This is a genomic window from Streptomyces sp. NPDC002734 (assembly GCF_040295685.1).
Lineage (GTDB): Bacteria > Actinomycetota > Actinomycetes > Streptomycetales > Streptomycetaceae > Streptomyces.
This window is the reverse complement of sequence record NZ_JBEOVU010000021.1, coordinates 1-111029: the sequence shown is the minus strand read 5'-3', so window position 1 is coordinate 111029 and position 111029 is coordinate 1. Positions and strand designations below refer to the sequence as shown.

At 72.6% G+C, this 111029-nt stretch carries 112 protein-coding genes, 3 pseudogenes and 1 riboswitch (1 of these 116 running past the window's edge); of the genes and pseudogenes, 70 read left to right on the top strand and 45 right to left on the bottom strand.

All coding sequences use genetic code 11. The annotated features are described in order from the left end of the window. The 3 genes from ABT026_RS20130 to ABT026_RS20120 all read right to left on the bottom strand — a co-directional run. Positions 1 to 241 carry the 5' end (the start) of a carbohydrate ABC transporter permease gene (locus ABT026_RS20130; RefSeq protein ID WP_351116043.1) on the bottom strand. The gene continues 632 nt to the left of window position 1, outside the view, so only the first 241 of its 873 coding nucleotides appear in the window; its start codon is at positions 239 to 241; its stop codon lies beyond the left edge, outside the window. Beyond that, positions 238 to 1113 carry a carbohydrate ABC transporter permease gene (locus ABT026_RS20125; protein WP_502968016.1) on the bottom strand — a complete coding sequence of 292 codons (876 nt, stop codon included), beginning with the start codon at positions 1111 to 1113 and terminating at the stop codon, positions 238 to 240. The genes ABT026_RS20130 and ABT026_RS20125 overlap by 4 nt, the downstream gene beginning before the upstream one ends. Before the next feature lie 212 nt (positions 1114 to 1325). Continuing rightward, a complete protein-coding gene (locus ABT026_RS20120; protein WP_351116042.1) occupies positions 1326 to 2762 on the bottom strand; it encodes an ABC transporter substrate-binding protein in 1437 nt (478 codons plus the stop codon). Between the two features lie 219 nt (positions 2763 to 2981). Between ABT026_RS20120 and ABT026_RS20115 the strand changes: the two genes are divergently transcribed. The 4 genes from ABT026_RS20115 (at position 2982) to ABT026_RS20100 (ending at position 5573) form a co-directional block, all read left to right on the top strand. After that, the gene (locus tag ABT026_RS20115; protein WP_351116040.1) at positions 2982 to 3416 is read left to right on the top strand and encodes a hypothetical protein; all 435 of its coding nucleotides are present in this window, start codon (positions 2982 to 2984) and stop codon (positions 3414 to 3416) included. Positions 3417 to 3502: 86 nt separating this feature from the next. Next, a complete protein-coding gene (locus tag ABT026_RS20110; protein ID WP_351116039.1) occupies positions 3503 to 3748 on the top strand; it encodes a DUF6766 family protein in 246 nt (81 codons plus the stop codon). A 69-nt stretch (positions 3749 to 3817) separates the two neighbouring features. Continuing rightward, positions 3818 to 4117 carry a hypothetical protein gene (locus tag ABT026_RS20105; protein WP_351116077.1) on the top strand — a complete coding sequence of 100 codons (300 nt, stop codon included), beginning with the start codon at positions 3818 to 3820 and terminating at the stop codon, positions 4115 to 4117. A gap of 448 nt (positions 4118 to 4565) precedes the next feature. Next, positions 4566 to 5573: a transposase family protein gene (locus tag ABT026_RS20100; RefSeq protein ID WP_351116037.1), complete on the top strand. Its 1008-nt coding sequence runs from the start codon at positions 4566 to 4568 to the stop codon at positions 5571 to 5573. On the opposite strand, the gene ABT026_RS20095 is transcribed toward ABT026_RS20100, so the two are convergent. Next, complete coding sequence (locus tag ABT026_RS20095; RefSeq protein ID WP_351116036.1) at positions 5456 to 7213, bottom strand: PucR family transcriptional regulator; 1758 nt, start codon at positions 7211 to 7213, stop codon at positions 5456 to 5458. The genes ABT026_RS20100 and ABT026_RS20095 overlap by 118 nt on opposite strands. A 446-nt stretch (positions 7214 to 7659) precedes the next feature. On the opposite strand from ABT026_RS20095, the gene dnaK reads away from it, so the two are divergent. Genes dnaK through ABT026_RS20055 form a run of 8 tightly spaced genes read left to right on the top strand, consistent with a single transcriptional unit; the run spans position 7660 to position 16685 of the window. After that, on the top strand, positions 7660 to 9552 hold the full coding sequence (gene dnaK / locus ABT026_RS20090; RefSeq protein ID WP_351116035.1) for a molecular chaperone DnaK: 1893 nt from the start codon (positions 7660 to 7662) through the stop codon (positions 9550 to 9552). A gap of 9 nt (positions 9553 to 9561) precedes the next feature. Then, on the top strand, positions 9562 to 10179 hold the full coding sequence (locus tag ABT026_RS20085; RefSeq protein WP_351116034.1) for a nucleotide exchange factor GrpE: 618 nt from the start codon (positions 9562 to 9564) through the stop codon (positions 10177 to 10179). A gap of 6 nt (positions 10180 to 10185) precedes the next feature. Next, positions 10186 to 11145: a DnaJ C-terminal domain-containing protein gene (locus ABT026_RS20080; protein WP_351116032.1), complete on the top strand. Its 960-nt coding sequence runs from the start codon at positions 10186 to 10188 to the stop codon at positions 11143 to 11145. Then, a complete protein-coding gene (locus tag ABT026_RS20075) occupies positions 11142 to 11549 on the top strand; it encodes a chaperone modulator CbpM (RefSeq protein ID WP_351116031.1) in 408 nt (135 codons plus the stop codon). The genes ABT026_RS20080 and ABT026_RS20075 overlap by 4 nt, the downstream gene beginning before the upstream one ends. Beyond that, positions 11540 to 14179, top strand: a complete 2640-nt coding sequence (clpB, locus tag ABT026_RS20070; RefSeq protein WP_351116029.1) for an ATP-dependent chaperone ClpB — start codon at positions 11540 to 11542, stop codon at positions 14177 to 14179. Before ABT026_RS20075 ends, clpB begins: the two co-directional genes overlap by 10 nt. After that, complete coding sequence (gene trxA / locus ABT026_RS20065) at positions 14176 to 14634, top strand: thioredoxin (protein ID WP_351116027.1); 459 nt, start codon at positions 14176 to 14178, stop codon at positions 14632 to 14634. The genes clpB and trxA overlap by 4 nt, the downstream gene beginning before the upstream one ends. Positions 14635 to 14640: 6 nt before the next feature. After that, positions 14641 to 14904, top strand: a complete 264-nt coding sequence (locus ABT026_RS20060) for a UBP-type zinc finger domain-containing protein (RefSeq protein WP_234846244.1) — start codon at positions 14641 to 14643, stop codon at positions 14902 to 14904. Continuing rightward, positions 14904 to 16685 (top strand): FAD-dependent oxidoreductase, encoded by a 1782-nt coding sequence (locus ABT026_RS20055; protein WP_351116026.1) that lies wholly within the window; start codon positions 14904 to 14906, stop codon positions 16683 to 16685. Before ABT026_RS20060 ends, ABT026_RS20055 begins: the two co-directional genes overlap by 1 nt. Before the next feature lie 93 nt (positions 16686 to 16778). On the opposite strand, the gene ABT026_RS20050 is transcribed toward ABT026_RS20055, so the two are convergent. Together ABT026_RS20050 and ABT026_RS20045 are read right to left on the bottom strand one after the other, a co-directional pair. Beyond that, on the bottom strand, positions 16779 to 17972 hold the full coding sequence (locus tag ABT026_RS20050) for a PP2C family protein-serine/threonine phosphatase (RefSeq protein WP_351116024.1): 1194 nt from the start codon (positions 17970 to 17972) through the stop codon (positions 16779 to 16781). Positions 17973 to 18061: 89 nt separating this feature from the next. Then, the gene (locus ABT026_RS20045; RefSeq protein ID WP_351116022.1) at positions 18062 to 18511 is read right to left on the bottom strand and encodes a DUF1931 family protein; all 450 of its coding nucleotides are present in this window, start codon (positions 18509 to 18511) and stop codon (positions 18062 to 18064) included. On the opposite strand from ABT026_RS20045, the gene ABT026_RS20040 reads away from it, so the two are divergent. The 6 genes and pseudogenes from ABT026_RS20040 to ABT026_RS20015 all read left to right on the top strand — a co-directional run. Next, positions 18495 to 19925, top strand: coding sequence for a hypothetical protein (locus ABT026_RS20040; RefSeq protein WP_351116021.1), 1431 nt, complete (start codon positions 18495 to 18497; stop codon positions 19923 to 19925). The genes ABT026_RS20045 and ABT026_RS20040 overlap by 17 nt on opposite strands. Before the next feature lie 173 nt (positions 19926 to 20098). Then, entirely contained in the window at positions 20099 to 21214 is a 1116-nt protein-coding gene (locus ABT026_RS20035; RefSeq protein WP_351116019.1) for a hypothetical protein, read from the top strand. A 287-nt stretch (positions 21215 to 21501) separates the two neighbouring features. Further along, complete coding sequence (locus ABT026_RS20030; protein WP_351116018.1) at positions 21502 to 22677, top strand: glutathione-independent formaldehyde dehydrogenase; 1176 nt, start codon at positions 21502 to 21504, stop codon at positions 22675 to 22677. A 77-nt stretch (positions 22678 to 22754) separates the two neighbouring features. Next, the gene (locus ABT026_RS20025) at positions 22755 to 23636 is read left to right on the top strand and encodes a tyrosine-type recombinase/integrase (RefSeq protein ID WP_351116017.1); all 882 of its coding nucleotides are present in this window, start codon (positions 22755 to 22757) and stop codon (positions 23634 to 23636) included. 82 nt (positions 23637 to 23718) lie between these two features. After that, a pseudogene (locus ABT026_RS20020) lies at positions 23719 to 24195 on the top strand (DUF6766 family protein); the annotation flags it as partial. Between the two features lie 97 nt (positions 24196 to 24292). Next, positions 24293 to 24628: pseudogene (locus ABT026_RS20015) on the top strand (transposase); the annotation flags it as partial. On the opposite strand, the gene ABT026_RS20010 reads toward ABT026_RS20015, so the two are convergent. After that, complete coding sequence (locus ABT026_RS20010) at positions 24625 to 24969, bottom strand: DUF2750 domain-containing protein (protein ID WP_351116015.1); 345 nt, start codon at positions 24967 to 24969, stop codon at positions 24625 to 24627. The pseudogene ABT026_RS20015 and the gene ABT026_RS20010 sit on opposite strands and share 4 nt — an antisense overlap. A gap of 127 nt (positions 24970 to 25096) precedes the next feature. Here ABT026_RS20010 and ABT026_RS20005 point away from each other — a divergent pair, with 127 nt between their 5' ends. After that, complete coding sequence (locus ABT026_RS20005) at positions 25097 to 25720, top strand: hypothetical protein (protein ID WP_351116013.1); 624 nt, start codon at positions 25097 to 25099, stop codon at positions 25718 to 25720. A gap of 242 nt (positions 25721 to 25962) precedes the next feature. Here the strand turns inward: ABT026_RS20005 and ABT026_RS20000 are convergent, their stop codons facing one another. From ABT026_RS20000 to ABT026_RS19980, 5 genes and pseudogenes are all read right to left on the bottom strand, one after another. Continuing rightward, the gene (locus tag ABT026_RS20000) at positions 25963 to 26691 is read right to left on the bottom strand and encodes a class I SAM-dependent methyltransferase (RefSeq protein ID WP_351116012.1); all 729 of its coding nucleotides are present in this window, start codon (positions 26689 to 26691) and stop codon (positions 25963 to 25965) included. Positions 26692 to 27503: 812 nt separating this feature from the next. Further along, positions 27504 to 27671 (bottom strand): annotated as a pseudogene (locus ABT026_RS19995) (amidohydrolase family protein); the annotation flags it as partial. Between the two features lie 10 nt (positions 27672 to 27681). Then, the gene (locus tag ABT026_RS19990; RefSeq protein WP_351116010.1) at positions 27682 to 28074 is read right to left on the bottom strand and encodes a MarR family winged helix-turn-helix transcriptional regulator; all 393 of its coding nucleotides are present in this window, start codon (positions 28072 to 28074) and stop codon (positions 27682 to 27684) included. 133 nt (positions 28075 to 28207) lie between these two features. Beyond that, complete coding sequence (locus ABT026_RS19985; protein ID WP_351116009.1) at positions 28208 to 28591, bottom strand: VOC family protein; 384 nt, start codon at positions 28589 to 28591, stop codon at positions 28208 to 28210. A 145-nt stretch (positions 28592 to 28736) separates the two neighbouring features. Further along, on the bottom strand, positions 28737 to 29633 hold the full coding sequence (locus ABT026_RS19980; protein WP_351116008.1) for a universal stress protein: 897 nt from the start codon (positions 29631 to 29633) through the stop codon (positions 28737 to 28739). Between the two features lie 152 nt (positions 29634 to 29785). On the opposite strand from ABT026_RS19980, the gene crcB (ABT026_RS19975) reads away from it, so the two are divergent. From crcB (ABT026_RS19975) to ABT026_RS19965, 3 genes are all read left to right on the top strand, one after another. Beyond that, positions 29786 to 30295, top strand: coding sequence for a fluoride efflux transporter CrcB (crcB, locus tag ABT026_RS19975; RefSeq protein ID WP_351116006.1), 510 nt, complete (start codon positions 29786 to 29788; stop codon positions 30293 to 30295). Beyond that, complete coding sequence (crcB, locus tag ABT026_RS19970; protein WP_351116005.1) at positions 30292 to 30672, top strand: fluoride efflux transporter CrcB; 381 nt, start codon at positions 30292 to 30294, stop codon at positions 30670 to 30672. The genes crcB (ABT026_RS19975) and crcB (ABT026_RS19970) overlap by 4 nt, the downstream gene beginning before the upstream one ends. 86 nt (positions 30673 to 30758) lie before the next feature. After that, positions 30759 to 31571: a maleylpyruvate isomerase family mycothiol-dependent enzyme gene (locus ABT026_RS19965; RefSeq protein ID WP_351116004.1), complete on the top strand. Its 813-nt coding sequence runs from the start codon at positions 30759 to 30761 to the stop codon at positions 31569 to 31571. Positions 31572 to 31683: 112 nt separating this feature from the next. On the opposite strand, the gene ABT026_RS19960 is transcribed toward ABT026_RS19965, so the two are convergent. Then, a complete protein-coding gene (locus tag ABT026_RS19960; RefSeq protein ID WP_351116002.1) occupies positions 31684 to 32838 on the bottom strand; it encodes a D-alanyl-D-alanine carboxypeptidase family protein in 1155 nt (384 codons plus the stop codon). A 101-nt stretch (positions 32839 to 32939) separates the two neighbouring features. On the opposite strand from ABT026_RS19960, the gene ABT026_RS19955 reads away from it, so the two are divergent. Further along, positions 32940 to 33749, top strand: coding sequence for a class I SAM-dependent methyltransferase (locus ABT026_RS19955; protein ID WP_351116001.1), 810 nt, complete (start codon positions 32940 to 32942; stop codon positions 33747 to 33749). Here the strand turns inward: ABT026_RS19955 and ABT026_RS19950 are convergent. Beyond that, positions 33704 to 34111 carry a MarR family winged helix-turn-helix transcriptional regulator gene (locus ABT026_RS19950; protein WP_351116075.1) on the bottom strand — a complete coding sequence of 136 codons (408 nt, stop codon included), beginning with the start codon at positions 34109 to 34111 and terminating at the stop codon, positions 33704 to 33706. The genes ABT026_RS19955 and ABT026_RS19950 overlap by 46 nt on opposite strands. A gap of 243 nt (positions 34112 to 34354) precedes the next feature. On the opposite strand from ABT026_RS19950, the gene ABT026_RS19945 reads away from it, so the two are divergent. Continuing rightward, positions 34355 to 35176, top strand: coding sequence for a putative protein N(5)-glutamine methyltransferase (locus tag ABT026_RS19945; protein WP_351116000.1), 822 nt, complete (start codon positions 34355 to 34357; stop codon positions 35174 to 35176). Between the two features lie 200 nt (positions 35177 to 35376). Here the strand turns inward: ABT026_RS19945 and ABT026_RS19940 are convergent, their stop codons facing one another. Both ABT026_RS19940 and ABT026_RS19935 read right to left on the bottom strand, forming a co-directional pair. Next, positions 35377 to 35946: a hypothetical protein gene (locus ABT026_RS19940; protein WP_351115998.1), complete on the bottom strand. Its 570-nt coding sequence runs from the start codon at positions 35944 to 35946 to the stop codon at positions 35377 to 35379. Between the two features lie 179 nt (positions 35947 to 36125). After that, positions 36126 to 37130 (bottom strand): fibronectin type III domain-containing protein, encoded by a 1005-nt coding sequence (locus tag ABT026_RS19935; protein WP_351115997.1) that lies wholly within the window; start codon positions 37128 to 37130, stop codon positions 36126 to 36128. 448 nt (positions 37131 to 37578) lie between these two features. Between ABT026_RS19935 and ABT026_RS19930 the strand changes: the two genes are divergently transcribed. The 7 genes from ABT026_RS19930 (at position 37579) to ABT026_RS19900 (ending at position 43652) form a co-directional block, all read left to right on the top strand. Next, positions 37579 to 39120, top strand: coding sequence for an AMP-binding protein (locus ABT026_RS19930; protein WP_351115995.1), 1542 nt, complete (start codon positions 37579 to 37581; stop codon positions 39118 to 39120). 19 nt (positions 39121 to 39139) lie between these two features. Beyond that, on the top strand, positions 39140 to 39523 hold the full coding sequence (locus tag ABT026_RS19925; protein ID WP_351115994.1) for a PPOX class F420-dependent oxidoreductase: 384 nt from the start codon (positions 39140 to 39142) through the stop codon (positions 39521 to 39523). Positions 39524 to 39598: 75 nt separating this feature from the next. Then, entirely contained in the window at positions 39599 to 39994 is a 396-nt protein-coding gene (locus tag ABT026_RS19920) for a YunG family protein (RefSeq protein ID WP_351115992.1), read from the top strand. 221 nt (positions 39995 to 40215) lie between these two features. Further along, positions 40216 to 40941, top strand: coding sequence for an N-acyl homoserine lactonase family protein (locus ABT026_RS19915; RefSeq protein WP_502968015.1), 726 nt, complete (start codon positions 40216 to 40218; stop codon positions 40939 to 40941). Positions 40942 to 40973: 32 nt separating this feature from the next. Continuing rightward, a complete protein-coding gene (locus ABT026_RS19910) occupies positions 40974 to 41510 on the top strand; it encodes a hypothetical protein (protein WP_351115989.1) in 537 nt (178 codons plus the stop codon). 35 nt (positions 41511 to 41545) lie between these two features. Further along, on the top strand, positions 41546 to 42232 hold the full coding sequence (locus ABT026_RS19905) for a leucine-rich repeat domain-containing protein (protein WP_351115988.1): 687 nt from the start codon (positions 41546 to 41548) through the stop codon (positions 42230 to 42232). Between the two features lie 61 nt (positions 42233 to 42293). After that, the gene (locus tag ABT026_RS19900) at positions 42294 to 43652 is read left to right on the top strand and encodes an MFS transporter (RefSeq protein ID WP_351115986.1); all 1359 of its coding nucleotides are present in this window, start codon (positions 42294 to 42296) and stop codon (positions 43650 to 43652) included. 21 nt (positions 43653 to 43673) lie between these two features. Here ABT026_RS19900 and ABT026_RS19895 read toward each other — a convergent pair whose 3' ends face one another. After that, positions 43674 to 45206: a DUF1349 domain-containing protein gene (locus ABT026_RS19895; RefSeq protein ID WP_351115985.1), complete on the bottom strand. Its 1533-nt coding sequence runs from the start codon at positions 45204 to 45206 to the stop codon at positions 43674 to 43676. Between the two features lie 110 nt (positions 45207 to 45316). On the opposite strand from ABT026_RS19895, the gene ABT026_RS19890 reads away from it, so the two are divergent. Both ABT026_RS19890 and ABT026_RS19885 read left to right on the top strand, forming a co-directional pair. Further along, on the top strand, positions 45317 to 46492 hold the full coding sequence (locus ABT026_RS19890; protein ID WP_351115984.1) for a sensor histidine kinase: 1176 nt from the start codon (positions 45317 to 45319) through the stop codon (positions 46490 to 46492). Beyond that, a complete protein-coding gene (locus ABT026_RS19885; protein WP_351115982.1) occupies positions 46489 to 47232 on the top strand; it encodes a response regulator transcription factor in 744 nt (247 codons plus the stop codon). Before ABT026_RS19890 ends, ABT026_RS19885 begins: the two co-directional genes overlap by 4 nt. Positions 47233 to 47247: 15 nt before the next feature. On the opposite strand, the gene ABT026_RS19880 is transcribed toward ABT026_RS19885, so the two are convergent. Beyond that, positions 47248 to 47598, bottom strand: a complete 351-nt coding sequence (locus ABT026_RS19880; protein ID WP_351115981.1) for a DUF8129 domain-containing protein — start codon at positions 47596 to 47598, stop codon at positions 47248 to 47250. A gap of 50 nt (positions 47599 to 47648) precedes the next feature. Further along, positions 47649 to 48014: a DUF6479 family protein gene (locus ABT026_RS19875; RefSeq protein WP_351115980.1), complete on the bottom strand. Its 366-nt coding sequence runs from the start codon at positions 48012 to 48014 to the stop codon at positions 47649 to 47651. A 281-nt stretch (positions 48015 to 48295) separates the two neighbouring features. On the opposite strand from ABT026_RS19875, the gene ABT026_RS19870 reads away from it, so the two are divergent. The 6 genes from ABT026_RS19870 (at position 48296) to ABT026_RS19845 (ending at position 52590) form a co-directional block, all read left to right on the top strand. Beyond that, the gene (locus ABT026_RS19870; protein WP_108955763.1) at positions 48296 to 48670 is read left to right on the top strand and encodes a four-helix bundle copper-binding protein; all 375 of its coding nucleotides are present in this window, start codon (positions 48296 to 48298) and stop codon (positions 48668 to 48670) included. 84 nt (positions 48671 to 48754) lie between these two features. Then, complete coding sequence (locus tag ABT026_RS19865) at positions 48755 to 48946, top strand: DUF2795 domain-containing protein (RefSeq protein WP_351115979.1); 192 nt, start codon at positions 48755 to 48757, stop codon at positions 48944 to 48946. Between the two features lie 146 nt (positions 48947 to 49092). Beyond that, positions 49093 to 50613 carry an acyl-CoA synthetase gene (locus ABT026_RS19860; RefSeq protein WP_351115977.1) on the top strand — a complete coding sequence of 507 codons (1521 nt, stop codon included), beginning with the start codon at positions 49093 to 49095 and terminating at the stop codon, positions 50611 to 50613. Positions 50614 to 50711: 98 nt separating this feature from the next. Further along, positions 50712 to 50957 (top strand): DUF397 domain-containing protein, encoded by a 246-nt coding sequence (locus ABT026_RS19855; protein ID WP_351115976.1) that lies wholly within the window; start codon positions 50712 to 50714, stop codon positions 50955 to 50957. Positions 50958 to 51114: 157 nt separating this feature from the next. Beyond that, entirely contained in the window at positions 51115 to 52047 is a 933-nt protein-coding gene (locus ABT026_RS19850) for a universal stress protein (protein ID WP_351115975.1), read from the top strand. A 45-nt stretch (positions 52048 to 52092) separates the two neighbouring features. After that, the gene (locus tag ABT026_RS19845) at positions 52093 to 52590 is read left to right on the top strand and encodes a hypothetical protein (RefSeq protein WP_351115973.1); all 498 of its coding nucleotides are present in this window, start codon (positions 52093 to 52095) and stop codon (positions 52588 to 52590) included. 118 nt (positions 52591 to 52708) lie between these two features. On the opposite strand, the gene ABT026_RS19840 is transcribed toward ABT026_RS19845, so the two are convergent. Both ABT026_RS19840 and ABT026_RS19835 read right to left on the bottom strand, forming a co-directional pair. After that, complete coding sequence (locus ABT026_RS19840) at positions 52709 to 54697, bottom strand: N-acetylmuramoyl-L-alanine amidase (RefSeq protein ID WP_351115972.1); 1989 nt, start codon at positions 54695 to 54697, stop codon at positions 52709 to 52711. 217 nt (positions 54698 to 54914) lie between these two features. Beyond that, positions 54915 to 56039, bottom strand: coding sequence for an aminoglycoside phosphotransferase family protein (locus tag ABT026_RS19835; protein ID WP_351115970.1), 1125 nt, complete (start codon positions 56037 to 56039; stop codon positions 54915 to 54917). Positions 56040 to 56273: 234 nt separating this feature from the next. Here ABT026_RS19835 and ABT026_RS19830 point away from each other — a divergent pair, with 234 nt between their 5' ends. After that, entirely contained in the window at positions 56274 to 57758 is a 1485-nt protein-coding gene (locus ABT026_RS19830; RefSeq protein WP_351115969.1) for a DNA-binding protein NsdB, read from the top strand. 239 nt (positions 57759 to 57997) lie between these two features. Here the strand turns inward: ABT026_RS19830 and ABT026_RS19825 are convergent, their stop codons facing one another. From ABT026_RS19825 to ABT026_RS19815, 3 genes are all read right to left on the bottom strand, one after another. Next, positions 57998 to 59401: a PP2C family protein-serine/threonine phosphatase gene (locus ABT026_RS19825; RefSeq protein WP_351115968.1), complete on the bottom strand. Its 1404-nt coding sequence runs from the start codon at positions 59399 to 59401 to the stop codon at positions 57998 to 58000. Between the two features lie 225 nt (positions 59402 to 59626). After that, positions 59627 to 61372 (bottom strand): alpha/beta hydrolase, encoded by a 1746-nt coding sequence (locus ABT026_RS19820; RefSeq protein ID WP_351115966.1) that lies wholly within the window; start codon positions 61370 to 61372, stop codon positions 59627 to 59629. A gap of 320 nt (positions 61373 to 61692) precedes the next feature. Next, the gene (locus ABT026_RS19815) at positions 61693 to 61956 is read right to left on the bottom strand and encodes a GlsB/YeaQ/YmgE family stress response membrane protein (protein ID WP_351115965.1); all 264 of its coding nucleotides are present in this window, start codon (positions 61954 to 61956) and stop codon (positions 61693 to 61695) included. A 211-nt stretch (positions 61957 to 62167) separates the two neighbouring features. Here ABT026_RS19815 and ABT026_RS19810 point away from each other — a divergent pair, with 211 nt between their 5' ends. Next, entirely contained in the window at positions 62168 to 63637 is a 1470-nt protein-coding gene (locus tag ABT026_RS19810) for a hydrolase (RefSeq protein ID WP_351115964.1), read from the top strand. 103 nt (positions 63638 to 63740) lie between these two features. Here the strand turns inward: ABT026_RS19810 and ABT026_RS19805 are convergent, their stop codons facing one another. Beyond that, complete coding sequence (locus ABT026_RS19805) at positions 63741 to 64196, bottom strand: SPW repeat protein (protein ID WP_351115963.1); 456 nt, start codon at positions 64194 to 64196, stop codon at positions 63741 to 63743. A 188-nt stretch (positions 64197 to 64384) separates the two neighbouring features. Then, positions 64385 to 64894, bottom strand: a complete 510-nt coding sequence (locus ABT026_RS19800) for a mycothiol transferase (RefSeq protein ID WP_351115961.1) — start codon at positions 64892 to 64894, stop codon at positions 64385 to 64387. A 109-nt stretch (positions 64895 to 65003) separates the two neighbouring features. On the opposite strand from ABT026_RS19800, the gene mgrA reads away from it, so the two are divergent. From mgrA to ABT026_RS19785, 3 genes are all read left to right on the top strand, one after another. Further along, the gene (gene mgrA / locus ABT026_RS19795) at positions 65004 to 66002 is read left to right on the top strand and encodes an L-glyceraldehyde 3-phosphate reductase (RefSeq protein WP_351115960.1); all 999 of its coding nucleotides are present in this window, start codon (positions 65004 to 65006) and stop codon (positions 66000 to 66002) included. A gap of 172 nt (positions 66003 to 66174) precedes the next feature. After that, the gene (locus tag ABT026_RS19790; protein ID WP_351115959.1) at positions 66175 to 66627 is read left to right on the top strand and encodes an ATP-binding protein; all 453 of its coding nucleotides are present in this window, start codon (positions 66175 to 66177) and stop codon (positions 66625 to 66627) included. A gap of 122 nt (positions 66628 to 66749) precedes the next feature. Beyond that, entirely contained in the window at positions 66750 to 67238 is a 489-nt protein-coding gene (locus ABT026_RS19785; RefSeq protein WP_351115957.1) for a helix-turn-helix domain-containing protein, read from the top strand. Between the two features lie 20 nt (positions 67239 to 67258). On the opposite strand, the gene ABT026_RS19780 is transcribed toward ABT026_RS19785, so the two are convergent. After that, complete coding sequence (locus tag ABT026_RS19780; protein ID WP_351115956.1) at positions 67259 to 67852, bottom strand: ClpP family protease; 594 nt, start codon at positions 67850 to 67852, stop codon at positions 67259 to 67261. A gap of 2 nt (positions 67853 to 67854) precedes the next feature. Then, positions 67855 to 68490: a ClpP family protease gene (locus ABT026_RS19775; RefSeq protein ID WP_351115955.1), complete on the bottom strand. Its 636-nt coding sequence runs from the start codon at positions 68488 to 68490 to the stop codon at positions 67855 to 67857. Between the two features lie 197 nt (positions 68491 to 68687). Between ABT026_RS19775 and ABT026_RS19770 the strand changes: the two genes are divergently transcribed. From ABT026_RS19770 to ABT026_RS19760, 3 genes are all read left to right on the top strand, one after another. Continuing rightward, positions 68688 to 69185, top strand: a complete 498-nt coding sequence (locus ABT026_RS19770) for a VOC family protein (protein WP_351115953.1) — start codon at positions 68688 to 68690, stop codon at positions 69183 to 69185. Between the two features lie 92 nt (positions 69186 to 69277). Continuing rightward, positions 69278 to 70075 carry a VOC family protein gene (locus ABT026_RS19765; protein WP_351115952.1) on the top strand — a complete coding sequence of 266 codons (798 nt, stop codon included), beginning with the start codon at positions 69278 to 69280 and terminating at the stop codon, positions 70073 to 70075. A gap of 75 nt (positions 70076 to 70150) precedes the next feature. Then, on the top strand, positions 70151 to 70870 hold the full coding sequence (locus ABT026_RS19760) for a ribonuclease H family protein (protein ID WP_351115951.1): 720 nt from the start codon (positions 70151 to 70153) through the stop codon (positions 70868 to 70870). Between the two features lie 24 nt (positions 70871 to 70894). On the opposite strand, the gene ABT026_RS19755 is transcribed toward ABT026_RS19760, so the two are convergent. Next, complete coding sequence (locus ABT026_RS19755) at positions 70895 to 71347, bottom strand: SRPBCC family protein (protein WP_351115950.1); 453 nt, start codon at positions 71345 to 71347, stop codon at positions 70895 to 70897. A 190-nt stretch (positions 71348 to 71537) separates the two neighbouring features. Between ABT026_RS19755 and ABT026_RS19750 the strand changes: the two genes are divergently transcribed. Beyond that, a complete protein-coding gene (locus ABT026_RS19750; RefSeq protein WP_351115949.1) occupies positions 71538 to 72521 on the top strand; it encodes an aldo/keto reductase in 984 nt (327 codons plus the stop codon). A gap of 104 nt (positions 72522 to 72625) precedes the next feature. Here ABT026_RS19750 and ABT026_RS19745 read toward each other — a convergent pair whose 3' ends face one another. After that, complete coding sequence (locus ABT026_RS19745; protein ID WP_351115948.1) at positions 72626 to 72973, bottom strand: hypothetical protein; 348 nt, start codon at positions 72971 to 72973, stop codon at positions 72626 to 72628. A gap of 207 nt (positions 72974 to 73180) precedes the next feature. On the opposite strand from ABT026_RS19745, the gene ABT026_RS19740 reads away from it, so the two are divergent. Next, a complete protein-coding gene (locus ABT026_RS19740; RefSeq protein WP_351116074.1) occupies positions 73181 to 73675 on the top strand; it encodes a DUF6328 family protein in 495 nt (164 codons plus the stop codon). Positions 73676 to 73823: 148 nt separating this feature from the next. Here the strand turns inward: ABT026_RS19740 and ABT026_RS19735 are convergent, their stop codons facing one another. Together ABT026_RS19735 and ABT026_RS19730 are read right to left on the bottom strand one after the other, a co-directional pair. Continuing rightward, positions 73824 to 74267, bottom strand: a complete 444-nt coding sequence (locus ABT026_RS19735) for an SsgA family sporulation/cell division regulator (RefSeq protein WP_351115946.1) — start codon at positions 74265 to 74267, stop codon at positions 73824 to 73826. Between the two features lie 96 nt (positions 74268 to 74363). After that, a complete protein-coding gene (locus tag ABT026_RS19730; RefSeq protein ID WP_351115945.1) occupies positions 74364 to 75338 on the bottom strand; it encodes an LLM class F420-dependent oxidoreductase in 975 nt (324 codons plus the stop codon). A 147-nt stretch (positions 75339 to 75485) separates the two neighbouring features. On the opposite strand from ABT026_RS19730, the gene ABT026_RS19725 reads away from it, so the two are divergent. From ABT026_RS19725 to ABT026_RS19705, 5 genes are all read left to right on the top strand, one after another. After that, a complete protein-coding gene (locus ABT026_RS19725; protein ID WP_351116073.1) occupies positions 75486 to 75902 on the top strand; it encodes a helix-turn-helix domain-containing protein in 417 nt (138 codons plus the stop codon). A 10-nt stretch (positions 75903 to 75912) separates the two neighbouring features. Then, a complete protein-coding gene (locus ABT026_RS19720) occupies positions 75913 to 76332 on the top strand; it encodes a VOC family protein (RefSeq protein ID WP_351115944.1) in 420 nt (139 codons plus the stop codon). Positions 76333 to 76473: 141 nt separating this feature from the next. Next, complete coding sequence (locus ABT026_RS19715) at positions 76474 to 77130, top strand: DUF998 domain-containing protein (RefSeq protein ID WP_351115942.1); 657 nt, start codon at positions 76474 to 76476, stop codon at positions 77128 to 77130. A 218-nt stretch (positions 77131 to 77348) separates the two neighbouring features. Further along, on the top strand, positions 77349 to 78122 hold the full coding sequence (locus tag ABT026_RS19710; RefSeq protein WP_351115941.1) for a class I SAM-dependent methyltransferase: 774 nt from the start codon (positions 77349 to 77351) through the stop codon (positions 78120 to 78122). 76 nt (positions 78123 to 78198) lie between these two features. Next, positions 78199 to 80394 (top strand): hypothetical protein, encoded by a 2196-nt coding sequence (locus ABT026_RS19705; RefSeq protein ID WP_351115940.1) that lies wholly within the window; start codon positions 78199 to 78201, stop codon positions 80392 to 80394. A gap of 316 nt (positions 80395 to 80710) precedes the next feature. Here the strand turns inward: ABT026_RS19705 and ABT026_RS19700 are convergent, their stop codons facing one another. Beyond that, complete coding sequence (locus ABT026_RS19700; RefSeq protein ID WP_351115938.1) at positions 80711 to 81121, bottom strand: RidA family protein; 411 nt, start codon at positions 81119 to 81121, stop codon at positions 80711 to 80713. A 159-nt stretch (positions 81122 to 81280) separates the two neighbouring features. Beyond that, the gene (locus tag ABT026_RS19695; RefSeq protein ID WP_351115936.1) at positions 81281 to 82033 is read right to left on the bottom strand and encodes a hypothetical protein; all 753 of its coding nucleotides are present in this window, start codon (positions 82031 to 82033) and stop codon (positions 81281 to 81283) included. A 115-nt stretch (positions 82034 to 82148) separates the two neighbouring features. Between ABT026_RS19695 and ABT026_RS19690 the strand changes: the two genes are divergently transcribed. After that, a complete protein-coding gene (locus tag ABT026_RS19690) occupies positions 82149 to 82856 on the top strand; it encodes a carbon-nitrogen hydrolase family protein (RefSeq protein WP_351115935.1) in 708 nt (235 codons plus the stop codon). A 46-nt stretch (positions 82857 to 82902) separates the two neighbouring features. Beyond that, on the top strand, positions 82903 to 83103 hold the full coding sequence (locus ABT026_RS19685; RefSeq protein WP_351115934.1) for a DUF2191 domain-containing protein: 201 nt from the start codon (positions 82903 to 82905) through the stop codon (positions 83101 to 83103). A gap of 119 nt (positions 83104 to 83222) precedes the next feature. Here ABT026_RS19685 and ABT026_RS19680 read toward each other — a convergent pair whose 3' ends face one another. Both ABT026_RS19680 and ABT026_RS19675 read right to left on the bottom strand, forming a co-directional pair. Next, a complete protein-coding gene (locus tag ABT026_RS19680) occupies positions 83223 to 83885 on the bottom strand; it encodes a response regulator transcription factor (protein WP_351115933.1) in 663 nt (220 codons plus the stop codon). Between the two features lie 14 nt (positions 83886 to 83899). Beyond that, a complete protein-coding gene (locus ABT026_RS19675) occupies positions 83900 to 85126 on the bottom strand; it encodes a sensor histidine kinase (RefSeq protein ID WP_351115931.1) in 1227 nt (408 codons plus the stop codon). Positions 85127 to 85232: 106 nt separating this feature from the next. Here ABT026_RS19675 and ABT026_RS19670 point away from each other — a divergent pair, with 106 nt between their 5' ends. Together ABT026_RS19670 and ABT026_RS19665 are read left to right on the top strand one after the other, a co-directional pair. Further along, on the top strand, positions 85233 to 86186 hold the full coding sequence (locus tag ABT026_RS19670; RefSeq protein WP_351115930.1) for an ATP-binding cassette domain-containing protein: 954 nt from the start codon (positions 85233 to 85235) through the stop codon (positions 86184 to 86186). Between the two features lie 2 nt (positions 86187 to 86188). Further along, positions 86189 to 86932, top strand: a complete 744-nt coding sequence (locus ABT026_RS19665) for an ABC transporter permease (RefSeq protein ID WP_351115928.1) — start codon at positions 86189 to 86191, stop codon at positions 86930 to 86932. A gap of 62 nt (positions 86933 to 86994) precedes the next feature. On the opposite strand, the gene ABT026_RS19660 is transcribed toward ABT026_RS19665, so the two are convergent. Then, on the bottom strand, positions 86995 to 87312 hold the full coding sequence (locus ABT026_RS19660; RefSeq protein WP_351115927.1) for a DMT family transporter: 318 nt from the start codon (positions 87310 to 87312) through the stop codon (positions 86995 to 86997). Positions 87313 to 87346: 34 nt separating this feature from the next. Beyond that, a riboswitch (guanidine-III (ykkC-III) riboswitch) is annotated at positions 87347 to 87409 on the bottom strand. A 192-nt stretch (positions 87410 to 87601) separates the two neighbouring features. On the opposite strand from ABT026_RS19660, the gene ABT026_RS19655 reads away from it, so the two are divergent. The 7 genes from ABT026_RS19655 (at position 87602) to ABT026_RS19625 (ending at position 97250) form a co-directional block, all read left to right on the top strand. Next, the gene (locus ABT026_RS19655; protein WP_351115925.1) at positions 87602 to 88294 is read left to right on the top strand and encodes a class I SAM-dependent DNA methyltransferase; all 693 of its coding nucleotides are present in this window, start codon (positions 87602 to 87604) and stop codon (positions 88292 to 88294) included. Positions 88295 to 88375: 81 nt separating this feature from the next. Next, positions 88376 to 89749 carry an alkaline phosphatase PhoX gene (locus ABT026_RS19650; RefSeq protein ID WP_351115924.1) on the top strand — a complete coding sequence of 458 codons (1374 nt, stop codon included), beginning with the start codon at positions 88376 to 88378 and terminating at the stop codon, positions 89747 to 89749. 403 nt (positions 89750 to 90152) lie between these two features. Beyond that, entirely contained in the window at positions 90153 to 91091 is a 939-nt protein-coding gene (locus ABT026_RS19645; protein WP_351115923.1) for a universal stress protein, read from the top strand. A gap of 172 nt (positions 91092 to 91263) precedes the next feature. Further along, positions 91264 to 92937, top strand: a complete 1674-nt coding sequence (locus ABT026_RS19640; protein ID WP_351115921.1) for an FAD-binding dehydrogenase — start codon at positions 91264 to 91266, stop codon at positions 92935 to 92937. 69 nt (positions 92938 to 93006) lie between these two features. Continuing rightward, on the top strand, positions 93007 to 93459 hold the full coding sequence (locus ABT026_RS19635; protein WP_351115920.1) for a DUF6098 family protein: 453 nt from the start codon (positions 93007 to 93009) through the stop codon (positions 93457 to 93459). A gap of 132 nt (positions 93460 to 93591) precedes the next feature. Further along, complete coding sequence (locus tag ABT026_RS19630; protein ID WP_351115919.1) at positions 93592 to 94968, top strand: NAD(P)/FAD-dependent oxidoreductase; 1377 nt, start codon at positions 93592 to 93594, stop codon at positions 94966 to 94968. Next, complete coding sequence (locus ABT026_RS19625) at positions 94965 to 97250, top strand: FUSC family protein (protein WP_351115918.1); 2286 nt, start codon at positions 94965 to 94967, stop codon at positions 97248 to 97250. Before ABT026_RS19630 ends, ABT026_RS19625 begins: the two co-directional genes overlap by 4 nt. A 105-nt stretch (positions 97251 to 97355) precedes the next feature. Here the strand turns inward: ABT026_RS19625 and ABT026_RS19620 are convergent, their stop codons facing one another. Then, positions 97356 to 97787, bottom strand: a complete 432-nt coding sequence (locus ABT026_RS19620; protein ID WP_351115916.1) for a hypothetical protein — start codon at positions 97785 to 97787, stop codon at positions 97356 to 97358. A 363-nt stretch (positions 97788 to 98150) separates the two neighbouring features. On the opposite strand from ABT026_RS19620, the gene ABT026_RS19615 reads away from it, so the two are divergent. Continuing rightward, positions 98151 to 98597 (top strand): cyclic nucleotide-binding domain-containing protein, encoded by a 447-nt coding sequence (locus ABT026_RS19615; RefSeq protein ID WP_351115914.1) that lies wholly within the window; start codon positions 98151 to 98153, stop codon positions 98595 to 98597. Positions 98598 to 98653: 56 nt separating this feature from the next. On the opposite strand, the gene ABT026_RS19610 is transcribed toward ABT026_RS19615, so the two are convergent. Together ABT026_RS19610 and ABT026_RS19605 are read right to left on the bottom strand one after the other, a co-directional pair. Further along, positions 98654 to 99889: an MFS transporter gene (locus ABT026_RS19610; RefSeq protein ID WP_351116071.1), complete on the bottom strand. Its 1236-nt coding sequence runs from the start codon at positions 99887 to 99889 to the stop codon at positions 98654 to 98656. Between the two features lie 256 nt (positions 99890 to 100145). Then, entirely contained in the window at positions 100146 to 101030 is an 885-nt protein-coding gene (locus ABT026_RS19605) for an RNA polymerase sigma factor SigF (protein WP_351115913.1), read from the bottom strand. A gap of 466 nt (positions 101031 to 101496) precedes the next feature. On the opposite strand from ABT026_RS19605, the gene ABT026_RS19600 reads away from it, so the two are divergent. Genes ABT026_RS19600 through ABT026_RS19590 form a run of 3 tightly spaced genes read left to right on the top strand, consistent with a single transcriptional unit; the run spans position 101497 to position 103160 of the window. Continuing rightward, positions 101497 to 102354, top strand: coding sequence for an RNA polymerase sigma factor SigF (locus ABT026_RS19600; protein WP_351115912.1), 858 nt, complete (start codon positions 101497 to 101499; stop codon positions 102352 to 102354). Between the two features lie 4 nt (positions 102355 to 102358). Further along, a complete protein-coding gene (locus tag ABT026_RS19595; protein ID WP_351115910.1) occupies positions 102359 to 102676 on the top strand; it encodes a DUF5133 domain-containing protein in 318 nt (105 codons plus the stop codon). Between the two features lie 19 nt (positions 102677 to 102695). Then, positions 102696 to 103160, top strand: coding sequence for an ATP-binding protein (locus tag ABT026_RS19590; protein WP_351115908.1), 465 nt, complete (start codon positions 102696 to 102698; stop codon positions 103158 to 103160). A gap of 86 nt (positions 103161 to 103246) precedes the next feature. Here ABT026_RS19590 and ABT026_RS19585 read toward each other — a convergent pair whose 3' ends face one another. Continuing rightward, positions 103247 to 103693 carry an ATP-binding protein gene (locus ABT026_RS19585; RefSeq protein ID WP_351115907.1) on the bottom strand — a complete coding sequence of 149 codons (447 nt, stop codon included), beginning with the start codon at positions 103691 to 103693 and terminating at the stop codon, positions 103247 to 103249. Positions 103694 to 103865: 172 nt separating this feature from the next. Between ABT026_RS19585 and ABT026_RS19580 the strand changes: the two genes are divergently transcribed. Then, the gene (locus ABT026_RS19580; RefSeq protein ID WP_351115906.1) at positions 103866 to 104099 is read left to right on the top strand and encodes a DUF6480 family protein; all 234 of its coding nucleotides are present in this window, start codon (positions 103866 to 103868) and stop codon (positions 104097 to 104099) included. Positions 104100 to 104199: 100 nt separating this feature from the next. Here the strand turns inward: ABT026_RS19580 and glgB are convergent, their stop codons facing one another. The 4 genes from glgB to ABT026_RS19560 all read right to left on the bottom strand — a co-directional run. Continuing rightward, positions 104200 to 106551 (bottom strand): 1,4-alpha-glucan branching enzyme, encoded by a 2352-nt coding sequence (glgB, locus tag ABT026_RS19575; RefSeq protein WP_351115904.1) that lies wholly within the window; start codon positions 106549 to 106551, stop codon positions 104200 to 104202. A gap of 8 nt (positions 106552 to 106559) precedes the next feature. Further along, a complete protein-coding gene (locus ABT026_RS19570) occupies positions 106560 to 107924 on the bottom strand; it encodes a maltokinase N-terminal cap-like domain-containing protein (RefSeq protein WP_351115903.1) in 1365 nt (454 codons plus the stop codon). 25 nt (positions 107925 to 107949) lie between these two features. Continuing rightward, on the bottom strand, positions 107950 to 109668 hold the full coding sequence (gene treS, locus ABT026_RS19565) for a maltose alpha-D-glucosyltransferase (RefSeq protein WP_351115902.1): 1719 nt from the start codon (positions 109666 to 109668) through the stop codon (positions 107950 to 107952). After that, positions 109665 to 111029 (bottom strand): alpha-glucosidase C-terminal domain-containing protein (locus tag ABT026_RS19560; RefSeq protein WP_351115901.1); only part of this gene is annotated, 1365 nt, incomplete at its 5' end. The genes ABT026_RS19560 and treS, both read right to left, overlap by 4 nt.

Genomic DNA, 111029 nt, shown 5'->3' with positions numbered 1-111029 from the left:
GCAGGAAGCCCTGCCCGCCCGCGTCCGTGGACCGCAGGACGTCGCGGTAGGTGGACACCGTGAAGTCCTCCGCCGACACCCACAGCGACCCGGGGTCCAGCAGGAGCGCGTCGATCGGCTTCACCGACAGCAGCAGCATGTAGAGGAAGGGCACCAGGGTGATCAGCGCCAGCACCACGACCACCAGCGGTCGCACCACGGCGAACAGCCGCTCCTCGAACCGTGCCCGGGAGACCCTCACGTCTCCTCCTCGCGCGCCCGGTCGCCGAAGAACCGGAAGTAGCAGCCGAGCAGCACCATCAGCGAGGCGGCGAGCACCAGCGCCTGGGCCGCGGCCGCGCCCACGTCGTAGCGGGCGGTGAGGAAGTCGTAGACCCGCACGGCCGCCACGTCGGTGCCCGCGCCGCCGCCGGTCAGCAGATAGACGTCGTCGAACTTGTTGAACGTCATGATGAACCGCAGCACGCACAACAGCGCCAGCACCGGGGTGAGTTGCGGCAGCAGCACGTACCGGAACCGCTGGCTCGGCGTCGCCCCGTCCACGGTGGCCGCCTCCTCCAGGTCCGCCGGGACGGCCTGCAGGCGGGCCAGGACGAACAGGAACGCGAAGGGGAAGTACCGCCAGCTCTCGAAGGCGATCACCGTCAGCAGCGCCAGGGGCACCTCGACGTGCGCGCCGAACAGGCCCACCTCGTAGCGCCGGGAGGTCAGGAAGGCGATCGGGTCGTCCCAGCCGAGGAAGCGCCGCCCCCAGTCGTTGACGATGCCGTACTGCGGGGAGAGGGCCACCTCCCACAGGAACGCGGCGGCGACCACCGGGACGACGTAGGGCAGCAGCATCGCCGCCCGCAGCGGCCCGCGCCCGGGGAACGGACGGCGCAGGGCCAGCGCGGCGACCAGCCCCAGCAGGATCGAGCCCGCCGTCCCGCCCACCGTGTAGACCAGGGTGACCAGCAGGCTCTCCCAGAAGCCGCCGGTGGCGAACACCTCGGAGAAGTTGTCCAGCGTCCAGTGGCCCAGCAGCCCCATGCCCTGGATGTCGACCAGCCGGGCGTCCTGGAAGGCGAGCAGCACCGTCCACAGGATCGGCAGGGCGACGACCACCAGCACCACCAGGAAAGTGGGGGAGACGAAGGCGATGCCGGCCCGGTTGGCCCGGCTGCTCGCGGTCGACGGTCGCCGGGACGCCGGTCCGCGGGCGGACCGGCGGGGCTCGGGCCGAGGGCCGGTCGACCGGTGCCGTCCGGCCGGCCGGCGTCCGTGTCCGGGCGTGCGGGGCCCGCGTCCGGGCGTGCGGGGCGCCGGCGGAGGACCGGCCGCGGAGCTCACGGCGATCTCCGGGGAGCGGCCGCCCGCTCCAGCGACGCGCGCAGGGAGGCGACCTCCTCGTCGGCCTGGGCGGCCGCGCTGGCGGGGGAGAGCTGCCCCGCGGTCATCGCGCCGATCGCCTTGGACACCGGCAGCTCGCCGCCCGCGGCGCCGACCAGGGCGCCCTCGCCCTGTGCGATACCCCAGCGGCGCATCCGGCGCACCCCCTCCACCAGCCGGTCCAGCAGCTCCGCCGGGTACACCTCGTCGATGGGCCGGCGGCGGTCCACCCCCAGCTCGCTGCTCCGCCAGGCCCGCAGATAGCGGTCCGGTTCCTCGGCGGTGCCGCGCCGGACGGGGATCTTTCCCTCCGGCGCCATCCCGAACCAGCCCTCGTACCCGGCGCCCATCATGTACTCGACGAACCGGCGGGAGGCCTCCTCCTCGGCGGTCCGGGTCACCGCCCAGGAGGTCACCTCGCCGAACTGGGCGGGCTCCGCGGCGTCCGGTCCCCGCAGGGAGGTGACGATCCCGCTGTTCCTCGACAGGAAGCGGGGATCCTTCGCGCACTCCGGGCAGCTCGGCAGGGCGTCGGCCCGCAGTCCGGCCATCTCGTCCAGGACGAACGACGACCAGATCACCATGGAACTGCGCCCCGCGAAGTAGGTGGCGCGGGTGGAGTCCACGGTCTGGGTGCCGGGCGCCCCGTAGTCCCGGGCGAGCCGGTCGTACACGGCGAACGCCCGCTCGCAGCGGGGCGACGCCAGGGACACCCTCCCCGCCTCGACGAGACGGCAGTCGTTGGCCAGGGCCAGGCTCTCGAAGCTCTGCGAGGTGAAGACGTCGGCGGGATCGGTGGCCGCGGACACCCCGCCCCGGCCGTCGCCGGTGAGCCGGCGCGCCGCGTCGAGCATCCGGCCGTAGGTGTCCGGCGGGGACAGGCGCCCCCGGTCGAACCGGTCCTTGCGGTAGACCAGCAGCTGCAGCCAGGCGTCGGAGGGCACCGCGAGACGGGTCGCGCCGTCCGAGGCCAGCGCGAGGGCGTTCGCGTCGAAGGTGCCGGGCCCCAGCGTCGCGACGACGCGGTCCGGGATCCGGGTGTTCAGCAGTTCGTTGCCGTACATCTGCCAGATCTGTCCCAGCGTGGCCGCCCCGATCACGTCGGGGAGCGTTCCGGAGGCCGCGGCGGACATGACCAGCTGGGGCATCTGCGCCTCGGCGACCCCCACCAGCTCGACCTCGATCCCGCTCTCGCGCCGGAACCGGTCGACCACCTTCTCGGTGGCGGCGATGCGATCCGGCAGGCTCTCCTGCGACCAGACGGTGATCCGGCGGTCCGGACGGCCCGGCCCGGTCTCCCCGCCACAGCCGGACAGCGACCCGAGCAGCAGAGCCGCCGCGGCGGCGAGTGCGGCCTTCCAGGGCCGCCGACAGGGCCGTCGGGCCTCGCGCATCTGTGACCTCATCGCCTTCCCCTGCACCGGGCCGGTGGCCCGGCATCGCCTGCCGGTCCATCAGGAGTAAGCGCGGGCACGAACCGCCCGCAACCGGACGGGCGGTGAACGGGCGGCCTCCCCGGAACGCCGTTCCGTTCGGCCCCGTCCCGCTTGCGTGCGGCAACGCCCGTGGATCGGATGGGTGGACGGACCGCGACACCGACGGCGGGAGGCGACATGCGAGGCAGCCGGTACGGACGTGCCACCGCGCGGGCCGCGGTGCTCGCCCTGTCGCTCGCCGCGCTCGGCGCCTGCGGCGCGGTGGCGGAGCGACGCGACGCCGCCCAGGCGGAGGCCACACGCTTTGAACTCGACCGCGACGCGGGGCGGCACGCCCTGCTGTGCGCGGCACTGGCCCCGGGCACCCGCGACGAGCTGGAACAGACCGCGGGGAGCGGCTGCCCCCGGGCGATCCGCCAGGCCATCGAGGAGGACGACCTCCCGGCCGCCGGGGCGGTCCGCGCGGTGGACGTCTGGGGCGACCAGGCCCGGGTGGTGCTGGAGGGCGACACCCTCTTCCTGTCGCAGTTCCCGGGCGGCTGGAAGGTGACCGCCGCCGGCTGCGAGTCGCGGCCCGACCAGCCCTACCGGTGCGGCCTGAAGGGCGGGTGACGTCCGGTGCGGCTGCTCTTCACGACGACCCTGCTGATCATCTTCGGTGGGCTCGCCTACTTCACCACCCTGGGGCTGATGCACCGATGACCGCGCACCGCGGCGCCCGGCGCTTCCTGCGGGAGAACAGCCTGGGCCTCGCGTTCCTGGCGGGCTTCCTGCTCACCCTGCTCGGCCAGCTGATCGCCGGACGCGCCGAGATGAACAACGACCTCGTCTCCGCCCAGCTGCCCCCGGTCGGGTACCTGGCCTACGCCACCTCCTCGGACTTCGCGGTGGACGTCACCGAGAACTGGCAGTCGGAGTACCTGCAGAACACCTCCCATACCTGAAGCAGAAGGGCTCCAGGCCTCGACAGCCGCACCTCCCACCTCCTACGCGGCCACACCAACGCGTTTGTCCTGCTGGAGAAGGAACAGGTCGTCGCGAAGATCGCCCGCAAGGGCTCCCGCGTCGAAGACGTGACCCGCAAGGTCGAGTTCGTCAGACGACTGGTGGCCACCGGCTTCCCCACCGTGCCGCTCCACCCTGTCGACCAACCCGTCCTCGTGGACGGCCATGCGGTCACCTTTTGGACCTACCTGCCCCAGTCCGAGAAGTCCGTCGAGGCCGAGCAACTGGCCCAGCCTCTCTGCGAGCTTCACAACCTGCCCTTGCCACCTCTCGGCTTCCCCGAGCACGACAACGTCGGCGCCAGCTGACGCTCTCTCCGCCATAACCTGCCTGCCCCCGGACGCCATCCGGTTCATGGAAGCGCAGACGGACCGCCTCGCAGCCGAACTCCGAGACATCCGCTTCCCCCTAGACCCTGATCCAAGGCGACCGCCAGCACCGGAACGCCCTCCACGCCCCGGACGGCGGGGCCGTCCTGTGTGACTGGGACACGGTCACCTACGGCCAGCCCGAATGGGACCTCCTCACCATCGAAGTCCACTGCCGCCGCTTCGGTTACGGCCAGCACCACTACCGCCGCTTCGCAGATGCCTACGGCTGGGACGTCACCACTTGGCCCGGCTACCCCGTCCTGGCCGGCCTGCGCGAACTACGCGTGATCACGACCAACGCCCGCAAGGTCCATCACGCACCGACCAGCCTTACCGAGGTGCGGATGCGGGTGGAGGCACTCATGCGGGGCGATCAGGAGTTCCAATGGAACATTCTCTGACTCGGCCTGCGTATGACACAGGGGCCACGTCGCGCTCAATAACAGCAAGAGCAGCGCCTGAAGTCGGTGCTGTTCATACCGCGGGTGCCGAAGGCCGAGCCGTACGCGGCGATCCCTCGCGGCACTGGACGGACTCGAAGAACATCTGGCCAAGGAGCTGGCGGACGTACGGGGCCGAGCGCGACGAACGCGCGGTCGCCGAACGGGTCCTTGAACGCGCGAGCGAGCAGCTCGCCGACGAGCGTGCCTCGGCCAGGCCGACGCCCGGGCAGGGGGGGTGGGCGGCTGGCCGTGATGCTGATCCCCGGCAGGGCGGGGAGGTGGTCCTGAGCGACGGCACCCTCATTGCCACCCAGCCCTGCACCGGGAAGGCGGACCGGTGGGACTGCTCCGGCAAGCACCACCATCACGGCCTGCGCTTCCTCGCCCCGACCGATGAGCGGGGGCGGCTGATCTGGACTATCCGCCGCCGACCCGACCGCACCCATGACAACACCGCCGCTCGCCAGGACCACGTCATGGCCCACCTGCGCGCCGCCACCCTTGGGGCGTCGGCGGACCTCGGCTACCGCGGTCTGGACAACGACGTACTTGATCCCGTGATCGTCACCGGCTTCCATGCCGGCCGCACCCACAAGCTCACCCCGGCCAGAAGACCGCCAAGCGCGCCCTCACCGTCGGACGCGACCCTGGCCTTCACCAGGGGCGCAGGAGCAGTCACAGCGCATTCAAGCCGAGGTCCCGGCGTGTTCCTCACCGGTCTGTTTATCCTCATGGGCTCGCTGGGTGACCGAATCGGCCGCAGGCGTCTGGTGTTGGCCGGCGCGGCCGCTTTCGGTGGACGGCGGAGCCGGCTCTGCGGTGCGTGGGCTCCTCAATCGGGTCCGCCCGGCATGATCTTCCACATCCGGGTCGCAACCTGCAGGTTGAGGCGCTCCTCCACGTTCGTGAGGTCATGGCCGCCGATCTCGCGAATGCGCTGGAGGCGGTAGCGAAGCGTGCTGCGGTGGATTGCGAGGGATTCAGCGGTCTCGGCGTAGTTGCCGCCGCAGTCGAAGTACCGGGACAGGGTTTCCACGAGTGCCGTACGGTGCCGGCCGTCGTAGTCGACGAGCCGCCCGAGCCACTCCTGGACAAACGTCTCCAGCTCGCGGTACTCGTTACCGGGCCCCAGGATGCGGTAGAGGCCGAGATCGTCGAAGAACGTCGTGCCGCATCGCCTTCGAGACCGGCGGCGCACCTCCAGGGCACGCAGTGCCTCTTGGTACCGGCCGGGGATGCCGACCGGGGTGTCACAGCGGGCGCTCACCCCGATCATCCCGTCCGGTTCTCCGGTCTCCCGGGCGAGCGTCTCGTACAAGGCATGGTCGTGGGGCCTGCCTTCTGCGACCAGGACCACGTGGTCGGAGCGTCGGGTCACCAGCGAGGGCATGCCCACGGCCGAAGCCGCCCGGTCCACGGTCCGCGCGAAAGCGTCGTCCGGGACCTGGCTCCTCCACTGCACGACGACCACGTACTGGATGCGGTGCAGGTCGTGTCCGAACGCCTCGGACCGGGCATAGGCGCTCGCCTCGTCCGTGCCCGCAAGGAGATCGTCGACCAGTTCGCGGCGCAGCCGCAGCTCCACCCCGGCCAGATGGCGTAGGTGCGACAGTTCCAGGGCGAGGGACGTGGCGGCGTGCTCCAGTGCGAACACGGTGTGCTCGTCCGCCTCGCCCCGAGCATCGACCAGGGCCAGCACTCCGAGGACCTCACCGCGGGGGCTTATCAGGGAGACCAGCCGGTCCCTGATCCGCACAGGTCCGCCCCTCCGGGCGACCCCTTGGAGCATCTCCTCATGGCGGGCGGGGTCCGGTTCCGGATAGGGGTCGGGCCGGCCGGGACCGGTCCAGGACCGCAGTCGGCCGAAGCGGTCCTCCACCAGCACGGGAAATCCGGTGAGCGCATGCAGTGCGCCGGTGATCGCGTCCTCGCCGCCCCCCGCGGCCGCGACCTTGGCGAGGGCCTCGTGCACGGCCTGCTGACACCCCACCTCGACTGCGAGGGAGATCAGCTGCCGCTGGAGGGTCGCCCGTTCTCGTCGCAGTCGGTGCAGTTCCAGCGCGTCTTCCTGCTGCCGGCGGTGCGCGACGGCGACCGACAAGGCAGCGGCGGTGAGCCGCACCAGCGTGGCGAGCAGGAAGCGCTGGGCATGGGTGGGCCGGGAGCGAGACGTCACCACGAGGTAGCCGTGCAGTCCACCGGGGCCATGCAGGGCCAGGGCCCGGCCCTGTGACCGGCCGGGAACGGCCACGGGGCCGTCCCGCCCCATCAGCTCTCGCACCGTCCGGTCGATGGCTGACGCATGGTTCGGTCCGCACTGCGGGCTGGGGGCCAGCCGGCCGTGCACCGCGAGGTATCCGGCCTCGGCTCTGTACGGGCCGACGGCCGATACGTGGTCCATGGCCACGCGCAGGATCTCGCTCTCGTCCAGGGTGTCGAACAGGGCGAAGGAGACTGCCGAAAGGTTGTGGGGTGCCAGGGTGGAAAGGGACGGGAGAGCTCCCCTCCGCGAGATCGTGGGGTGCTGCCCCAGACGGCCCGAGGGAAGGCTGCTTCGCCGGTACCCGGACCGGCCCCGGGAGCTTGCCATGGGATGACTCCCTTCCCTGAGACCACCGAGAGGTGACCGCATCCGCTCCTGGCCCACCCCTCTCAATGCTACCCGATATGTCCGTATTCGGGTCTCGTGCTCGCGGGGGGAGGTGCTCCATCGTTCTTTGACCCGCCGGGTGCAGGCGTAGAGCTGCTCGGTTCGCGACTCTCGGACGTATGTGCCGGGCCATCGTGCAGTGCTCGGCCTGTTGCCGTGGGCCCTGCAGGGCCTAACGCCGGGACTTCACCTCCGTCCGTCGACGCAGCCCGGCCGGTACGACGTCGTCGTGATCGTACGGCCTCGCCGACGAGGCCGTACGGCTGCTCGGCGGGCGGCAGGGCACCGGCGACAGCGGTGTCGCGCTCATGGCAGACGTCCCGCTCATACGCGAACGATCGGATCCGCAGGTGCGGCGCATGCCGCTGCACCGGGAGGAGTTCCTCATGGCCAAGGCAGTGGGCATCGATCTGGGCACCACGAACTCGGTGATCGCCGCGTGGGAGGGCGGCGAACCTTCCGTCGTGCCCAATACGGAGGGCAACCGTACGACACCGTCGGTGGTGGCCTTCACCGACACCGGGGAGCGGCTGGTGGGCCAGCTGGCCCGGCGCCAGGCGATCCTCAATCCCAAGGGCACCATCTACTCGGCCAAGCGCTTCATCGGTCGGCATTTCGACGAGATCTCCGATGAGGCCAGGGCGGTGGCGTACGACGTCGTCGAGGGCGACGGCGGGGCAGCCCGCTTCAAGGTGCGCGACAAGCTGTACGCGCCCGAGGAGATCAGCGCCCAGGTGTTGCGCAAGCTCGCCGCCGACGCTTCCAAGCAACTGGGGGAGCGGGTCACGGAAGCGGTCATCACGGTGCCCGCCTACTTCAACGACGCCCAGCGCACCGCCACCAAGGACGCGGGGCGGATCGCGGGACTCGAGGTGCTGCGGATCATCAACGAGCCGACCGCGGCCGCCCTCGCGTACGGCATGGACAAGAAGGAGCACGAGACCGTCCTCGTCTTCGACCTGGGCGGCGGCACCTTCGACGTGAGCATCCTCGATGTCGGCGACGGCGTTGTGGAAGTGCGCTCGACGGCGGGTGACAGCCATCTGGGCGGCGACGACTTCGACCGTCGTCTGGTGGATCACCTCGCGGACGACTTCCAGAAGGAGAACGGCATCGACCTGCGCACGGATCCGCAGGCGCTGCAACGACTGTTCGAGGCGGCGGAGAAGGCCAAGACCGAGCTGAGTTCGGTGACGCAGACGCAGGTCAGCCTGCCGTTCATCACCGCCGACGCGTCGGGTCCCAAGCACCTCACCGACTCGGTCATGCGGTCCACGTTTGATCAGATCACCGGCGACCTGGTGGAGCGCTGTCTGGGTCCGGTGCAGCAGGCCATGGCCGACGCCAAGGTCGGCGAGAGCGACATCGACGAGGTCATCCTCGTCGGCGGTTCCACCCGTATCCCCGCCGTCCAGGCGCTGGTGCGCCGGCTGACCGGCGGCAAGGAACCCAACATGAGCGTCAACCCCGACGAGGTCGTGGCCCTGGGCGCCGCGATCCAGGCCGGGGTGCTCAAGGGCGAGGTCAAGGACGTCCTGCTGCTCGACGTCACGCCCCTGTCGCTGGGTGTCGAGACGCGCGGCGGCGTGATGACGAAGATCATCGAACGGAACACCACCATTCCCGTGCGTCGCACCGAAACCTTCTCCACCGCCGAGGACGACCAGCCCGCCGTCGACATCGTCGTCCTCCAGGGCGAGCGGGAACTGGCCGCCGACAACCGGGTGCTCGGCCGCTTCCAGCTCACCGACATACGCCCGGCGCCGCGCGGTGAACCGCAGGTCGAGGTCACCTTCGACATCGACGCCAACGGCATTCTCAACGTCAAGGCCCGAGACCGGGACACCGGCAAGGAACAGGGCATCACCATCACCGAGAGTTCCAACCTGGACCGCGGCGAGGTCGAGCGCATGGTCCAGGAAGCCGAGCGCAACCAGGGCCAGGACCAGGCCCTGCGTGAGGCCGTCGACGCCCGCAACGAGCTCGACGCCGTCGCGTACCAGGTCGACAAGCGCCTCGCCGAGCTGGGCGACTCCGCACCCGCGCACGAGAAGGCACGCGCCGAGATGCTGGTGTCGGACGCCCGGGCGGCGGTCAAGGAGGAGGCGGGCTTGGAGAGGGTGCGGCCCCTGACCTCCGAACTCCAGCAGGTGCTGTCGGGGCTGGCGGCACATCAGGGCGGCGCCGACACGGGCGGCCCGGGCCAGGACACCACCGACGGCGGCCCGAGCGGCGGTGGTGACGACGACGTCATCGACGCCGAGTTCGACAAGGACTGAGGAACCGCCATGCCGATCCACCCCAGGGACTCCGACCCGGCCGTGCCGGACCCGGCCGGCCCGGCTCAGGAGGGCGCGGTACGCCCTCCCCGCGAGGATCTTCCGCGCTCGGGCCCGCCGGCCGGGCCGGGGCCTGACACGGACGAGGAACCCGGCCCCGACGCGGGCCGTGGCCCCGCACCGTCCGAGGAGGAACACACGGCCGAGCTCCAGGAACTCGAGGACCGCTGGCGGCGGGCGCTCGCCGACCTCGACAACCTTCGCAAGCGCCACGCCAGGGAACTGGAGCGGGAACGGGCGGGCGAGCGGTCCCGTACGGCCGCCGCCTTCCTGCCCGTACTGGACAACCTCGAACTCGCCCTGGCCCATGCGGGATCCGACCCGGGCGCGATCGTCGAGGGCGTCCGGGCGGTCCGCGACCAGGCGGTGAACGTCCTGGAACTGCTCGGCTACCCGCGGCACGCGGAGACCGGTGTCGCGTTCGACCCGGCCCGGCACGAGGTGGTCGGCGTCGTCCAGGACTCCGACGCCCCACCGGGCACGGTCGTCGCGGTGCTGCGTCCGGGCTACGGGGAGGGCGAACGGCAGCTCAGGCCCGCCGCCGTGACTGTCGCGAAGCGGGAGTGACGGGTCATGGCACAGGACTTCTACGAGGCGCTGGGCGTGTCCCGGACGGCGAACCAGGACGAGATCCAGCAGGCATATCGCAAACTCGCTCGCCAGTACCACCCGGACGTCAACAAGGACCCGGGGGCGGAGGAGCGCTTCAAGGATCTCAACGAGGCGTACAGCGTCCTTGCGGACCCCAACGCCCGGGCACGTTACGACCGCTTCGGCGAAGACTTCCGGAAGGTCCCCGAGGACTGGGAGGAGCGGGTCGGCGCCGGCACGGGACGCCGCGGCGGCTTCCGCGCCGGGAGGACCGCGGGCGCGGGCGGCCCCCGTGCCCGGTACACCACCGGCTTCGGCGACGGCTTCGGAGCGGAAGGCATCGACATCGAGGACCTGCTCGGTTCCATGTTCGGAGCCGGCGCCGCCCCGGGCGGCGTCCCGGGAGCGGACCAGGAGGCCGAGCTGCCGCTCACCGTCGAGGAGGCGTATCGAGGCGGCCGCCGCACCGTCACGCTCGCCGGTCCCGCCGGGCAGCCGCGGCGGTACGAGGTCGACGTACCGCCCGGCGTCACCGACGGGCAGCGCATCCGGCTGGCGGGCGAGGGCGGACGGGGCAGTGGTGACGCCGCCGCAGGGGACCTGTATCTGCGAGTGCGGATCCAGCCGCACCCTCGGTTCCGGCTGGACGGCCGGGACGTGCACCTGCAGCTGCCGGTCACCCCCTGGGAGGCCGCGCTGGGCGCGACGGTTCCGGTGCCCACCCCCGGCGGCGGCACGGCCAAGGTCACGGTGCCCGCGGGCTCCTCCAGCGGTCGGCGACTGCGACTGCGCGGTGAGGGCATGCCGAACCCCCGCGGCGCGAACGGCGACCTGTACGCCGAACTCCGCGTCATGGTGCCGCCGACCCTCGGCGACCGGGAGCGCGAGCTGTTCGAGGAGCTCGCCGCCACCTCTTCGTACGACCCCAGGAGGACGCGATGAGTGACCGACCCTCATGGGCGGCGACCGGCGGCCCTACCGCCCGGGCCGGTGCGGGCGGGCGGCCCGTACGGACGAGCGCCGGCTCCACGGCCGTGCGTTACGCGCTCGTCCCCCTGCCCACGCTTTCCCTGGACACCGTGGCCCGCCGCTCGGGCCTCCACCCCGACCTGGTACGCCGGTTCGTCGCCCTCGGCCTGGTCGACGCCGAACGCGACGCCGCGGGGCACCTGGTGTTCGACCCCGCTGCCCCGGCGGTGCTCGCGCGCGTCCAGCGGCTGCGCTCCGGACTCTGCCTCAACTACGCATCCATCGGTCTGGTGCTCGACCTGCTCGACCGCATCAGCCTGCTCGAAGCCGCACTGCGCGACCGCGGCAGGAGGAGTGACTCACCCCCATGGACATGAACCGTCTCACCCAGAAGTCACAGGAAGCTCTGCAGGAGGCGCAGACCGCCGCCGTCCGCATGGGCCAGACCGAGGTCGACGGTGAGCACGTACTGCTCGCGCTCCTCGACCAGGAGGACGGCCTGATCCCGCGGCTGCTGCGACAGGCGGGCAGGGATCCCGGGGAACTCGGTGCGGCTGTGCGCGAGGAGCTTTCCCGCCGGCCCAAGGTGACCGGCCCCGGTGCGGCACCGGGCCAGGTGTTCGTCACCCAGCGCCTGTCCCGGCTGCTGGACGAGGCCGAGCGGGAGGCCAAACGCCTCAAGGACGAGTACGTCTCCGTGGAGCACCTCCTGCTGGCCCTGGCCGAGGAGGGATCGTCCACCGCCGCCGGACGGCTGCTCAAGGAGCACGGCATCACCCGGGACTCGTTCCTGGGAGCGCTGACCCAGATCCGCGGCAACCAGCGCGTGACCTCGGCCAACCCCGAAGTGGCGTACGAAGCCCTGGAGAAGTACGGCCGCGACCTGGTCGCCGAGGCCAGGAACGGCAAACTCGACCCGGTCATCGGCCGGGACGCCGAGATCCGCCGCGTCACCCAGATCCTCAGCCGCAAGACCAAGAACAACCCGGTCCTCATCGGCGACCCGGGCGTCGGCAAGACCGCCATCGTCGAGGGCCTCGCCCAGCGCATCGTCCGCGGCGACGTGCCCGAAGGGCTCCGGGACAAGACCGTCTTCGCACTCGACATGGGCTCCCTGGTCGCCGGCGCCAAGTACCGGGGCGAGTTCGAGGAACGCCTCAAGGCCGTGCTTTCCGAGGTGAAGGCAGCCGAGGGGCACATCCTGCTCTTCGTCGACGAACTCCACACCGTCGTAGGCGCGGGCGCCGCCGAAGGAGCCATGGACGCGGGCAACATGCTCAAGCCGATGCTCGCCCGCGGCGAACTGCACATGATCGGCGCCACCACCCTCGACGAGTACCGCAAGCACATCGAGAAGGACGCGGCCCTCGAACGCCGCTTCCAGCAGGTCGTGGTCGACGAGCCGAGCGTGGAGGACACCATCTCCATCCTGCGCGGACTGCGTGAACGCCTGGAGATCTTCCACGGCGTGAAGATCCAGGACACCGCGCTGGTCTCCGCGGCCACCCTCAGCCACCGCTACATCACCGATCGATTCCTGCCCGACAAGGCCATTGACCTCGTCGACGAGGCGTGCGCCCGGCTGCGCACCGAGATCGACTCGATGCCCGCCGAACTCGACGAGATCACCCGCCGCGTCACGCGGCTGGAGATCGAGGAGGCCGCCCTCTCCAAGGAGACCGACCCCGCGAGCGAAACCCGCCTGGAAGAGCTGCGCAGGGAACTGGCCGACCTGCGCGGCGAGGCCGACGCCAAACACGCCCAGTGGGAGGCCGAACGGCAGGCGATCCGCCGCGTGCAGGAGCTCCGCCAGGAACTGGAGCAGGTCCGCCACGAGGCAGAGGAGGCAGAACGCGCCTACGACCTCAACCGCGCCGCCGAACTCCGCTACGGAAGCCTCCAGGACCTGGAGCGCCGGCTGAAGGCCGAGGAGGAGCAACTGGCTGTCAAACAGGGGCAGAACCGGCTGCTGCGCGAGGTTGTCACCGAGGAGGAGATCGCCGAGATCGTCGCCGCATGGACCGGCATCCCCGTCGCCCGTCTCCAGGAGGGCGAACGCGAGAAGCTGCTGCGCCTCGACGAGATCCTGCGCGAGCGCGTCATCGGCCAGGACGAGGCTGTCAAGCTCGTCGCCGACGCCATCATCCGCGCCCGCTCCGGCATCCGCGACCCTCGTCGCCCCATCGGCTCGTTCATCTTCCTCGGCCCGACCGGCGTCGGAAAGACCGAGCTGGCCAAGACCCTGGCAGCGGCCCTGTTCGACTCCGAGGAGAACATGGTCCGCCTCGACATGAGCGAGTACCAGGAGCGGCACACCGTCAGCCGGCTCATGGGCGCACCGCCCGGATACGTCGGCTACGAGGAAGGCGGCCAGCTCACCGAGGCCGTACGCCGCAAGCCGTACTCGGTCGTGCTGTTCGACGAGATCGAGAAGGCGCACCCCGATGTCTTCAACACCCTGCTGCAGATTCTCGACGACGGCCGCATCACCGACGCCCAGGGCCGCACCGTCGACTTCCGCAACACCGTGATCATCATGACGTCCAACATCGGCTCCGAGCACCTCCTCGACGGCGCCACCGCCGAGGACGAGATCAAGCCGGACGCCCGCGCCCTGGTGATGGGCGAGCTGCGCGGGCACTTCCGTCCGGAGTTCCTCAACCGCGTCGACGACATCGTGCTGTTCAAGCCGCTCGGCGAGCGGCAGATCGAGCGGATCGTGGACCTGCAGTTCGACGAACTGCGCCGCCGCCTCGCCGAACGCCGCATCACTGTCGAACTGACCGAGAACGCCCGTGAGTTGATCGCCCAGCAGGGCTACGACCCGGTGTACGGGGCCCGGCCGCTGCGGCGTTACATCTCCCACGAGGTCGAGACGCTGGTCGGGCGCGCCCTGCTGCGCGGCGACGTGCAGGACGGCGCGAAGGTTCGCGTCGACGCCGAACAGGGAGAGCTGGTGGTCACCTACGAACAGCCCGAGGACGAGAAGGGAGCGAGGGCGGCATGAGTACCGTGCAGGCCACCAACGTCACCTGCCCGCACTGCGGACGCACCAACCGGGTACCCGTGGCCGCAGAGGGCCGCCCCACGTGCGGCAACTGCAAACAGCCGCTGCCGTGGACGGCCGACGCGGGCGACCACGACTTCACCGAGGTCGTCGAGCGGGCCACCGTACCCGTCGTCGTCGACCTGTGGGCCACATGGTGCGGCCCCTGCCGCATGGTGAGCCCCGCGCTGGAGAAGGTCGCCGCCGACCTCGCGGGAAAGATCAAGCTGGTCAAGGTCGACATCGACAAGAACCCACGCCTGGCGCAGCGATTCGAGGTCCAGGCGGTACCGACGCTGTTGGTCCTCGACAAAGGACGGACCATCGCCCGGCAAGCGGGTGCCGCACCTGCCCCAGCACTGCGGCGGTGGGTGGAAGAGTCGATCGCGGGCCGCGAACCGACCGGGAAGGAGTGATCAGCCATGACCGTACGAACCGACCCTCACCTGGCGCTTGTCCGGCCGGTCCAGCCACTGACCCCCGAAGGGTGTCAGGAGTGTCTGCTGCTCGGCTCACCGTGGGTCCACCTAAGGCTCTGCCTGACCTGCGGCCATGTTGGCTGCTGTGATTCCTCGCCGAACCGGCACGCGCGTCGTCACGCCGCCACCGACGGCCATCCGATCGCCGCGTCGCTGGAGCCCGGCGAGGACTGGCGGTGGTGCTTCGTGCACGAGGCGTTCGTGTGATGCCCGGCGACGGGACGCGGCCGAGCGCGGCGCAGCCGCCGGAGGAGGCGAAGGAGAGCGTCCCCTTCGAGACCGCCGACACCTACGGTGCCTATCCCCGCCTGCCGGACGACCAGTTGGCCCGCCTGGCGCAGCGTGGCCGGCGGCGCGAAGTCGACGCCGGTGATGTGCTGATCCGGGAGGGGGAACGGTGCGAGACCTTCTACGTCGTCCTCAGCGGCTCGGTCGCCGTTGTCGAGGGGTACGGCACGCCCGACGAACGTCTGCTGCGTGTGCATGGCCCCGGGCGCTTCATCGGTGAGCTCGGCCTCCTGAACGGACAAGTGGCCCTCTACACCGCTACGGTCAGGGACCCCGGTGAGATCCTCGCCCTGTCCATGGACCAGCTGCGTGACCTGGTGGCCCGGGACGCCGTCCTCGGCGATCTGGTTCTGCGCGCCTGCCTCGGCCGCCGTGCCCTGCTCGTCGGGCAGGGCGCCGGTTTCCGTATTGTCGGCTCGCGCTATTCGCCCGACACCCGGCGGCTGCGTGAGTTCGCCGCCCGCAACCGGCTGCCGTACCGCTGGATCGATCTGGAGACGGACGAGGAGGCCGAGGAGCTGCTGCGCCGCTTCGGCGTCGGCCCGGAGGAGACACCGCTCGTCGTCTGGCGGGACAGCACTCTGTTGCGCAACCCCAGCAACGTGGAACTGGCCCGGCTCATGGGCCTGCCCTCGCTGCCCGCAGGAAACCGTCACGGCGATCTCCTGATCGTCGGCTCCGGACCCGGCGGTCTCGCCGCCGCGGTGAACGCCGCCTCGGAGGGTCTCGGGACGACCCTTGTCGAGGCGATGGCCACCGGCGGCCAGGCCGGGACGTCGTCCCGCATCGAGAATCTGCTGGGCTTCCCCTCCGGCATCTCCGGCGCCGAGCTCACCGACCGCGCTGTGCTCCAGGCCGACAAGTTCGGCACCCGGATCAGCGTCCCGGCGGAGGCGGCCCGCCTTGAACCGCGGGACGGCCACTACGCCGTCGGGTTCGACGACGGCAGCGAGATCACCGCGCGCACCGTCGTCCTGGCCACCGGCGCCCGCTACCGCCGCCTCCGAGCGCCCGGAATCGAGCAGCTGGAGGGAACGAGCGTCCACTACTCGGCGACCGCCCACGAAGCCCAGCAGTGCCGCACCGACCCGGTGGCTGTCGTCGGCGGCGGCAACTCCGCGGGCCAGGCCGTACTCTTCCTGACCGGGTACGCACCGCGGGTGTATCTGCTCGTCCGTGGGCCGAGCCTCGAGGCGCGCATGTCCCGGTACCTGATCGATCAGGTCGAGCGCCACCCGCGGGTGCGCGTGCTGCTGCACACCGAGATGACCGAGGCACTCGGCGACAGGACGCTGGAGGCGGTCGACGTGGTCGACCACCGTACGGGCGAGCACCGCCACCTCGCGGTGCGGGCCCTGTTCGTCTTCACCGGCGCCGACCCCCACACCGAGTGGTTGTCCGGCGTACTCGCCCTCGACGCGCGCGGCTTCGTGCTCACCGGGGCGGAGGCGCAGGCCTGCTCCGCCCCCGGACTCTGGCAGAGCCAGGGACGCGACTGCCTGACGCTGGAGACCAGCCTGCCTGGCGTCTTCGCCGCCGGCGACGTCCGCAGCGGCTCGGTGAAACGCGTGGCCTCCGCGGTCGGCGAAGGCGCGATGAGCATCCACTTCGTGCACCGTTACCTGGACCACACGGCCGCGCCCGGCGGCACCGACAGCTCCCCGCACACCCGTCCGAAGGAGTCCGCCTGGCTCGCATGACACCCAGCGGGGTTTCACCGCCGGGTCGCCGAGCGCACGGGTGTCCGGTCGCGTACGGGCGCGGACCGAGCCCGTGAGGCGCCGAGAACGAAGTCACGGACCAGGGGGCTGCCATTCGAACATCAAGATCGTGGCGTCGTCGCTGAGCTCGTTGTGCTGATGTTCGAGGATGGCGAGAATGAGCAGGCGCAGCGCTTCCGGAGCGCTCTGCCCTGCTGCGGTGGACCGGATGATGTATTCGGTGAAGCGCTCCAGTCCGAACTCTTCACCTGTCTCGTCGCGTGATTCCACGACGCCGTCCGTGTAGAGCACTATTCGGTCACCGGGTTCGAGACCGACGTCGTGGACCTGACGGGCGGTTCCGGCGAGACCGGCGGGCAGACCCAAAGGCGGCTCAGGTGGCCGCTCCAGCGCATCCTGGAGCAGGCGATGGCGACGGATGAGCAACGGAGGCGGGTGGCCGCAATTGCTCCAGCGCAGCACACCGGTGGGCATGTGCAACTGGGTGAAGACACCCGTGCAGAACTGCTCCGGAAGCCACGTCGCCAACGCCTCGTCCATGGTGCCCACGAGAGTGGTCAGGTCAGCCCCGCTGCGCCGGGCGTTACGGCAACCTGCCATGGCGACAGAGGTGGCAAGTCCGGACGCCAGATCGTGTCCCATGCCGTCGAGTACCGCAGCGTGCAGAACGTCCTCGGTGAACGCATGGTCGAAAGCATCGCCGCCCAGTTCGTACGCAGGCTCCAGGACCCCCGTGGACACGACCTGCCCGGTGCCGATCGACCGGGGAGGGAGAAAAGCTCTCACCATCTCCGTGGGGAGGTGCATCGGCCTGGTCCGCATGCGCTGCGCGATGGTGTCGCTGTAGGTTCGCTTCGACGTGATGATCTGTGCGAGGAGCAGCGCTACCGTTCGGCAGCGCCGTAGTTTGAGCCCGTCCAGGGTGCTCATGTTCAGCTCCACGACCCCCAGCAGCTCCGCTCCGTCCGCCAGGGGCAGCCACACCTTCAGCCCTCCGGAGGGGGTTTCTTCCATTCGGAGGGAGTCGGTTCGGTAGGCCCATCCGGCCAGCGAAGTGTCCAGCTCCAGCTCCGGCTCGCCTTCGGTAAACGGCACCAGCAGTCTTTGCTGGATGTCGACCAGATAGACAACGGCTCTGCCCCAACCCATGGCATGGGCATACCGATCCAAGACCTCGGGCAGTTCCGCAGGTGACGCCAACTGGGCCGCCCTGACCAGTTCATCGAGCAGCCGCTCGTCGAACCCGACGGATACGTTCCTGTCCATGCCTTCGCTGATCCCTTCCAAGGGGCGTCACGATCAGCACTCGCGCCGACGCATTCGGCGTGGCCTGCACCACCTGTTCCGGTCGCCCGTCACAGCAGGAGGTCGAAGACGGCTCGGGCCTCGTCCCAGTGCTGCGTCTGGGGGTTTTTCAGATCGGGGTGGAGGATCTTGAAGCTTTGGGCAAGGGCGAAGCTGAGTCCGCCGATGATGTCCGGACAGGCCGCTTCGGTCTCCTCGTCGGGTGTGCGGTCCAGAGCGGGGTGGGTGGCCAGCTGTTCCAGGACCTGCTTGATTTCCACTTCCTGGTCCATCTTCCGAAAGTGGTGAATGCTCTCCTGCAGGCCTTTCGTGATCGGCAGGTCGGACGCCTGGATGATGTCGCGCCCGTTGGCCCTGGCAGTGGCCTGGGCGACGGTCAGCAGGTCGTAGAGCTTGGCGTCGACGAAGTCGCTGTAACGCTTGAGATCGTTCTTGTCGACGTTCAGTCCTGCGGCCGCGCGGAAGAATTTCTCGAATCTGGCGATGGACATCACGGTCATGACAGCAACCTCCGGCTACGTGAGCCGGGTGGCTCCCGGCCCCTGGACTTCCCCACAAGTCTGGCCGACGGTGGCGCGCGAACGCATGCGCACGTCGGGCCCAAATGCCCTCGCCGTATTGCCCTGCCAGGCCCATGCGTCCTGCTGGGAAGACGAGGAGATCCGGCCGTACGGCCTGGCTGCCGACGGGGCCGGCGAGCCGGCGGGCCGGCGTGTCACGTGGCGCCGGGGTTACCTCGGCGGCGTCTGTGGGCACCTGGGATCGCGGGGCAGCCGACGAGAGGGTCCAGTCATGCGGATGTCGTCCCAGGGCGTTACGGTCGTGACTCTCCTGGCGGATCCGGACGCGCCGACGGAGATCGCGCAGCGCATGGCCCTGACACTTTCTGCTCGGCTCACCGACAAGTCGGGCCAGAGACGACGATTCGACGTCGAGGTGGTCAGTGAGCCCTTCACCTCGGGGACGGAGGACCTGCCCACCTTGATGCGCCGGATCGTGGACCGTAGGAGTGCGAAGAACTGGGACACCGTCGTGGCCCTCACCGACCTTCCGCTCCACTCACACGGGCGAAAGCTCGTCGCGAATCTGAGTCACGAACACGGTTCAGCGCTGATCTCCCTTCCCTCACTGGGGGGCTTGCGGCTGCAGACGAGGGCCCGGCAGACCGTCGAAGAAGCCGTGCTTGACTTGGTGGGTCCGCAGAGCACCGGGGCTGAAGGGCCTCCGCGAAGTCGGCCGCTTCCGGGGCCCTTCGTCAGTCCTCTCGCGCCTGTTCGGCCGGGCCCGATCGGTGAGGAAGAGACCGCCGACCTTCGGTATGTCGTCAGTGGCGCGCGCGGTTACCTACGGGTACTCATCGGCATGGTCCGCGCCAACCGGCCGTGGCGGCTGGTGCCGGGCTTGTCGAAAGCACTGGCGGCCGCACTCGCCACGGGAGCAGTCGCCACCGTGGACTCCACCGTCTGGAGCCTGGCCCAAACCCTGAGCGCGCCACGCCTCGCGATCGCCATGATCGGTTCCGTCGCGCTCATGATCGGCTGGCTGATCGTGGACGCGGAGCTGTGGCATCGGTCGGCGGAGAACTCGTCGGAGGCGAGGCAGAGGGCGCGGCTCTACAACGCCTCGACGGTGGTGACCGTGGGTATCGGGGTGCTCGTCTCGTACGTGGGTTTGATGGTCATTAACTGGGTGTGGGCGCTGTTCATCCTCAACGATCAAGTGTTCGCTTCCATGACACGAACCCCGCTGCGCGCCGAGGAGTACGTGACGTTGTCCTGGTTCGTCGCTTCGGTCGCCACGGTGGGCGGTGCGCTGGGGTCAGGCTTGGAGAGCGACGAGGCGATCCGGGCAGCCGCCTACTCCAAGCGCGAACAGGAACGTCGCGACAGCCTCCAGGACGGTGGCGATGACTAACCGGGGTCCGAGACGCGGGTACAGCGTGGAACGTCAGGCCGCACCAGCCTCCGTCCGTCCCATCTCCATACGCCTGCGGATGAGGGCTGGCCTGTCAGGGGGCGCCGACGTTGTCCCTGGGTCATCCTGGGGGCACGGGCAGTCGCTTGGGCAGCCGAGGAGAAGGGTCGGTCGTGAGGGTGTCGTCGCAGGGCGTTACGGTCGTGGCTCTCCTGGCGGATCCGGACGCGCCGACGGAGGTCGCTCAGCGCATGGCCCGGGTACTGCCTACTCGCCTCGCCGACAGGTCGGGCCGGGGGAGACGGTTCGACGTCGAGGTGCTCAGTGAGCCCTTCACCGCGGGGACGGAGGACCTGTCCACGTTGACGCACCGGATCATGGACCGCGCGCGTGCGGAGCACTGGGACATCGTCGTGGCCCTCACCGACCTTCCGCTGCACTCGCACGGGCGCAAGATCGTGGTGGATCTGAGCCATGAACACGGCTGGGCGCTGCTGTCCCTTCCATCGCTGGGGAGCCTGGGTTTTCAGAGAAGGGCCCGGCGGACGGTGGAAGAAGTCGTGCTCAGCTTGGCGGGTGCGCGAGGCACCGGGGCCGTGGAGCCTTCTCAGCGGCTTTCACTGGGACGTTCCGCCGGTCGTCTTGCGCCTGTTCGCCCGGATCCGACCGGTGGGGAGGAGACCGCTGACCGCCGATACGTCGTCAGCGGGCCGCGCGGTTATCTGAGGGTGCTCTTCGGCATGGTTCGCGCCAACCGGCCGTGGCGGTTGGTCCCGGGTCTCTCGAAGGCCCTGGCGGCCGCACTCGCCACGGGAGCAGTCGCCACCGTGAACTCCACCCTCTGGAGTCTGGCCGCGTCCCTGGGCACACCACGCCTCGTGATCGCCATGGTCGGTTCCGTCGCGCTCATGATCGGCTGGCTGATCGTGGATGCGCGCCTGTGGCATCGATCGACGGAGGCATCACCGGAGGACAGGCAGAGGACGGCTCTCTACAACGCGTCCACGGTCATGACCGTGGGTATCGGGGTGATCGTCTGCTACGCGGGTTTGCTGGTCGTCAACTTGATGTGGGCGCTCTTCATCCTCAACGACCGAGTCTTCACCTCCATGACACGGACCCCGCTGCACGCCTCGGAGTACTGGACACTGTCCTGGTTCGTCGCTTCGGTCGCCACGGTGGGTGGCGCGTTGGGGTCGGGCCTGGAGAGCGACAAGGCGATCCGGGCAGCCGCCTATTCCAAGCGCGAACAGGAACGTCGCCGCATGCTGGAGAAAGACCAGGATTAGCCGGTGGCCCGAGCCGGTGGCTGGACGCGCGAATCCGCCGATCCATCGGCGGATCGGCCGTTTCGCGCCGAAGGCCGACGGGGACCCGAATGGCAGGTGCCGGAGGAGCGCCGGAGTTCCCTCCGGTGGGCCGACGGCGCCTCCGTTCTATCCGATCCGGGTGAGCGGCCTGTGGAGACGTGCCGGAGCCGCGGCCCCCGTCCCACCAGTCGTCGGGGGCCGGTTGCCCTGTGCGGTCTCATCACCGCCGGGCCGTGGAATCACGGCGCGGCACCAGGGAAGTCATCATGAAGGCAGCGGTATATGAAGGTCCGCGAACGGTCACGGTGAAGGACGTACCGGACGCGAAGATCGAACATCCCTGCGACATCATCGTCAAGATCACCAGTACCAACATCTGCGGTTCGGACCTGCACATGTACGAGGGCCGTACCTCGTTCGAGTCCGGCCGCACCCTCGGACACGAGAACATGGGCCAAGTCGTGGAGGTCGGCTCGGCCGTCCGCAAGGTCCAGGTCGGCGAGTACGTGGTTCTGCCCTTCAACATCGCCTGCGGCTTCTGCAAGCAGTGCGAGCAAGGCCTGACCAACTACTGCCTGACCATGCAGCCGGAACCGGCCCTCGCAGGAGCCGCCTACGGTTTCGCCGAGATGGGCCCCTACCAGGGCGGCCAGGCGGAACTGCTGCGTGTGCCCTACGGCGACTTCAACGCGCTGCGTCTGGGTGAGGACGCCGCTGAGCGGCAGACCGACTACGTGATGCTCGCCGACATCTTCCCCACCGGCTATCACGCCACCGAGATGGCCCATGTCAAGCCGGGCGACCAGACCGTCGTCTTCGGGGCCGGCCCCGTCGGGCTCATGGCGACGTATTCCGCCCTCCTCAAGGGCGCCGGCCGCGTCTGGACGGCCGACCATCAGCCCGACCGGCTGCGCAAGGCCGAGGAGCTCGGAGCCATCCCCATCAACACCGCCGAGCATGACCCGGCAGAGGTCGTCAAGGAGGCCACCCTCGGTCTGGGCGCCGACAACGGCTGCGAGTGCGTCGGCTACCAGGCACACGACCCCCAGGGACACGAGGACGCCAGCCTCACACTCAACGGACTGATCGACTCGGTGCGGTTCACCGGCGACATCGGCGTGGTGGGCGTGTTCCTGCCCCAGGACCCCGGCGGTGCGGAGGCGCAGGGCGAACTGGAGGCGCAGGGCAAGGTTCCGATCGACTTCGGCATGATGTGGTTCAAGGGTCAGCACATGGGGACCGGGCAGGCGCCGGTGAAGAAGTACAACCGGGCGCTGCGGGACCTGATCGCCGGCGGGAAGGCGAAGCCGAGCTTCATCGTCTCCCACGAACTCGGCCTGGACGAGGCTCCCACCGCCTACGAGCACTTCGACACCCGCGACGAAGGCTGGACCAAGGTGGTCCTGCACCCCGACGGGCACGGCGACGGCCACAAGCGGTGACGAATCCTGAGGCCGCCGTCCCGGCCGTATCGACTGTCGGGCACGCGCCCGCACTCGAGCGTGCAGACCACGAAGCGGTGGTACGTGAGGGGCGGGTCATCGGTTCCATCACGTCGCAGGACATCGCCGAGTGGCGGGCCGGCCAGGAAGCCGCGGGGCTGGCCCCTGCCACGGTCCATCGCCACTACGTGGTCCTGAAGGCCGCCTTCATCTACGCCCACGAGATGGAGATCATTCCGCGCAACCCGACCCTGGCGACCAAGCGCCGGGGCCGGGCGCCCTCCCTGATCAAGCCTGTCCGCGGCCGGGACATCCCCTCCACGAAGGAGGTGCAGGACATCTTCGAGGCCATGTGGGGTCCGCTGAAGGCGTCCGTGTGGTTGATGGCGGGCACCGGTGCCAGGCCGGGCGAGGCACTGGCCGTCAGTCGCTCCAGCCTCGAGGCCCCCGATGGGCTGCTGAAGCTGTGGCAGCAGGTAACCAGTTTCTCCGGCAACGAGACCAAGGGCCGCGCAACGGGTTTCAAGAACGAGCTCAAGTGGTCTCGGGAGCCGAGGTTCGTCCCCTACTCGTACACCGTCCAGCTGGCCGTGGAGCGGCACATGGCGGAGTTCGGGACCTGGGGAGAGCACGGGTGGCTCTTCGAGAGCCCGAAGTGCAAGAACCAGCCCTTCAGCCTGAAAGGGTACGACACCCGCTGGAAGCGGGCGCTGAGAGATGCCGGCCTGGAGCACACCGGGTGCACCCCGAAGTCCCTGCGGCACTACTTCGCCTCGGTCTGCATCGCGGGCGGCGTACCCGTTTTCGAGGTGGCCAAGTGGCTGGGACACAAGGGGACTCGGGTCACCGAAGCGACCTACGTGCATCTGCTTGCAGACGCACACTTGAGGTCCACGGACGCCATCGAGCTGGCCATCGTGGAGAACGCCCAGCACGCTCAGGAGGCACGCTGGTCGTGATGACGGTCGGGACCGGTGCTGGCTTGGTGCTGAGAGTCGGCGTGTAGCGGTCGCATCAGCCCAGGTCAGAGCGGGTAGCGGGGAGTACCTGCAGTTCTTCCTGTACATCTTCGGCACGGTCTGGCTGCTTCAGCGGGGCTCGCCGGAGTCCAAGGAGATCGGCCGGGCGGGCACGGAGTCGGACCGCGAGCAGCGCATCGGCGAGCACGCCCGTCAGGACTCGCCGCGCTGGGCGTCCGCCCGGGGCTGGCGGGGGCTGGTGTTCTCCCGCTCGCTGGGGCTGGTGATGGGCGGCATCTTCCTCCTCTGCTGGCTGTCGCAGTCGATCACCGGCACCGCCGCGTACAACGAGGAACGGCTCCGCGAACTGGAAGGCCCCGTCGGCTGGGGCGGCTACGTCACCTCCGCCGACTTCTGGAGCCGCACCCTGCAGAACTGGCAGTCCGAGCTGCTCGCCGTGGCGTCCATGGCGATCCTCTCCATCTACCTGCGCCAGCGCGGCAGCCCGGAGTCCAAACCGGTGGGCGCCCCGCACACGGCCACGGGGGTCGAGGGCTGAGGACGCCCACCGGTGCGCAGCGAGGAGGCGGGCGGCGTCAGTCGACCTACCGCAGGTTTGCGGTTCCCCGCGAGCCACGCGTGTCCTACACCCTCTCCAGGCCGTGCCGCCGGTGCGGGGCAAGCGCGGCCGGCCCCGGCGCCGCCCAGATGTGTTGCTGGGCGACCGCGGCTACGACCACGACAAGTACCGTCGCCTGGTCCGGGACCTCGGCGTGAAGCCGTTGATCGTCCGCCGCGGCACCGGGCACGGCTCCGGCCTGGGCGCCCAACGCTGGGTCGCCGAGCGCGCGTTCGCCCATCTGCACTGGTTCCGTCGCCTGCGGATCCGCTGGGAGATACGCGACGACATCCACGAGGCCTTCCTCACCCTCGGACGCGCACTTGTCTGCTGGCGGCGACTGTGCGCCCTGGCGAGCGATGCCTTGGGCTAGGCAGCCGCCGCCAGCCGGTTGAGAACTTCCATGGGGGTGAAATCCCAGCCGACCAGGCGCGACCCGCTCCAGTTGATACCGATCTTGAGTCCATCCCGGGCGTAATCGGGCAGTTCGCGATCGCGCCAGGTCTCCAACGGCATGGATTCAACGCGTAGCCCATGCCCCCAGATCTTCGCTGCCCTCTGGGCGCGACCCGAGGTCGACCAGAAGGGAAGACTTCGCGCGCCGTCCGCGGAAAGGTGGGTCGGCATTCCGTCGTCATCCCGAACAAGCCAGACGACTCCGCTTTGGCGGACATCTCGGAAGAACGCCGCCGCTTGCGAACCGCTCTGACTCATGGCCACTGAGACTAGCGGTACCCGCCACTCATTTCGTTTGGGTCCTAAGAGCTGTCCCGCAACTGGAGGGCGCTCCCGTGCCGATCCTGGATCGGACCGTGTCAGTGGCTGATGACAGGATCGAGGCGTGCTGATCAAGGGATACGGCGTTGGCCCGTTGGTGCCGGGCGAGTCATTGCTGGTCCATCCGGGCTTCTGGTCGAACTACCTGCTGGCGATGTGCAGCGACGGGGGGTGTCCCGAGCGCCCGGTTCCAGAGTGGTTCGGCGAGGACGGCGCCGATGTCGATGCCCTGTCCGAGGTCCTCTTCGATCCTGAGCACTGGCCGGCGTTCAGACTGCCGGCAGAAGACAGCCCCGGAGCCGTGGTGATCTACCGCAACCTTGATGGCGATTACGGCACCGACTACCTCCTCACCCATCCAGGCAGAAGCTACGCCGAGCAGATCGCCAGCTGGGACGGAGATTTCTCGGGTACTGGGCTGACATGGCACGAACTGATCCGGATTGCTGAAAGCCCGTCGCTTGCGGACGAAGGCGTCCAGGACGTGGCCACCCGCTTTCTGCTGCTGCTTCCCCTCCTCACCGACCCGGACGTGCCGGAAACAGCACCAGTAAGGCTTGTCGCCGCCCTGACCGCAGTCGGCGCGCCGCAAGACACCGCCTCCATCGCGGCGGAGCACCTCCTGGCCCATCTCGCGAAGAGATCTCAGCACGACCCCACGTGGGCGTCTCCGCTGAGCGGCAGCTGAGAGGTGTGCCGAGTACCAGTCAATCCATGCCGATCTTGGTACGGCTGGTGTGATCACGGCGTCGGAATCTTCCTGGACAGCGGTGGTGGTGAACGCTCACCGTCCGTGCGGCGGGCATGGCGGGCAGAGGGGGGCCGGGCAGGTCGTCTTCGTGGGCTGCCGGGACGAGCTCGGCAGCCGTGTTCTCCGCGGGGCCGACGGGCGCCAGTGCCATGAACTTCGCCGGGGCCCCCGGCCAGGAATCAGGCTCGCCGCATCCCGTAGACGCAGGTCCGGTAGGGCATCTCGAGACTGTCGCGGCCGGCCAGGGCGGGGTCGGTGGCAGTGAACGCACCGATCTCCAGGTCCAAGCGGGCCCGTTCGGCGGCGTCGGCGGTCAGGTAGGAGGAGCGGGAGCGCACCAGGTCGACCAGCCGGTCCGTCGGGAGGGTCACGGTGTGCTCGGTCAAGCCACGTTCGGGTTCGGTGAACCATGGCTGCAACGGCCCGTACGGCCAGGCGCTCTCCAGGCCGTATCCCTCGTTGCCGACGATGCCGGAAAGCGCGGCCACCCATGGGGTGCGGTCGTCACGGATGTTCCACAGCGCGGCGAAGACGCCGTCCTCGCGCAGCACCCGGTGAATCTGCGGCAGAGCGTCCTGCGGAGTGAACCAGTGGTATGCCTGCCCCACCACGACGGCGTCGACGGACGCGTCCGGCAACGGGATGTCCTCGGCGCTGCCGGCGAGCACCTGGGTGCCCGGGTGGCGTTCGGCGGCCATGGCGCGCATCTGCTCGTCCGGCTCGACGGCGATCACCTCGTGGCCGACGGCGCGCAGGGCGCCGGTCAGGAGCCCGGTACCCGCCCCCAGGTCCAGGACGCGCAACGGCTCGGCGCCGACGGCCCACGTGACTGCCTGCGCTGGATAGGTGGGCCGGATCGAGTCGTAGAGGCGGGCGGCGGAACCGAAGGACAGCGCGGGGCTGGACATGCTCGTCTACCTACCCGGACCTGGTCGGCAGTACCCGCGCCACGGCAGCCCGAGCACACCCCGGTGGCCGCGGGCCGCGTGCCCCGTCACCCGAGCGGCTGGGGGAGGGGCTGTTCGGCTGTCTGGTCGCGCGGGAGCGAACTTTTCGGCCTGTCGAGGGGTTGGTGTGCGCGGACGGTCCGGTGCCCGCGCGGTGGCCGACCACCGGCGCGGGCACGGTGCCTGTACGAGGGGTGGCCGCAGTGCCGCGCGATCCCGACACGAAGCTGGCGGACAGCGCGGTCGGCCGCCATCCGGATCGCCGGGCCGCGCAACTGCTGACCGATCCCGCGTTCACCGTGTGGGCCCAGACCATGACCGCGGAGACCGCTCATCAGTGCGCGACGACCTGTCGGAGTGCGTGGCTGAGAGGTTCGAGGGGCCGGACTGCGTGCGCTTCCTCGACGGCACCGTCCATCCGACCGGGGGAGCCGGTTCGGGGATTGCGCCCCGGCGGGAACGGCGGCGGGCGAGGCGACAGGGTACCTGTACGACAGGGCCACGCATTAGCCGGAAAGCTGAGCAGAACTGGAGGAGTGGAGTGAATCCGATGCAACAGAGCGACGAATGGACCGAGTTGGCATACAAGGGCCTGGGTGGAGCGCCGCTATGGGTTGTGATCGGCCTCCTCGTCCTGGGGTTGGCATGGGCCGCAGTCGCGGCATCGAGGAGGGGCAGGTGACCGGATCCGGCACACGCCTGCAGCGGAGGGCTTCGGCGTCATCGAGCCTTACGAGGCTCCCGTGCTGTTGAGTGGAACTCGACGTTTCGTGTGACGCGCGGGGCGAGAAGACGGTCAGGTCGATGCCGCGCTCGTCCCTCAGCTCGTCGGGAGAGGGCGCGGCCGAGGGGTCGCCCACGGCGGCGATCTGGCGCTTGCGCCACTCCTCCAGGGCGGGCGGCGCGGTGGTGTGGTGCCCATGGGAGGGCGGGCCGGTCAGGATGTGACGCTCAGTCCGTCAGGGTCCGGGAGAGCACCTCACGCTGCAGCGGACGCACCAGCGCGTACAGCTCGCGGCCACGGGCGGTGGGCGCCACCCACACCCCGCGCCGGTCCTCGCGGCACACAGTGCGCTCCAGCAGGTCCTCGCGCTCCAGGCGGCCCAGCAGCCGGGAGAGCGCGCTCTGGCTGAGGTGGACCCGCTCGGCGATGTCCTGCACACGGCAGGGGACGCCCGGTCCGTCCGGCGTCCCCGACACCAGGACCTCCAGCACCTCGAAGTCGCTGGCGCACAGCCCGTGCGGATGCAGTGCCCGGTCGATCTCGCAGACCGTACGGGAATGGAGCGCGAGAATGCCGCGCCACCGTTGCTCCAGCCGCGCACCGGCCGTGTCCGCTGCCATGGGGCCCATCGTAGGTCGGCGTCGTCCGGCGGGGGAGACCCCGGAAGCGCCCGATCGGACGGGGCGTCAGCCGGGTCGCCGGGCGGACACCCGGCGGGCGTCGCGCGGGCTCACCACGTCCCGGTCGAACGTCTCAGACGACGGCCGGCCCCTCGCCGGGGCGGTCCTGGACCAGGCCCACCGGGTTGCCGTCCGGGTCCCGCACGGTGGCGACCAGCTTGCCGGCGCCGACGTCGCGGACGTCCTGGACCACCTCCGCCCCCGCGGCCAGCACCGCGGCCAGCGTGGCCCGCAGGTCCTCGACGTGCCAGTAGGGGACGGGACCGGTCAGCCCGGCGTCGTGGCCGTGCGGGTCCAGCCCGATCTCCACCTCGGCCCCCTGCCCGTCCGCCGTGCGGAACCCGGTCCAGTTGGTCCCCTCGACGTGCGGCTCGACGCCGAGCAGCGCGCGGAACAGGGCCTTGGCCCCGTCCGGGTCGCCGACGGGGTAGACGATGGTCCTCAGGCAGGGCTCCATGCCCCCATGCTCCCCGTCCGCGCGGCGGCGCGCATCCGGCGTACGCCCTCCCGGACAGCCGCCGCCTCCCGCCCGGCCGGTCACCCCGGGGTGACCGCCACCTTGCCGGCCGGCCACTCCGGTACGACCGCCACGTCGCCGCCGGTCACCCCGGGACGACCGCCACCGAGGTAGAGCAGTGCCGCAGCACCGTCCGCGTCACGCCGCCGATCCGCCCGCGCGCCCCGCCGCGGCCCACCACCAGCAGGGAGGCGTCCGCCGCCGCGTCGACCAGCCGTGACGGCGCAGCGCCGAACCCCGTGCGCACCGTGACCCGTACCGACGGGTGACGTTCCCGCCACGGCGCCAGCACCGCGCGCAGTTCCTGTCCCGCCCGCCGCTCCAGCTCGCGGTCCTGTGCCGGATCCGCCCCGGGCGGCCGTCGCCAGGCGTGCACCACCTCCAGCCGGGCATGCCGTCGCGCCGCCTCGCCGAAGGCGAAGGCCACCGCGCCGGCCGCCGGTCGCCGCGGGTCCAGGCCCAGCACCACGTCCGGCGAGGGCTCGCCGTCCCACGACGGTCCCGGCACGCCCGAGGAACCTCCGGCCTCCGGCCCGCCCGGGGACCGCGCCAGCACCACCGGACCGCTCGCCCCCGCCACCACCGCCAGTGTCACCGGACCGAGCAGCCACACGTCCTCGCCGCCGTCCGGACTCCCGGCGGCCCGGGACCCCAGCACCAGCGGGCACCCGTGCGAGGCCGCGTCCAGCAGCGCGGACGCCGGCGCCTCGCGCACCTGCTCGAACGTGACCCGCAGTCCGGGCCGCCCGGCGGTCAGCCGCTCCGCGGTCTCCCGCAGCACCCGCTGCGCCCACCGGCGCCGCGCCGCCTCCACCTCCGGGTCGCCGCCGCGATCCTCACCCGCCGCCGCGTACGGCTGCCAGGGGCCCGCGTGCACCAGCCGTACCGGACGCTCCCACAACTCGGCCTCCCGCGCGGCCCAGTCGGCGGCCGTGAGGCTCTCGGGCGAGCCGTCCACGCCGACGGTGACGGTTCGGGGCATGATGCGCGCTCCTGGGCTCTCCTCGCGGGGACACGGGCGTCCTGTTCCGGCACGGTGGAACGATCACGGTGTCAGGACGGGCCCGCCCGGCGTAGGGCCGACCGGCCCCTTTCCTCGGCCCCCCGGTGACGGCGCTAGGCTCGAGCACCGACATGAGTGACACCCCCGCCCCGGACGCCCCCCTGCCGGACCCCTCCGGACGCCGCGCCGCCTCCCGCACCGGACCGCCGCGCGCACCCCGGTTCCCCCGCGCCTGGCGTGCCGACGCACCCGTGGTCCTCGCGGTCGCCCTCGGCGGCGCGCTGGGCGCGAGCGCCCGTTACGCGGCCGTCCTGCGCTGGCCCGCCGCCGCGGACGCCTTCCCGTGGGCGGTCTTCTGGGTCAACGTGAGCGGCTGCGCGGTGATCGGCGCCTTCACCGTGCTGGTCACCGAAGGGGCGCGGACGCCGCATCCGCTGCTGCGCCCCTTCTTCGGCACCGGGGTGCTCGGCGGCTACACCACCTTCTCCACCTACGCGCTGGACGTCCACCGGCTCCAGGACGCCCGGGAGCCGCTGGCGGCCCTCCTCTACCTCGCCGGCACGCTGCTCGCGGCCCTGGCCGCCGTCCTCCTGGGCACGGCGGCCGCCCGGCTCGCACTGCGCGCGAGGAGGCCGCGGTGAACTGGCTGCTGGTGATCGCCGGCGCCATGGTGGGCGCCCCGCTGCGGTACCTCACCGACCGCGCCGTGCGGCTGCGGCTGAGGCCGGACGCGGTCTTCCCGTGGGGCACCTTCACGGTCAACGTCGCCGGCTCGCTGGTGCTGGGCCTGCTGACCGGAGCCGCTGTGGCCGGGGCGGCGGGGGAGCACCTGCAACTGCTGCTCGGCACCGGGCTGTGCGGGGCGCTCACCACGTACTCCACCTTCTCCTGGGAGACGCTGCGCCTGGCCGAGGAGGGCTCACCGGTCCTCGCGGCCGGCAACGCCCTCGGCAGCCTCGTCGCGGGACTGGCCGCGATGTACGCGGGCGTGGCCCTGGGCGACGTGGTGTGGGGCTGATCCGGCTCCGTCCGGCGCGGGTCCCTCGCCGGGCCGGCCGGGCGCCCGCGGAGTACCGTGGGAGCAGGGGGCCGAGGAGGTGCGGCATGACCACGGCCACCACTGTCTCCGCCCGGGACATCCCCCGTACTCCCGCCGTCCAGGCCCGCAGGGTCAACGCGGCGGAGATACGGGCCTCCGTAGACCTACTGGGCTCACTGCCGCCCGAAGCGTGGTCACGACCGACCGCCTGCACCGGGTGGACCGTGCGGGACATGGCCGCCCACGAGGTCGGCCAGTGCGAGGAACTGGTCAAGCCCTGGCTGATGTTCACCCGCGTCCGGCGGGCGCGGGCCGAACACCCCGGCCTCGGCGCCCTCGACGGGCACAACGAGGTCCAGATCGAGGACCGCGCCGACATGCCGGGGGAGCAACTTGCCGAGGAACTGGACCGGTTCGGCTCCCGCGGCGTGCGCTCGCTGGGCCGGATGCCCGTCGCGGCCCGCCGCCGGCTGCGCACCAGCATGATCTTCCCGGAGGGCCGGACGCTGCCCGAGGACTCGATCGAGTACCTGCACGACGTCCTGGTGGCCCGCGACCCGTGGATGCACCGGGTGGACATCTGCGACGCGACCGGGGCGGAACTGGTCCTGGGCGCGCACGACCAGGAGGTCGTGCGGCAGATCCTGCTGGACCTGGCGCTGGGCTGGACGGGGCCGCCCTGTCAGCTGGAGCTGTCCGGCCCGCTCGGGGGCAGCTACCGGATCGGCGACCTCGCCGGTCCGCCGGCGGTCACCCTGCGGGCCGACGCGGTCGTCCTCGCCCGGCACCTCTCGGGGCGTCCGGCGCGCGGGGAGATCGAACTCGACGGCGACGAGGAGACCGCCGCCGCCCTCGCCGCCGCCCGCGTCATCTTCTGACCTCACGGCCACGGCGCCCGATCTGGCGACCGTGTTGTCCCCGGCCGCCGCAGCCGACGTGACGCCCGCCGTGTGTGACGCCGGCCGTGTCCGGCCCGGCCGCCGGGAGGCGTCACCCGTCCGCGTGCCGGGCCCGGCGACGGCGCGCGCCGACCACTGTGGCGCCCGCCGCCACCGCCGCCGCGCAGCCGCCCAGCAGGGCGGTCCGCCACCCCACGCCGCCGTCGCCCGCGACCGCCGCCGCGTGCTCCGTGGCGGGACCGGGCCGGTGCGAGGCCGGGGGGCCGGCCGCGACGGGAGGCTCGAGGGACCCGACTGGGCGGACCCGTCCCGCGGCGTCGAAGCCCCAGTCCAGCAGGGACCGCGCCTCCTCGTACACGGAGCCGGGGGTGTCGTCCTGCGGGTTGAGCACCGTGACCACCAGAGTCCGTCCGCCCCGCCTCGCCGCCGCGATCAGCGTGTTGCCCGCCTTGCTGGTGTACCCGTTCTTCACCCCGATCGCCCCGGGGTAGGCCTCCACCCCCAGCGCCCCCGTCAGCAGCCGGTTGGTGTTCTGGATGTCGTACACGCCCCGTCGGCCCGGGAACTTCGCCACAGCGGTCCGGCAGTACTCCGCGAACCGCGGGTCGTTCAGTCCCGCCCGCCCGAACACCGCCAGGTCGTACGCGGACGAGACCTGCCCCGGCGCGTCGTACCCGTCCGGCGTGACCACGTGGGTGTCGCGGGCGCCCAGTTCCTCGGCGGTCTCCCGCATCCGGGCCACCGCCGCCGCCGTGCCGCCCGCCATGGCGGACAGGACGTGCACCGCGTCGTTGCCGGAGCTCAGGAAGACGCCCCGCCACAGGTCGCCCACCGCGTAGTCCCGCCCCGCCTCGACCCCGACCAGGCTGCTGCCCTCGCCGACCCCGGCCAGCTCCGCGTCGGTCGCCCGGTGACGGCCCTCGGGGACCCGGGGGAGCAGCGCGAGCGCGAACAGGGTCTTGAGGGTGCTGGCCGGCGGGAGCGCGCGATGCGCGTCGTGCGCGGCGAGCACGTCGCCGTTGCGGGCGTCCGCGACCACCCAGGAGAGCGCCGTCACCTCCGGGACCCGTGGCGCGCCGCCGGTCAGCCGCACCTGGGTGCCCGAGGTCCGCAGCGGGTCCGGCGGCGCCGCCGTCGGACTCGGCGCCGGCGCCCCCGCCCCCACCGCGAGCAGGGCGCACGCGGCGACGGTGACGCGGCGGGCGCGACCCGAACCGGACCTCCATGAGAAAAGTGCGCTTTTCATATGAACAACGTAGGAATGGGGTGCTGCGGCGCGCCGCACGCCACGGCCGGATCGGGCCGAGCGACACCCGGATGCCGTACGGCCGCCGTTATGCTCCGAGAATGTCCGCTCCGAAGGCGCACGCCCCAAAGGCCGTCCCGCAGACGACCGCTCCGCGGGGGCCGACGCTCGGTCAGCTCGCCGTCCAGGCGCTGTCCTCCGTCGAGCACGGCTACGACCTGCTGGCCCCGATGTTCGACCACACCTCGTTCCGCACCCCCGACCGCTTCCTGCGGGCGACACGGGACGCCCTGGCGCCGCTGGGGCCCTTCGCGGACGGCCTCGACCTGTGCTGCGGCACCGGCGCCGGGCTCGGCGTCCTGCGGGACCTGTGCCCCCGAAGCGTCACCGGCGTGGACCTCAGCGCCGGCATGCTGGACCGCGCCCACCTCGCCGCCCCGTGGGCGGACCTGGTCCGCGCGGACGCGCGCGACCTCCCCCTCGCCCCGGAGTCGTTCGACCTGGCGGTCACCTTCGGCGCCCTGGGCCACTTCCTGCCCCGCGACCTGCCCGCCCTCCTCGGGCAGGCGTTCACCGTGCTCCGCCCCGGCGGACGCCTCGCCTTCCCCCTGCCCGGGCCTCCCCGCCCGGGATCCCGGCAGGCCCTGGGGCTGCGGGCCTTCGACACGGCCATGCGGATCCGCAACGCCGTGTGGCGCCCGCGGTTCGTCATGTACTACCGCGTCCTGACCTTCGGGACGCTGCGCGACGCCCTCGCCCGGACCGGGTTCGCCGTGGAGACCTACGCGATGCCGGAGTTCGGCCGCCGCGAGGACGGCAGCCCGCGCTGCCGCCTGGTCGTCGCCACCCGCCCCGCGGTACCCGCTCAGTCCTCCGGCGAGGCGGGACCGCCCGACGGCCCGGCGTTGTAGCGCTCCAGGTAGGCGGCGAAGCGGACCAGGTCCTCCTCCGGCCAGCCGTTCAGCCGTTCCTTGAACGCGGCCCGCCGGCGCTCGGTCACCCGGGCGAGTATCCGGCGCCCCGCCTCGGTGAGCTGCAGCACCTGCACCCGCTGGTCCTCCGTGTCCTGGCGGCGCTCCACCAGACCCTCGCGCTCCAGCACCGCGACCTGACGGCTGACCGTGGACTTGTCCAGCGCGTAGTACTCCGCCAGGTCGGTGGCGCGGCAGCCGGAGCCCTCCTCCAGGTGCCCCAGCAGCGCGAACGAGACCAGGGACAGTTCCGGATGCAGCCGGCCGGCCAGGGCGCGCGCCCGGCGGGCGAACGACGTCATCTCGCGGTGGATCGTCTCGATCGCCACATCGGCGCCAGAGTTCACGGGAACCTCCTCACGTTCTGGTTGCAGAATACAACCACGGCGGCCGGAGGTGGGAGACCAGGCACCGCCACGGCGCGGACAATGCGGATGCCCGGCCGGGGGGCGCTGGGTAGGGTGGCCGCGCCCGAGCGGGTCCGCCGCCCCGCCGCCCGCCACCGACAGCCGCCCCGTCGCCACCGCCACCGACAGCCGAGGCCGATGACAACTCCCCGGACATCATCCCCCGTTCCGCCGGCCGCCCCGGACGCCGTGGTCGCCGCGCTGCGCGCCGCGGGCTGCGTCTTCGCCGAGGAGGAGGCCGCTCTTCTGGCCGCCGCGGCGGACACGCCGGACCGGCTCGCCTCCCTGGTGGCCAGGCGCGCGGCCGGGGAGCCGCTGGAACACGTCGTCGGCTGGGCCGAGTTCCGCGGACTGCGGATCGACGTCGCCCCGGGGGTCTTCGTGCCGCGCCGCCGCACCGAGTTCCTGGTCGGGCGCGCCCTGGCGCTCGCGCCCGCGGCGAGGGTGGTCGTCGACCTGTGCTGCGGGTCGGGTGCGCTCGGGGCGGCGCTCGCCGCCGCGCTGCCCGGAGCGGAGCTCCACGCCGCCGACATCGATCCCGCCGCCGTGGACTGCGCCGGGCGGAACCTCGCGCCCTGGGGCGGCCGGGTCCACCACGGGGACCTGTTCGCCGCCCTGCCCGCGGGCCTGCGCGGACGCGTCGAGATCCTCGTCGCCAACGTGCCCTACGTGCCGAGCGCGGACATCCGCCTGCTGCCCGCCGAGGCGCGCGAGCACGAACCGTCCGCCGCCCTGGACGGCGGCCCCGACGGACTCGCCGTGCTGCGCCGGGTGGCCGGGGGTGCCCCCGCCTGGCTCGCCCCCGGCGGCTGCCTGCTCGCCGAGACGAGCGGCCGTCAGGCCCCGGCGGCGCGGCGGGCCTTCGCGGAGGCCGGTCTGATTGCGGGGGTGGCGGTCTGCGAGGACAGCGAGGCCCATGTGATCACCGGTGTGCTCCCGGCCGCGACGCCCGCCCGCTGACGGGCGGGGCTCCCGAGGGCGGGTGCGCTGACCTCACGACATGCGTTGCGCGGGCCTCACGACATGCGCGGGCCTCACGACACGCGCGACCTCACGACATGCGCGGGCCCCGCGACCGCGCGGGCCCCGCGACACGCCTGGGCCGCCGTCCGGCTGTCCTGCCGGGCGGCGGCCCAGGTGCGGCGCCTTCGGAGAACCGCTCAGAATCGGTGCGGCCTGGCCCGGCGGCGCAGGTACCAGGCGCCGCCGCCGACCCCGGCGGCGACCAGAGCGCCGCCCGCGACCAGGGTGAGGGTGGTGTGGTCCTTCACGGCGCCGCCGATGCCGCCCATCACGCCGCGCGTGGGGGAGGCGGTGGCCGACACGGTCGGAGTCGCCGTGGAGGTCGGGGTGGACGTGGGCGTGGCTGTGGGCCGGGCGCCCGAGACGATGACGGACTGGGTGCCCGCCGTGCTGTTGTTCGAGCACCGGACGATCACCGTGTAGGTGCCGGGGGAGACGCTCGACCAGGCCGCCGACTGGCTGGTGGCCGAGCCCGACAGGGCGACCTGACGGCCCTCGGCGAACGTGTTCTGGGTGCTGTTCAGCAGCGAGGCGGTGCCCCAACTGCCGTTGGTCTGGGTGCAGGCGCTGGTGGTGACCGCGACGGTGGTGCCGCTGGTGCTCACGGAGATGCCCGGGGCGGCGACGGCCGACCCTGCGAAGGCGAGCGGCAGGGTGGCGGCGGCCACGGTCAGGCCTGATCGGACGATGACGCGAGGTGTACGCATGGGTCTGACCTCCGGCGGCACGGCTGGCGGACATTCCTGGCGCCGCCGAGGATCGGGAGGCCCGTACCGCCCTCGGGGACAGCCAACGTCCCCGGCGCGCCGGGCGCACCCGGGGAGCACCCGGACAGGTGACGCCCCGCGGAGGGACCCGCACCGGTGGCACACCGGTGGCCCCTGCCTCACCGGCCGGTGGTCACCGTCCGCTCCGGCGAGAAGCCGCCCCACGTGCCGTCCGGAAGCTTCGCGCGCAGGCGCACCCGGTGGGTCTCCCCGGCCTCCCCGCCGAGGTAGAAGCGGTGGGTCGCCCGGCCGTCCGGGGCCTCGCCGCCCCACACCAGCGTGGTGGCCGGCCGCCCGTCGAGGTGGATCCGGTACTCGGTGATCACGCCGTCGGCCGGCGGCGGCTCCCAGGAGATCTCCAGGTGCCAGGCGCCGTCCGCCCGCACCGCCTTCGCGCGGAACGCGGCGGGGGCCGTGGCGCGCCCGTCGTCCTCCTTCGCCCCGGTGGTGGCGACCCGGACCCGGCCGCCGGCGGGGGAGAGGTTCCCGGCCGCGTCCCTGGCCCGCACCGTGAAGGAGTAACGGGTCCCGGGGCGCAGGCCGGTGACCACCGCGGCGGTCTGCGCGCCGCCCACGCTGTGGATCTTCGTCGAGCCCTGGTGGATCTCGTAGGAGACCACCTCCTGGTCGTCCGTGGCCGCCTCCCAGGACAACTGCGCCGCCCGGCTGCCCACGGCGCGGCCCTCCAGGCGCTTCGGCGCTGACGGCGCACGGGTGTCGGCGGCGCCGGCGGCGGGGGTGGTGGCCCGCACGACGGCGCTGCGCGGGCCCAGCCGGCCGTCGGCGGAGCGGGCCCGCACATGGAAGGTGTAGGCGGTGTCCGCCTTCAGCCGCACCACGTCCGTCATGTGCTCGGAGGCGGCGACCTCCTTCACCTTGGCGGAACCGCGGTACACCTCGTAGGCCTCCACCCGGGAGCCGTTGTCGGCCACCCGGCTCCACATCACATGCACGCTGGTGGCGCTGCCCGCCTGCGCGGTGACGCCGGCCGGGGCCGCGGGGAGCCGCCCGCCGTCCTCCTCGCCGGCGGTCGCGCCCCAGCCGCACGACGTGGTCAGGACCGCGATGAGCAGGGCGCCGCAGCACCGGGCCGCCCGACGGGGAACGCGCTCCGCACCAGCCATACCGAACCTCCGCCGACAGGACACGAACATTGGTCCGTACCAATATGCGCACGCTGACGCGGGCACATCAAGAGTCCGGCCGTTGACCCGGCGGGCACAGCTGTACGTATGCTGAACCCCCTTGCGGCCGGGCCGACCTGACGGCGGGTCGGCCGACGGCCGCCGGCGCGGATCCGCTGTCGTCGCTGTTCACGCGCCGGGCGGGGAGCGGGGGCCGGGACGAGGCGCAGGTCCGTCCCGGCCCTCCCTCGTGCCCCGCTCCCGCTCGTGGCCGGCCCTCCCGCGTGCCCGGGCGCGCGGCCCTGGGAGACCTCTGCCGTCTCTTCACGATCTCTTCCGGCCGCACCTGCCGTCGCGGTGTTCACCTGGGAGCGCGGGGGTGATGAGATGTTCGGACCTTGGCCGGCCCGGCGGGACCGCCGGGCCACCGTACGGAGGAGTGAGAACGATGCGGGTGCCCATGACCATCGCGGACTTCCTCGACCGGGCGGAGGCGGGCTTCGCCGCCGGCCCCGGGGTGGTGGACGAGCTCGACCAGCCGGCCCGGCCCGTGCCGCCGAGCACCTACGGCCGCTTCGCCGAACGGGTGCGCGCCTGGCAGGCGGGCTTCGACGCGCTGGGCGTCGCCGAGGGCGAGCGGATCGCCGTGGTCAGCCACAACTCGGCCCGGCTCCTCGAACTGCTCTTCGCGGTACCGATGAGCGGACGGATCTGCGTGCCCGTCAACTTCCGCCTGCGGCCCGACGAGGTCGACTACATCGTCCGCCAGAGCGGAGCCTCGGTGCTCCTGGTGGATCCCGAACTCGACGCCGAGCTCGCGCAGGTCTCCGTCCGCCACCGTTTCGTTCTCGGCGAGGAGACCGAGCGGACGCTGATGCGCTTCGACGTCGAGCCGCGCCCCTGGTCGGAGCCGGACGAGAACGCCACCGCCACCATCAACTACACCTCCGGCACGACCGCCCGCCCCAAGGGCGTCCAGCTCACCCACCGCAACATCTGGGTGGACGCCCTCACCTTCGGCCTGCACACCCGGGCCTGGGAACGCGACGTGTACATGCACGTCCTGCCCATGTTCCACTGCAACGGCTGGGGCATGCCGTTCGTGATGGCCGGCCTCGGCGTGCCGCAGATCGTCCTGCGCAAGGTCGACGGCGCCGAGATCCTGCGCCGCGTCGAGCGGCACGGCGTCACCCTGATGTGCGGCGCCCCCGCCGTGTGGAACGCGGTCCTCGACGCCGCCGCCGACTGGGAGGGCGAGATCCCCGGCCGCGACCGCGTGCGCATCGTCTGCGCGGGCGCGCCGCCGCCCAGCCGCACCATCCAGCGGGTGAACGAGGAACTCGGCTGGGAGTTCCTGCAGATCTACGGCCTCACCGAGACCGCGCCGCTGCTCACCTTCAACCGCTCCCTGCCCGGCGACGACGCCCTGCCCGCCGAGCAGCGCGCCCACCGGCTGTCCCGCGCCGGGCTGCCCACCCTCGGCACCCGGCTGAGGGTCTCCGGCACCGGCGAGGTGCTGGCCCGCTCCAACACCGTGATGGAGGGCTACTGGGAGAAGCCGGAGGCCACCGCCGACGCGCTGGACGACGGCTGGTTCCACACCGGCGACGGGGGCTTCCTCGACCCGGACGACGGCCACCTCACCATCTCCGACCGCAAGAAGGACGTCATCATCACCGGCGGCGAGAACGTGAGCTCCATCGAGGTCGAGGACGTGATCTTCAGCCACCCGGCGGTCGCCGAGGTCGCGGTGATCGGCGTGCCGCACGAGAAGTGGGGCGAGACGGTCAAGGCGCTGGTGGTCCTCGCCGAGGGGGCCCGCGCGGAGGAGGCCGAGATCATCGCCCACTGCAAGGAGCGGGCGGCCGGGTACAAGGCGCCCACCAGCGTCGAGTTCCGCGACTCCATCCCGCGGACCGCCACCGGGAAGATCCAGAAGTTCAAACTGCGCCGGCCCTACTGGGAGGGAGCCGACCGCGGCGTCAACTGACCGGGTAGCCTGCCCGTTCATGAACACTCTCGACGCCCTGGCCGCCGCCCCGTACGTCTCGGTCACGACGTTCCGCAAGGACGGGCGGGCGGTGGCCACCCCCGTCTGGGTGGTGCCGGACGGGGAGGGCGCCCTGGCGGTGTGGACCAGGGCGGACAGCGGCAAGGTCAAGCGCCTCCGGCGCGACGGCCGGGTGACGGTGGCCCCGTGCGACTTCCGCGGCAACCTCCGCGGCGAGGCCGTCGAGGCCCGCGCCCGTCTGGGCACGCCCGAGGAGACGGCGCGGGTCCGCCGGGGCATCGCCCGCAAGTACGGGCTGACGGGCCGCCTGACCCTGCTCGGCAGCCGGTTGCGCGGGGGGCGCGACGCCACGGTCGCGGTCCTGATCGGCCCGGCGGACTGATCCGGCGCCGTGCGGGACGCCCGGGGCGGGCGTCCCGGTCCGGCGTTGTCGGTGGGGTGCGGCAGCATCGGGAGCATGAGTCCGTTGCTGTTGACCGACGTCGAGCAGGCGATCCGCGCCAGTTGGAGCGCCGAGACGTGCACCCCCGAGTACCGGCCGCACTGGCGCCCGGACAACCCGGCCCGCGACCAGTGCGGCGTCACCGCGCTGGTCCTCCACGACCTGCTGGGCGGCGAACTGATCCGCGGTGAGGTCCACGCCGACGGCCGGTGGACCGACTACCACTGGTGGAACCGCCTCGGCGCGGGCGTGGAGATCGACCTCACCCGCGAGCAGTTCGGCCCCGACGAGACCGTCACCGGCGGCCGGGTGATCGCCCGCCCCGCGGAGATCCGCCGCTGCCGCGAGGAATACGAACTCCTGCGCGCCCGCGTCCTGCGCAAACTCGGCGCGCCCGCCACCACCCCTTGACCGCGCCGCGCGGACTCCCAACCGGCCCCCGCGGTGCGAACGCCGGACCGGCCGATACTCCTGACCGCGTGGCGCACGGCCGGGCCGGCCCGCTGCACGGCGCGCAGCCGCACCGATCGACCGCGCGGCGCACGGCCGGAGCGGCCGACCTGCCTCACCGGCCGGCCCCGGGCCTCTGCCCTGGGCAGAGGCGGACGACAGCCGGGCGGGGCGCCGGGAGGATGGGCGGCATGACCGTCGTCTCCGTACGCCGCCTCGACCTCGGGTACTTCGTCCGCCCCGCCGCCGAGACCGGGGGTCCCGAACCCCGGGTGGAACCGGTGCTGGCCTATCTGGTGCGTCACGCACGCGGACTGCTGCTCTTCGACACCGGCATGGGCGACGCCGGCCCCGCCACCGAGGCCCACTACCGTCCGCGCCGCAGGTCCCTGCCCGAGGCGCTCGCCGCTGCCGGCGTCGGCCCGGGGGATGTCGACCTGGTGGTCAACTGCCACCTGCACTTCGACCACTGCGGCGGCAACCGCGGTCTCACGGGGCGATCGGTCGTGGTGCAGAGGACCGAGCTGTCCGCCGCCCGGGCCGGCGGGTACACCGCGGACCACCTGGTCGACTTCCCCGGCGCGCGGTACGAGGAACTGGACGGCGAGGCGGAGCTCTGGCCGGGCGTTCACGTCCTCCCGACTCCCGGCCACACCGAGGGGCACCAGTCCCTGGCGGTGACGACCTCCGCCGGCGTCGTCGTGGTCGCCGGACAGGCGTACGACCTCGCCTCCCACTTCTCCGCGGACCACCTGGCCCGTCGCGCCGCCCTCGACGGCACGGAACCTCCTCTGCCTTTCCACCGTCCATGGATGGACAGGATCGCCGCCCTCGCACCCCGGCGGGTGCTCTTCGCCCACGACTGCGCGGTCCGGGAGCCGGGGGACGAGGGGGCGGCTACCGTGTGAGACCTGGACCTGCCAGGCGGAAGGAGTCCGAGATGCCGTACCGGATGCGAGGCCGTGGCCCCGCCCTGCTGGCCGCCACCTGCCTGCTGCTGGCCGCCTGCGGGTCGGTGGAGGCGTCCCAGCCGGACGGGGCGTCCCTCTCGCCCTCGCCGCGATCGACGTCGCCGTCGGGTGAAGCGCCGAGTGAGCCGGGGGAGCAGGGCGGTGACGGGGCGACGCCGAGCGAGCGGCCCGAGACCGTCCGCCTCACCGTCTCCGGCGGGATCGCCGGCGTCCGCCGCTCCATCCTGGCGTCCACCGACGGCACCGTGGAGATCAGCGACCGCAAGGAGGGCGTCCGGGAGGCCGATCCGCTCAACGGCGTGGACCGCGACCGGCTGCGGGGCCTGCTGGAGAAGGTCGACTTCGCCGCGCTACCGCCCCGCAGCGTCGACGAGGGCGCCCGCGACATGTTCGTCTACACCCTGGAGCACGACGGCCACGCCGTCGTCACCGACCGCAGCGTTCCCCTCGGTGAGGCCGACGACCTGATCGGCCAACTGGAACGCTTCCTCGAGGAGCGACTCTGAGCACGCTGAACCTGTGGCGCCGCCACCTCGGCGCGGTGCCGGAGTCCGTCTGGGACCGGCGCGAGCTGCGCGTGCTGATCCTCGCCGACAACGACCTCACCGAGCTGTCGCCCGCCGTCGGCGGGCTCCGGCAGCTCACCACGCTCGACCTCGGCCACAACGCGCTCACCGAACTTCCGCCCGAGCTCGGGGAGTTGACCGGGCTCACCGGCTGCCTCTACCTCCACGACAACCGCCTGACCCGTCTGCCCCGCGAACTGGGCCGGCTGACCGCGCTGCGGCTCGTCAACGTCGGCGACAACCGCCTGGCCGAACTGCCCGACTCCCTCACCCGCATGGCCGCCCTGGTGGAACTGCGCGCTCAGCACAACGCGTTGACGGCGCTCCCCGAGCGGATCGGCGACCTCGCGAGGCTGCGGGAACTGTGGCTCAAGGGCAACCGCCTCACCGAACTCCCCGCCTCCACCTCCCGGTTGCGGGAGCTGAGGCACCTCGAGCTGCGCGACAACCTGCTCACCGAGGTCCCCGCCCCGCTCGCCGGCCTGCCCCTGCTGCGCACCCTCGACCTGCGGGGCAACCGGATCGGCCGCCTGCCCCCGTGGCTGACCGAACTCCCCTCCCTGGAGAAGCTCGACCTGCGGTGGAACGATCTCGTCGTCGACCCCCGTGACGACCCGGTGGCCGTCGCCCTGGAGCGGCGCGGCTGCGTCGTGGTGGCCTGATCGCGTCACCGGACCGACACAGTCTTGACTTCCCTCGCACTCCTGGCGTGAAGCTGTCCCGGTGACCGCACCTGGAACCGGCCGGGCCAGGCTGCCCAAGCTGCCCCCGGCCTACCGCCCCCTGTTCGCGCACCGGCCGTTCAGACGGCTGCTGTTCGCCTTCGCCGCGTCCGACTTCGGTGACGGGATGGCCGTGGTGACCGTGCCGTGGCTCGCCGTCCTGCTGGCGCCCGACGGGAACCGCGGGCTCTACGTCGGCACCGCGGTCGCCGCCTACGCGCTGCCCGGAGCCGTCGGCGCCCTGGTGCTCGGGCGGTGGATGCGCGCCTTCCCCGCCCGGCGGCTGCTGTTCGCCGACGCCGCGCTGCGGGCGGTCATGCTCGCCTGCGTGCCCCTGGCGTGGGTGCTCGGCGTGCTCACCCCCTGGCTGTACGTGGTGCTGCTGGCCTCCTCCTCCCTGCTGCACGCCTGGGGCAGCGCGGGCAAGTACACGCTGCTCGCCGACCTCCTGGCGCCCGAACGGCGGCTCGCCGCCAACGCCCTGGTCAGCTCCAGCGCCTCGGCCGCCATGGTGTTCGGTCCCGCTTTGGCCGGTGTGCTGATCACCGTGCTGAGCCCCGCCTGGATCATCGGCATCGACGCGCTGACCTTCGCCGTCCTCGCGCTCGGCGCGGTCAGGGTCCGCCCCGACGCCGCTGCCGACGAGCGGCCGGGCGGGACGGGCCGACCGGGCAGGGCGGGCGGGGCGGACGCCGCGGGCCCGGCGGGCGGCCCCGGCGGCAAGCCCTTCGCCGTCCTCGGCCTCTTCCGGCAACGGCCCGAGCTGCTCGGCATCCTGGTCCTCACCTGGTCCTTCTTCTTCCTCTACGGCCCCGTCGAGGTGGCCCTGCCGCTGCACGTCACCGAGGACCTGCGCCAGGGCCCGCACCTCCTCGGCCTGTACTGGACGCTCTTCAGCGCCGGAGCGGTACTCGGCTCGCTCGCCGCCGGAACGCTGCGGAGACTGCCGCTGTGGCCGACGGCGCTCGGTATCGTCGCCGGCTGGGGAACCGTGCTCCTGCCGTTCGGCTTCGGGGCGCCGCCCGTCGTCACCGTCACCTGTTTCGCCCTCGGCGGCCTGATCTACGGCCCGTTCACCGCACTGTCCTTCACCCTCTTCCAGGACCGCACCCCCGCGGCGTGGCTGACCACCGTGCTCGCCGTGCGGGGCGCCGCCCTGCTGGCGTCCTCCCCGACGGGCGCCGCGCTCGGCGGTCCCCTCACCGCCGCCCTCGGACCGCGCACCGTGCTGGCAGCCTCGGGGGCGGCCACCCTCGCCCTGGTGGCCGCCGCCCTCGTGGTCCGGCCGAAGGCCCGCCACGGCGGCCGGGAACCCGGCGAGGAACCCGGCGAGGACCTCGGCGCCGCCGAGGCCGCCTGACCCGGACGCCCCGCCCCCCGGTCACGCCCCGACAGGGGCCCCCGGCGCGTCCACGGACGGGTGGACCATGTCCTCCCCGCCCCGCGGGAGCCGGCGCGCCGCGAGCCACAGGAACGCCACCGCGTACGCGGCGAGCACGGCGAGGCCGGCCCACCACGCCAGCGGGAAGTACCCCGTGGAGGGCGCGTAGTGCGCGACCACATGGCGATGCTCGACCAGCGTCTGCTGCGCGGCGAAGCCCGCGGCGGGAGTGACCCGCAGCAGCCACCGGGACACCTCGTCGGACAGCAGCGGGACGGACGCCACCAGGTACGGGACCACGACCGTCAGGACCGCGGCGCCCAGCGCGAGCCAGGTGCGCCGCAGCAGGGAGCCGAGCGCCACCGTGAACACGGCCGCAAGGGCCAGGGCCGCGGCCGTGGCGACGACGACCCGCACCTCCGTGGACGCGGACACCGCCGGGACGGCGACGCCGTTGCTCTCCATGATCGCGACGCCGAGCGGCAGGACCACGCCCACCGCGAGCAGACCGGCAACGAACGGGACGGCACCGACGACCGCCGCCCTGGCCGCCAGGACCCGGCGCACGAGCGGTGTGCCGCGGTCGCGGGAGGCGGCGAACCGCACCGCGACGACCAGCACCGGCAGCAGCCCCAGCGGCAGCCCGACGAGCGTCCGCTCCACCGGCCGGGCCCCCTCGGTGTCGCGCGGCCCGATGTCGCCGATGCCGGTCACGGTGATCCGGCCGCCCTTCTCCACCGCCCCGGACGGCAGGTGGTCCTTCTCCCAGTCGGTCCGGTTCATCTCACCGACCGCGTCCCACCGCCAGCCGCCCGCGGCGGCGCCCTCCAGGCCGACATGGTCGAAGACGCCGGACGCCTGGGTGAAACGCACCTGTTGCGTGGCGCCGCCCAGCCCGGCGGGCCGCAGCGTCAGATCGCCGGGGGAGGCCGCGAACAGACCCACCTGCACGGCGGAGGGCAGACCCGGCAGTCGTGCGGCGCCCACCCTGGTCCACCGTTCGCCGTCCGGCGACTCGAAGCCGGTGACGGTGTCGCCCGCCCGCGTCAGCCGCAGCCAGCGGGGAGAGGTGGCCGAGACGCCTCCCGCGCGGCCCGCGACGTCGTGCCGGTAACCGTGCTGCATCCGCACGCCGTGGTGGCCGGAGAGCATCAGCGCCGCGTAGGGAGAGCCCTGCCGCACGCCGTCCTTGACGATGATCCCCGCCTTCGCCCAGGGCACCAGACCCGGGACGATCCGGTCGTGGTCCGGCGGCGGATAGGTGATCGTCCCGGTCATGGAGGTCATCCGGACGGTGATGCCGCCCCGCTCGCCCAGGTCGCGGTGCAGGAAGGAGAACTGGTCGTTGACGGGGGAGCCGTCCGGCCCGGTGGGCCGCGCCGGACACGGGTCGTCGCAGGAGACGCGGCCGCCGAAGGCCGGCAACAGCCCACCCGCGACGACGACCAGGACGAAGAACGCCAGGGCCGCCCACCGTGCCGGACGCCGGAACGCGGCCCACTCCCGACGGAGACACTTCTGGTTCGCAGTCATGGACCGGTTCTACGGACGCGGCCGTAACGGGGACCGAACCGCCTTTGTCATGCTGCTGTTAGGCGCGGCGGGGCATAGTGGGGCCCGCCGGACGCGAGGGGGACGACGACATGTACCAGCGGCTTCCGGGCGCGACCGTCGGACGGCGTTTCACCGTCCTCTACACCGCCGCCATCCTCGGCTCCGGGACGGTGCTGATCGCCCTCACCAACCTCATGTCGGGCGTACGGGAGAGCACCGTCGCCACCGGACCGCCCCCGGGCCGGCTGTCCGGCCCCGCCGCCGAGCAGCTCGTGGCGGACCTGCAGGGCCGCCTGGCCGAGGTGCACGCACAGCGCGACCACCAGCTGCTGGTCGGATCGCTGGTCGCGCTGGCGGTGACGGCGGGCGTCTCGCTCCTGCTCGGCCGGATCCTCGCCGCACGGGTCCTGCGCCCGCTGCGCCTGATCACCGCCGCGACCCGGCGGATCTCCGCGGAGAACCTGCACCAGCGGCTCGCCGTGACCGGACCCGCCGACGAGGTGAAGGAGCTCGCCGACACCGTCGACGGTCTCCTGGCCCGCCTCGAGGCCTCGTTCCTCGCGCAGCGCCGCTTCACCGGCAACGCCTCGCACGAACTGCGCACCCCGCTGGCGACGATGCGCGCGTCGCTGGACGTCGCCGTCGCCAAACCGGCGCCCGCCGCGGAGACCGTCGCGCTCGCCGAGCGGGTACGGGCCGAACTGGACCGGGTCGACCACCTGCTGGACGGCCTCCTGATCCTGGCCCGGGCACAGCACGAGGCGACCGCGGCCCTCGCCGACGCGGCCCCGGTCCCGCTCGGCGAACTGGCGCGGGAGGCGGTGCGCGCACGGGCCGGCGGAATCGCCGCGAAGGAGTTGACGGTCGAGGAAGGGACACGGCCGGACGTGCGGACCAACGGCAGCGCCGCCCTGCTGGCCCGGATGGTGGAGAACCTGGTCGACAACGCGATCATCCACAACCACCGGGGCGGCCTGGTCCGGCTGAGCACCGAGGACGACGGCGCACAGGTGCGGCTGGTGGTCGTCACCGGCGGGAGGCTCTTCGACCAGGCGCGGGTGGACCGGCTGGCCCAGCCGTTCGAACGACTGGGCGCGGACCGGACGGGGCCGGCGGGGAGTTCGGGACTGGGCCTGTCGATCGTCGCCGCGATCGCGGCCGCGCACGGCGGGCGCCTCGATCTGCTGGCCCGACCGGAGGGCGGTCTGCGGGTCACGGTGGAACTGCCGGCGGCCGCGGCCGTTCCCGGGAGCGTGACCCGGTGAGGATCCTGCTGGTGGAGGACGCCGGATCGCTCGCCGAGGTCGTCGCCGAAGGGCTCCGGGACCAGGGGATGGCCGTCGACGTCGCGTACGACGGACTCACCGCCGCCGCCAAGCTCGACCTCAACACCTACGACGTGGTGCTTCTCGACCGTGACCTGCCCGGCATCCACGGCGACACGCTCTGCCGGATGATCACCGAACGGGACGACCGCGCCATGGTGCTCATGCTGACCGCCGCGGGGGAGCCCGGCGACCGGGTCAGTGGCCTGACCCTGGGCGCCGACGACTACCTCGCCAAACCCTTCCACTTTCCCGAGCTGGTCCTGCGCGTCCGGTCCCTGGCCCGCCGACGGCCGGGCGCCCGGGCCCGGGTGCTGCGCGCCGCGGGCCTCGAGCTCGACCCGGTGCGCCGGACCGTGGTGCGCGACGGACGCCCCGTGGAGCTGTCCGTGAAGGAGTTCTCCGTGCTCGAGGCGCTGCTGCACGCGCGGCCCGGCTTCCTGAGCGCCGAGGCCCTGCTGGAACGGGTCTGGGACGAGAACGCCGACCCCTTCACCAACACGGTGGCCGTCACCGTCGGCCGGCTGCGGCGCAAGCTGGGCGGCCCGCCGGTCGTCCTGACGACACCCGGGGTGGGCTACCGCGTCGCCGGGCCCGACGACGCCGGGACCCCGCAGGGCCGTCGGCGCCCGGACGTGCCGAAGGGCCCCGGGCGGGGGAGCCCGGGGCCCTTCGGCTGAGGGAGCGCGGCGGAATCAGAAACGGTCGCCCTTCGGCTTGCCGCGCTGATCGGGGGTGCCGTGCGGCGGCGGACTGAACGGCTGGGCCGAGGTCCGCGGTGACACCGGCGAGCCGCCCGGCGTGCCGCCGGCCTCCGGACGGAGCCCGGACGGATCGCCCCCGGTCGGCTCGGCGCCGTCGCGGAGCTGATCCAGCCGGGCGGAGAGCACCTGGGTGGCGGGCACCCGGTGGGCGTGCTCCTTCTCGTGGGTCAGCAGCTTCTCCACCTGGTCCGACGTCAGCGAGCGGATCCGGCTCTCCAGGGAGCCGAGCGGCAGCTGGTCGTAGTCGGACAACGGAAGGTCCTCGCGGCCGGAACGGTCCATGATCACTCACTCGCTTCCCGCGTGAAGTACGGCAGGACATCGGCCTCGCGTCAGCGGTGGCCGCCGCCCCCACTGCCGAAGCCCCCGCTGCTGCCCTCGTTCCAGCGCGGGCGCGGCGGCTCCTCCTCGGAGGGGACGGTGCCCTGCTGGTCGAGCTGGTGCGGCGTGAGCCGGTCGTGGTCCGTGCGGGGAATGTCGTCCGCGTCCCGGGTCGAACGGTCCTCCCGCACCGGACCGCCCGGCGGCATCTTGGGCTGCTCCTCCGGCGTCGGCCTGCGCGGCTCACGCTGGCGGACCCGCCAGCCGAAGACGACCGCGCCGATCAGCGCCGCGGCCACGATCGCGCCGAGGATGAACGGAGCGAGGCCGCCGATCTGTCCCTCTTCCAGAGCGAAATCCACCCATTCATAGCTCATGGTTACTATCTACCCTCAATCGGTTGATATGAACCGATACGCGGCGTGTCTGCCGCCGGTACGTCGGTCATTCGCCTTCTCGTGCGGCGCGGGTCCGCGCGTGGTTCCCCCGGCGGATCGCGTCGAGCAGCTCGGGCGGCCTCCTCGGAGGAGCGCTCCACGGTGGACGGCAGTTCCTCACGGCCGGGCAAGCGGACCACTCCTTCCCTCCGTCGGTCTCCTGGACGCCGGGTGCCCGGGGCCAGGCGTTTGACACCGCGGGCCGGGGCAACTCGGGCCACGTGACGAGCGCATCCCAGGACGAGCTGTACCGGTTCCTGGAGGACCGGTTCGCCTGCGCGCAGGCCTGCACCGAGTGTGCGAGGGCCTGCGCCCTGCGCGCGGGGTTCATGGATCCGGACGGCACCGAGGCGCAGGACCGCGCCCGGCGCAAGGGCATCATGTGCGCCGAGGTGTGCGACGCGACCTGCCGGGTGCTGTCCGAGCAGACCGGACTGGACGAGGCCGGGCTGCGGATGCAGGTGGAGTGGTGCCGCACCGTGTGCCTGGAGTGCGCCGAGGTCTTCGACGCCTGCCCCGGGGCGGAGGAGGCGGCCAAGGCCTGCCGCCTGTGCGCCGAGGCGTGCACGGAGTTCCTCGCCACGCTCGCCGCCTAGCGCGGGCCGGAGCACCTTGCCACGCTCGCCGCCTAGCGCGGGCCCGAAGTTCTCCGACAGGACCACCTCCCCAGGAGGCACACCATGGCCGACCCGAACCCGATCGCCCTGCAGAAGGCCCTCAGCGGCATGGACTACCCGACGGACAAGAAGTCCCTCGTCGACCGTGCCCGGAGCAACCACGCCGACGGCTCCCTGGTCGAGAAGCTCGAAAGCCTCCGCCAGGACAGCTTCGACGGCCCCAACGAGGTGCAGAAGGCGGTGTTCAAGGGCTGACCCACCGGACGGCGAGAGGGTCGCAGTCCTGGCCCGCGGCCCGTCGGCGTGGCCCCCGCTCACCGAGCGGCGCCGGAGCCGGCGGGTCTTTCGCGTGTCCACCGGCCTCTTGACCTGCGCCGCAGCCCGCACGCAGGATCGGCGCCATGAGCCGAACCACCGCCGGCAGCGGCAACGCCAGTACCGTCGACGCCGTCCTGCGCCGCAGCGCGCGCCGCACCCCGGACCGGACCGCGGTCGACTACGCGGACCGGTCGTGGACCTACGCCGAACTCGACGACGCGGTCTCCCGCGCGGCCGCCGTGCTGCGCTCGCACGGGCTGCGGCCCGGGGACCGCGTCGCCTCCTACGGCCACAACTCCGACGCCTACCTGATCGGTTACCTCGCCTGCGCCCGGGCCGGCCTGGTCCACGTGCCGGTCAACCAGAACCTCACCGGCGACGACCTGTCGTACCTGCTGGGCCAGTCGGGCAGCACCCTCGTCCTCGTCGACCCCGCGCTCGCCGGCCGTCTCCCGCAGGACGTTCCCGTCCTCGCGCTGCGCGACGCGGACGACTCGCTGCTCGGCCGCCTCGCCTCCACCGCCCCCTACGACGGCCCCGGACCGGACGCCGAGGACCTGGTCCAGCTCCTCTACACCTCGGGCACCACCGCACTGCCCAAGGGCGCGATGATGACCCACCGCGCGCTGGTCCACGAGTACTTGAGCGCCGTCACCGCGCTCGGCCTGAGCGCCGAGGACCGGCCCGTGCACGCGCTGCCGCTCTACCACTCGGCGCAGATGCACGTCTTCCTGCTGCCCTACCTCGCCGTGGGCGCCCGGAACACCATCCTCGACGCCCCCGACGGCGACCGCCTCTTCGACCTGATCGAAACCGGCCGCGCCGACAGCGTGTTCGCCCCGCCCACCGTGTGGATCGCCCTCGCCAACCGCCCCGACTTCGCCACCCGCGACCTCGGCGCGCTGCGCAAGGCCTTCTACGGGGCCTCCATCATGCCCGTGCCGGTCCTCGAGCGGCTGCGTGAACGCCTCCCCGGCCTCGCCTTCTTCAACTGCTTCGGGCAGAGCGAGATCGGCCCCCTCGCCATGGTGCTCGGACCCGACGAGCACGAGGGCCGGATGGACTCCTGCGGCCGCCCCGTCCTCTTCGTCGAGGCCCGCGTCGTGGACGAGAACGGCAAGGACGTCCCCGACGGCACCCCCGGCGAGGTCGTCTACCGCTCCCCGCAACTGTGCGAGGGCTACTGGGACAAGCCCGAGGAGACCCAGGAGGCCTTCCGCGACGGCTGGTTCCACTCCGGCGACCTGGCCGTGCGCGACGCGGACGGCTACCACACCATCGTCGACCGGGTGAAGGACGTGATCAACTCCGGCGGGGTGCTGGTCGCCTCCCGGCAGGTGGAGGACGCCCTCTACACGCACCCCGAGGTCGCCGAGGTGGCCGTCGTCGGCCTGCCCGACGCACGCTGGATCGAGGCCGTCACCGCCTTCGTGGTGCGCCGGGGCGAGGTCACCGAGGACGACCTCGTGGCCCATGCCAAGGAGCGGCTGGCGTCCTTCAAGGCGCCCAAGCGTGTCGTCCTCGTCGACGCACTGCCGCGCAACGCCAGCGGAAAGATCCTCAAGCGCGAACTGCGCGACCGCCACGGCGCGGCCGGCGCCTGAACCGCCGCCCCGTGCCGCGCCCGCCGCGGTACGGGGCCTGTCGGCGGCCCTGACCGGTCGGTAGGCTGACCGCCGACCCCAACGGGAGGAGCACGGACGTGGCCGACAGCACCACCCAGCAGCAGCGGCGCACCGGATGGGACAAGCCGGAGCACCTCGACCTCAGCCAGGCCGAATGGCGTTCCAGCAGCCGCGGACACGGAGACGTCCAGATCGCCTTCGTCGAGGGATTCATCGCGATGCGCAACAGCCGCCGGCCCGAGAGCCCGTCCCTGATCTTCAGCCCCGACGAGTGGGGCGTCTTCGTCTCGGACGCCCGCAAGGGCGAGTTCGACCTGACCTGAGGCCGCCCGGCAGGCCCCGATCCCGCACCGGAGGGCCGCACGAGGGTTTCCGCCGCGAATTCCGGACACTCGGCCACCGCTTCCCGCAACGGCCCCGCCCGCTGGGCGAGGCTGGGCGGGCACAGTGGAATGCCGAACTCCGGAGGTGAGGGACCACATGACCCTGCCGGTCATCGCGGCGGTCGACGGATCGGAAGACAGCCTGCGGGCCCTGGAATGGGCGGTGCTGACCGCGCTGATGCGGGGCGTGCCCCTGCGGGTGCTGCACGTGCGCCAGTACCCGGCCTGGGCGCCCCCCGAGTTCGTCGCGGTGGACACCGCCGACGACCCCGTCCTGGACCAGGTGCGCGCCCGGATCGAACAGCGCGTGGGCGGCCGGCCCGACGTCGAGTACCTGAGCCGGGTCGGCAGCCCCGGGAGCGTCCTGGCCGAGGTCAGCACCGAGGGCTCCCTGCTGGTCGTCGGCTCCCGGGGCCGCGGCGGCTTCGCCAGCCTGCTGCTCGGCTCCACCGGCATCGCCGCCGCCCGGGACGCCCACTGCCCGGTGGTGGTCGTCCCGCGGCCCGGACGCCAGGTCCCGCAGGAGCTCGCCGACGCCTCCGCCGGACCCCGGATCGTCGTCGGTCTCGGCGTCGACCACGCCGGCGACGCCGCACTGGAGTTCGCCTTCGCGGAGGCCGAGCTGCGCCGGGTGCGGGTCCAGGCCGTCGCCGTCTACCCCTGGCCCCCGCAGATGTGGGCGGTGCCCGGAGAGTTCTCGCTGCCGGTGATCGAGGAGGCGAGCGTGGCCGCCGAGACGCGGACGCTCGCCGAGGAACGGCTCGCCCCGCTCCGCGAGCGGCACCCCCGCGTCGAGGTCGACCTCGCGGTGGACGGCGGGGACGCGGCCGGCCGCCTGGTCGCCCACTCCCGGGACGCCGAGCTGGTCGTGGTCGGCCGCCACCAGAGGCGGCTGCTGGTCCCGACCCGGATGGTCGGCTCGGTCACCCAGGCGGTCCTGCTGCACGCCGCCTCACCGGTGGCCGTGGTGGTCCCGCACCCGCAGGGAGAAACCGCCCACCCCGCGGACGAGGGCACCGGCCGGGAGTGAACTCCCGCACACCGTGAAGCCCGGCGGGCCACGTACCATTGCGGCATGTCGTTCCTCCGCCGCCGCAGCGCCACGCCCGCCGGGCCCGACTTCGACGTCCTGGCCATGGACCCGGGCGACTGGCCCGGCAACCTCGGCGCCGGTCTGCTGCCCGCGCCCGACGGAAGCTGCCAGGGCGTCTTCCTCCGCTACGACCTGTTCGGCAACCGCGGACCCGCGATGATCATCGGGAACCTGCCCGAGGGCTCGCCCGCCCGTGACGTCACCGAGGACGAGGTGCCGTTCGAGGTGGCCCAGCTGCTGCTGGCCCTGGAGAACGACGAGGAGGTCACCGTCGTCGGCTCCGAGGACGTCCCGGTGCTCCAGGGCGACAACCTGCTCGTGGTCCGCCGCCTCAAGCTCTCCGAGAGCCGGATCTCCTGCGTGCAGTTCGACCGCAGTGACAACGTCCTGGTCACCATCGCCTCCTGGGACCGCCCGATCACCGAGGACCTCTACGCGCTCCTCAAGCCGCTGCCCGCCGAGCTGTTCCGCCAGGGCTGAGCGACCGGCGCGGCACGACCGGCGTACGAAGGGGCCGGACCACCGAGTGGTCCGGCCCCTTCCGCGTCCGCTCCGTGACCCGCGCGTCGCTCACGGCACGCGGATCACGGCAGACGCGTCACCGTGCGACGACGTCCACGTCGGAGGCCTTCACGAAGGCCACCCGGTGCCCCAGCTGGATCTGGTAGTAGTCGTCCTGCCCGCGCACCACGGTGCCCCGGCCGCCGTACGTCGTGTTCCAGAAGTACTCCGGGTGGAACCGGTCACCCGCCACGTACCGCTGGCCGGCCTCGAAACGGTAGGGCAGAGGGGCCAGCGCCTGCACCGGGACCCCCGCCGGGTAGGCCGACGCCTCCGGATAGGCACGCCCGTACACCGGCACCGACTCACGCCCGGCCTTCGGGGTCACCACCAGGCCCTTCGTCGGCACCGCCGTCCGCTGCTCCGCCGGGTTGCGGAACCAGGCCTTCTGCCCCAGGTACCAGATCGCCGTCCAGTCTCCGGCCCGCTCCGCCACCACGAACTGCTGACCGGTCGAGGCGCGGGCGCCCACGTCGTTCACCCCGATCGTGGTCCGTCCCTCGTTCTTCGGGTACAGGCCGATGTCCTTCACCAGCGGAGCGTCCTCGGACGGTGCCGAGTACAGCCGCACCTCGCTGGAGCCGTGCGGCGCGCAGGCCACCCCGGCGCGCTCGCAGCCGGTGTAGACCGGCTGGTTCGACGCGTAGTCCGGCCGGATGGTCACCACGTCGTCGTGCGGGTTCGCGTTCTGGTGGAAGGACGCGCCCATCAGCTGGAAGTAGTGCGCCCAGTCCCAGTACGGACCGGGGTCGGTGTGCATGCCGGGGATGTTGGCGGCGGTCACCCCGGGGATCGCGTCATGGCTCAGGATGTGCTGCCGGTCCAGGGGCACGTCGTGCTCCTTCGCCAGGTACTTCACCAGGCGGGCGGAGGAACGGTACAGCGACTCCGTGAACCAGGCGTCCGGCTGCGCCAGGAACGCCTCCTGCTCCACACCGATCGAGTGCGCGTTCACGTACCAGTTGCCCGCGTGCCAGCCGACGTCCCGGGCCTTCACGTGCTGGGCGACATGACCGTCGGAGGAACGGATCGAGTAGTGCCACGCCAGGTAGTTCGGGCGCTGGACCAGCATCAGCGTGGTGTCCCAGGTCGCCTCGGTGGAGTGGACCACGATGTAGTCGATCGACTGGTCCTCGGGACGGTTCGCCAGGTCGTGGTTGCCGTAGTTGCCCGGGTCGTCGCCGCCGAGGTGCTCGTAGGGCGCCGGGATCCACTCGCAGGCCAGCGTGGCGGGGCACTCCGTCCCGTCCTGGTCCAGCTTCCGCAGCCCCGCCCGCTCCAGCTGCGCCGGGTCCGCCACCGCCCGCGGGTCGGCCGTCAGCACGATCCGCTCTCCGGTGTCCGTCACCCGCTCCTGGCCGGCCGAGATCACCGAGAACACGTCCTGGGCGAACATCGCGGCCGTCGCGCTGTCCTGCGCGCCGGAGTACCGGGCGACCGCGGCGTACCAGTCGGCCGGATCATCGCTGAAGGGCTGCCCCAGCTCCCGCTGGGTCCGCGCGAGCAGGGCCGCGCCACCCTCCACGTTGGCCGCCGGGTCCTCGCGCAGCTCGTCGGCCGGCAGCCCGGTGAGCTCGGCGGCCGCGTCCAGGGTGCGCAGGCGCGCGGGGAGCTCCGACGCCTCGGGCGCCTCGGCGCCCGCGGCCTCCGGGACCACCAGCGGCCGTGCCTCGTCGCCGCGCGGATCCTCCGCGCCGTCGCTGTGGTGCGGCGCCTCGGCCAGGGCGCCGGACAGATCGGTGAGGTGCATCGGGCCGTAGCCGCCGGAGACGCTGGGCAGCCCGGCGTGCGCGTCCCAGCGGGACTCCAGGTAGGAGACGCCCAGCAGCACGCTCCGCGGTACCTCGTACTCGGCGGCGGCCCGGGCGAACGCGTCGCTCAGCGGCCCCTCCGCGGCCTGGGCCCCGGGTGCGGCCCCCAGCAGAGGCAGCAGCAGGGCCGCGGCGGCGACGGCTCCGGCCGTGCGCCGGCGCGACGGACGCCCGGCCTTCGGCAGGGGAGTGGGGGCGGTGGCGGATCCTCGCAAAGCGTCCTCCCGGGGACTGCTGTACGCGTACGGGGTGAGCGGGGCGGATGTGCGTCAGGGATATCGGTATCCTGCCGCCCCGTCAATGACGTGCGCATGCAACAAAGTTGTGTCGGGTGGTCCGCACCCTCCCGCGAGGGGCGCCGGAGCGACCGGAGAACGCCTCGGGGCCCGGCGAACCGGGCCCCGAGGCGTCACCGCGGCACCGACATCCGCGTCAGCGGGTGCCCACCGCCGCCCGCACCGCCCGCCGCGCCATCTGGGCGTCGTCGTGCAGCCGCCGCAGCAGCAGCCGCTGCTCCTCCCCGGTGGGGATCGCGCCCGCCGGGGCCGCCACCGGCGCGGGCGCGATGTCCTGCATCGTGCGCTGGACGGCCGTCTCGTAGGTACGGATCTCCCGGGTCAGGATCAGCATCAGGTTGACCAGGAAGGCGTCCCGGGCCGCCGGGCCCTGCTGCTGAGCCAGCTGGCTGATCTGACGTCGCAGGTCCGGCGCGTCTCCCAGCACCGTCCACAGCGTCGCCAGGTCGTAGCCCGGCAGGTACCAGCCGGCGTGCTCCCAGTCCACCAGCACCGGGCCCGTCGGCGAGACGAGGATGTTGGAGAGCAGCGCGTCACCGTGACAGAACTGCCCCATCCCCTGCCTGCCCGACGAGTGCGCGATGCCGTGCAGCAGCTTCTGCAGGTCCCCCAGGTCGCGGTCGGTGAGCAGGCCCAGCGCGTGGTACCGGTTGATCCGCGCCGCGTAGTCCAGCGGCGCGGAGAAGGTGCCCGCCGGAGGCCGCCAGGCGTTGAGCCGGCAGATCGCCCCCAGCGCCGCGCGCACGTCCGCCCGCGGAGGGGTCTCCGCCGGGTGCCGGTGCAACGCGGCGGCTCGCCCCGGCATGCGCTCGATGACCAGCGTGCAGTTGTCCGGATCCGCCGCGATCAGCCTCGGCACCCGCACGGGGGGCCGGTGCCTGACGAAGGACCGGTATGCAGCTATCTCGTGCCTGATCCGCTCGGCCCAGGCCGGCGAGTCGTCCAGTAAAACCTTGGCGACCGCGTTGGTGCGCCCTGTCGTCCCGACCAGGAGCACGGAACGCCCGGTGCGCCGCAGCACCTGGACGGGGGCGAACTCGGGGCAGATGCGGTGCACGGAGGCGACGGCGGTCCGCAGCTGCGCGCCCTGCGGACCTGACAGGTCGAGCCGTCCGCTGAGCGTCCCGCTGCCCTGGGGCGGCATCCGCCGCAGCCTGGGGCCCGAGGGCTGCACCGGGCGGGTCGGATCGAGAAAGGGGCCGGCGCCCGGGCGGGTCTGCGGCCGGAGCGGGGCGGACACGGAGGACGACACTGCGTACATGGGAGACGGTTCCCTTCGTGTGCCAAGGAGAGGTACCGCGCCATCCGCCCCGGCCCCCGGGGAGCACCCTGGGGAGAGCCCCCGTGAGGAACCGGGGCGGGATGGCGCACTTCTACTCCACCGCAACCAGGGGCATGGCTGACAACTGGCGACCCCTGGCGAACCCTGGCGAATAGTCGCTTGGCACTTTGGCCCGCGTTAATGTCAAGTCAGCCGAGAACCTGGGGGCTTGACGTGAGCGGACAACCCAACACCCGCCTGGCGGACGTGTTCGGCCTGGTCGGCTGGACCAAGGGCGAACTCGCGAGGCTGGTCAACCGGCAGGCGGCGGCCATGGGCCACCCGCAGCTGGCGACCGACACCTCCCGGGTGAGGCGCTGGATCGACATGGGGGAGATTCCCCGCGATCCGGTGCCGCGGGTGCTGGCGGCTCTGTTCACCGAGCGTCTCGGCCGTGTCGTGACCATCGAGGATCTCGGACTGGTCCGGCAAGGGCGAACGGGGAAACGGCAGCGCGGCGAGGAGAATCCCGACGGTCTGCCGTGGGCGCCCGAGCGGACGGCTGCGGTCCTCACCGAATTCACGGGAATGGACCTCATGCTCAACCGACGCGGCTTGGTGGGCGCGGGCGTCGCGCTCACCGCAGGATCGGCGCTGCACAGCGCCATGCACCAGTGGCTGAACACGGACCCGGCCCTGACGGCCGAACAACCCGGCACCGACGAACTGCTGCGGGCGGACCCGGCCGGGTTCGACCGGTACGAGGCGGCCCCGGTGGGCTCCGAGGAGGTCGAGGAGCTCGAACGCTCCGTCGAGGTCTTCCGGGCCTGGGACGCCTCGCGCGGAGGCGGCCTCCAACGCAAGGCGGTGGTCGGCCAGTTGAACGAGGTGGGCGGCATGCTCTCCTACCACCACCCCGACCACCTGCAGCGCCGGCTGTGGGGCGTCGCCGCCAACCTGGCCGTCCTGGCGGGCTGGATGTCGCACGACGTGGGCCTGGAGCCCACCGCGCAGAAGTACTTCATCATCGCGGCCCACGCCGCGCGCGAGGGCGGTGACCGGCCCCGGGCCGGCGAGGCGCTCTCCCGGGCGGCCCGTCAGATGGTCCACCTGGGCCGGCCCGACGACGCCCTGGACCTGATGAAGCTGGCCAAGTCCGGCGCGGGGGAGGAGGTCCTGCCCCGGACCAGGGCGATGCTGCACACCATCGAGGCATGGGCGCAGGCGTCCATGGGCAAGGGCCAGGCCATGCGCCGCACCCTGGGGCAAGCCGAGGACCTCTTCGTCTCCGACAAGGGTGACGTGGCTCCGCCCAGCTGGATGCAGATGTTCGACGAGGCCGACCTGCACGGCATGGAGGCGCTCGCCTACCGCACCCTCGCCGAGCACGAGCCCTCCGCGGCGGCGCTGGCCCAGAACCACGCCAAGCAGGCGCTGGACCTCAGGGCGAACGGCCGGGAGCGCTCGAAGATCTTCGACTGGCTCTCCATGGCCTCGGCCTGCTTCATCGCCGACGATCCCGAGCAGGCGGACCGGTACGCGCGGCTGGCCCTGGTGTCGATGGGGAACAACTCCTCGCACCGCACCTGGGACCGGCTCCGGCAGATGTACCGCCTGACGGGCCAGTACGCGAGCTACCCGAAGATCGAGGAGCTGCGGGAGGAGATCCAGCTCGCCCTGCCCAAGCCCAAACGGCCGGGGAGCGGCGCGGCGGTCTGAGAAGGTTCTGAGCGGGTGGGGACACCCCCCCGGTGAGAGTGGCTCTCCGCAGCGGCATGCGCCCAGGGCGCACGTCGTTCAGGGGGCGGTAGGAGCGGTGTTCGCCGGCGGTGGCGCGCGCCGAGGCCCGTCGTACGGCTGCGCTGCGGCCGTGGGCGGCGAGACTGTGCGCGGCGCCGGAACTCGTGGTGCGCCGGGCCGGGATTCGTCGTGCGCGGAGTGGGCCGTCGACCCGTCCCTCAGTCCCGCACCCGGGCCACGAGGAAGCCTGCCGTGTCGTCGCGGAGGTCGCCGCCGAACTCCTCCGCCAGTATCCGCACCACGCCCTGCGCGGACGGTTCGTCGAGGAGGCTCTCCGCCAGCCCGGACAGCCGGCGTTCGCCGTCGGCGTCGAGCAGTGCTGCCGTGTGGAGGACCAGCAGGTCTCCCGCCTCCAGCCGCTGCCGGGTCCCGGCCTGTCCGGCGGGGGAGCGGAGTGCCCGCACCGTCCCGTCCCGGAACAGCACCGGGGCGGGACCGCCGGCCCAGTTGAGCGTCCTGTCGGGCGCCCGGTAGCGGCAGCACAGGGCGGGGCCGCGGAGCGACGGCGCACCGGACGCGGTCCGGGCGGTCCTCAGCAGGTCGCCCAGCCAGGCGGTCAGCTGCCCGGGGGCCGCGCCTGCGAGGGCCATGCCTCGCAGGCCGCCGATCAGCATGGCCGTGCCCGAGGCCACCGTGGACGGCTCGCCCGTGAGCGTGCCGAAGCCGATGAGGGTCTCGCCGTCGGGAAGCTCGCAGGCGTCGTACCAGTCGCCGCCCGCGGGCGTGCCGGGGGAGGAGGGCGGCAGCCGGTGCGCCGCCAGCTCCAGCGAGCCGGGCCCGCCCTGTCGCGGGAGCCGCAGGGAGCCGTGCCACGGGGGGAGCAAGGCTTCCTGCGGCTCGACCACGAGCCCCTGCCCGGACCGGGCCGGCCGGGGGCGGCCGAGCGAGTCACGGGTCTCGCTCACCGCCCGCCGGTGACGGCGCAGTTCGCTGACGTCACGCAGCACCGCCCACATGGAGGCGGTGTTGCCGTCGGCGTCGAGCACGGGCTCGCCCTTCATGTGCACGGACCGCACCCTGCCGTCGCCCGGACGCGTGATCCGGAACTCGCCGTCGATCGGCCGGCCGTCGACCAGGCAGTCCGTCACCATGACGGTCAGCCGGGGCCGGTCCTCGTCGAGCACCAGCGAAGGCAGCTCGTCGAGGGTCAGGGCCTGGGCGGTGGGATCCATGCCGAGGATCTCGTAGAACTCGGCGGACCAGCGGACCTCGTCGGTCAGCAGTTCCCACTCCGCGCTGCCGATCCGGCCGGGGGCCGAAGCCGCCCCGGCGTCGCCCGCGGCCGGCGAGGCGGGCAACGCCTCGGGGGAACCGGCCGCGGGCGGAGGGCCCTCGCGGAGTTGCGCCAGATGTTCGTCGAGGTCCTCCAGGTGGTGCAGCGCGAGGTCGTACAGCGCGCGCTGCCACCGGTCCGCGGGATTCGTGCCGTCGCTCTCGACGTCGCGGCGGACCGCGTCCATGTCCGTCCTGAGCTGCCGCGTCCGCGTGATGAGCGCCTCCACCGGGCCGTCGCCGCGGGGCGAGCGCTCGGCGGAGTGATCCGCGGACAGATGGGACGGCATGACGAACTCCGGTGTCGAGGAGACGGTACGGCCGGGGCCGGTCGGTGAACCGGATACGACTCTCGCACAGCTCGCCACTGCCTGTAAGGGGAATGGCAACACTCGATGGAGTGGTGCTTCTGGCATATGCCAGAGTCTTTCCGGGACCTTCTGCCCAGAGAAACGGGACCAACGTCTCTTGTGACACGGGGAGTTGGTGATTAGCACTGGTGTGCTGGCGGAACGTCAGTCTCCCGTTTCGGGGTCCTCCGCGGGGCAGGAACCGCCCTTCAGTTCGCCATGGACGAGGAAAGCCTCCACGGTCCGTTGTACGCAGCGTGACGATCCGTAGCCCGTGTGCCCCTCGCCGCGGTTGTCCAGGACCACCGCGGAGGAACCCAGCCGCCGTGCCGTCTCGACCGTCCACCGGTACGGCGTCGCGGGATCGCCGCGGGTGCCGACCAGGAGCATCCGGGGGGTCTTGAGGTCACGGACCTTCTCCCGGACGAAGTCGGTTCCGGCGGGCCGGCCGTAGCACATCAGCGCCTCGGCCAGCCGGTAGCGGCCGAAGACCGGGGACGCCTTCTCGTAGGAGGCCCGCATGGCGTCCAGACCGGCCGCGATCCGCTCCGCTGACGGGCGTTCGGGGGCGTCGGCGCAGTTGACGGCCAGCAGGGCGGCCGGCGGGTTGTCCAGCGGCACCGGCTGCTCGGGCCGCCGCGGCGCGTCGGGACCGAACACCGGCGGGGCGAAGGCGCCCTGGGTGAACCCCTGGAGACCCCGCGGGTCTCCGTACTCCACCAGGTCGGACACCGCCCTCTCCAGCGGCGGCCACAGGGCGCGGCTGTACAGCGCCTGACCGAGGGCGGCCACCAGCTCCTGACCGCTGAAACCGAGGCCTCCGGCCGTGGGCACGGGATGCGCGTCCAGGGTGTCGACCAGGCGTTCCACCTGACGGGGCGCGGTGCGGGCGTCGCGGCCGAAGGGGCAGGCGATGTCGCGCACGCACCAGGCCAGGAAGCGCTCCAGGGCCGCCTGCTGGCCCGCCGCGCCGGCCCGGGCCTGCTCGACGGGCGGCTCGGTGAGGGTGTCGACGCCGTCCAGGACGAACCGGCCCACCCGGCGCGGGAACTGGGCCGCGTAGACCGCGCCGAGCCGGGTGCCGTAGGAGAAGCCGAGGTAGTTCAGGCGGCGGTCGCCGAGGGCGTGGCGGATGACGTCCATGTCCCGGGCCGCGTCCACGGTGCCCATGTGCTCCAGCACCGGGCCGGAACTCGCCGCGCAGGCCTCGGCGACCTCGCGGAGCCGGCGCAGGTAGGGGTGGGGATCGCCGTCGGCGACCCGGTCGGGCGAGGCGCTCGCGTTCGGCCCGTCGTCCTCGGCGTCGCCTGCCCCGTCCCCGGTGTCGTCCCTGGCATCGCCGCGTGCCTCGTCCCGCGCGTCGTCGCGCGGTGATCCGGGGGAGTCGAGGGAACCGGGGGAGCCGGGGAAGCCGGGCGGGCCGGGGGGCGGGCCCGAGGAGCCGGGGGAGCCGGAGTACGCGGCCTCGCCGCAGGTGACCGGGGAGGATCGGCCCACCCCCCGGGGGTCGAAGGTGACCACGTCGTACTCCTCGGCCAGCGGCATGAAGTCCTTGCCCGCCATGGCCAGCCGGCCGACGCCCTCACCGCCGGGGCCACCGAAGTTGAGGACCAGCGACCCGCGGGGACGGTCCGCGGTGGACCGGAAACGGGCCAGCGCCAGCCGGATCGAGCCGCGGCCGGGGCGGGCGTAGTCCAGGGGCACGGCGACGGCCGAGCACTGCAGGTCCAGCGGCGCCTCCTCGGCGTCGCAGGGGTGCCAGACGACGCGCTGGTCGTAGAAGCGCTTCAGGCGGTGCGGCGGATCCGACCCGTCGGCCTTCGCCGCGGCGGGAGCGGCGGGCAGTGCCGCGCAGAGCACGGCCAGCGCGGCCGCCTTGGCCGCGACGCGTATGGAACACGGTCCCTGCATGCGAGCCTCCTGGGGTGGACGGCCGCAGCCCACGATAGGCGCGCCGCACACTCCCCGCCCGTCCACGCGACCCGCCCGGGGTACGCGGGCGCGGCGCGAGGTTCGCGGGCACCCCGCCGAGGCTCGGCGGGCGCGGCGTCAAGGCTCGTGGGTACGGCGTCGAGGTTCGCGGACACCGCCCCGAGGCGCGGACACCGCCCCGAGGCGGGGGCATCCTGCCCGAGGTGGGAGGCCTTCCGTCCGAGGTGGGCGGGCGGGCACGGCGAAGGGCGGGGAGGACCGCTGTCCTCCCCGCCCTTCGGCGTACCCGGCGCCGCGCGTCAGCGGGTGGCGCGACTGCGGTCCAGCACCGCCACGCCCACCGCGGCGAGCGCGATCTGGATCAGCCACTCGATCCAGTCCGGCCCGTGCGTGCTGCGCACCCCGAACGCTCCGGCGAGGGCGGAGCCGATCAGCGCCGCCGCGATGCCGACCACGATCGTCCACAGCACCCCGATGTGCTGGCGCCCGGGCAGGGCGAGCCGGCCCAGCACGCCGATCACGATGCCGATGAGGATCGCGCTGATGATGCCCGAGACCTCCATCTTTTCCCCATCCCTTCGGGTTCGTCGTGCGGTTCTTGTGCCCCCGCGCGTCAGTTGCACGCTCCGCCCGCACGGTCCTGTCGCAGTGTCATGTACGGTTCAGCCGTTTGACGCGCGTAGCGGGCTGGGCAGTATCCGTCTACGCGCGGAGAGCGGGCCCCAACCCGCACCCCCTCTTCCCGCCCTGATCCCCCCTCAGGAGGTATGCCGGATGCTCCGACCCCGTCGTATCCGCCGCCGCGGCCTCGCCACGGCCCTCGCCGTCACCGCGCTCCTCGCCGGAGGCGTCGCCGGCGCCGCGGCGCAGCCGCAGGAGGCCCCGGCCGCCGCTGCCGCAGCCGCCGCGGAGGCCACCGGTCCCCGGATCCTGTTCGACAACGCTCACGCCGAGACGGCGGGCAACGCGGACTGGATCATCTCCACCAGCCAGCCCGACCCGCTGCTCCAGGACTCGGCCCCCTCCGCCGAGACCGACTGGACGGGGGCGCTTTCCGCCTGGGGCGTCGCACTGCAGAAGGCCGGCGGGTACAGCATGAAGACGCTGCCGTCCGGCTCCTCGCTCAGCTACGGCGGCACGGCCGCGCTGGACCTCGCCAACTTCGACACCCTGGTGATTCCCGAGCCCAACACCCTCTTCACAGCCGCCGAGAAGACGGCGATCATGAAGTTCGTCCAGGGGGGCGGCGGACTCTTCATGATCGCCGACCACACCGGCGCGGACCGCAACAACGACGGCTACGACGCCGTCGAGGTCTTCAACGACCTGATGAGCAACAACTCGGTCGACGCGACCAACCCCTTCGGCATCACCGTCGACACCCTCAACGTCAGCTCCGACTTCCCGGCCGCGATCAACGACAGCGCCGACCCCGTGCTGCACGGAGCCTTCGGCAACGTCAGCAAGAGCCTGATCGCCAGCGGCACCACCGCCACGCTGCGCCCGGCCGACAACTCCTCGGTCAAGGGCCTGCTGTACCGGACCGGCTACTCCGGCACCACCGGAGCCTTCTTCGCCACCAGCACCTTCGGCAGTGGCCGGGTCGCGTTCTGGGGTGACACCTCGCCCGTCGACGACGGCACCGGCCAGTCGGGCAACACCCTCTACGACGGGTGGAACGACCCGGGTGCCACCAACGCACCGCTCGCCCTGAACGCCACCGCCTGGCTCTCCGGCGGCGAGAGCGGCGGCACCACCCCTCCGCCCTCCACCACCTGCGCGGCCGCCCAACTGCTGCGCAACAACGGCTTCGAGTCCGGGGCCGCCACCTGGTCGGCGAGCAGCGGCGTCATCACCAACAGCACCGCCCGCACCCCGCGGACCGGTTCCTACTACGCATGGCTCGGCGGCCACGGCACCGCGGTGACCGAGACGCTGTCCCAGTCGGTCACCGTCCCGGCCGGCTGCTCCGCCTCGCTCGGCTTCCACCTGAAGATCGACACCGCGGAGACCGCGACCACGGCCTACGACACCCTCAAGGTGCAGGTCCTCAACGGTTCCGGCACGGTCCTGCGCACCCTGGCGACCTACTCCAACGTCAACGCCGTCTCCACGTACACCAAGCGCTCGTTCGACCTGAGCGCCTACGCGGGTCAGACCGTGACCCTCAAGTACACGGTCACCGAGGGCTCCAAGCTGCAGACCTCGTTCGTCATCGACGACACCGCGCTCGACGTCGCCTGAGCGGCCCGCCGCACGGACGACGGCGGGGCCCCGCCGGAGTGACCCGGCCGGGCCCCGCCGCCTGGGCGGCGGACCGCGGTTGCGACGTCGTCGTACGACGACGTCAGAACCTGGAGGCCGCCTTCTTGCGGGCTCCCTTCATGCCCATGAAGGCGCACGCGGCTCCCAGGCAGATTGCCAGAGCGCCGATGCAGACGTTGGTGATGATCACGCCGGCGTCAGGGGCGGTTCCCACCACCCAGGGGGAGATGATCATCCAGACGCCCAGAGCGGCAGCGGCCCAGCCGAGCGCGCCCATGCGGGTGGGGCTCGCGGCCGCGCAGATCGCGAGGGCGAGGATCGCCGCGCCGACGATCACGTTGTGCTGCACCAGCGGCGGCTGGCTGCCGGTGAAGTGCAGGATCCACGGCGATGCCGCACAGAACACGCCGACCAGGGCCAGCGGTGCGGCGAGCATCCCCAGATTGGGTCCCTGCTGGGAACGGGCGTACTGCTCCCTCATTTCGAGTACGTCGGGGTGACTCGAGATGTCACCACGCGGGTGCGAGACGTTGGCCATGACTCGTCTCCTTCGAGATCTCAGGCCTGCCCGCGACTGCGGACGGAAGGAATCGACTGTGGGGCAGGTAGGCCCGCACCTGTTCCATTCTGCCCCGATTCACCCGTTATGTGTAATGCAGGTCACTGTCGCAGCTCACAGGCCCGGCCACGGGGCCGGCGCACGGCCTCGGCTCCCGGGCGCGCGCCTCACCGCTTCTCCAGGAGTCCGCGCGCGTACGCCGCCTGCCCCACGTGCTGAAGGTCGTCCGACAGGACGCTGACCAGCCGGACGCCCAGCGTCACCGGCGGATCCCAGCGCTCGTCGACGATCCGCTCCAGGTCGCCGGCACCGAGGCCCCGCAGGAAGCCCCGCGTCTGCTCGTGGACCGCGTCGTAGTAGCCGGTCAGCAGGTCGGGGGAGTCCACCCGCACCGCCGCCACCTTGGCCGCGTCGTGCCCGAAGCCCGTGTCGGACACCGGCAGCCCCAGCCCGAACCGGCCGTGCCAGTCCTGCGCTGTCCACACCTGCTCCCGTCCGGCCGCGTCCGCCACGTGGTCGTCCTGGACCCGGGTCAGGTGCCAGACCAGCCAGGCGACGGAGTTCGTTGCGGGAGCGGGGAGCGCGGCGAGCCGCTCGGCGTCCAGTCCCTGGACCGCCGCGTGGACCTCCTCGCGGATCCGGCCGTGTGCCTCGATCAGAATGTCCTTTGCGTGCATGTCTCCAGCCTCCGCCGGAACCGGCCCGGGCGCTCGGCGGTTGGACCGGGCGAGGTCAGGTGAGGAAGAGTGATCTCCGGCACCGACACGCACGACACCAGGAGTCACGTTGTACACAGCCCATCCCGGCCGCTACGAGCAGATGCCCTACCGGCGCACCGGGCGCAGCGGTCTGAAGCTTCCCGCGCTGTCGCTCGGTCTGTGGCACAACTTCGGGCCCGACCGCCCCGTCGACACCCAGCGGGCCATCCTGCGCCGGGCCTTCGACCTGGGCGTCACCCACTTCGACCTGGCCAACAACTACGGCCCGCCGCCCGGCGCCGCCGAGTCGGCCTTCGGCGAGGCGCTCAAGGCGGACCTGCGCCGCTACCGCGACGAGATGGTGATCTCCACCAAGGCCGGCTATCTGATGTGGGACGGCCCCTACGGCGAGTGGGGCTCGCGCAAGTACCTGCTCTCCTCGCTGGACCAGAGCCTGTCCCGGATGGGCCTGGAGTACGTCGACATCTTCTACTCGCACCGTCCCGACCCGGACACCCCGCTCGAGGAGACCATGGGCGCGCTGCACTCCGCGGTGCAGCAGGGCAAGGCGCTGTACGTGGGCGTCTCCAACTACTCGCCCGAGGAGACCCGCGAGGCCGCCCGGATCCTCGAGGGGCTCGGGACGCCGCTGCTGATCCACCAGCCGCGCTACTCGATGCTCGACCGCCGCCCCGAGGAGAGCGGTCTCCTCGACGCCCTGGACGAGCTCCAGGTCGGGTCGATCGTCTACTCCCCGCTGGAGCAGGGCCTGCTCACCTCGCGTTACCTGGACGGCATCCCGGAGGGCTCCCGCGCCGCCGGCGACAGCCCGTTCCTGACCGCCGACAAGGTGACCGGCGAGCTCGTCGGCCACCTGCGGACGCTCAACGGGATCGCCGCCGCCCGCGGCCAGTCGCTGGCCCAGATGGCGCTGGCGTGGGTGCTGCGCGGCGGCAGGGTCACCTCCGCCCTGGTCGGGGCCAGCAGCCCGCAGCAGCTCGAGGACTCGGTCGCCGCCATCGGCAACCTCGCCTTCGACGACGACGAGCTGTCCCGGATCGACGAGGTCCTGCGCGCCGCCGGCTGAGCCCGCGGCCCGTGTCCCCGAGGGCCCGCGGGAGGTCCGGCCTCCCGCGGGGCCACCCCTCGTGAACGCGGTGTTACGCAAATTTCGGTCTGGGACGAGTGCCGGGGCCCGACCCGGGTACAAGCTCAGGCGCATCAGTATCCGGCCGGGCCGGCATCCGAGAGAGACACGCATGATCGAGCACCTGGACGGGGCCGTGGTGACAACGGGTTTCGACGTCCCCGTGGAACCTCTGCGCCGTGCGACGCACTACACCGGTGAACCGGGGTGCATCGCCGAGGCGAGGGAGTTCGCGGGACAGTTCCTCGAGCAGTTGAGGAGCGAGTGGTGCGCCACGGCCGACGAGCGTTACGGCGGGGAACTGCTCCTGGTGGTCAGTGAGCTGGTCACCAACGCGGACCGGCACAGCCATGGTCCGTACATCCTCGAGCTCGAGGGGTCGGACAACCGCGTGACCGTCACGGTCTACGACAGCAGCGTCGCGCTGCCCCAGATCTTTCCCCGGGACCCCAAGCGCGTCGGGCGGCACGGCCTGGAGATCGTCCACGCCCTCGCCGACGAGGTCGTCGTGGAGCGCGTCCCGGTCGGCAAGCGGATACGCGCCACCCTGCGCCTGGGCGTCTGAGCCCGCCCGCCGCGGCCCCGCCGGAGGGGCCGCGCCCGCGCACCGGGCACGCCGATTCACCTCTGAGCGGAACCGTCGCGGGCACCCTTGCCGGGTCCCGGCCGCGGCCTAGGCTGAGAAGGGTGAGCAGCCACGAAGCCTCCCGGACCCCCGTTCCCCTCCGCCGCCCGGCGGACCGCCCGGCATCCGGTCCGGCGTCCGGTCCGGCGTCAGGTCCGGCGGGACGTGCCCGGGAGCCCCTGTGGCGCGACCTCGTGGGTGACGCCCTGCGCCGCGAGCGGCTCGCCCAAGGGCGCACCCTCAAGGAGGTCGCCGAGGCGGCGCGGATCTCGATGCCCTACCTCTCGGAGCTGGAGCGGGGCCGCAAGGAGGCCTCCTCGGAGGTCCTCGCGGCCGCCGCCCGCGCCCTGGGACTGAGCCTCGGGGATCTGCTCGTCCGCGTCCACAGCGACCTCACCGCGGCCCCCGGCGCCGTGTCCGGCTCCGTCACGCACCGCGAAGCCGCCCGCCGGGGCGTCCCGCAGCGTGGAATCGCCCAGCACGGAATCGCCCGGCACGGAATCCCGCAGCGCGGAGTTCCGCACCCCGACGGCCTGTGCCTGGCGGCCTGACGCGCGACGCGGACCGCGCGTCAGCGGCGCGCGGTCAGCACCTCGTCGGCCAGTCCGTAGGCCACCGCCTCCTCGGCGGTGAACACCTTGTCCCGGTCCATGTCCGCGCGCAGGGTCGCCGTGTCGTGGCCGGTGTGCCGGGCCAGCACCTCCTCCATCTGGGCCCGCACCCGCCCCATCTCGCGCGCCCGCAGCGCCAGGTCGGCGACCGTCCCCTGGCTGCCGGCACTGGCCGGCTGGCCCAGCAGCACCCGCGAGTGCTCCAGCACGAACCGCCGCCCAGGGTCGCCGCCGGCCAGCAGCACCGCCGCCGTCGACGCGGCCTGGCCCACGCAGAAGGTGGCGATCGGCGCGCGCACGAAGCGCAGGGTGTCGTAGATGGCCATCAGTGAGGTCACCGAGCCACCGGGGGAGTTGAGGTAGAGCGCGATCTCGTGGTCGGGCGCGTCCGACTCCAGGTGGAGCAGCTGCGCGATGACCACGTTCGCCACCCCGTCGTCGATCTCGGTGCCCAGGAAGACGATCCGCTCCGACAGCAGACGGCTGAACACGTCGGAGGAGCGCTCACCGCGCGCGGTGCGCTCGGTCACGTACGGAACCGTGTAGCTCGCCATGGTCACAGCCCCGTCCGGCGTCGGGAGGCGCTGGGACGCACCTCGTCGAAGGAGCCGACCAGACGGTCGACCATCCCGTACTCCTTGGCCTGCTCGGCCGTGAACCAGCGGTCCCGGTCGGAGTCCCTGGAGACGGTCTCCCTGCTCTGCCCGGTGTGGTCCGCGATGATCCGCTCGATCTGTCCCCGGGTGTACTCCAGGTTCTCGGCCTGGATCTCGATGTCGGCGGCGGTCCCGCCGATGCCGGCCGAGGGCTGGTGCATCATGATCCGCGCGTTGGGCAGCGCGTACCGCTTGCCCGGCGCGCCCACGGTCAGCAGGAACTGGCCCATGCTCGCCGCGAACCCCATGACCAGGGTCGACACGTCGTTCGGGATCGCCCGCATGGTGTCGTACACGGCCAGACCGGCGGTCACCGAGCCGCCGGGGCTGTTGATGTAGAGGCCGATGTCGCTGCGCGGGTCCTCCGCGGACAGCACCAGCAGTTGGGCGCACACCCGATTGGCGGACACCTCGTCCACCTGGGTGCCGAGCATCACGATGCGCTGCGCGAGCAGCGCCGAGGCCAGTTGGTCGTCGAAGGGCGTGGACGGGGTGTCGTCCTGCTGCGCCCGGGGGGCGTACTGCGGTGGAAGCATGCGAGGTCCTCCTGAAGACTTCGAGCCGAAAGGGTGCGCTGCCTTCGACCATGCCCCCGCCCGCCCCTGACCGGGGCACTTCTCTGCCCGCGGCAGATTCGCCCACGGCAGATCCCGGGCCCGCGCGCCACGGGCCGATGAGTTTCGGCCCTCCGGCCGGTCGACAGTGGTGAACGGCGGACGATCGGGAGGAACCGATGGACAGCAACGGATTCACCACCTGCCTCTGGTTCGACAACCAGGCGGAAGAGGCGGCCGAGTACTACGTCTCGGTCTTCCCCGACTCGCGCATCGAGCGGGTCGACCGGTTCTCCGAGGCGGGACCGGAGAAGGTCACGCCGGACGAGAACGGGTCGGTCGTCGAGGTCCAGTTCACCGTCAACGGCCAGCGGTTCTCCGCCCTCGACGGCGGCCCGCTGTTCCACTTCGACGAGGCGATCTCCTTCCAGATCATGTGCGACAGCCAGGAGGAGGCCGACCACTACTGGAACACCCTGATCGGCGACGGCGGCCAGGAGAGCCAGTGCGGCTGGCTGAAGGACAAGTACGGGCTGTCCTGGCAGGTGATCCCCAAGGAGGCCCTCCAACTCATGCGCGACCCCGACCGGGCGAAGGCGGGCCGGGCCATGGCCGCGATGCTCACGATGCGGCGGCTCGACGTGGCGGAGATGCGGACGGCCGCCGAAGCCGGCTGACGGACGGCCCCGAGCACCGAGGCCCCCGCCCGCGCACGAGGTCCCCACCCGACCGGCGCGAAATGCCCGACGACCACGAAGGAGGCCGCACCATGGCCGCACAACCCGAAGGCACCCCGATCTGGGCGGACGCGATGTTCGCCGACGTGGAAGGGGCCAAGAAGTTCTACGGAGAGGTCCTCGGCTGGACCTTCGGCGAGTCCAGCACCGAGTTCGGCAACTACACCGAGGCCTACGCGGACGGCAAGGCCGTCGCCGCGGTGGTCCCGCCGATGCCGGGCGCCGAGGAACAGGCGTCCTGGTGTCTCTACTTCGCCACCCCGGACGCCGCGGCCACCGCCGCGCGGATCCGGGAGAGCGGGGGAGAGGTGGTCATGGAGCCGATGCAGGTCGGCGACTTCGGCACCATGTGCATCGCCCGCGACCCGAGCGGCGTGGTCTTCGGCCTCTGGCAGCCGGCGAAGCACACCGGCTTCGACACCGTCGGCACGCCCGGCGCCTTCTGCTGGGCCGAGGTCTACACCCGCGACGCCGGCAAGGCCGACGCCTTCTTCCCGAAGGTCTTCTCCTACACCCAGAAGCAGATGCCCGACGACAAGATCGACTTCCGGGTGTACGAGCTGAACGGCGCCCCGCTGGTCGGCCGGATGCAGATGACGGAGGACTTCCCGCCGGAGGTCGGGCCGTTCATGAACGTCTACTTCGCCGTCCCCGACTGCGACGAGGCCGTCGCCAGGGCCGAGAAGCTGGGCGGACGGTGCCGGTACGGGCCGGTGACCAGCCCGTTCGGCCGCTTCGCCAGCCTCACCGACCCCCATGGCGCGGCCTTTTCGGTCCTCGACCCGGACACCACGGAGGGCGAGATGCCGCCGATGGACGAGGTCGGCTGACCGCGCGCCGACCCGGCCCGGAAGGCTGCCGCGCGGTCCCGCTCCCCTCGGGCGGGGCCGCGCGACGTGCGTGGGATGATCGTGTCCATGCGTGCTGAACGACTGGTCGCCGCCTGCGACGGCGCCTGCAAGGGAAACCCCGGTCCCGCCGCCTGGGCGTGGGTCCTCGCCGAGAACGGCGACACCCCCGACAAGCCCACCCGCTGGGAGGCCGGCCCCCTCGGCACCGCCACCAACAACGTCGCCGAGCTGACGGCCCTGGAGCGGCTGCTCGCCGCCACCGACCCCGCGGTGCCGCTGGAGGTCCGGATGGACTCCCAGTACGCGATGAAGGCCGTCACCACCTGGCTGCCCGGCTGGAAGCGCAACGGGTGGAAGACCGCCGCGGGCAAGCCCGTCGCCAACCGGGAACTGGTGGTCCGCATCGACGAACTGCTGGCCGGGCGCGCCGTCGAGTTCCGGTACGTGGCGGCCCATCAGGTGGACGGCGACCCGCTGAACGACTTCGCCGACCGGGCCGCCAGTCAGGCCGCGATCGCTCAGCAGGGCGCGGGCAGCGCCCTGAACTCCCCGGAACCCCCGCCGTCCCCGACGCCCGTGGGCAAGAAGACGCCCGCCCGTACGCGCGGTGCGCGTACGGGCGGGCGGGCCGCCTCCACCGGGGGGTCGGCGAGGACCCTGAAGGCCAAGTTCCCCGGCAGGTGCGGAGTCTGCGGTCGCGGCTACCCGGCCGGCGAGGAGATCGCCAAGGTCGGCCAGGGCTGGGGCCATCCGGAGTGCCGCGCGGCCGGCTGAGGCGATGTCACCGGCGTGGCGCCGTCACAGGACGGTGCCGCGCCACTCACCGGTCTCGGTGCCGCGCTCCTCGATGAACGTCTTGAAGCGCGCCAGGTCGGCCTTGGCGTTGCGCTCGACGAAGCCCAGCTTGTCGCCGATCTTCTCGGCGGCGCCCTCGGGCTGGAGCCGCATGCGCAGGTTCACCCTCGTCGCGCCGGGGGCGACGGGCTGGAAGGTGACCCGGCCCTCCTGCTTGGTGTCCCCGTCGACGGTGGTCCAGCTGACGCACTCGTCCGGGATCTGCTCGGTGATCTCGGCGTCGAACTCCCGCTTGACGCCGTCCACCTTGGTCACCCAGTGCGTGAGCGTGTCGGTGCGCTGCTCGATCCGCTCGACCCCGCTCATGAACTCGGGGAAGGTCTCGAACTGCGTCCACTGGTTGTACGCGGTGTGCACAGGAACTCGGACCTCGATGGATTCCTCGATCACGGACACGTGATGTCCTCCTTCGTGTAGCTTGCGTGACTTGCGTCTTGCCGCCCGCTCCGGAGGCAAACCGGATCGCGCGAGAAAGCGGAAGCCCGCTCTCCGCGACCGGGTCCGCCGCGGGGTCCGCGGCCGGGCCCGTCCCCGCGACCCGTGCCCGGCAGGCCGCCGCGCCACGGGGCGTGACAGACTTGCCGGTATGGAACAGCGAGTAATCGGCAGGTCCGGGCAGAACCTCTCGGTCATCGGACTCGGCACCTGGCAGCTGGGCGCCGACTGGGGCGACGTCGACGAGAAGGACGCGCTGGCCGTCCTCGAGGCGGCCGCGGAGTCCGGCATCACCTTCTTCGACACCGCGGACGTCTACGGCGACGGACGCAGCGAGCAGACCATCGCCGCGTTCCTGCGCGGCCGGCCCGACCTGGACGTCACGGTGGCCACCAAGATGGGCCGCCGGGTCGACCAGATCCCGGAGAATTACGTCCTGAAGAACTTCCGGGAGTGGAACGACCGCTCCCGCCGCAACCTCGGCGTGGAGCGCCTGGACCTGGTCCAGCTGCACTGCCCGCCCACGGCCGTCTACTCCACCGACGAGGTGTTCGACGCGCTGGACACCCTGGTCGAGGAGGGCCGCACGGCCGCCTACGGCGTCAGCGTCGAGACCTGCGCCGAGGCGCTGGAGGCCATCGCCCGGCCGCACGTGGCCAGTGTGCAGATCATCCTCAACCCGTTCCGCATGAAGCCGCTGCTCGAGGTGCTGCCCGCGGCCGCCGAGGCCGGCGTCGGCATCATCGCCCGCGTGCCGCTGGCGTCCGGGCTGCTCTCCGGCAAGTACACCAAGGACACCGTCTTCGCGGAGAACGACCACCGGACCTTCAACCGGCACGGCGAGGCCTTCGACCAGGGCGAGACCTTCTCCGGCGTCGACTACGCCACGGGCGTCGAGGCCGCGGCGGAGTTCTCCGGCCTGGTCCCCGCGGGCTTCACCCCCGCCCAGGCCGCGCTGCGCTGGATCATGCAGCAGCCCGGCGTCACCACCGTGATCCCCGGCGCCCGCACCCCGGAGCAGGCCCGCACCAACGCCGAGGCGGCCTCCCTGCCGCCGCTCTCCGAGGAGACGCTGGCGGCGATCCGCGAACTCTACGAGCGCAGGATCAAGGAGCAGGTCGAGAACCGCTGGTAGCCAGGCAGGGTACGACGGAGGGCGGGACCGGTCGCACTGACCGGTCCCGCCCTCCGTCGTACGCCTGCGGCGTCGTGCTGCCGGCGGTGCCGTACCGCCCGCGGTCACGCCTCGATGAGCAGCTCCCGCTCCTGCTCCTGGTCCCCGGACACGGTCCCCTGGTCGCGGACCGTGAACGCCGCGGACAGCGTCTCGCCCGCCTTGTGGACCGCCTCGGGCGTGCCCTGCAGGGTCACGGTCACCGGATCGGCGACCCCCGTGCGTCCCGAGGTGTCCGGCGGGGTGGGAGCGGAGCCTTCGCCGCTCCCGAAGAGCGCGGTGTGCACCGTGGCGTGCTCGTCCTTCGGCTGCGAGTCCGGAGGCCCGAAGACGGGCTCCAGCGTGCGCAGAACCGCCTGGGCGTCGGAGCAGTGCCCTCCGGTGAGGGTGATGGTGAGCTGTGTGCCGGTCATGGTCAACGGACTCCCTCGGCCCAGATCGCCTGCCTGATTGCAGCCTGACGGGTATCCGCGCCGCCGAGGCCCGAAACCGGCCGACCCGCCTACCGGCCGGTCATGCCTGCTTGGCCTGGGGAATCACGGGCAGAAGGGGCACTCGTACGAAGTACCCGGCGAACAGGAGTAAGGGTGAGCGGTAACCGATCCGCGGACGACGACGGCCTGAGCGACGGCATAGGCCGGCAGCTCAACAGAGGCCGCAACGAGACGGAGGAGGAGGCGGCCGACCGGAAGTGGGGCGAACTGATCCAGGAGGTCAGGGTCGCCCAGACCGGCGTGCAGATCCTCTTCGGCTTCCTGCTCACCGTCGTCTTCCAGCCCGGCTACGAGGAACTCGGCAGCACCGACCGGCGCATCTACCTGGTCACCGTGGTCCTCGGCGCGGCGACGACCGGTGCGCTCATCGCACCCGTCGCCCTGCACCGCATAGTCTCCGGCCGCCGGGTGAAACCGCAGGCCGTGCAGTGGGCGGCCCGGGTGACCTTCACCGGCCTGGTCCTGCTGCTGGGGACCATGACGTCCGCGCTGCTTCTCGTGCTCCGCGTCGCCACCCACGACGGCTTCGTGCCCTACCTGGTCGCGGGGGTGCTCTCCTGGTACATCCTGTGCTGGTTCGTGCTCCCGCTGTGGACCCGCTACCGCTACACCTCCAAGTAACGCCCCCCGGGGCGACATGCCGAAGGCCCGGTCCCCATCCGCGGGACCGGGCCTTCCGTCCGTCCTGTTCCTGTTCCTTCTCCGTCCGCCCCGTCCGTCCGGCGTGACCGCCGGCCGGGGGCTCTCGCGCCGCGCCCCGGGCGTGGTCTCATCCGTTGGCCAGGAGCTCCGAGAGGAAGCTGTCCACCTCGACCTGCTCGTCGCCGGGGGCGACCACCCGGTACGTCTCCTCCAGGAACCGCTCCACGGCCGGCGCCCAGGCGTGCACCACGGCGTGGTGCCGCTCGCCGTCCCCCTTGTGCTCCCCGTAGAAGTCCATCCGCAGCTCGTGCCAGCCACGGGCGTAGCGCGGGGAGAAGCGCACGTCGCCCTCGCCGACCGGACGGCGCAGGCCCTCGGCGAGCATCTCCCGGGCCAGTCGCCAGCGGGCCAGCACCCGGCCGTCATGGCTGAAGGTGGCGGTGACCGCGAAGGGGTCCTCCATGTCGTAGCTGAGGTGGGCGAGCACCGCGAAGCGGTTGGCGTCGTCGCCGCTCCCGCCGGACTGGAGCTGCATCACAACGGCCCTGTGCACGAACGCGCTCGACTTCATCGAGACCTCCGGGGGGAGTGGACGGGAGATGTACCGTGCCCACCCTGTTACCCCCACTCACGGCAGCCATGACCACGACTTCCGCGGGCGGGGCGATCAGCCGAAAGCGTTGCGCAACTCCGGCAGCAGCGTCCGCTCGGACCACTCCAGGAACGGGTACTGCGTCTCGTCCCCGCCGATCTGCACGAAGGCCAGTTCGGTGAAGCCGGCCTCGGCGTAGGGCCGCACCGCCTCGACGTACGCCTCCGGGTCGTCGCCGCAGGGGATCGAGGAGGCGACGTCGTCCGGCCGCACGAACTGCGTGGCCGAGGCGAACGAGTCGGGATGCGGCAGCTCCGCGTTGACCTTCCAGCCCAGTCCGAACCAGCGGAACATCTCGTGCGCCCGGGCGACCGCGGCCTCGCGGTCCGGGTCGAAACAGACCGGCAGCTGCCCGACCCGCGGCTTGCCCTCGCCGCCGTGCTGGTCGAAGAGATCCAGCAGGTCCTTCTTCGGCTCCGTCGCGATCACCAGGTCGGCGTAGTGGCCGGCCAGGGCGCAGGACTGCTCCCCGGACACGGCGATCCCGATCGGCGGAGGCTGGTCGGGCAGGTCCCACAGCTTGGCGGAGTCCACCTGGTAGTGCTCCCCGTGATAGGTCACGTGCCCGCCGTCGAAGAGCGCGCGGATGATCTCCACCGCCTCCTCGAACTGCTCGTGCCGCACGTCCACCGGGGGCCAGCCCTCGCCGACGACGTGCTCGTTGAGGTTCTCGCCCGACCCCAGGCCCAGCCGGAACCGGCCCTGGGACAGCAGCTGGAGGGTCGCCGCCTTCTGGGCCACCACCGCCGGGTGGTAGCGGTAGGTCGGACAGGTCACGTACGTCATCAGCGGGATCCGCGAGGTCGCCTGCGCCGCGGCGCCCAGCACCGCCCACGCGTACGGGGAGTGCCCCTGCTCGCGCAGCCACGGGAAGTAGTGGTCGGAGGTCACCGAGAAGTCGTAGCCCACCTCCTCGGCCCGCACCACGTGCCCCACCAGCTCCCGGGGCCCTGCCTGCTCGGTCATCATCGTGTAGCCGAATCGCACCATGCCCGCCGCGTTCCCGACATAAGGGGCGGAAAACCGCGGGACGGGCCGCTCGGTGGATCTCACCGCCGGCCCCGGCCTTGCCGGAACAGGGGCGAGCGGCCTCGAACGCCGGTCGGCCGCCCGTCGTTGTGGCAGGCTGGACAGGTGATGCTCGAGGATCTGGTCCGGCTGCGCCGGGCGCGGGACACCATGGACCGCGACTACGCGGAACCGCTCGACGTGCCGGCCCTCGCCGCGGTCGCCCTGATGTCGCCCGGCCACTTCTCCCGCAGCTTCCGCGCCGCGTTCGGGGAGACCCCCTACAGCTATCTCATGACGCGCCGCGTCGAGCGGGCCAAGGCCCTGCTGCGCCGGGGGGACCTGTCGGTCACCGAGGTCTGCTTCGCGGTCGGCTGCACCTCCCTGGGATCCTTCAGCTCGCGCTTCACCGAGCTGGTCGGTGAGACGCCCAGCGCCTACCGGGCCAGGGACCACTCGGCCGGCGCGGCCGTGCCGCCCTGCGTCGCCAAGCTGTACACGCGACCGATCAGGAACGGAGAAGCGAAGTCCGCCCCCCGCGCCTAGCGTGGAGCGCATGGACATCAGACTCTCGCAGTGCTTCATTACCGTCGACGACCACGACAAGGCGCTTTCCTTCTACCGCGACGCCCTCGGGCTCGAGGTGCGCAACGACGTCGGCTTCGAGAACATGCGCTGGGTGACCCTCGGCTCCCCGGCACAGCCCGACGTCTCCGTGGTGCTGGAGCCGCCGCTCGCCGACCCGAACGCCTCGCCCGCCGACCAGCAGGCGATGGCCGACCTCCTCGCCAAGGGGCTGCTGCGGGCCGTCATCTTCGCCACCGACGACGTCGACGGCACCTTCGAACGCATCCGCTCCGCCGGCGTCGGCGAGGTGCTGCAGGAGCCCACCGACCAGCACTACGGCGTGCGGGACTGCGCCTTCCGCGACCCCGCCGGCAACATGATCCGCTTCCAGCAGGCCCGGAAGGGCTGAGCCTCCCGCTCGGCGGCTGCCGGTGCCGCGGCGCGGCGGCCCGGACGGGTGAGCCGCCCGCCCGCACGGGGGCCGTCCCGGGTGCCGGGACCGCCGCCGGCTGGTCGACTGGTCCCACCGACGTCGTGCGAGGAGGCGCAGGTGGGCGACCGGCTCGGACAGGCCGCGTGGGTGGTGGGGGTGACGCAGTTCTTCGTGATCCACGCGATCGTGGAGTCCGCGTGGCCGCGCCCCTACAGCTGGGCGGTGCACAACATCAGCGACCTGGGGAACGTCACCTGCGGCCCGCAGGGACGGGAGCCGCGCTACGTGTGCTCGCCGGAGCACGACCTGATGAACGGCTCGTTCATCGCCCTCAGCGTGCTGTTCCTGGCCGGCGTGGTGCTGGCCGGCGGCCTCTGGCGGCGCGGCCCGGCCGGCCTGGTGGCCCGCACCGCGCTGGCCACCACCGCCTCCGGATTCGCCCTGGCCGGCCTCGCGCCCGCCGACGTCGACGAGCCCGTTCACGTGCTCGGCGCGGTGCTGGCGCTCGCTGTCGGCAACGCCGCCCTGTTCCTGGCCGGTATCGGCCTCGCCGACCGGGTCCCGAGGGTGTGGCGCCGGGCCGCGGTGGTCGCGGCGGCCACCGGGTCGACCGGCTGCGTGCTGCTCGTCCTCCAGCGGGACCTGGGCCTCGGGACGGGCGGCATGGAGCGCGTCGCGGCCTATCCGATCCTTCTGTGGGCCTTCGCCATCGGCCTGGCCGGACTGCTGGGACGTCTCGACAAGGTGACGTGGCCGACGACGCGGCCCGGATGAGGCTCCTCCGGGGCGCGCCGGAAGAAGTCGGACCGGCAGCCTCGGCGGCTCGCGGAAAGGCGCCGTCACGGCCGCCGGAGGCACCGCTCGCGGTGCGGCGCGGCAGTCGTGGGAGCACCTGACGGCGCCGTGCGCGCAGGCCCCGCACGACCCCTCCGAGCGGTACGCCCGACGGCTCCGGCCTGGGTCAACTCCCCTTCTCCGCCTAGAATTCAGCGATGGAACGCACCCCACGGAGCATGCGCAGTGTTCGCACCACCGACGACGTACTGAGGCTGATGGACGCCCTGTTCGCCCCCGGGGCGGACCGGTGGACGGACGGCGGCGCCCACTGGTGGGACCGGTTCTACGCGGACCGCTCCCGCGGCGTGCCCTTCTTCGCCGCCGATCCCGACGAGAGCCTGGCGTCCTGGCTGGACCGCGGCCTGGTCACCCGGGGCGCCCGCGGCCGCGCCCTGGACCTCGGGTGCGGCCCGGGCCGCAACACGCTGCGACTCGCCCGGCACGGGTTCGCCGTCGACGCGGTGGACCTCTCACCGAAGGCGCTCGCCTGGGCGCGGGAACGCGCCGAACAGGCGGGCGTCGAGGCGCGGTTCCACCGGGCCGACGCCTTCACCCTCACCGAGGACGACCTGGACGGGAGCTACGACCTGATCTACGACTCGGGCTGCTTCCACCACCTGCCCCCGCACCGCCGTGTCAGCTACCTCGCCTTCCTGGACCGGTTCCTGGCCCCCGGCGGCGCCTTCGGCATCGGCTGCTTCGCCGCGGGCGAGGAGAACTCCGGGACGGAACTGCCCGACCTCGCCCTCTACCGGGACGCCGGCCTGCACGGGGGAGTGGCGTACGGCGACGACGACCTGAGGTGGATCTTCTCCGACCACACCGAGGTGGAACTCCGCCGGATGCGCCGGCCCGCTCCCGGGTCGGGAACGTTCGGCGAACCCTTCCTCTGGGCCGGCCTCTTCCGCCGGCCCGGGCCGCCCGCCTGAACCGCACACCCGGGTACCGCTCCTGCCCCGGCCGTCACCGCCGGAGGTGTCGGAGTGGCCTGGCACGATGCGCCCCATGGAACTCGCACACGCTTTCGACGGACTGGACGACCTTCCCTGGTCCGCGGTCTCCCACGCCTACGGCGCCGCCGACGACCTCCCCGACCTGCTGCGCGCCCTGGCGGGGCCGGACGACGGCGCGGCCGACGAGGCGTTGTCCGAGCTGTACGGATCCGTCCTGCACCAGGGGACGGTGTACGCCGCGACCGTCGAGACCGTGCCCTACCTGGCCCGTCTCGCGGCGGCCGGACGGCGGACCACCGACGTGCTGGGACTGCTCGGCGGCATGGCCGAGAGCGAGGACGAGTGGCAGGTGGCGCCGGGCGCGGTCCGGGAGGCCGTGGCGGCGCAGCTCCCGCTGCTGCTGCCCTTGTCGGAGGACGAGGATCCGGAGGTCCGCCGCTGGGCCGTCTGGACCGTCGCGCACAGCCGGGCGTCCGGGGTCGCGCTGCCCGCGCTCCGCGCCCGCTGGGACAAGGAGCACGACCCGGCCGCGCGGGCGGAGGTGCTGACCGGCATCGCCCGCCTCGACCCGTCGCTCGGCGCGGCGCTCGCCGCGCACGTCCTGGACGTCGAGCAGCCCGCCGAGCTGCGCCTGGCCGCCGTCTTCGCCGATCTCGACGCCGGCACGCCGTGGAGCGGGAAGCACCACACCGTCATGCTCTCCGTCCTTCCGGCCGACCCGCTGATGTCGGCGGGCATGCACCTGGACCGCGGGGAGCCGCTGTGCGCGGTCGTCGAGGCGCTGCTGGAGCGGCGTGACCGGGCGGACCGTGAGGGAGTGTTCGCCCTGCTGGACACCGCCCTGCGCGACGACCGGCAGGAGGTGCGCAAGGAGGCCCGCTGGGCGGCGGACCGGGCCTGCGCGCTGTCCCGCAGCGCACCGCGGCGACTGGTCCCCGGCCTGCTGGCCTCGGTCGGCGCCGACGCGGGGCGCGCGCCCGAGGAGCGCGACCTGGTGGACGTCTCCTCGCTGCTGGGCCGCCTGGGGGCCGCCGCGGCGCAGGCCGCGCCGGCGCTCGCCCCGCTCGCCGGCCGGAACCCGGAGCGGGAGGACGATCACGCGGACCGGGCCCTCGCCGCGCTCGTGCTGACGGCCCCCGCCGAGGCCGCGCCCCTGCTGGCCGGCGCACTCGAGCGGCGGCCACGCGCCCTGGACGCCGCCGCCGGATTCCACGCGCCGCTCGACGCCTGCGCCCTTCCGTACCACGAGAGACTCCTCGACGCTGTGCGCCGCCGCCTGCGCGAACCGGACGACCTGGACAGCGCCGAGGTGTGGCGCCTGACGGGACTGCTGACGGGGTGGGGAGCGCGGTCCGCAGTCACGCTCGAGGAGCTCCTGGAGCTCCTCCCGCGCTTTCCCGTCCAGGTCGCCCCGGCCGTGGCCGCGGTCGCCGCGGCCTGTCCGCCCGCCGAACGCACCCGTGCCGCCGAGGCACTGCGCTCCGTCGCCGTGGCCGGCGAGGCCGCGCCGGGCGGCGGTGCGCTGCCGGCCGCCCGGGCCCTGCACGCCCTCACCGGTGACCACGCACCCCTGCTGGACCGTCTGGCCCGGCAGCTCACGGCGGGGGCCCGGGAGGTCGCGGAGGCGGCCTCGGCGGCGGCGGAGCTGGGACCCCGGGCCGCCTCGCTCGCACCTGCACTCCGTGCCGCGCTCAGCGACCCCGACGACCGCGCCGTCCACCCGGTGCTCGACGCCGACACGGCGATCGCCATGGCGTTGTGGAGCGTCGAGGGCGATGCCGGCACCGCCGTCGCGGTCCTGGACTCCGTGTTCGCCCGGACGGAGGGCGACCCCTGGGCGCGCTGGACCGCGGTGCGCGCGGCCAGGGCGGCCGCCCGTACCGGTCCGGCCGGACGCCCGCTGACGGCCCGTCTGGAGATCCTCCTCGCCGACCCGGAGCAGACGCCGGCGGCGGTCCTCGCCCTGGCCGCCGTCGCGGACCCCGCCGCTCTCGACCGCCCCGCACTCGCCGCCGCCGTGCTGGACGCGGCCGAGGCGGACGCCGACCCGGCGGGCGCGCTCGACGCCCTGGAGGCCCTGGGCGTCGAGGCCCTCCCCGCCGACTGCCTCCGCCGTCTGGAGGACCTCGCCGAGGGCGACGCGCGGATCGTGCGCTCCGGACTGGAGAACCGGATCATCGGCCAGGACGAGGCGTTCCGGGACGGCGCCCGCGCGTTGCTCGCCGCCGCCGGGGGCGCGAGGGGATGACCCCGGCCCGGGCGTCCGCGCCGAGGCAGCGACCTTGGCCCGGGCGTCCGCGCCGAGGCAACGGCCCTGGCGCGGGCGTCCGCGCCGAGGCAATGGCTCTCACCCAGGCGCCCGCGACGCGACGGCCGTCAGCGGGCGCCCGGCGGCCCGGCCGACCGGACGCCACGGCAGGAACGCGACGCCCGCCGCCTCGCAGGCGTCAGCACCTGGAAGGCCTGGTCACGACCCGGCCCCGGCGCGGTGGGAAGGCGCATCGCGCCGAAGCCGACGCGGCCGACGGGAAGCCGGAAAGCGACGTCCCGCGGAGCCGCCCCGGTCACCGGGGGAGCACCGCGAAGGCCTCGACCTCCAGCAGGAGTTCGGGGCGGATCAGGGCAGACACCGCCACCGCCGTGCTCGCCGGCGGGCGGCTGAGGTCGACGTACTGGTCACGGACCGCCCGCACCTCGGGGAGGTCGGTGATCCGGGTGACGTAGAAGCCCAGCTTCACCACGTCCGAGAAGGAGGCGCCGGCCGCCTCCAGGCACAGCCCGAGGTTCCGGAAGACCTGGTGGGCCTGCGCGGTGACGTCCCCCTCGCCGACCACCCGGCCCTCGGCGTCCAGGGGGATCTGGCCGGAGATCACCGCGAGGCGTCCCTCCGCCACGACCACGGGGCTGTAACCGTTGCCGGGCACCAGGCCGTCGACGGAGGGGTGGACCAAAGTGGTGCTGTCGTTGCCGGACATGCGTTCCCTTCTGTGACAGGACGTCACACGCTACCGAGCGGCCGCCTCCGGCGCGCCCGGTTTCCGGGCCGGTCGCGCCGCCTCCGGACAGGGCCGGCCACCCCGGGCATGAGGCCACCCCGGGGCACAGGGCCGACCACCCCGGCAACGGGCAGGCCGTCAGCGCGGCGGCTCGTCGTCGGGGCGGCCGCCGATCCAGTCCTGCAGCGTGCGCAGCCGGCCCGACCAGCGCCGGTCGTGCCGCTCGGCCCGCCGCTCGGCGCGGGCCGAGGTGCGGGGCCGACGGCGGTAGAAGCGGCGGGCCCAGGGGGAGCCGGGGCGGGCGAGGCGGACCGCGCCCACCAGCGAGACGAACGGGACCACCAGGCCGAAGACGGCCACCCGGGCCTTGCCCTTGGACAGGGCCAGCAGCGCGAGCAGGAAGTGCACGACGACCGTGACGGCCACGGTGCCGCGCCCCTCCCGGTCGCCCTCGTCGAGGCCGTCCACCCCGAACGGCAGGAACCCCGCGAGCAGCAGCCCGGCCAGCGCGGCGGTGATCGCCACCACCTCGACGCTCTTGCGGCCCGCCTCCGACCAGTAGACGTCCGCCAGGTGGAGGATCAGCGCGAACTCGTCCAGCACCAGTCCGGCGCCCACCCCGAAGACCACCGCGGCGGCCCAGGCGCCGAACCCGTGGTCGCCGCTCGCGACCGCGGCGAAGCCGCCCGCCACGGTGAGCACCACTCCGGGCACCACATGGTGGACGTGCACGCCGCCGCCCGTCTCGACGTTGCGGAACGGTCCCCGGCCGGCCCGGATCATCCGGGTCACCAGCCGGGTGACCGCGAAGGTGACGACGAAGGCCGTGAGAGCGAGCAGCAGGGGAAGCTTGCCGGGCTCGACGATGTTCCGGTACAGCCAGTGACCCATGACGGGACTCTATGTCGACATGTCCGCTCCTTCCTGGTTGTACGGGCGCGTCGGCCTATTGGCCGGGCCCTATGATGACCGCGCCGACGAGCGGCGACGACCAGGAGGAACCCCCATGACCGGCGGACCGCTGACCATCGCCGTCGCCCAGCCGCGCACCGTGGCCCACGACGTGGCGGGCAACGCCCTCGCCCACGCCGAGGCGGTGCGGGCGGCGGGCGCGAGGGTCGTGGTGTTCCCCGAGCTCTCCCTGACCGGCTACGAACTGGACGCCGCCCCGGTCGGGCCGGACGACGAGCGGCTGGCCCCGATCGTCGCCGCGTGCGCCGAGACCGGCACGCTCGCCCTGGTCGGCGCGCCGGTGCCCGGGCCGCACATCGGGGTCCTCGCCGTGGACGGCGACGGCGCCCGCGTGGTGTACGGCAAGACGCATCTGTACGGCGCCGAGGCCGACCACTTCGAGCCCGGCGAGCCGGCGGTGCTCGAGGTCGACGGCGTCCGGCTGGGCCTCGCGGTCTGCCGGGACACCGGCCTGCCCGAGCACGCGGCGGCCACCGCCGCCCTCGGCATGGACGGCTACGTGGCCGGCGTGGTGCACTCCGAAGCCGAGGCCGAGGTGCACGGCGAGCGGGCCCGCCGGGCCGCCGCCGACCACGGCGTCTGGGTCGCCACCGCGGCCTTCGCGGGGCCCACCGGCGGCGGCTTCGACCGCACCTCCGGACGCTCGGGCGTCTGGGCTGCCGACGGGTCCCTCCTCGCCGAGGCGAGCGACCTGCCCGGCGACATCGCCAGGGCGGTCGTCCCGGCGCGGCGAGACGGCTAGAGTCCGGACGGAGCCCGCCGTCCGGCGGGACGACAGGGGGAGAGCCGTGGCCAAGGTCGCCGTCAGTCTGGACGCCGAACTCGTCGTGGAGGTGATGGTCCTCTCCGGCGCAGGCTCCCCCCAGGACGCCGTCGAACTGGTGGTCCGCGACTACATCGCCCGCGGCCACCGCACCGAGGCGCGCACCGAGCTCAAGGACGAGCGGCTGCGGGAGATCGACGCCAAGCCGCAGGACCCCCAGGGCTGAAACCCTGGGCTGAGATCCAGGGTTGACCGCCAGGGCTCAAACTCAGGGCTCAAATCCTGGGCTGGCTCCGGGCCGGGCCTGAGCCCCGGCCCGCGCACAGGGCGGTCGCCCCTGCCGCCTCAGCCCGGGGACACGAACCCCGACTCGTACGCGGCGATGACCGCCTGCGTGCGGTCCCGCACCCCCAGCTTCGCGAGCACCCCGCTGACATGGGACTTCACCGTCTCGGTGCCCACCACCAGCCGGCCGGCGATCTCCGCGTTGGACAGGCCGCGGGACATCAGCCGCAGCACCTCCGCCTCCCGCTCGGTCAGCTCCGCGCGCTCCAGCCGGGCCCTCGCCTCGGCGTTGCCGCGCGTCGCCCCGTACTCGGCCGCCAACTGCCGTACCGCCGCCGGGAAGAGCAGGGAGTCGCCCTCGGCCACCAGCCGCACCGCGCCGACGATCTCGGCGGGCCGGGCCCGCTTGAGCAGGAAGCCGTCCGCGCCCGCCCGCAGCGCGCCGTACACGTACTCGTCGTTCTCGAAGGTGGTGATCACCAGGATCTTCGGCGGCCTGTCGACCGACCGCAACACCGCGCGGGTCGCCTCGATGCCGTCCATCAGCGGCATCCGCACGTCCATCATCACCACGTCCGGGCGCAGGCTCCGCACCAGCGGGATCACCGCGGCGCCGTCCGCCGCCTCGCCAACCACTTCGATGCCCGGTCCGGCCTCCAGCACGGCCCGCAGACCCATCCGCACGAGCGGTTCGTCGTCGACCAGGAGCACGGTGAGCGGCATCGGCACAGCGTAGATCACCCGGCCGGCAGGTCGACCCGTAGCACCCACAGCCCCTCCTCGGGCCCGGCGGAGGCCTCGCCGCCCAGCAGCGCGGCCCGCTCCCGAATGCCGCGGATGCCGGTGCCGCCGCCGCGCAGCCCGGCCGCTGCTCCCGCCTCGGGCAGCGGGTTGCGGACCTCTATCCGCAGCCGGGCCCCCTCCACCGCGAGCCGCACGCCCACCGGCAGCGACCCCGCGTGGCGCACCGCGTTGGTCAGGGCCTCCTGCAGCATCCGGTACCCCTCGCGGGAGACCGGTCCCGCCACCGTGTCCAGCGGTCCCGCCACCTCGGCGTCCACCTGGGCGCCCGAGGAGCGGGCTGACTCCAGCAGCCGGTCCGCCTCTCCCAGACCGGGCCGGGAGCCGGCCGGGCGCTCCGGGTCGCGCAGCACCAGCAGCACCCGCTCCAGGTCCTCCAGCGCCGCCCGGCCGGTCTCCTCGATGGCGCCCAGCGCCTGCTCGGTGAAACGGGCGTCGCCCGCGGCCCGTGCCGCCCCCGCCTGCACCACCGCCAGGGTGAGAGCGTGCCCGATGGAGTCGTGCAACTCCCGGGCGATGCGGTTGCGCTCCAGCAACTGCTCGGTCCGCTCCTCCAGCCGGGCCAGCCGTTCCTTGGCGGAGGGCCCCAGCAGCGCCCTGGCGGCCCACGCCATCAGCGCGCCCGCCGCCGTGACGAAGGCCAGCAGCACGGCCACGTCCAGCACGGCCAGCAGTCCGTACCACCAGGCGGTGCCGGGCATCCGGAACGCGGAGGAGACCCCCGGGTCGCCGAAGGCCGCCCCGACCAGCGACAGGCACAGGCCGGCCAGCAGGTTGGACACCAGCGCGACGGCGCACCCCACCTCCAGCCGCAGCGCCAGCCAGACCGCGGTGCGCATCCGGTCGTTCCACGAGGCCGACGGCGCGGCGGAGACGCCGTGGTCGTCGCCCGCCCTGCCCGACCCGTCCCTGGCGTGCGGGCCGGGGAAGAGCATCAGCCGCGCCTGCAGCCCCTCGGCGGTACGGACCGCCGGGACCAGGACGCCGAGCAGCACCACCAGCGGCGCCGGCTGCAGGTAGATCAGCAGCCAGTCGGTCGGGGTGGGGTCCACCAGCCCGGGGAAGACCAGGGCCAGCACGAGCGGCAGGATCACCGTGACCACCATGTGCAGCCACCGGGTGTAGGTGACGGCGCGGGTCAGCGGCCGAAGGAGACGAGGCACCTGGTCATGCTGTCAGAGGGACTGCCGCCGGCCCTCCCCCGCATGGGGGAGACGAACCCCTCCGGCCGGGGATGGCCCCGCACCTTCCCGGCGACAGGCTGGGGACATGACCACGATCGAGCTGACCGCCCTGACCAAGGAGTACGGCGCCCGCCGAGCGGTGACCAGAGCGGTGGACGACCTCACCTGCACCGTCGAACCCGGCCGGGTGACCGGCTTCCTCGGCCCCAACGGCGCGGGCAAGTCCACCACCATGCGTCTGGTCCTCGGCCTGGACCGCCCGACCTCCGGCACCGCCACCGTCGGCGGCCGGGACTACACCACCCTCGCCACCCCGTTGCGCACCGTCGGCGCCCTGCTGGACGCCCACTCCGCCCACCCCTCGCGCACCGCCCGCGACCACCTGCGCCACCTCGCGGCGAGCAACCGCATCCCGGCGCGCCGGGTCGACGAGGTGCTGGAGGAGGCCGGGCTCGCCCCGGTCGCCGGTCGCCGGGTCAGGACCTTCTCGCTCGGCATGCGCCAGCGCCTGGGCATAGCCGCCGCCCTGCTCGGCGACCCTCCGGTGCTGATGCTGGACGAGCCGACCAACGGCCTCGACCCGGAGGGCTTCGTGTGGATGAGGCAGCTGCTGCGCCGGCTCGCCGGTGAGGGCCGCACGGTGCTGATGTCCAGCCACCTGATGAACGAGACCTCCGCCGTCGCCGACCACCTGGTGGTGCTGGGCCGAGGGCGGCTGCTCGCCGACATCGGCACGCACGCGTTCATCGACCGCAACTCCGCCGCGCGGGTCCAGGTCCGCACCAGCGACCCGGTGCGCCTGCGGGCGAGCATGGCCGCCCGTGGCCACACGATGCGCGAGGCGGAGAACGGCCGGTGGACCGTCGAGGGCGCCACGGCCGAGGAGGTCGGGGCGGTGAGCGCGAAGGAGGGCATACCCGTTCTCGAACTCACCGACCTGCGCGTGTCGTTGGAGGACGCCTACCTGGCCCTCACCTCCGCCTCGGCCCAGTTCGCCGCCGCGTCCCCGCGCACCACGACCAGCCCCCAGGAGGCCTGACCATGTCCGTCGCGACCGTCGCACCCGTGCTCCACTCCGAATGGATCAAGATCCGTTCGGTGCGGGCCAGTTGGGGCTCCCTGCTGGCGATCCTCCTGGTCACGACGGCCCTCACCGTCCTGACGTACTCCACCATCGGCGAGGCGGAGGCGGCCGACGGGGGGCAGCAGGCGAAGGAGGCCTTCTACACGTTGAACTTCGCGCAGGTCGCCGCGCTGGCCTACGGGGCCACCGCGGTGTCGTCGGAGTACCGGGAGGGCGCCCTGCGGGTGTCGCTGGCGGCCGTGCCGCGCCGCGGACTCCTGTACGGGGCGAAGACCGGGGTGATAGCGGTCACCGCCCTGCTGGTGTGCGTCCCGACGACCTTCGTGACCTTCCTCGTCGGCCAGTCCTTCCTCGGCGACCACGCCATCGGCCTCGACCACCCGGGAGTGCTGCGGGCCTGTGTCGGAGGGGCGGTCTACCTGGTGCTGATGACGCTGTTCGCCGCCGGTGTCACCTTCCTGCTGCGCAGCGCGGTCGGCACGCTGAGCATCCTGGTCCCGTTCGTCCTGGTCGGCTCCTTCGTGCTCGGGGACGCGGCCGGCGGGATCGGCGCCTACCTGCCGGACCGGGCCGGCAGCCACTTCTTCCGGGAGACCCCGCCCGGACCGCTCGGCCCCTGGGAGGGCCTGGGCGTGACCGCCCTGTGGGCGGCCGCGGCGCTGGCCGCGGGCTGGTGGGCGGTGCGCCGCCGGGACGCCTGAGCGCCCTCGTGACGGCGCGCCGCCGGCAGCAGCGGCCGCGGGGCAGCGGCGGCCGCCGGGCGTCAGTGCAGGAACTTGAGTCCCACCACCCCGCCCACGATCAGGGCGAGGCAGATCAGCCGGGCGGCGGTGGCGGGCTCGTGCAGGAAGAACATCCCGTAGAGCGCGGTGCCGACAGCGCCGATGCCGACCCACACCGCGTAGCCGGTGCCGATCGGTATCGAGCGCATGGCGAAGGCCAGCCCGCCCATGCTGAGCAGCAGGGCGACGGCGAAGAACAGGGAGGGGACGAGGCGGGAGAACCCGCGCGAGGCGTTCAGGGCGACGGCCCAGACGGTTTCGAGCAGTCCGGACACGATGAGCACGAGCCAGGCGGTCACGACGGTGGAACCCTTCGGACGAGGCGACAGAGGTCGTACGCCGTCTTGTCCTCACCGGGTACGGCGCGCTCGTCCGGGGCCGCCCGGGGCGACCGTGGCCGAGGCTAACACGGTCGGCGTGACCGGTGCCGCGGCCCACCGCCGAAGGTGACGGACGCCGCCGCGGAGGGGTTCGGCACCGCCTGGAGAGGCCGTTGGGCACCGGCCGCCGGCAGCGTCCGGAGGCCGATCGCACGCAGAGTCGGATTTCGGTCACGGACCAGTACGCCGGACACTACGATGGCCCGCCATGACCGAGACGAAGTGGGCGCCGGAGAGCTCTTCCGCGCGCCTGCAGGACACCCGCGCGTCCTACGACACCGTCGCCGAGGACTACGCCGCACTGCTCTGCGACGAGCTGTCGCACAAGCCCTTCGACCGGGCGATGCTCGCCGCCTTCGCCGACCGGGTGCTGACCCGGGGCGGCGGACCGGTCGCCGAGCTCGGCTGCGGCCCCGGGCGCATCACCGCCCACCTTCGCCGGCTCGAACTCGACGTCTTCGGTGTCGACCTCTCCCCGGAGATGATCCGCGTCGCCCGCCGCGACCATCCCGGCCTGCGCTTCGAGGTGGGTGACATGACCGCGCTGGACGTCAAGGACGCCTCGCTCGCGGGGGTGTGCGCCTGGTACTCCACGGTGCACACCCCGCCCGAGGAACTGCCGCGGGTCTTCACGGAGTTCCACCGGGTCCTGGCCCCCGGCGGCACCCTGCTCCTCGCCTTCAAGGCCGGTGACCGGCACCGGAGCCTGACCCACGCCTACGGTCACGACCTCTCCCTGGAGGTCCACTGGACCCCTCCCGAGCTGGTCCAGCGACTGCTCACGGAGGCGGGTCTGGCGGTGGAGGCGCAGGTGGTCCGCGCCCCGGACGAGCAGGAAGGCGGCCCCCAGGGCTACGTCCTGGCCCACCGCCTGCCGCGGGAGGCCCGGCCGCGCCGGTGAGGCAGGCGTGGTTCCCGAGCGCCCGAGTGACGTGGTACACACGGCTGATCACAGTCCTGTCCGCCAACAGGAAGGTCGCTCATGTCCGCCACACGACGTCAGATGCTCGCCCGCTCCGGTGCACTCGGAGCGGGCATCGTGGTTTCGGGGGCCGTAGCGGAGCTGTTCTCCGCCTCGGCCGCCTCCGCCCTGCCGCTCACCGAGAACGGGTACGGCCCGCTGGTGCCCGACCCGGACGGCCTGCTCGACCTGCCGAAAGGTTTCCGCTACCGGGTGCTCTCCCGTGAGGGTGACGCCCTGCGCTCCGGGGAGGGCCCGGTGCCCTCCCACTGTGACGGCATGACGGCGCTGCCCGGCAGGAAGGGCCGCGTCCACCTCGTCCGCAACCACGAGAACCGCGTCACCGCCGCGCTCGGAGTCCCCACCGTCGACGGCCTGACGTACGACCCGGCGGCCAAGGGCGGCTGCACCCTGCTCACCCTGGACGGCCCCGGCGGCGCCGTCGTGGACGAGCGGGTCGCGATCGCCGGCACCGCCGTCAACTGCAGCGGCGGGCCCACGCCCTGGGGGACCTGGCTGACCTGCGAGGAGACCGAGGACAAGGCGGGGGTCGCGGGCTACGCCAAGGACCACGGCTTCATCTTCGAGGTCGACCCCGCCGACCCGCGGCGCAGCGGAGCGGTGCCGCTCACCGCGATGGGCCGGTTCCAGCACGAGGCGGTCGCCGTCGACCCCGTCCACGGCATCGTCTACGAGACCGAGGACGCCTTCATCGCCCCGTTCGGCCTGTTCTACCGCTTCCTGCCGCGGCGGCCCGAGGGCCGCCTGGGGTCGCTGCGCGCCGGCGGCCGCCTCCAGGCCATGCGGGTGCCGGACCTGCCCGACCTGTCCGTGGTCGACGAGCCGGGGGCGAGCTTCGGCGGCGTGGAGTGGGTGGACGTCCCCGACCCGCTGGCCGAGCAGACGCCGACCCGCCTTCAGGACTACGGCCCCGGCGGCGTCACCCGCGGACAGAAGCTGGAGGGCTGCTACTGGGGCGGGCGCTCGGTCTACTTCGTCTCCTCCTACGCGCGCACCGGCGAGGGATCGGGCGCGGACCACCACGGTCAGGTGTGGCGCTACGACCCGGGCGCCCGCCGCCTCACCCTGGTGATCGTCTTCGGTCCCGGGTCGGACGTCCAGTTGCCGGGCGATTCCCCCGACAACATCTGTCTGGCGCCCGGCGGGTCCCTGATGGTCTGCGAGGACGGCAGCGGGGCCCAGCACGTCTTCGGCGTGACGCGGCGTGGCCAGGTGTACACCATGGCGCGCAACGCCCAGAACATCGGCACGGAAGAGGCCCCCGAGTGGGGCGAGTTCGCCGGCGTCGCCTTCTCGCCCGACGGCGGGACCATGTACGTCAACTGCTACGACCCGGGCACCACCTTCGCGGTCACCGGCCCCTGGCACAGGTAGCGCCGACACCGGCCGGGGGGCGGCTCAGCGCAGTCGCCCCCCGGCCCCTGCCCGGCGGCCCGCTCGCGTCCAGGTCGCGGCGGACGGGCCCGACCCGGCCGGGATGCCCCCCTCCGGCACACTGCCCGCACCGGAGCGGCCCCTGAGCGTGGCGGGCTCCGCGAGGGTGATGGCGGACTCCGCCACCGCGGGCGTCCCGGGCGCGGACGCCGGCCGGTCCGGGGGCCCCTCCGGTACGGCTGGGGATCACGGTGGACGCCGCCCACGGGGGCGTCCTGCGGGCGCTCGCCGGACGGGTGGCGGGGGGCGCGCCGTGATCTTGGGGTAGGCGTGGTCCAGACTGGTGCCCAGCCAGTGCGCAGACACGACAGCGGCCCGAGAGCCGTGAGCAGGGAGGCAGCTGATGACCCGTCCGATCGCCGCAGGAGTGGACGGAAGCCCGGAGAGCTTGGCAGCGCTGGAGTGGGCGGCCGTCGAGGCGGGCCGCCGCGGGGCCGAGCTGCGGGTGGCCCACGTGTGGGAACCGCGCAGGGTGAGCGGCGCCGAGGAGCGCAGCGGCAGCAGCGACGAGCAGGAGAGGTGGGTGCGGCAGGGCGTCGAGGACTCGGTCCGCGGTTTGGCCGAACGCCACCCGGGTCTCACGGTGAGCACCCACATCGGCCGGGGCGAGGCCCCCGAAGGGCTGCTGGAGGCGTCCGAGGGCGCCGGGATGCTGGTCCTCGGCTCCCGGGGGCGGGGCCTGTTCCTCGGCTTCCTGCTCGGCTCCGTCGGCCGGCAGGTGATCGCCGAGGCCGGTCTGCCGGTCGTCCTGGTCCGCGCGGACGTCAAGGACGACGGGGACGGCAGGGACGACAGGAACGTCAGGGGCGACAAGGACGCCGAGGGTGGCGCAAGGCCGGCCGGTGAGATCGTCGTCGGACAGCACGGCGAGCCGGAGGACAGCGCCGAGACGCTGCGCTTCGCCTTCGAGACGGCCGCCGCCTGCGGAGCGCCGCTGCGCGCCGTGCGGGCCTGGGCGCTGCCCCCGGTCTTCGCCTACAGCCCCGGCTCGCTGCGCCTGCTGGACGAGGCGGGCGGCCCCGTGCCGTTCGAGCGCAAGGCACTGAGCACCGCCCTGGCCCCCTGGCGTGAGCGCTTCCCGGACGTGCCGGTGACCGAGCACGTCGAGATGGGCAGCGCCGGCGAGGTGCTGCTGTCGGTGTCGGCGGGCGCCCGGCTGACGGTCGTCGGCCGACGCGCGCACCGCTCCGCGGTCGGCAGCCGGCTCGGCTCGGTGGCCGACGCGGTGATCCACCACGCCCCCTGCCCGGTGGCCGTCGTCCCGCCCGGGCCCGACGCCTGAAGCAGGTCGCGCAGGTTCCCCGCGCCGCAGGTCACGGGTTAGATTGCCGAGCGCCCACCGCACACGCCGTGGGCGCGCGGACGCGCGCACGCGGCGCGGAACAGCACCGGGGCGGCGCCGAAGAGGCGCCACCGCAGAGGCAGCACAGGAACGCAGTGAAGGGGACACCGTCATGGACGCGGACGTCATAGTCGTCGGAGCCGGCCTGGCGGGTCTGGTGGCCGCCCACGAGATCACCCGCCAGGGACGCAAGGTCGTGCTGGTGGACCAGGAGAACCCCGCCAACCTCGGCGGCCAGGCCTACTGGTCCTTCGGCGGGCTGTTCCTCGTCGACTCCCCGGAGCAGCGGCGGATGCGCGTCAAGGACTCCTTCGAGCTGGCGTGGAGCGACTGGCAGGGCAGCGCCGCCTTCGACCGCACCGACGACGAGGACTCCTGGGCCCTGCGCTGGGCCCGCGCCTACGTCGAGTGGGCCGCGGGGGAGAAGCGCTCCTGGCTGGACGGGCACGGCATCAGCTTCCTGCCCACCGTCGGCTGGGCCGAGCGCGGCGACCTGCGCGCGGGCGGGCACGGCAACTCGGTGCCCCGCTTCCACGTCGCCTGGGGCACCGGCACCGGCGTGGTCGCGCCCTTCGTGAAGTACGCCCAGCAGGCCTACCAGGACGGACTGCTCACCTTCCGCCACCGGCACCGGGTCGACGAGCTGGTCGTCGAGCAGGGCGCGGTGCGCGGTGTGCGCGGCACCCTGCTGGCCGACGACGACGCCCCGCGCGGCGTCGCCTCCAGCCGTGAGGCCGTCGGGGAGTTCGAACTGCGGGCGCAGGCCGTGGTGGTGACCTCCGGCGGCATCGGCGCCGACCACGACATCGTCCGCCGGTACTGGCCCGAGCGGCTGGGCGCCGCACCCGCCGAGATGGTCACCGGCGTCCCCGCGTACGTGGACGGCCGGATGCTGGAGATCACCGAGTCGGCGGGGGCGCGGCTGGTCAACCGCGACCGGATGTGGCACTACACCGAGGGCGTGCGCAACTGGGACCCCGTCTGGGCGGGCCACGGCATCCGCATCCTGCCCGGCCCGTCGTCGATCTGGCTCGACGCCCTCGGGCGGCGCCTGCCCGCCCCGTACCTGCCCGGCTACGACACCCTCGGCACCCTGCGCCACCTGCGGACCACCGCGGACCTCGCCGAACACGACCACTCCTGGTTCGTCCTCACCCAGAAGATCATCGAGAAGGAGTTCGCGCTCTCCGGCTCCGAACAGAACCCCGACATCACCGCCAAGGACCGCAAGGCCTTCCTCAGGGAGCGCATCCTCGGCAAGGGCGCCCCCGCACCCGTCGAGGCGTTCAAGCAGCACGGCGCCGACTTCGTGGTCGCCGACACGATCGAGGAACTGATCGTGAAGATGAACGCCCTCACCGACAAGCCGCTGCTCGACGCGGCCGAGGTGCGCCGGCAGATCGAGGAGCGCGACCGGCAGCTGGCCAACCCGTACAGCAAGGACGCCCAGGTCCAGGGCATCCACAACGCCCGCCGCTACCTCGGCGACCGGCTCGGCCGGGTGGCCACGCCGCACCGCGTCCTGGACCCGGAGGCCGGACCGCTCATCGGTGTCAAGCTGCACATCCTCACCCGCAAGACCCTCGGCGGCATCCAGACGGACCTGGACTCCCGCGCCCTGGGCCCCGACGGCGCCCCGGTCGAGGGCCTCTACGCGGCGGGCGAGGTGGCCGGTTTCGGCGGAGGCGGCGTGCACGGCTACAACGCCCTGGAGGGGACCTTCCTCGGCGGCTGCCTCTTCTCCGGCCGAGCCGCCGGCCGCGCGGCCGCCCGCGAGGTGGCCTGACCTGCCCGAAGGGTGGATTCCACGCGCGGTCGCCGGGTACCCCGGAGATCTACCAGGAGGTGATCACGCGTGGAGAGCGCCGACCAGGCCGGCCTGCCCGTGCTGCAGTCCCTCGAGGAGCTGGCCTCACTGCTCGAGCGGCACGACGGGCTGTACCTCCGCTGGTCGAAGGGGCCGGACGTCGACATCGCCGCCACGTCCAGCAGGGACGAACTGACGGGCATCGCCATGCCCGGACTGTCCGCCAACCCGCTGGACGTGGAGAAGTGGTGGGACGACCGCCCGCTCGTGCTGTGGGCGGCTCGACGGGTGTACGACTACGAGCACCTGCCCCGGGAGAAAGGGCCGCAGGTACGGCCCTGGGTTCTCAAGGGCGCCGAGGCCGGCCGGGGTCCGGACAACGAGCCGCTGGTCGTCGACGTGGAACCGCTGTGCTGGCTGGGCGACGAGGTGATCGAGGCCGCGCGCACCGAGGTGGCCCGCCACCGGGAGCAGTGGGGCCCCCTCCGACGCGGCCGCTGAGCCGCCGGGCCCCGAAGGCAGGTCCCGAGTGGCGAAACACCTCGGATCGGGGTGGGATCAAAGGAACCTTCGGGGGCATTCGGACCCTGTTGATCGCACAGACCGAACAGCCGACCCAGGAGCCGCAGAAAGGTGGCCATCGTGACACGACCCAGGATCCTGGTGGTGGGCGCGGGCTTCGCGGGAGTGGAGTGCGTCCGTCGCCTCGAGAGGAAGCTCGGCCCCGACGAGGCCGACGTGACCCTGGTGGCGCCGTTCTCCTACCAGCTCTACCTGCCCCTGCTGCCGCAGGTGGCCTCCGGCGTGCTGACCCCCCAGTCCGTCGCGTCCTCGCTGCGCCGCAGCAGCCGCTACCGCACCCGGATCATCCCGGGCGGCGCCATCGGCGTGGACAGCAAGGCGAAGATCTGCGTCATCCGCACCGTCACCGACGAGCTGATCGACGAGCCCTACGACATCCTGGTGCTCACCCCCGGCAGCGTCACCCGCACCTTCGACATCCCCGGCCTCACCGAGCACGCCCGGGGCATGAAGACGCTCGCCGAGGCGGCCTACGTCCGCGACCACGTCATCCAGCAGCTGGACCTCGCCGACGCCAGCCAGGACCCCGCGGAGCGGGCCGCCCGGCTTCAGTTCGTCGTCGTCGGCGGCGGTTACGCCGGCACCGAGACGGCGGCCTGCCTGCAGCGGCTCACCCACAACGCGGTCAAGCGCTACCCGCGCCTGGACCCCGGCCTGATCAAGTGGCACCTGATCGACATCGCCCCGCGGCTGATGCCCGAGCTCGGCGAGAAGCTCGGCGAGACCGCGCTCGGCATCCTGCGCCGACGCGGCATCGAGGTCTCCCTCGGCGTCTCCGTCGCCAAGGTGTCGGACACCGAGGTCACCTTCACCGACGGACGCGTGGTGCCCAGCCACACCCTCATCTGGACCGCCGGCGTCGCCGCCAGCCCGCTGATGTCCACGCTCGGCTGCGAGACCTCCCGCGGTCGGATGGTGGTCGACGCCGAGATGAAGGCGCCCGGCTGCCCGGACGTCTTCGCCCTGGGCGACGCCGCCGCCGTGCCCGACCTCGCCAAGGGCGAGGAGGGCGCCGTCTGCCCGCCCACCGCGCAGCACGCCATGCGGCAGGGCAAGGTCGCCGCCGACAACGTCATCGCGCGGATCCGCAACCAGCCGCTGCGGCCCTACGTCCACAAGGACCTGGGCCTGGTCGTCGACCTCGGCGGCAGGGACGCCGTCTCCCGTCCGCTGGGCGTGGAGATGAAGGGCCTGCCCGCCCTCGCGGTGGCCCGCGGCTACCACTGGCTGGCGCTGCGCACGGGCGTCGCCAAGGCCCGCGTGGCCACCAACTGGGCGCTGAACGCGGTGGCCGGCGACGACTTCGTCCGCACCGGCTTCCAGTCGCGCAAGCCGGCCACCCTGAAGGACTTCGAGTACACCGACGCCTATCTCTCGCCCGAGCAGCTTCGCGAGCGCGTCGAGCGGCACCAGCTGCGCGAGGCGTGAGGAGGGCGGCCCGGGCGCGAGCGGGCCGGTCGGCCTTCCGCGACCGGGTCGCCGCGTCCGACCCCGGCCTGCTGCGCCTGACGGCCGGACTGCGCACCGTGGGCTCGCTCGCTCTCACGCTCGGCGTGGTGGGCGTGTTCGGCGCGAGCGTCGAACAGCTGGTGGCGGGCGCGATGGCCGCCATGGTGGCCACCTTCGCGGTCCGTGAGAAGGACCGGCGCGGACAGGCCCTGTCGCTCGCGGCGGGCCTGCCCGCGGCCTGGCTGGCGCTGACGCTGGGCACCCTGCTCAGCGGCACCTTCGTCGGCACCGTCGTCTTCGTCGTGCTGATCTTCGGCGCGGTCTACTGCCGCCGCTTCGGCGACCGGGGCTTCGCCCTCGGCATGATCGGCTTCCAGTCGTACTTCCTCTCCCAGTTCCTCGGCGTCGGCACGGCCGGACTGCCCGGCCTTTACTGGCCGGTGGGCGCCGGCTTCGCCTGCAGCGCCCTGATCCGGTTCGGCGTCGTCCAGGCCGGCCCCGAACAGGTCCTGGGAAGGCTGCGCGCGGCCTTCCGGGCCCGCTTCGCCCAGCTGGTGAGCGCCCAGATCGAGCTGCTGGACGCAGGACCCGACCAGGTCGACAAGGCCCTCGACCAGCTCCGCGGCCGTACCGCCCGCCTGCACGAGACGGCCATGATGATCCAGGCCCGGCTCACCGAGGGCACCCCCGACGACCGGGCCGCCTCCCTCGTGCAGCGCCGCATCGCCGACGCCGAGATCGCCGCCGAACGGCTCGGCCTGCTGATCCTCACCGCGCGGATGACCGAACGCGCCGGCGCCCCCGCCCGTGCCGACACCCTCACCCTCCATCTGCCCGGCGCCCCGCTGCCCGAGAGCGGCCTCCAGCCCGTGCGGGACCAGGCCGCCGAGGCCCTCCACCGGGACCTGCGCGCCCTGCGCACCCTGGTGCTGCGCTCGGCCGACGAGCACCGCGGCACCGGCCTCGCCCAGCTGCGCAACCGGCTGCTCGGCTACCGCGACGACGACAAACTGCCCGACCGGGCGTCCGCCGCGGTCCGCGACGTCTTCCGCGGCATCGGCGAGGCCGCCCGCGCCGTGCTGGGACTGCGGATCGCCCTGGGCGGGAGCGCCGACGACAGTGACGACAGCCCCGAGACCGCCCGCAGCCGGGAGGAGATCGAGGCCGAGGACGCCGCCATCGCCGTCGCCGAGACCGACGAGGACGAGCGGGACGAGGAGCGCACCGGCCTGGACCGGCCCACCACCCGCACCGCCGTCCAGGTCACCGTCGGCTCCGTCCTGGCGATCGCCGGCGGCGAGCTGCTGTCCCAGGAACGCTGGTACTGGGCGGTGCTCGCCTGCTGGATCGTCTTCGTCAACACCAGCTCCACCGGCGAGATCCTGGTCAAGGCCTACCGCCGGCTGCTGGGCACGATGCTCGGCGTGGTGGCCGGCATCGTGCTGGCAGGGCTGGTCGGCCAGCGGGTGCCGCTCGCCTTCGCGCTCGTCCTGGTGCTGGTCTTCCTCACGCACTACCTGGCGCGGCTCTCGTACACGCTGATGTCGTTCTTCGTCACGGCCATGCTCGGACTGCTCTACACGCTGCTGAACACCTACAGCCTGGACGTCCTGGTGCTGCGCCTCGGGGAGACGGCTCTCGGAGCCGCCTGCGGACTGGCCGCCGCGGTCCTGGTCCTGCCGGTACGCACCGCGCACCGCACCGACGAGCTCCTGGTGACGGTGCTGGAGCGGCTCGCGGACGTCACCGGGTCCGCCGTCCGTCAGCTCAGCGGCGGCCCTTCGGCGGACCTGCTGGACCAGGCCAGGGAGCTGGACGAGGCGCTGGGCGACCTGCGCTCCTCCACCCAGCCGCTGACCCACCCGATCACCCCGCTGCGCAACCGGCGCGACACCGCCCGGTACGTCGTCGCCCAGCTGGAGACCTGCGCCTACCACGCGCGGTCCCTTGCCGCGACGGCCGAACTGCTGCCCAGCCAGACCGCGATCGCCGCCGACCCGAGGCTGGCCGGAGCGGGGGAGCGGATCCTGCGCAACATCGACACCGTCGCCGCGCACGTCGAGGGGCGCAAGGACGCCGGGGAGCTGGAGACCGGCGCCAGCATCGCCTCGCTGCTCGAGCCCGGCTCGGGCGCCCGGGCCCGGTACGGCCAGGTCACCTACCGCGTGCTGGGTCACCTGGGGCGGCTGGACGACGCGGTCACCGGTCTCGCGCGACCGCTGGAGGTCCCGCTGCGGCCACGAGGCCGGCAGGCGGCATGAAGCTCCCACGAAGAACCGGGCCTCGGGGGAGTCCCGAAGCCCGGTGAGGTCGGAGCGGTGCGGTCGGGGCCGGCGGGCGCCGGTCCCGGCCGGAACCGGAACCGGTCAGAAGTCGGTGGGCAGGTCGCTGGCCTCCGCGATCCCGCGCAGCTCCTCGTCCTCGCGGCGACGGCGCAGCAGGGAGTCGGCGATCTCGCGGCGGCGCTCCGGGTCGGCGGCACTGGCCGCGTCGGTGACGACCCGGATGGGACCGGTGTCCTCGTAGTCCAGTTCGATCAGGACGTTGTCGAGACGGCCGGTGACCGCGGCGGCGATCACCAGGGCGGCCTCGTCACGGATCTCCTGCGGCACCGGACCCTCGTCGGGGCAGTCGCCGTCCGGGCCGAGATCGGCCAGGTCGACGTCCTCACCGAGCGCCCGCAGCGCGGGCCGGACCAGGCGGAGCAGGAGGTCGTACTCCTCAGGGCTCAGTCGGAGACGCAGCAGGTCGAGGTAGAGCTCGACCGGGGCGCCGTCCGGCAGGTGCGGTTCGCTCATCGGCTCCGGGTTCCCCGAGTGGGACGACGATCACATCCCGGGCGCCGATTCGTCCGAAGGGGTGGGGATGGTTTAAGCTTCACCCATACGATGTCATCGTCGTACCCATGTACGACCCCGACCGGTCTCCCCCGTCCGGTCGGGGTCTTTCTGCGTCCGCGCCCGGCCCGTCACCCGGCCCGCTCCCGGCTGCCGTCGCCCGCCCGCTCCCGGCCGTCGTCCGGCCCATTCCCTGGCCTGCTCGAGGCCCTCACCGCCTTTGCCCACCCTTCACCCGTTCGAAGTGCTCCCCTCGGGGGGACCCGCTGACAATGGGGGAGGGGTGTGTGTCCGTAGTCCGCCCGGCCGGCGAGGAGTGTCGTGATGACCAAGCCGATCAAACTGCTGACCGCGCTGACTCCGGAACGCCGGGAACGGCTGATGACGCTGGCCCGGGAGGTCTCCTTCCCGGAGGACGCCCCGATCTTCGAGGAGGGCGGGGTCGCGGACCGCTTCTGGGTGGTGCGCTCGGGGCGCGTCGACCTCTACCAGCAGGTCACGCAGCTGCGACGGGTGACCGTGGCGAGCCTGGGCGCGGGTGACCTGCTGGGCTGGTCCTGGCTGTTCCCGCCGCACGAGTGGGACTTCGGGGCGGTGGCGTTCAGCCCCGTCCGGGCCTACGAGTTCGAGGCCACCCCGGTCCTCGAACTGTCCGAGGAGGACGCGGGCCTGGGCCTGTCGCTGATGCGGATCGTCGCCGAGATCCTCGCCTACCGCCTGGAGTCCACCCGGGTCCAGCTCCTCGAGTCCTTCAAGCACCCCCACCGCTGATCCCTGTTCGCCGCGCGGCCGCCTCACCGTCGGCGCGGGCCTGGAGCGCGCCGGGGTCAGACGCGGTAGCGGCGCAGGGACGGCATGAGGACGGCGAGGGCGAGCGTCAGCAGGACCACGAGCGCGCCGCCCCCCGCCACGGCCCACCGGGTGCCCGCCGCCGACGCGGCCGTCCCGTGCAGGACGTCGGCCAGCCGCGGTCCGCCCGCGACCACCACGGTGAAGACGCCCTGCATCCGGCCCCGCATCTCGTCCGTCGCCGCGGACAGCAGGATCGCCCCGCGGAAGACCATGGAGACCATGTCGGCCACTCCGCCCGCCGCCAGGCAGGCCACAGCCACCCACAGGTTGCCGGTGAGCCCGAAGCCCATCACGGCCAGGCCCCAGCCCACGACCGAGCCGATCACCATCCAGCCGTGCCGCCGCGCCCGCGAGAAGGTGCCGGAGAACAGGCCGCCGATCACGGCGCCGACCGGGATCGCCGCGAACAGCAGACCCAGCGCCAACTCGGAGCCGTACGCCCCGAAGGTCTCCTCGGCCATCTGCGGGAAGAGCGCCCGCGGCATGCCGAACACCATGGCGATGATGTCCGCGAGGAAGGAGAGGAGCAGCACCTGCTGCATGCCGATGTACCGGAAACCGTCCACGACCTCCCGCAGCCCGGCCCGCCGGGGGGCGCCGCCGTCGGCCAGGGGCGGCAGCGCGGGGAGGCGCCAGACCGCCCACACGGTCACGGTGAGCGCGAGGGCGTCGATCAGGTAGAGCTCGGGAAGCCCGACGAGCGGTATCAGCGCCCCGGCGAGCAGCGGACCCGCCACCAGACCGGTCTGCATCACCGTGGACCCCAGGGCGTTGGCGGCCGGCAGCTCGTCGGCCGGCACCAGCCGGGCGATGGAGGCGGTCCGGGCCGGCGAGTTCAGCCCGAAGAACGCCTGCTGCACCGCGAGCAGCACCATCAGCACCAGGACGGAGTCCGTTCCGGCGGCCGCCTGGACCCAGAAGAGCACCGAGGTCACCGCGATGCCGGTGTTGGTCACCAGCAGGAGCTTGCGCCGGTCGACCGTGTCGGCGACCGCGCCGCCCCAGAGCGCGAAGAGCACCATCGGCACCAGCCCGGCGAGGCTGGCGTAGCCGACCCAGGCGGAGGAGCCGGTGATGTCGTAGATCTGCTTGGGGACCGCCACCGCCGTCAGCTGACTGCCCACCGAGGTGACGATGGTGGACGACCACAGCCGCCGGTAGGCGGGCCGGCGCAGGGGGCGGGTGTCCATGGCGAAGCGGCGCCACCCCAGGAGGCCGGCGGCCGCGGGCGGGCTCGCCGCCTGTCCCTCGACCGCCTGCCCCTCGACCGCCTGCGACGGGGCGCTGTCGAGGCCCTCGTGACCCTCATGGTCCTCGACGCCGCTGCGACTGCTGGTGTCCACGGATGGCACGCACTCTCTCGATGCTCAGTACAACTATCTGAACAGCATCATCCCCCATGGGCGGACCGGTGTGTTCACCGGTCCGCCCATGGGGGAGGGGGATCGAGAGGTTCCGAGCGGAGGCTCAGGCCACCGACGGGTCGAGCAGGCCCTTGCGGAGCTTCTTGATGATGCGGCTCAGCAGACGGGAGACGTGCATCTGGGAGATGCCCAGCTCCTCGCCGATCTGCGCCTGCGTCCGCTCCTCGACGAAGCGCATGTGGATGATCTGACGGTCGCGCTCGTCCAGCTCGGCGATGAGCGGGGCGAGGGAGTGGAAGTCCTCCACCAGCTCCAGGGAGGCGTCCTCGGCGCCGATGAAGTCCGCCAGCACGGCCTCGCCGTCGTTGCCGCCGTCGCGGGTCAGCGCGGCGTCCAGGGAGGAGGAGGTGTAGCAGTTCGATGCCTTCTGGGCCTCGACGACCTCCGACTCCGGCAGGGACATCAGCGCGGAGAGCTCACGGGTGGTGGGCGTGCGGCCCAGCCGGCTGCGCAGTTCCTCGGTCGCCCGGGCCAGCTCGACGCGGGCCTCCTGGAGGCGGCGCGGGACGTGGACGGCCCAGCTGGTGTCACGGAAGAAGCGCTTGATCTCGCCCACGATGTAGGGGACCGCGAAGGAGGTGAACTCGACCTCGCGGGTCAGCTCGAACCTGTCGATCGCCTTGATCAGGCCGATGGTGCCGACCTGGACGATGTCCTCCATCGAGTCGTCGCGGCCGCGGAAGCGGGACGCGGCGTAGCGGACGAGGGACAGGTTCATCTCGATGAGCGTGTTGCGGGCGTACTGGTACTCGGGGGTGCCCTCTTCGAGCCCGGCGAGACGGTTCAGGAACGCTCGCGACAGTTCCCTGGCGTCCCTGGGGGCCACGGCGGAAGGATCCTCGATGTACGGGAGCCCCGCGGTCGTCTCCTCGGTCCGAACCTCCCACTGCGCCGTGGTCGTTGCCTCTCCCGCGGTCACGGCTGCCATGCTGTTCCTCTCTGATCGTCTGCAGTCATCGAACACTCCGTACAGGTCGTCGAACAGATCCTTGTATACGTCGTATTCGTCCTCGTAGCTGCGTGCCACCATTTTGCCGGGTGACATCGCTCGCTTGCCCCGAGGTTCGCTTCGTACTCCACCCGGAGGAAAACTTTTCTGTGAGGCGGATCTCATCAAGCCCTGACCAGCGCTTTCGCTCGGAGTGACCGCAAGTCGGCGACGCGGCGACGCCGCGCGGGAGCCGCCCGCGTGCGGGGTTGCGTGACGGCAGTCACAATATTGGAGATCGAGGCGTTTGCCGTCCGACCCCTGGGGCAGGTGGGGTTTCGTGCTTCGGACCGGAGAAACGCGCCGCAGGGCGGCGCGACCGCCCGGCACCCGAAACCTCCCGGCGACCGTGGGCAGCGTATCCGCGGCAGTTCCCTGACCCCCCACTGCTCAGGAGCTCAATCGCATGGTCATCGATATGTCGACAAGTCGCTCCGAAACGGCACAAACCACCGCACACCGGACCTCCGGCGGCCGCCGGCCGCACGACGACGCCCCGGACACCGCGGCCGCGTTCTCCCGGCTCGCCGGGCTGGGCCCCGGGCCGGAGCGCGACGCGGTGCGCGAGGAGTTGACCGAGGCGTGGCTGCCGATGGCCCACCGTATCGCGAGTCGCTTCCGTGACCGCGGTGAAGCGGTGGAGGATCTGCGGCAGGTCGCCGCGCTCGGACTGGTGAAGGCGATCGACCGGTTCGACCCCTCCCGGGGCGCGTTCGAGAGCTATGCCGTCCCCACCATCACCGGCGAGATCAAGCGGCACTTCCGTGACCGCATGTGGGCCCTGCGGGTCCCGCGCCGGGTGCAGGAGCTCCGCAACAAGGTGCGGGTGGCCCGGCGGGAGCTCACCCAGAGCCCCGGCAGCCCGGAGCCGAGTACCGCGCGGATCGCCGAGTACACCGGGCTGACCGAGGAGGAGGTCGCCACCGGCATGGAGGCGCTGGAGAGCTTCAGCACCCTCTCGCTGGACGCGGAGCTCTCCTCCGACGACGACGGGTACAGCCTCGCCGACACGCTCGGCTCCTCGGACTCCGCCTACGACACCGTGGTGGACCGCGAGGCGGCGAAGGAAGGACTGCGCCGGCTCCCCGAGCGGGAGCGGGCCATCCTCTACATGCGGTTCTTCGAGGACATGACACAGAACCGGATCGCTGACCGGCTGGGCATCTCCCAGATGCACGTGTCGCGGCTCATCAGCCGCAGCTGCGCACGGGTACGGGAGGAAGCCCTCGGCCAGGGCATGCGAACCGCCTTCGTGAAGGAGTAGGTCCATGCTCACGCCTCACCCCGCCACGCTGCGCAAACTCGTCGACGAGTACCACGCCCTGCTCGCCGAGGAGGCCGAGCGGGGCGGGCCGCGCGCCGGCCGGTGCTCCGAGGACCTGGCCTACACCCTCTGTGTCTCCACCGGCACGCGCGACATCCGCGCCGCGCTCGCCGCGGCGCACCGGTTGCTCGCCGCCGGGCCCCTGACGGCGGGCGGCGCGCTGGGCGGGGCCCTGCCGGCCGCCGGCCGGATGGCCGCGGCCCGCATCCGCGGCGCCGGGCGGCCGCTGGTCGCCGAGGGCGGGGAACCCGTCGCCTCATGAGCTGCCGAGGAGTGGTGCGGTGAACTGCGCGTGGTCCGGTTCCCAGCCCGTCCGCGGGCGTCCGCGGGCCGCCGTGGCGAGCGCCTCGGCGGCCCGCGCGTACGCGGTGGCCGTGGTCCGCGACCAGTGGGAGACCCCCTACCGCAGGGCGCCCGAGGGCGCCCTCGTCGATCTGCGGCTGGTCGTCTCCGAGCTGGTCTCCAACGCGCTCCGGCACGGCGGAGGCCTGACCGGCTTCGACGCCCGGCCCGAGGCCGTGGGAGTGCGGGTGGTCGTGCGTGACGCCAGCGACCGCGTACCGGAGGCCGTCGTCGTGCCGGGAGGCTTCCCGGAGGGGGAGGAGCACCTGGAGCGCACCGCCCCCGGCGGCTACGGCTGGCCGCTCATCCACCGGCTGGCACGTGACATCCACGTCGAACGTCTTCCCGAAGGGGGCAAGGCCGTCAGCGCGTTGATTCCGCTGACCGTCTCCCGGGAGGACTGACACTCCCGTTCGTCCGGGTCCGCCCGGAGGGCCGGTCTCCCCGCGCGTCCCACCGTCCGCCCGTGGTCACCAGGGCAGGAACGTGGTCACCAGGGCAGGAACACGTGGATGTCCTTGCCGTCGCTGCGGCCCACCACGCTGACCTGGTCGGACAGTGTGTGCACGAGGTGCCAGCCGATGCCCCCACCGCCACGGCTGGGCTGGAACGGCCGGGGAGCCGGCGGCTTCGGATTGCTGTCGCTCATGGTGACGTGGACGCCGTCGAAGGTGCGGCGCATCCTCAGTTCGAACGGGCCGGGCGCGTACTGGACGGCGTTCGCGGCCAGCTCGGTGACCACCAGCAGGATGTCGTCCCAGTGTTCCGGCGCCGAAGGAGGAGTGGGGCGCGAGAGCGCGCTCAGGAACTCCTCGGCGGCGAGCCTGGCGTCCGTCACGTCCGGCAGTTCACCGGAGAACGCCACCGTCAGGCTCTTCACGTCTTCGTCGTGGTGGTGATGGGCAAGCGCGTCTTCCCCGCGCGGCTCGGATGCCATGTCGCCTTCCCCAGCCCCTCGGGCGCGGTGCTGTCGCGCAGTCGTCCTCTTCCTTCGTTGCATGTTCCCGAAGGGAGGGAAGCTACGCGCCCCGAAGGGCGGGAGGGACGGTGGGGGCACGGGCGTGCGGAGCGAACGGTTCCGGTCCGGTGGGCCGGGGAACCCGGCGCGCATGAGCTACTCGAATCCCGACCCGGACCCGTCCCGTTCCACCGGCCTGGAGCCCGGCGGGGGAGTCCCGCCGGGCGAGACCCCGCCCGCGGAGAGCAGCATGCCGGAGGCGGGTCCCAGCGAGGCCCACAACCCGGCCAAGGGCTGGGCCAAGGGACCGCTGGTCCTCATCGCGCTGGTCGTGCTGCTGGTGGCCGTCGGCATGATCGGCTACGCGGTGGGCGTGTGGAACTGACCGTGACCCGAGAACGGGAGGGCCGGGCGGCGACGTGCCGCCCGGCCCTCCCCTCGACGCCCGCGGCGCCGCACAGGTCCGCGGCGCCGCAGGCGCCGGATCAGACGGGCCGCAGCCAGACGGTGGCCAGCGGCGGCACGGTCATCCGCAGGAACCCGTCCTCCCGCCGCTCCAGCACGCCCTCGTTGCGGACGTCGCTGCCCCCGTACCGCAGGTCGTCCGTGTTCAGCGTCTCCCGCCAGGCGTGACCCGCCTCCTGGGACACCCACAGCGCGTAGTCGTGCCGCACCACCGGGGAGAAGTTGCTGACCGACAGCAGCGGCGCCCCGTCGTGGCCGTACCGGACGAAGGCCAGCAGGTTGTCGTCGGCGTTGTCGCAGGCCACCCATCGGAAACCGGCCGGGTCGGTGTCCCGCTGCCACAGCGCCGGCGTGTCCCGGTAGTGACCGTTGAGCTCACGCACCAGGTGCTGGACGCCTTCGTGGTCCGCGCGGGCCCCGTAGGCGGCGTCCAGCAGCCACCACTCCGGCCCCCTCTCCAGCTTCCACTCGTCGCCCTGCGCGAACTCCTGGCCCATGAAGAGGAGCTGCTTGCCGGGGTGGGCCCACATGAAGGCGAGATAGGCGCGGTGGTTGGCACGCCTCTGCCACCAGTCGCCCGGCATCTTGGAGACCAGCGCCTGCTTGCCGTGCACCACCTCGTCGTGGGAGATGGGCAGCACGTAGTTCTCGCTGTAGGCATAGATCATCGAGAACGTCATCTCGTGGTGGTGGTACTTGCGGTGCACCGGCTCGTGGCTGATGTACTCCAGCGAGTCGTGCATCCACCCCATGTTCCACTTCAGTCCGAAGCCCAGGCCGCCGCTCTCGGTCGGCCGGGTCACGCCCTCCCAGGCGGTCGACTCCTCGGCGATGGTCACCACACCCGGGTTGCGCCGGTAGACGGTGGCGTTCATCTCCTGGAGGAAGCGCACCGCGGCCCAGTCCTCCCGGCCGCCGTGCTCGTTGGGCTGCCACTGCCCGTCCTCACGGGAGTAGTCGAGGTAGAGCATCGAGGCGACGGCGTCCACCCGCAGGCCGTCGATGTGGAACTCCTCGCACCAGTAGACCGCGTTCGCCACCAGGAAGTTGCGCACCTCGGTACGGCCGAAGTCGAACTCGAAGGTGCCCCAGTCCGGGTGCTCGGCGCGCATCTCGTTGCCGGGCTCGTACAACGGGAAGCCGTCGAAGCGGGCCAGCGCCCAGTCGTCCTTCGGGAAGTGGGCCGGCACCCAGTCCATGATCACGCCGATGCCGGCCCGGTGCAGGCTGTCGACCAGGAACCGGAAATCGTCCGGACCGCCCAGCCGGGCGGTGGGGGCGTAGAAGCCGGTGACCTGGTAGCCCCAGGACGGGGCGAAGGGGTGCTCGGCGACCGGCATCAGCTCGACGTGGGTGAAGCCCATGTCCTTGACGTACTGCGGCAGCTGCTCGGCGAGCTGCCGGTAGGTGAGTCCCGGCCGCCAGGACGCCAGGTGGACCTCGTACACGGAGAACGGCGCCTCGTGCACCGGGCGGTCGCCCCGGTGCGCCATCCAGTCCTGGTCGCCCCACTCGTAGTGCGAGGCGGTCACCACCGAGGCGGTGGCCGGCGGGCACTCGGTGCGGCGGGCCATCGGGTCCGCCTTCAGCAGACGGGTGCCGTAGCTGGTGGCGATCTCGAACTTGTACAGGGTGCCCTCGCCGACGTCCGGCAGGAACAGCTCCCACACCCCGGACGCGCCCATCGAGCGCATCGGGAAGGCGGTGCCGTCCCAGAAGGTCGACTCCATCGCGACCCGCACCCCGGAGGCGTTCGGCGCCCACACCGAGAAACGGGTGCCGGCCACGCCCTGGTGGACCATCGGCTCCGCGCCCAGGGCCTTCCACAGCTGCTCGTGCCGGCCCTCACGGATCAGGTGCAGGTCGAGCTCGCCCAGCGCGGGCAGGAACCGGTACGGGTCCTCGGTCTCGACCTCGGCCTCCGGGTACACCACGTGCAGCCGGTAGGCGGGGACCGCCTCGAGGGCGAGCGAGCCGCCGAACAGGCCGTCGCCCTCGTCGTTCAGCGGCACGTGCCGTCCGCCGTCGAGGACCAGGCTGACGCCGCGCGCCCCCGGCCGCAGGGCCCGGAAGACCACGCCGTCGGCCACCGGGTGCGCGCCGAGCAGGGCGTGCGGGTCGTGGTGACAACCGGAGAGCAGACGGTGCCGGTCACCCGCGTCCATCGGCGGCGCGGGCGGCGCGCCCGGGACGACGGGCCTGCGCACCACCGGGGCCGAGGCCCGGCGGCGCCCGGACCGGGCGGGCGCCCGGCCGGCGTCGGCCGCGCCCGCACCGCCCCGGCCGGAGACGGCGGGGGCGGTGGTGGCCACGGCGTTGTCGCCGGGCCGGGGGGCGGAGGGCTCGGGGGGAGCGGTCTCACGCAGTGCCATGGTCGGGTTCAGCCTCCTAGAACGGCGAGACGCCGGATCGCTGCCATCGGAACGGGGAGCCAGTCGGGCCGGTGCTTGGCCTCGTAGAGGACCTCGTACACCGCCCGGTCGGTCTCGTAGGCGCGCAGTACGCCGGGCTCGTCGCGGGGGTCCCACCCCGAGCCGCGCGCGTACCCCGCGCAGTAGGCCTCACGGCACTGCCGGGCCCACTCGGGGTGCCACGGCCGGCGGGTGCGGGCCGCGTAGTCGAAGGAGCGGAGCATGCCCGCCACGTCGCGCACCGGGGAGTGCACGCTGCGGCGCTCCGCCAGCGGCCGGGACGGCTCGCCCTCGAAGTCGATGACGAACCACCGGCTGCCGGCCCGCAGCACCTGCCCCAGGTGCAGGTCGCCGTGGATGCGCTGGGCCGGCCGGTCCGCCTCCAGGGAGGCGAACGCCGCGGACAGCCCCGGCACGTACGGCCGCAGATCCGGCACGGCACGGGCGGTGTCGTGCAGCCGCTCGGTCATCTCCTGGGCCAGCCGGCCCTTCTGCGGCGCGGCCTCCGGGCCGAGCGGCCCCCGCGGGAACGCCGCCGCCAGCGCCTGGTGGACCTCCGCGGTCGCCAGGCCCAGGGCGTGCGCCTCACGGCTGAAGTCGTTCTCCGCGGCCAGCGCGTTCAGGCCGAGCGTCCAGCCGTCCGTCGCGGAGGGCAGGAAGGGCTGCAGCACGCCGAGCGTGGCCTCGAAGGGCTGCGAGGTGCGGAACCAGGCGGTCGGCGCCGGCACCCGGGTGCAGCCCGTGCGCGCCAGCGCCCACGGCACCTCCCAGTCCGGGTTGATGCCGGGCTGGATCCGCCGGAACACCTTGAGGATGTACTGGTCGCCGTAGACCAACGAGGTGTTGGACTGCTCGGCGGCGAGCAGCCGCGGGGCGAGCCCGGCCGGCAGGCAGACGCTGGTGTCCCGCTCGAAGCTGAGCGGCCCGGTGGTGCCGGGGTGGCGCAGCCGGTCGAGCAGCAGCGCCGCCGAACGGGGCTCACGCAGGGCGTCGTAGACCGCCATGCCGGCCAGCGGGCCGGTGCCTGCCCGGCCGATGAACGCCTCCGCCAGGCGCGGCGGCAACTCCCGCCGCGCCCCCAGCAACAGTTGGTAGCAGTCGCCGGGACGGGAGGCGCCCGGGGTGGCCGGCCCGGTGTGCTCGGCGTGCACCAGCAGGTGCAGGCAGCCCGGATGCAGCTCCGTCATGGACAGCAGCCTCAGATCGGTCACGGGCCGGTCCTTGCCCGCGAACCAGCGCTGCTGTGGCAGCCATTCGAGCAACAGCCCCTTGAGGGAGGCCATGGGCTCGGCGGCGACCGGGCGGGCGGTGCGGAGCGATGCTGTCTTCGTCATGGCGTGTCCTTTCGCGGGCTCAGGCTCACAGTCGTCGGCTGGCGCGGGGTGCGACTCGGACGAGCCGGAACCAGTAGAAGCCGTGGCCTGCCAGGGTCAGCAGGTACGGCAGTTCGCCGATGGCCGGAAAGCGGACTCCGCCGAACAGTTCGACCGGGTGGCGTCCTTCGAAGGCGCTCAGGTCGAGTTCGGTGGGCTGGGCGTAGCGGGAGAAGTTGTGCACGCACACGACGGTGTCGTCCTCGTGTTCCCTCAGGAAGGCGAGCACCGCGGGGTTCGAGGAGGGAAGTTCGGTGTAGGTGCCGAGTCCGAAGGCCGGGTTCTCCTTGCGGATCTCGATCATCCGGCGGGTCCAGTGCAGCAGCGAGGACGGCGACGCCATCGACGCTTCCACGTTGGTGACCTGGTAGCCGAAGACCGGGTCCATGATGGTCGGCAGGTTGAGCCGGCCGGGGTCGCAGGAGGAGAAGCCGGCGTTGCGGTCGGGCGTCCACTGCATGGGGGTGCGTACCCCGTCGCGGTCGCCGAGCCAGATGTTGTCGCCCATGCCGATCTCGTCGCCGTAGTACAGGACGGGGGAGCCGGGCAGCGACAGGAGCAGGGCGGTGAAGAGCTCGATCTGGTTGCGGTCATTGTCGAGGAGGGGCGCGAGACGGCGGCGGATGCCGATGTTGGCCCGCATCCGCGGGTCCTTGGCGTACTCCGCGTACATGTAGTCGCGTTCCTCGTCGGTGACCATCTCCAGGGTCAGCTCGTCGTGGTTGCGCAGGAAGATCCCCCACTGGCACTTCGCCGGGATGGCGGGGGTCTTCGCCAGGATCTCGGAGACCGGGTAGCGGGACTCACGCCGGACGGCCATGAAGATGCGGGGCATGACCGGGAAGTGGAACGCCATGTGGCACTCGTCGCCGCCGGAGGCGAAGTCGCCGAAGTAGTCGACGACGTCCTCGGGCCACTGGTTGGCCTCGGCCAGCAGCACGGTGTCCGGGTAGTGCGCGTCGATCTCCTTGCGCACCCGCTTCAGGAACTGGTGCGTGGCCGGCAGGTTCTCGCAGTTGGTCCCCTCCTCGGCGTAGAGGTAGGGGACGGCGTCCAGGCGGTAGCCGTCCACGCCGAGGTCCAGCCAGAACCGCAGGGCCGCCAGGATCTCCTCCTGCACGGCCGGGCTCTCGTAGTTGAGGTCCGGCTGGTGGGAGAAGAAGCGGTGCCAGTAGTACTGGCCGCGGACCGGGTCGTAGGTCCAGTTGGACGTCTCGGTGTCGACGAAGATGATGCGCGCGTCGGCGTACCGGCTGTCGTCGTCGGCCCAGACGTAGTAGTCGCCGTACGGGCCGTCGGGGTCCTTGCGGGACTCCTGGAACCACGGGTGCTGGTCGCTGGTGTGGTTCATCACGAAGTCGATGATCACGCGCATGCCGCGCTGGTGGGCGGCGTCCACGAACTCCACGAAGTCGGCCAGGTCGCCGAACTCCGGCAGCACGGCGGTGTAGTCGGAGACGTCGTAACCGCCGTCGCGCAGCGGTGACTTGAAGAACGGCGGGATCCACAGGCAGTCCACGCCGAGCCACTGGAGATAGTCCAGCTTCGAGGTCAGGCCCTTCAGGTCCCCGACGCCGTCGCCGTTGGAGTCCTGGAAGGAGCGGACCAGGACCTCGTAGAAGACGGCGCGCTTGAACCAGTCCGGGTCCCGGTCACGGGCCGGCGTGTCCTCGAAGGTGTCCGGAACGGGGTCGTTGACGGTCATGGCGCTGCGTTCCCTCCGGCCTGGACGTGGAAGCCCTGCACATGGAAGACGTGGGCCGGCCGCACGCCGGGCTCGAGACGGACGTAGTCGGCGCCGCTCCAGTGGTAGGTCTCGCCGGTCAGCTCGTCCCGCACGGGCACCGAACCGTGCGGGTCGACGCCCAGACGGGCCAGGTCGAGGCGGACCGTCGCCTCCTGCGCGTGGTGCGGGTCGAGGTTGGCCACCACCAGCACCGTGTCGTCGCCCTCGCTCTTGCTGTACGCGATCACGGCGTCGTTGTCCGTCGGATGGAAGCGCAGGTTACGCAGCCGTTGCAGCGCGGGATGGCGTCGCCGGATGCCGTTGAGCTCGGCCAGCAGGGGAGCGATGCTGCGGCCCTCCCGCTCGGCCGCCTCCCAGTCACGGGGGCGCAGTTCGTACTTCTCCGAGTCCAGGTACTCCTCGCTGCCCTCGCGCAGGGCGGCGCCCTCGCAGAGCTCGAAGCCCGCGTAGACGCCCCAGGCGGGGGACAGGGTGGCCGCCAGGATCGCACGCACCTCGAAGGCGGGCCGCCCGCCCTGCTGGAGGTAGGCGTGCAGGATGTCCGGGGTGTTCACGAACAGGTTGGGCCGCAGGTAGGCCGCCGACTCTCCCGACAACTCGCTGAGGTACTCCGTCAGTTCGTGCTTGGAGTTGCGCCAGGTGAAGTAGGTGTACGACTGCTGGAAGCCGACCTGGGCCAGCGTCTCCATCATGGCCGGGCGGGTGAAGGCCTCGGCCAGGAAGATGACGTCGGGGTCGGCGGCGTTGATCTCGCCGATGACCTTCTCCCAGAAGACGACCGGCTTGGTGTGCGGGTTGTCGACGCGGAAGATCCGCACCCCGTGGTCCATCCAGAACCGCAGCACCCGCACGGTCTCCTCGACCAGCCCGGGCAGGTCCTGGTCGAAGGCGATCGGGTAGATGTCCTGGTACTTCTTCGGCGGGTTCTCCGCGTACGCGATCGACCCGTCGGGACGGTGGTGGAACCACTCCGGATGCTTCTCCACCCACGGATGGTCCGGCGAGCACTGAAGCGCGAAGTCCAGCGCGATCTCCAGCCCCAGCCCGGACGCCCTCGCCACGAAGGCGTCGAAGTCCTCGATCGTCCCCAGGTCCGGATGGACCGCGTCGTGCCCGCCCTCCTGCGAACCGATCGCCCACGGCACGCCGACGTCCCACTCCCCGGCGGTCAGCGAGTTGTTCCGCCCCTTGCGATGGGTGCGCCCGATCGGGTGAATGGGCGGCAGGTAGACGACGTCGAAGCCCATCGCCGCGACGGCCGGCAGCCGCTCGGCGGCGGTGCGGAAGGTACCGCTGACCGGCGGCCCGTCCTGCGGCAC

Coding starts and splice junctions, on each gene's coding strand:
- ABT026_RS20120 (WP_351116042.1), bottom strand. CDS start 2,762: ATGCGCGAGGCCCGACGGCCCTGTCGGCGGCCCTGGAAGGCCGCACTC.
- ABT026_RS20115 (WP_351116040.1), top strand. CDS start 2,982: ATGCGAGGCAGCCGGTACGGACGTGCCACCGCGCGGGCCGCGGTGCTC.
- ABT026_RS20110 (WP_351116039.1), top strand. CDS start 3,503: ATGACCGCGCACCGCGGCGCCCGGCGCTTCCTGCGGGAGAACAGCCTG.
- ABT026_RS20100 (WP_351116037.1), top strand. CDS start 4,566: ATGGAACATTCTCTGACTCGGCCTGCGTATGACACAGGGGCCACGTCG.
- ABT026_RS20095 (WP_351116036.1), bottom strand. CDS start 7,213: ATGGCAAGCTCCCGGGGCCGGTCCGGGTACCGGCGAAGCAGCCTTCCC.
- dnaK (WP_351116035.1), top strand. CDS start 7,660: ATGGCCAAGGCAGTGGGCATCGATCTGGGCACCACGAACTCGGTGATC.
- ABT026_RS20085 (WP_351116034.1), top strand. CDS start 9,562: ATGCCGATCCACCCCAGGGACTCCGACCCGGCCGTGCCGGACCCGGCC.
- ABT026_RS20080 (WP_351116032.1), top strand. CDS start 10,186: ATGGCACAGGACTTCTACGAGGCGCTGGGCGTGTCCCGGACGGCGAAC.
- ABT026_RS20075 (WP_351116031.1), top strand. CDS start 11,142: ATGAGTGACCGACCCTCATGGGCGGCGACCGGCGGCCCTACCGCCCGG.
- clpB (WP_351116029.1), top strand. CDS start 11,540: ATGGACATGAACCGTCTCACCCAGAAGTCACAGGAAGCTCTGCAGGAG.
- trxA (WP_351116027.1), top strand. CDS start 14,176: ATGAGTACCGTGCAGGCCACCAACGTCACCTGCCCGCACTGCGGACGC.
- ABT026_RS20060 (WP_234846244.1), top strand. CDS start 14,641: ATGACCGTACGAACCGACCCTCACCTGGCGCTTGTCCGGCCGGTCCAG.
- ABT026_RS20055 (WP_351116026.1), top strand. CDS start 14,904: ATGCCCGGCGACGGGACGCGGCCGAGCGCGGCGCAGCCGCCGGAGGAG.
- ABT026_RS20050 (WP_351116024.1), bottom strand. CDS start 17,972: ATGGACAGGAACGTATCCGTCGGGTTCGACGAGCGGCTGCTCGATGAA.
- ABT026_RS20040 (WP_351116021.1), top strand. CDS start 18,495: ATGGACATCACGGTCATGACAGCAACCTCCGGCTACGTGAGCCGGGTG.
- ABT026_RS20045 (WP_351116022.1), bottom strand. CDS start 18,511: ATGACCGTGATGTCCATCGCCAGATTCGAGAAATTCTTCCGCGCGGCC.
- ABT026_RS20030 (WP_351116018.1), top strand. CDS start 21,502: ATGAAGGCAGCGGTATATGAAGGTCCGCGAACGGTCACGGTGAAGGAC.
- ABT026_RS20010 (WP_351116015.1), bottom strand. CDS start 24,969: ATGAGTCAGAGCGGTTCGCAAGCGGCGGCGTTCTTCCGAGATGTCCGC.
- ABT026_RS20000 (WP_351116012.1), bottom strand. CDS start 26,691: ATGTCCAGCCCCGCGCTGTCCTTCGGTTCCGCCGCCCGCCTCTACGAC.
- ABT026_RS19990 (WP_351116010.1), bottom strand. CDS start 28,074: ATGGCAGCGGACACGGCCGGTGCGCGGCTGGAGCAACGGTGGCGCGGC.
- ABT026_RS19985 (WP_351116009.1), bottom strand. CDS start 28,591: ATGGAGCCCTGCCTGAGGACCATCGTCTACCCCGTCGGCGACCCGGAC.
- ABT026_RS19980 (WP_351116008.1), bottom strand. CDS start 29,633: ATGCCCCGAACCGTCACCGTCGGCGTGGACGGCTCGCCCGAGAGCCTC.
- crcB (WP_351116006.1), top strand. CDS start 29,786: ATGAGTGACACCCCCGCCCCGGACGCCCCCCTGCCGGACCCCTCCGGA.
- ABT026_RS19965 (WP_351116004.1), top strand. CDS start 30,759: ATGACCACGGCCACCACTGTCTCCGCCCGGGACATCCCCCGTACTCCC.
- ABT026_RS19960 (WP_351116002.1), bottom strand. CDS start 32,838: ATGAAAAGCGCACTTTTCTCATGGAGGTCCGGTTCGGGTCGCGCCCGC.
- ABT026_RS19955 (WP_351116001.1), top strand. CDS start 32,940: ATGTCCGCTCCGAAGGCGCACGCCCCAAAGGCCGTCCCGCAGACGACC.
- ABT026_RS19950 (WP_351116075.1), bottom strand. CDS start 34,111: ATGACGTCGTTCGCCCGCCGGGCGCGCGCCCTGGCCGGCCGGCTGCAT.
- ABT026_RS19945 (WP_351116000.1), top strand. CDS start 34,355: ATGACAACTCCCCGGACATCATCCCCCGTTCCGCCGGCCGCCCCGGAC.
- ABT026_RS19940 (WP_351115998.1), bottom strand. CDS start 35,946: ATGCGTACACCTCGCGTCATCGTCCGATCAGGCCTGACCGTGGCCGCC.
- ABT026_RS19935 (WP_351115997.1), bottom strand. CDS start 37,130: ATGGCTGGTGCGGAGCGCGTTCCCCGTCGGGCGGCCCGGTGCTGCGGC.
- ABT026_RS19930 (WP_351115995.1), top strand. CDS start 37,579: ATGCGGGTGCCCATGACCATCGCGGACTTCCTCGACCGGGCGGAGGCG.
- ABT026_RS19925 (WP_351115994.1), top strand. CDS start 39,140: ATGAACACTCTCGACGCCCTGGCCGCCGCCCCGTACGTCTCGGTCACG.
- ABT026_RS19920 (WP_351115992.1), top strand. CDS start 39,599: ATGAGTCCGTTGCTGTTGACCGACGTCGAGCAGGCGATCCGCGCCAGT.
- ABT026_RS19915 (WP_502968015.1), top strand. CDS start 40,216: ATGGGCGGCATGACCGTCGTCTCCGTACGCCGCCTCGACCTCGGGTAC.
- ABT026_RS19910 (WP_351115989.1), top strand. CDS start 40,974: ATGCCGTACCGGATGCGAGGCCGTGGCCCCGCCCTGCTGGCCGCCACC.
- ABT026_RS19895 (WP_351115985.1), bottom strand. CDS start 45,206: ATGACTGCGAACCAGAAGTGTCTCCGTCGGGAGTGGGCCGCGTTCCGG.
- ABT026_RS19890 (WP_351115984.1), top strand. CDS start 45,317: ATGTACCAGCGGCTTCCGGGCGCGACCGTCGGACGGCGTTTCACCGTC.
- ABT026_RS19880 (WP_351115981.1), bottom strand. CDS start 47,598: ATGGACCGTTCCGGCCGCGAGGACCTTCCGTTGTCCGACTACGACCAG.
- ABT026_RS19875 (WP_351115980.1), bottom strand. CDS start 48,014: ATGAGCTATGAATGGGTGGATTTCGCTCTGGAAGAGGGACAGATCGGC.
- ABT026_RS19865 (WP_351115979.1), top strand. CDS start 48,755: ATGGCCGACCCGAACCCGATCGCCCTGCAGAAGGCCCTCAGCGGCATG.
- ABT026_RS19860 (WP_351115977.1), top strand. CDS start 49,093: ATGAGCCGAACCACCGCCGGCAGCGGCAACGCCAGTACCGTCGACGCC.
- ABT026_RS19850 (WP_351115975.1), top strand. CDS start 51,115: ATGACCCTGCCGGTCATCGCGGCGGTCGACGGATCGGAAGACAGCCTG.
- ABT026_RS19845 (WP_351115973.1), top strand. CDS start 52,093: ATGTCGTTCCTCCGCCGCCGCAGCGCCACGCCCGCCGGGCCCGACTTC.
- ABT026_RS19835 (WP_351115970.1), bottom strand. CDS start 56,039: ATGTACGCAGTGTCGTCCTCCGTGTCCGCCCCGCTCCGGCCGCAGACC.
- ABT026_RS19825 (WP_351115968.1), bottom strand. CDS start 59,401: ATGCCGTCCCATCTGTCCGCGGATCACTCCGCCGAGCGCTCGCCCCGC.
- ABT026_RS19820 (WP_351115966.1), bottom strand. CDS start 61,372: ATGCAGGGACCGTGTTCCATACGCGTCGCGGCCAAGGCGGCCGCGCTG.
- ABT026_RS19815 (WP_351115965.1), bottom strand. CDS start 61,956: ATGGAGGTCTCGGGCATCATCAGCGCGATCCTCATCGGCATCGTGATC.
- ABT026_RS19810 (WP_351115964.1), top strand. CDS start 62,168: ATGCTCCGACCCCGTCGTATCCGCCGCCGCGGCCTCGCCACGGCCCTC.
- ABT026_RS19805 (WP_351115963.1), bottom strand. CDS start 64,196: ATGGCCAACGTCTCGCACCCGCGTGGTGACATCTCGAGTCACCCCGAC.
- ABT026_RS19800 (WP_351115961.1), bottom strand. CDS start 64,894: ATGCACGCAAAGGACATTCTGATCGAGGCACACGGCCGGATCCGCGAG.
- ABT026_RS19790 (WP_351115959.1), top strand. CDS start 66,175: ATGATCGAGCACCTGGACGGGGCCGTGGTGACAACGGGTTTCGACGTC.
- ABT026_RS19780 (WP_351115956.1), bottom strand. CDS start 67,852: ATGGCGAGCTACACGGTTCCGTACGTGACCGAGCGCACCGCGCGCGGT.
- ABT026_RS19775 (WP_351115955.1), bottom strand. CDS start 68,490: ATGCTTCCACCGCAGTACGCCCCCCGGGCGCAGCAGGACGACACCCCG.
- ABT026_RS19770 (WP_351115953.1), top strand. CDS start 68,688: ATGGACAGCAACGGATTCACCACCTGCCTCTGGTTCGACAACCAGGCG.
- ABT026_RS19765 (WP_351115952.1), top strand. CDS start 69,278: ATGGCCGCACAACCCGAAGGCACCCCGATCTGGGCGGACGCGATGTTC.
- ABT026_RS19760 (WP_351115951.1), top strand. CDS start 70,151: ATGATCGTGTCCATGCGTGCTGAACGACTGGTCGCCGCCTGCGACGGC.
- ABT026_RS19750 (WP_351115949.1), top strand. CDS start 71,538: ATGGAACAGCGAGTAATCGGCAGGTCCGGGCAGAACCTCTCGGTCATC.
- ABT026_RS19745 (WP_351115948.1), bottom strand. CDS start 72,973: ATGACCGGCACACAGCTCACCATCACCCTCACCGGAGGGCACTGCTCC.
- ABT026_RS19735 (WP_351115946.1), bottom strand. CDS start 74,267: ATGAAGTCGAGCGCGTTCGTGCACAGGGCCGTTGTGATGCAGCTCCAG.
- ABT026_RS19730 (WP_351115945.1), bottom strand. CDS start 75,338: ATGGTGCGATTCGGCTACACGATGATGACCGAGCAGGCAGGGCCCCGG.
- ABT026_RS19725 (WP_351116073.1), top strand. CDS start 75,486: ATGCTCGAGGATCTGGTCCGGCTGCGCCGGGCGCGGGACACCATGGAC.
- ABT026_RS19720 (WP_351115944.1), top strand. CDS start 75,913: ATGGACATCAGACTCTCGCAGTGCTTCATTACCGTCGACGACCACGAC.
- ABT026_RS19710 (WP_351115941.1), top strand. CDS start 77,349: ATGGAACGCACCCCACGGAGCATGCGCAGTGTTCGCACCACCGACGAC.
- ABT026_RS19705 (WP_351115940.1), top strand. CDS start 78,199: ATGGAACTCGCACACGCTTTCGACGGACTGGACGACCTTCCCTGGTCC.
- ABT026_RS19700 (WP_351115938.1), bottom strand. CDS start 81,121: ATGTCCGGCAACGACAGCACCACTTTGGTCCACCCCTCCGTCGACGGC.
- ABT026_RS19695 (WP_351115936.1), bottom strand. CDS start 82,033: ATGGGTCACTGGCTGTACCGGAACATCGTCGAGCCCGGCAAGCTTCCC.
- ABT026_RS19690 (WP_351115935.1), top strand. CDS start 82,149: ATGACCGGCGGACCGCTGACCATCGCCGTCGCCCAGCCGCGCACCGTG.
- ABT026_RS19680 (WP_351115933.1), bottom strand. CDS start 83,885: ATGCCGCTCACCGTGCTCCTGGTCGACGACGAACCGCTCGTGCGGATG.
- ABT026_RS19670 (WP_351115930.1), top strand. CDS start 85,233: ATGACCACGATCGAGCTGACCGCCCTGACCAAGGAGTACGGCGCCCGC.
- ABT026_RS19665 (WP_351115928.1), top strand. CDS start 86,189: ATGTCCGTCGCGACCGTCGCACCCGTGCTCCACTCCGAATGGATCAAG.
- ABT026_RS19655 (WP_351115925.1), top strand. CDS start 87,602: ATGACCGAGACGAAGTGGGCGCCGGAGAGCTCTTCCGCGCGCCTGCAG.
- ABT026_RS19650 (WP_351115924.1), top strand. CDS start 88,376: ATGTCCGCCACACGACGTCAGATGCTCGCCCGCTCCGGTGCACTCGGA.
- ABT026_RS19645 (WP_351115923.1), top strand. CDS start 90,153: ATGACCCGTCCGATCGCCGCAGGAGTGGACGGAAGCCCGGAGAGCTTG.
- ABT026_RS19640 (WP_351115921.1), top strand. CDS start 91,264: ATGGACGCGGACGTCATAGTCGTCGGAGCCGGCCTGGCGGGTCTGGTG.
- ABT026_RS19620 (WP_351115916.1), bottom strand. CDS start 97,787: ATGAGCGAACCGCACCTGCCGGACGGCGCCCCGGTCGAGCTCTACCTC.
- ABT026_RS19615 (WP_351115914.1), top strand. CDS start 98,151: ATGACCAAGCCGATCAAACTGCTGACCGCGCTGACTCCGGAACGCCGG.
- ABT026_RS19605 (WP_351115913.1), bottom strand. CDS start 101,030: ATGGCAGCCGTGACCGCGGGAGAGGCAACGACCACGGCGCAGTGGGAG.
- ABT026_RS19600 (WP_351115912.1), top strand. CDS start 101,497: ATGGTCATCGATATGTCGACAAGTCGCTCCGAAACGGCACAAACCACC.
- ABT026_RS19595 (WP_351115910.1), top strand. CDS start 102,359: ATGCTCACGCCTCACCCCGCCACGCTGCGCAAACTCGTCGACGAGTAC.
- ABT026_RS19585 (WP_351115907.1), bottom strand. CDS start 103,693: ATGGCATCCGAGCCGCGCGGGGAAGACGCGCTTGCCCATCACCACCAC.
- ABT026_RS19580 (WP_351115906.1), top strand. CDS start 103,866: ATGAGCTACTCGAATCCCGACCCGGACCCGTCCCGTTCCACCGGCCTG.
- glgB (WP_351115904.1), bottom strand. CDS start 106,551: ATGGCACTGCGTGAGACCGCTCCCCCCGAGCCCTCCGCCCCCCGGCCC.
- ABT026_RS19570 (WP_351115903.1), bottom strand. CDS start 107,924: ATGACGAAGACAGCATCGCTCCGCACCGCCCGCCCGGTCGCCGCCGAG.
- treS (WP_351115902.1), bottom strand. CDS start 109,668: ATGACCGTCAACGACCCCGTTCCGGACACCTTCGAGGACACGCCGGCC.